This is a genomic window from Oribacterium sp. C9, from assembly GCF_002007235.1.
Classification (GTDB): Bacteria; Bacillota; Clostridia; order Lachnospirales; family Lachnospiraceae; genus Oribacterium.
This window is the reverse complement of the sequence record NZ_MUHW01000004.1, coordinates 57,672-170,998: the sequence shown is the minus strand read 5'-3', so window position 1 is coordinate 170,998 and position 113,327 is coordinate 57,672. Positions and strand designations below refer to the sequence as shown.

General features: G+C 39.7%; 134 protein-coding genes and 5 pseudogenes (2 of these 139 cut by a window edge). 13 read left to right on the top strand and 126 right to left on the bottom strand.

From position 1 onward, the window contains the following. Positions 1–211, bottom strand: the 5' portion of a protein-coding gene (locus BXO88_RS04440) for a CocE/NonD family hydrolase C-terminal non-catalytic domain-containing protein (protein ID WP_242945155.1). It extends 176 nt beyond the left edge of the window; the window shows 211 of its 387 coding nt (coding positions 1–211); the start codon lies at positions 209–211; the stop codon falls past the left edge of the window. Between the two features lie 320 nt (positions 212–531). Between BXO88_RS04440 and BXO88_RS04435 the strand changes: the two genes are divergently transcribed. Beyond that, positions 532–1,089: a TetR/AcrR family transcriptional regulator gene (locus BXO88_RS04435; protein ID WP_078036543.1), complete on the top strand. Its 558-nt coding sequence runs from the start codon at positions 532–534 to the stop codon at positions 1,087–1,089. Positions 1,090–1,099: 10 nt separating this feature from the next. On the opposite strand, the gene BXO88_RS04430 is transcribed toward BXO88_RS04435, so the two are convergent. The 51 genes and pseudogenes from BXO88_RS04430 to BXO88_RS04180 all read right to left on the bottom strand — a co-directional run bounded on the left by BXO88_RS04430 (position 1,100) and on the right by BXO88_RS04180 (position 37,842). Beyond that, a complete protein-coding gene (locus BXO88_RS04430) occupies positions 1,100–1,306 on the bottom strand; it encodes a hypothetical protein (protein ID WP_078036542.1) in 207 nt (68 codons plus the stop codon). 126 nt (positions 1,307–1,432) lie between these two features. Beyond that, positions 1,433–2,182, bottom strand: coding sequence for an N-acetyltransferase (locus BXO88_RS04425; protein ID WP_078036541.1), 750 nt, complete (start codon positions 2,180–2,182; stop codon positions 1,433–1,435). Positions 2,183–2,232: 50 nt separating this feature from the next. Further along, positions 2,233–3,216, bottom strand: a complete 984-nt coding sequence (gene rsgA, locus BXO88_RS04420; RefSeq protein WP_078036540.1) for a ribosome small subunit-dependent GTPase A — start codon at positions 3,214–3,216, stop codon at positions 2,233–2,235. Between the two features lie 416 nt (positions 3,217–3,632). Then, positions 3,633–4,943, bottom strand: coding sequence for an ABC transporter substrate-binding protein (locus BXO88_RS04415; protein WP_078036539.1), 1,311 nt, complete (start codon positions 4,941–4,943; stop codon positions 3,633–3,635). After that, the gene (locus tag BXO88_RS04410; RefSeq protein ID WP_078036538.1) at positions 4,940–6,556 is read right to left on the bottom strand and encodes a histidine kinase N-terminal 7TM domain-containing protein; all 1,617 of its coding nucleotides are present in this window, start codon (positions 6,554–6,556) and stop codon (positions 4,940–4,942) included. Before BXO88_RS04410 ends, BXO88_RS04415 begins: the two co-directional genes overlap by 4 nt. 6 nt (positions 6,557–6,562) lie before the next feature. Further along, a complete protein-coding gene (locus BXO88_RS04405) occupies positions 6,563–6,931 on the bottom strand; it encodes a LytTR family transcriptional regulator DNA-binding domain-containing protein (protein ID WP_078036537.1) in 369 nt (122 codons plus the stop codon). A gap of 484 nt (positions 6,932–7,415) precedes the next feature. After that, complete coding sequence (locus tag BXO88_RS16945; protein WP_256363640.1) at positions 7,416–7,538, bottom strand: hypothetical protein; 123 nt, start codon at positions 7,536–7,538, stop codon at positions 7,416–7,418. Next, positions 7,538–7,654 (bottom strand): annotated as a pseudogene (locus BXO88_RS17125) (DUF2992 family protein); the annotation flags it as partial. The pseudogene BXO88_RS17125 and the gene BXO88_RS16945, both read right to left, overlap by 1 nt. 57 nt (positions 7,655–7,711) lie before the next feature. Further along, a pseudogene (locus BXO88_RS17120) lies at positions 7,712–8,050 on the bottom strand (GNAT family N-acetyltransferase); the annotation flags it as partial. Positions 8,051–8,199: 149 nt separating this feature from the next. After that, the gene (locus BXO88_RS04395; protein ID WP_078036535.1) at positions 8,200–8,682 is read right to left on the bottom strand and encodes a flavodoxin family protein; all 483 of its coding nucleotides are present in this window, start codon (positions 8,680–8,682) and stop codon (positions 8,200–8,202) included. Between the two features lie 26 nt (positions 8,683–8,708). Beyond that, positions 8,709–10,058, bottom strand: a complete 1,350-nt coding sequence (locus BXO88_RS04390; RefSeq protein ID WP_078036534.1) for an MATE family efflux transporter — start codon at positions 10,056–10,058, stop codon at positions 8,709–8,711. Positions 10,059–10,159: 101 nt separating this feature from the next. Next, positions 10,160–10,606 carry a MarR family winged helix-turn-helix transcriptional regulator gene (locus BXO88_RS04385; protein WP_078036533.1) on the bottom strand — a complete coding sequence of 149 codons (447 nt, stop codon included), beginning with the start codon at positions 10,604–10,606 and terminating at the stop codon, positions 10,160–10,162. Positions 10,607–10,861: 255 nt separating this feature from the next. After that, entirely contained in the window at positions 10,862–11,311 is a 450-nt protein-coding gene (locus BXO88_RS04380) for an EamA family transporter (RefSeq protein WP_078036532.1), read from the bottom strand. After that, positions 11,290–11,706 carry a GNAT family N-acetyltransferase gene (locus BXO88_RS04375; protein WP_078036531.1) on the bottom strand — a complete coding sequence of 139 codons (417 nt, stop codon included), beginning with the start codon at positions 11,704–11,706 and terminating at the stop codon, positions 11,290–11,292. The genes BXO88_RS04380 and BXO88_RS04375 overlap by 22 nt, the downstream gene beginning before the upstream one ends. Positions 11,707–11,871: 165 nt before the next feature. Next, the gene (locus BXO88_RS16810; protein WP_330395087.1) at positions 11,872–11,982 is read right to left on the bottom strand and encodes a DUF6462 family protein; all 111 of its coding nucleotides are present in this window, start codon (positions 11,980–11,982) and stop codon (positions 11,872–11,874) included. Between the two features lie 90 nt (positions 11,983–12,072). Beyond that, a complete protein-coding gene (locus BXO88_RS04370; RefSeq protein ID WP_078036530.1) occupies positions 12,073–12,297 on the bottom strand; it encodes a helix-turn-helix transcriptional regulator in 225 nt (74 codons plus the stop codon). Positions 12,298–12,377: 80 nt separating this feature from the next. Continuing rightward, positions 12,378–12,488, bottom strand: a pseudogene (locus BXO88_RS17115) (YoaP domain-containing protein); the annotation flags it as partial. Positions 12,489–12,547: 59 nt separating this feature from the next. Beyond that, positions 12,548–13,201 carry a GyrI-like domain-containing protein gene (locus BXO88_RS04360; protein ID WP_078036529.1) on the bottom strand — a complete coding sequence of 218 codons (654 nt, stop codon included), beginning with the start codon at positions 13,199–13,201 and terminating at the stop codon, positions 12,548–12,550. Positions 13,202–13,255: 54 nt separating this feature from the next. Continuing rightward, a complete protein-coding gene (locus BXO88_RS17230; RefSeq protein WP_330395080.1) occupies positions 13,256–14,227 on the bottom strand; it encodes an isochorismatase family protein in 972 nt (323 codons plus the stop codon). Next, positions 14,199–15,185, bottom strand: coding sequence for a helix-turn-helix transcriptional regulator (locus tag BXO88_RS04345; RefSeq protein ID WP_078036528.1), 987 nt, complete (start codon positions 15,183–15,185; stop codon positions 14,199–14,201). The genes BXO88_RS17230 and BXO88_RS04345 overlap by 29 nt, the downstream gene beginning before the upstream one ends. 216 nt (positions 15,186–15,401) lie before the next feature. Then, positions 15,402–16,295: an AraC family transcriptional regulator gene (locus BXO88_RS04340; protein ID WP_078036527.1), complete on the bottom strand. Its 894-nt coding sequence runs from the start codon at positions 16,293–16,295 to the stop codon at positions 15,402–15,404. A 58-nt stretch (positions 16,296–16,353) separates the two neighbouring features. Then, the gene (locus tag BXO88_RS04335; RefSeq protein WP_078036526.1) at positions 16,354–16,848 is read right to left on the bottom strand and encodes a CDP-alcohol phosphatidyltransferase family protein; all 495 of its coding nucleotides are present in this window, start codon (positions 16,846–16,848) and stop codon (positions 16,354–16,356) included. Further along, complete coding sequence (locus tag BXO88_RS04330) at positions 16,848–17,054, bottom strand: hypothetical protein (RefSeq protein ID WP_078036525.1); 207 nt, start codon at positions 17,052–17,054, stop codon at positions 16,848–16,850. Before BXO88_RS04330 ends, BXO88_RS04335 begins: the two co-directional genes overlap by 1 nt. Next, complete coding sequence (locus tag BXO88_RS04325; RefSeq protein WP_078036524.1) at positions 17,051–17,740, bottom strand: CatA-like O-acetyltransferase, family 3; 690 nt, start codon at positions 17,738–17,740, stop codon at positions 17,051–17,053. Before BXO88_RS04325 ends, BXO88_RS04330 begins: the two co-directional genes overlap by 4 nt. A 63-nt stretch (positions 17,741–17,803) precedes the next feature. Then, positions 17,804–18,715 (bottom strand): alpha/beta fold hydrolase, encoded by a 912-nt coding sequence (locus BXO88_RS04320; RefSeq protein WP_168171614.1) that lies wholly within the window; start codon positions 18,713–18,715, stop codon positions 17,804–17,806. Between the two features lie 13 nt (positions 18,716–18,728). Further along, positions 18,729–19,088, bottom strand: coding sequence for a hypothetical protein (locus BXO88_RS04315; protein ID WP_078036522.1), 360 nt, complete (start codon positions 19,086–19,088; stop codon positions 18,729–18,731). A gap of 64 nt (positions 19,089–19,152) precedes the next feature. Continuing rightward, positions 19,153–19,518, bottom strand: a complete 366-nt coding sequence (locus BXO88_RS04310; protein WP_031472159.1) for a hypothetical protein — start codon at positions 19,516–19,518, stop codon at positions 19,153–19,155. Between the two features lie 11 nt (positions 19,519–19,529). Next, entirely contained in the window at positions 19,530–20,285 is a 756-nt protein-coding gene (locus BXO88_RS04305) for a nitroreductase family protein (RefSeq protein ID WP_330395079.1), read from the bottom strand. 122 nt (positions 20,286–20,407) lie between these two features. Beyond that, entirely contained in the window at positions 20,408–20,992 is a 585-nt protein-coding gene (locus BXO88_RS04300; RefSeq protein WP_078036521.1) for a TetR/AcrR family transcriptional regulator, read from the bottom strand. Between the two features lie 658 nt (positions 20,993–21,650). Continuing rightward, positions 21,651–22,847, bottom strand: a complete 1,197-nt coding sequence (locus BXO88_RS04295; protein ID WP_078036520.1) for a mandelate racemase/muconate lactonizing enzyme family protein — start codon at positions 22,845–22,847, stop codon at positions 21,651–21,653. Positions 22,848–22,872: 25 nt separating this feature from the next. Beyond that, the gene (locus BXO88_RS04290; RefSeq protein WP_078036519.1) at positions 22,873–24,282 is read right to left on the bottom strand and encodes an APC family permease; all 1,410 of its coding nucleotides are present in this window, start codon (positions 24,280–24,282) and stop codon (positions 22,873–22,875) included. Positions 24,283–24,300: 18 nt separating this feature from the next. Further along, positions 24,301–25,491: a mandelate racemase/muconate lactonizing enzyme family protein gene (locus BXO88_RS04285; protein ID WP_078036518.1), complete on the bottom strand. Its 1,191-nt coding sequence runs from the start codon at positions 25,489–25,491 to the stop codon at positions 24,301–24,303. Positions 25,492–25,751: 260 nt separating this feature from the next. Then, positions 25,752–26,531: a FadR/GntR family transcriptional regulator gene (locus tag BXO88_RS04280; RefSeq protein ID WP_078036517.1), complete on the bottom strand. Its 780-nt coding sequence runs from the start codon at positions 26,529–26,531 to the stop codon at positions 25,752–25,754. Between the two features lie 125 nt (positions 26,532–26,656). Then, positions 26,657–27,373, bottom strand: a complete 717-nt coding sequence (locus tag BXO88_RS04275; RefSeq protein WP_330395078.1) for a phage head-tail adapter protein — start codon at positions 27,371–27,373, stop codon at positions 26,657–26,659. Positions 27,374–27,403: 30 nt separating this feature from the next. Beyond that, complete coding sequence (locus BXO88_RS04270; RefSeq protein ID WP_078036516.1) at positions 27,404–27,703, bottom strand: DUF1330 domain-containing protein; 300 nt, start codon at positions 27,701–27,703, stop codon at positions 27,404–27,406. A 264-nt stretch (positions 27,704–27,967) separates the two neighbouring features. Continuing rightward, a complete protein-coding gene (locus BXO88_RS04265; protein WP_168171613.1) occupies positions 27,968–28,342 on the bottom strand; it encodes an MBL fold metallo-hydrolase in 375 nt (124 codons plus the stop codon). 5 nt (positions 28,343–28,347) lie between these two features. Further along, the gene (locus BXO88_RS04260; RefSeq protein WP_078036514.1) at positions 28,348–28,887 is read right to left on the bottom strand and encodes a GNAT family N-acetyltransferase; all 540 of its coding nucleotides are present in this window, start codon (positions 28,885–28,887) and stop codon (positions 28,348–28,350) included. A 3-nt stretch (positions 28,888–28,890) separates the two neighbouring features. Next, positions 28,891–29,802 carry a GNAT family N-acetyltransferase gene (locus tag BXO88_RS16805; RefSeq protein ID WP_242945151.1) on the bottom strand — a complete coding sequence of 304 codons (912 nt, stop codon included), beginning with the start codon at positions 29,800–29,802 and terminating at the stop codon, positions 28,891–28,893. Between the two features lie 5 nt (positions 29,803–29,807). Then, positions 29,808–30,230, bottom strand: a complete 423-nt coding sequence (locus BXO88_RS04245; protein ID WP_078036513.1) for a YjdF family protein — start codon at positions 30,228–30,230, stop codon at positions 29,808–29,810. Then, positions 30,227–30,739 carry a SufBD protein gene (locus BXO88_RS04240; protein ID WP_242945150.1) on the bottom strand — a complete coding sequence of 171 codons (513 nt, stop codon included), beginning with the start codon at positions 30,737–30,739 and terminating at the stop codon, positions 30,227–30,229. Before BXO88_RS04240 ends, BXO88_RS04245 begins: the two co-directional genes overlap by 4 nt. Positions 30,740–30,784: 45 nt before the next feature. After that, positions 30,785–30,928 (bottom strand): alpha/beta fold hydrolase, encoded by a 144-nt coding sequence (locus BXO88_RS17225; protein WP_442944903.1) that lies wholly within the window; start codon positions 30,926–30,928, stop codon positions 30,785–30,787. A gap of 18 nt (positions 30,929–30,946) precedes the next feature. Further along, positions 30,947–31,171 carry an alpha/beta fold hydrolase gene (locus tag BXO88_RS04235; RefSeq protein ID WP_078036512.1) on the bottom strand — a complete coding sequence of 75 codons (225 nt, stop codon included), beginning with the start codon at positions 31,169–31,171 and terminating at the stop codon, positions 30,947–30,949. A 222-nt stretch (positions 31,172–31,393) separates the two neighbouring features. Next, on the bottom strand, positions 31,394–31,924 hold the full coding sequence (locus tag BXO88_RS04225) for a dTDP-4-dehydrorhamnose 3,5-epimerase family protein (RefSeq protein ID WP_078036510.1): 531 nt from the start codon (positions 31,922–31,924) through the stop codon (positions 31,394–31,396). Further along, complete coding sequence (locus tag BXO88_RS04220) at positions 31,921–32,376, bottom strand: GNAT family N-acetyltransferase (protein ID WP_078036509.1); 456 nt, start codon at positions 32,374–32,376, stop codon at positions 31,921–31,923. Before BXO88_RS04220 ends, BXO88_RS04225 begins: the two co-directional genes overlap by 4 nt. Continuing rightward, the gene (locus tag BXO88_RS04215) at positions 32,373–32,957 is read right to left on the bottom strand and encodes a TetR/AcrR family transcriptional regulator (protein ID WP_035796506.1); all 585 of its coding nucleotides are present in this window, start codon (positions 32,955–32,957) and stop codon (positions 32,373–32,375) included. Before BXO88_RS04215 ends, BXO88_RS04220 begins: the two co-directional genes overlap by 4 nt. A gap of 192 nt (positions 32,958–33,149) precedes the next feature. Then, a complete protein-coding gene (locus tag BXO88_RS04210; RefSeq protein ID WP_078036508.1) occupies positions 33,150–33,953 on the bottom strand; it encodes a MerR family transcriptional regulator in 804 nt (267 codons plus the stop codon). A 308-nt stretch (positions 33,954–34,261) separates the two neighbouring features. Further along, positions 34,262–35,500, bottom strand: coding sequence for a tyrosine-type recombinase/integrase (locus tag BXO88_RS04200; RefSeq protein ID WP_078036507.1), 1,239 nt, complete (start codon positions 35,498–35,500; stop codon positions 34,262–34,264). Positions 35,501–35,654: 154 nt separating this feature from the next. Beyond that, positions 35,655–35,864, bottom strand: coding sequence for a DUF6462 family protein (locus BXO88_RS04195; RefSeq protein ID WP_078036506.1), 210 nt, complete (start codon positions 35,862–35,864; stop codon positions 35,655–35,657). A gap of 115 nt (positions 35,865–35,979) precedes the next feature. After that, complete coding sequence (locus tag BXO88_RS04190) at positions 35,980–36,426, bottom strand: hypothetical protein (protein WP_078036505.1); 447 nt, start codon at positions 36,424–36,426, stop codon at positions 35,980–35,982. Positions 36,427–36,682: 256 nt separating this feature from the next. Then, positions 36,683–37,264, bottom strand: coding sequence for a DUF4143 domain-containing protein (locus tag BXO88_RS04185; protein ID WP_206099963.1), 582 nt, complete (start codon positions 37,262–37,264; stop codon positions 36,683–36,685). 89 nt (positions 37,265–37,353) lie between these two features. Continuing rightward, the gene (locus BXO88_RS04180) at positions 37,354–37,842 is read right to left on the bottom strand and encodes an HD domain-containing protein (RefSeq protein ID WP_078036504.1); all 489 of its coding nucleotides are present in this window, start codon (positions 37,840–37,842) and stop codon (positions 37,354–37,356) included. A 280-nt stretch (positions 37,843–38,122) separates the two neighbouring features. On the opposite strand from BXO88_RS04180, the gene BXO88_RS04175 reads away from it, so the two are divergent. Both BXO88_RS04175 and BXO88_RS04170 read left to right on the top strand, forming a co-directional pair. Further along, positions 38,123–38,971 carry a tyrosine-type recombinase/integrase gene (locus BXO88_RS04175; protein ID WP_078036503.1) on the top strand — a complete coding sequence of 283 codons (849 nt, stop codon included), beginning with the start codon at positions 38,123–38,125 and terminating at the stop codon, positions 38,969–38,971. After that, the gene (locus BXO88_RS04170; RefSeq protein ID WP_078036502.1) at positions 38,968–40,170 is read left to right on the top strand and encodes an IS91 family transposase; all 1,203 of its coding nucleotides are present in this window, start codon (positions 38,968–38,970) and stop codon (positions 40,168–40,170) included. The genes BXO88_RS04175 and BXO88_RS04170 overlap by 4 nt, the downstream gene beginning before the upstream one ends. Positions 40,171–40,656: 486 nt before the next feature. Here BXO88_RS04170 and BXO88_RS04165 read toward each other — a convergent pair whose 3' ends face one another. The 5 genes and pseudogenes from BXO88_RS04165 to BXO88_RS04145 all read right to left on the bottom strand — a co-directional run bounded on the left by BXO88_RS04165 (position 40,657) and on the right by BXO88_RS04145 (position 43,802). Next, positions 40,657–41,583 (bottom strand): hypothetical protein, encoded by a 927-nt coding sequence (locus BXO88_RS04165; RefSeq protein ID WP_078036501.1) that lies wholly within the window; start codon positions 41,581–41,583, stop codon positions 40,657–40,659. 171 nt (positions 41,584–41,754) lie between these two features. Beyond that, a pseudogene (locus BXO88_RS17220) lies at positions 41,755–41,856 on the bottom strand (YggS family pyridoxal phosphate-dependent enzyme); the annotation flags it as partial. Between the two features lie 416 nt (positions 41,857–42,272). Then, on the bottom strand, positions 42,273–42,770 hold the full coding sequence (locus BXO88_RS04155; protein ID WP_078036499.1) for a flavodoxin family protein: 498 nt from the start codon (positions 42,768–42,770) through the stop codon (positions 42,273–42,275). Between the two features lie 251 nt (positions 42,771–43,021). Beyond that, positions 43,022–43,279, bottom strand: coding sequence for a hypothetical protein (locus tag BXO88_RS04150; protein WP_078036498.1), 258 nt, complete (start codon positions 43,277–43,279; stop codon positions 43,022–43,024). A gap of 196 nt (positions 43,280–43,475) precedes the next feature. Further along, positions 43,476–43,802: a helix-turn-helix domain-containing protein gene (locus BXO88_RS04145; RefSeq protein ID WP_078036497.1), complete on the bottom strand. Its 327-nt coding sequence runs from the start codon at positions 43,800–43,802 to the stop codon at positions 43,476–43,478. Positions 43,803–44,703: 901 nt separating this feature from the next. Here BXO88_RS04145 and BXO88_RS04130 point away from each other — a divergent pair. Further along, entirely contained in the window at positions 44,704–45,408 is a 705-nt protein-coding gene (locus BXO88_RS04130; RefSeq protein WP_078036494.1) for an XRE family transcriptional regulator, read from the top strand. Between the two features lie 85 nt (positions 45,409–45,493). Next, the gene (locus tag BXO88_RS04125; protein WP_206099962.1) at positions 45,494–45,706 is read left to right on the top strand and encodes a helix-turn-helix transcriptional regulator; all 213 of its coding nucleotides are present in this window, start codon (positions 45,494–45,496) and stop codon (positions 45,704–45,706) included. A 222-nt stretch (positions 45,707–45,928) separates the two neighbouring features. On the opposite strand, the gene BXO88_RS04120 is transcribed toward BXO88_RS04125, so the two are convergent. Together BXO88_RS04120 and BXO88_RS04115 are read right to left on the bottom strand one after the other, a co-directional pair. After that, positions 45,929–46,888 carry an Abi family protein gene (locus BXO88_RS04120; protein WP_078036553.1) on the bottom strand — a complete coding sequence of 320 codons (960 nt, stop codon included), beginning with the start codon at positions 46,886–46,888 and terminating at the stop codon, positions 45,929–45,931. A gap of 308 nt (positions 46,889–47,196) precedes the next feature. After that, positions 47,197–47,559 carry a helix-turn-helix domain-containing protein gene (locus BXO88_RS04115; RefSeq protein WP_168171612.1) on the bottom strand — a complete coding sequence of 121 codons (363 nt, stop codon included), beginning with the start codon at positions 47,557–47,559 and terminating at the stop codon, positions 47,197–47,199. Positions 47,560–47,731: 172 nt separating this feature from the next. On the opposite strand from BXO88_RS04115, the gene BXO88_RS04110 reads away from it, so the two are divergent. The 7 genes from BXO88_RS04110 to BXO88_RS04080 all read left to right on the top strand — a co-directional run bounded on the left by BXO88_RS04110 (position 47,732) and on the right by BXO88_RS04080 (position 53,780). Continuing rightward, positions 47,732–48,097 (top strand): helix-turn-helix domain-containing protein, encoded by a 366-nt coding sequence (locus BXO88_RS04110; RefSeq protein ID WP_442944902.1) that lies wholly within the window; start codon positions 47,732–47,734, stop codon positions 48,095–48,097. A gap of 135 nt (positions 48,098–48,232) precedes the next feature. Then, entirely contained in the window at positions 48,233–48,820 is a 588-nt protein-coding gene (locus tag BXO88_RS04105; RefSeq protein WP_078036491.1) for a recombinase family protein, read from the top strand. 2 nt (positions 48,821–48,822) lie between these two features. Continuing rightward, positions 48,823–50,730, top strand: coding sequence for a recombinase family protein (locus tag BXO88_RS04100; RefSeq protein ID WP_078036490.1), 1,908 nt, complete (start codon positions 48,823–48,825; stop codon positions 50,728–50,730). Next, positions 50,705–51,487: a hypothetical protein gene (locus tag BXO88_RS04095; protein WP_139355503.1), complete on the top strand. Its 783-nt coding sequence runs from the start codon at positions 50,705–50,707 to the stop codon at positions 51,485–51,487. The genes BXO88_RS04100 and BXO88_RS04095 overlap by 26 nt, the downstream gene beginning before the upstream one ends. A gap of 2 nt (positions 51,488–51,489) precedes the next feature. Further along, positions 51,490–51,861: a hypothetical protein gene (locus tag BXO88_RS04090; RefSeq protein ID WP_078036489.1), complete on the top strand. Its 372-nt coding sequence runs from the start codon at positions 51,490–51,492 to the stop codon at positions 51,859–51,861. 13 nt (positions 51,862–51,874) lie between these two features. Continuing rightward, positions 51,875–52,837 (top strand): hypothetical protein, encoded by a 963-nt coding sequence (locus tag BXO88_RS04085; RefSeq protein WP_078036488.1) that lies wholly within the window; start codon positions 51,875–51,877, stop codon positions 52,835–52,837. Position 52,838: 1 nt separating this feature from the next. Further along, positions 52,839–53,780, top strand: coding sequence for a DUF6551 family protein (locus BXO88_RS04080; protein ID WP_242945149.1), 942 nt, complete (start codon positions 52,839–52,841; stop codon positions 53,778–53,780). 85 nt (positions 53,781–53,865) lie between these two features. Here the strand turns inward: BXO88_RS04080 and BXO88_RS04075 are convergent, their stop codons facing one another. From BXO88_RS04075 to BXO88_RS16450, 7 genes are all read right to left on the bottom strand, one after another. Continuing rightward, positions 53,866–54,684, bottom strand: a complete 819-nt coding sequence (locus BXO88_RS04075) for a hypothetical protein (RefSeq protein ID WP_078036487.1) — start codon at positions 54,682–54,684, stop codon at positions 53,866–53,868. 92 nt (positions 54,685–54,776) lie between these two features. Next, positions 54,777–55,253, bottom strand: coding sequence for a DUF6465 family protein (locus BXO88_RS04070; protein ID WP_078036486.1), 477 nt, complete (start codon positions 55,251–55,253; stop codon positions 54,777–54,779). Positions 55,254–55,376: 123 nt separating this feature from the next. Continuing rightward, on the bottom strand, positions 55,377–55,787 hold the full coding sequence (locus BXO88_RS04065) for an SMI1/KNR4 family protein (protein WP_078036485.1): 411 nt from the start codon (positions 55,785–55,787) through the stop codon (positions 55,377–55,379). Then, on the bottom strand, positions 55,787–57,727 hold the full coding sequence (locus BXO88_RS16695) for an HNH endonuclease (RefSeq protein ID WP_206099960.1): 1,941 nt from the start codon (positions 57,725–57,727) through the stop codon (positions 55,787–55,789). Before BXO88_RS16695 ends, BXO88_RS04065 begins: the two co-directional genes overlap by 1 nt. Before the next feature lie 93 nt (positions 57,728–57,820). Beyond that, the gene (locus tag BXO88_RS04055) at positions 57,821–58,480 is read right to left on the bottom strand and encodes a 3'-5' exonuclease (protein WP_078036484.1); all 660 of its coding nucleotides are present in this window, start codon (positions 58,478–58,480) and stop codon (positions 57,821–57,823) included. Positions 58,481–58,812: 332 nt separating this feature from the next. Further along, a complete protein-coding gene (locus tag BXO88_RS16455) occupies positions 58,813–58,971 on the bottom strand; it encodes a hypothetical protein (RefSeq protein WP_168171611.1) in 159 nt (52 codons plus the stop codon). A gap of 16 nt (positions 58,972–58,987) precedes the next feature. Next, a complete protein-coding gene (locus tag BXO88_RS16450) occupies positions 58,988–59,158 on the bottom strand; it encodes a hypothetical protein (RefSeq protein ID WP_168171610.1) in 171 nt (56 codons plus the stop codon). Positions 59,159–59,346: 188 nt separating this feature from the next. Here BXO88_RS16450 and BXO88_RS04050 point away from each other — a divergent pair, with 188 nt between their 5' ends. Further along, complete coding sequence (locus BXO88_RS04050) at positions 59,347–59,817, top strand: helix-turn-helix domain-containing protein (protein WP_078036483.1); 471 nt, start codon at positions 59,347–59,349, stop codon at positions 59,815–59,817. A 194-nt stretch (positions 59,818–60,011) separates the two neighbouring features. Here BXO88_RS04050 and BXO88_RS04045 read toward each other — a convergent pair whose 3' ends face one another. The 60 genes and pseudogenes from BXO88_RS04045 to dusB all read right to left on the bottom strand — a co-directional run. Next, complete coding sequence (locus tag BXO88_RS04045) at positions 60,012–62,468, bottom strand: DEAD/DEAH box helicase (RefSeq protein ID WP_078036482.1); 2,457 nt, start codon at positions 62,466–62,468, stop codon at positions 60,012–60,014. Between the two features lie 46 nt (positions 62,469–62,514). Continuing rightward, positions 62,515–63,840: a radical SAM/SPASM domain-containing protein gene (locus BXO88_RS04040; protein ID WP_078036481.1), complete on the bottom strand. Its 1,326-nt coding sequence runs from the start codon at positions 63,838–63,840 to the stop codon at positions 62,515–62,517. A gap of 261 nt (positions 63,841–64,101) precedes the next feature. Continuing rightward, positions 64,102–65,058: a M42 family metallopeptidase gene (locus BXO88_RS04035; RefSeq protein ID WP_078036480.1), complete on the bottom strand. Its 957-nt coding sequence runs from the start codon at positions 65,056–65,058 to the stop codon at positions 64,102–64,104. A 312-nt stretch (positions 65,059–65,370) separates the two neighbouring features. Beyond that, complete coding sequence (locus BXO88_RS16940; protein ID WP_256363639.1) at positions 65,371–65,496, bottom strand: hypothetical protein; 126 nt, start codon at positions 65,494–65,496, stop codon at positions 65,371–65,373. A gap of 51 nt (positions 65,497–65,547) precedes the next feature. After that, entirely contained in the window at positions 65,548–67,416 is a 1,869-nt protein-coding gene (locus BXO88_RS04030; RefSeq protein WP_139355502.1) for a tetratricopeptide repeat protein, read from the bottom strand. Positions 67,417–67,571: 155 nt separating this feature from the next. After that, a complete protein-coding gene (locus tag BXO88_RS16800; RefSeq protein WP_242945148.1) occupies positions 67,572–68,111 on the bottom strand; it encodes a DUF4298 domain-containing protein in 540 nt (179 codons plus the stop codon). Then, positions 68,104–68,424 carry a hypothetical protein gene (locus BXO88_RS04020; RefSeq protein ID WP_078036478.1) on the bottom strand — a complete coding sequence of 107 codons (321 nt, stop codon included), beginning with the start codon at positions 68,422–68,424 and terminating at the stop codon, positions 68,104–68,106. Before BXO88_RS04020 ends, BXO88_RS16800 begins: the two co-directional genes overlap by 8 nt. A 241-nt stretch (positions 68,425–68,665) precedes the next feature. Beyond that, positions 68,666–69,991: an McrC family protein gene (locus tag BXO88_RS04015; protein WP_078036477.1), complete on the bottom strand. Its 1,326-nt coding sequence runs from the start codon at positions 69,989–69,991 to the stop codon at positions 68,666–68,668. Between the two features lies 1 nt (position 69,992). Next, the gene (locus tag BXO88_RS04010) at positions 69,993–71,531 is read right to left on the bottom strand and encodes an AAA family ATPase (protein WP_242945147.1); all 1,539 of its coding nucleotides are present in this window, start codon (positions 71,529–71,531) and stop codon (positions 69,993–69,995) included. Between the two features lie 25 nt (positions 71,532–71,556). Then, positions 71,557–72,747, bottom strand: coding sequence for a hypothetical protein (locus tag BXO88_RS04005; RefSeq protein WP_078036476.1), 1,191 nt, complete (start codon positions 72,745–72,747; stop codon positions 71,557–71,559). A 115-nt stretch (positions 72,748–72,862) separates the two neighbouring features. Further along, complete coding sequence (dcm, locus tag BXO88_RS04000; protein WP_078036475.1) at positions 72,863–74,083, bottom strand: DNA (cytosine-5-)-methyltransferase; 1,221 nt, start codon at positions 74,081–74,083, stop codon at positions 72,863–72,865. Positions 74,084–74,283: 200 nt separating this feature from the next. After that, complete coding sequence (locus tag BXO88_RS03995; protein ID WP_078036474.1) at positions 74,284–75,747, bottom strand: Sau3AI family type II restriction endonuclease; 1,464 nt, start codon at positions 75,745–75,747, stop codon at positions 74,284–74,286. Between the two features lies 1 nt (position 75,748). Further along, the gene (locus BXO88_RS03990; RefSeq protein ID WP_078036473.1) at positions 75,749–76,201 is read right to left on the bottom strand and encodes a very short patch repair endonuclease; all 453 of its coding nucleotides are present in this window, start codon (positions 76,199–76,201) and stop codon (positions 75,749–75,751) included. A gap of 157 nt (positions 76,202–76,358) precedes the next feature. Continuing rightward, positions 76,359–77,096 (bottom strand): DUF6339 family protein, encoded by a 738-nt coding sequence (locus BXO88_RS03985; RefSeq protein WP_242945153.1) that lies wholly within the window; start codon positions 77,094–77,096, stop codon positions 76,359–76,361. A gap of 14 nt (positions 77,097–77,110) precedes the next feature. Then, positions 77,111–77,971, bottom strand: coding sequence for a hypothetical protein (locus tag BXO88_RS03980; RefSeq protein ID WP_078036471.1), 861 nt, complete (start codon positions 77,969–77,971; stop codon positions 77,111–77,113). Next, a complete protein-coding gene (locus tag BXO88_RS03975) occupies positions 77,955–79,907 on the bottom strand; it encodes a hypothetical protein (protein WP_078036470.1) in 1,953 nt (650 codons plus the stop codon). Before BXO88_RS03975 ends, BXO88_RS03980 begins: the two co-directional genes overlap by 17 nt. Positions 79,908–79,916: 9 nt before the next feature. After that, entirely contained in the window at positions 79,917–80,141 is a 225-nt protein-coding gene (locus BXO88_RS03970; protein WP_078036469.1) for a hypothetical protein, read from the bottom strand. Between the two features lie 471 nt (positions 80,142–80,612). Further along, on the bottom strand, positions 80,613–82,034 hold the full coding sequence (locus BXO88_RS03965; protein WP_078036468.1) for a relaxase/mobilization nuclease domain-containing protein: 1,422 nt from the start codon (positions 82,032–82,034) through the stop codon (positions 80,613–80,615). A gap of 60 nt (positions 82,035–82,094) precedes the next feature. Then, positions 82,095–82,724 carry a hypothetical protein gene (locus tag BXO88_RS03960; RefSeq protein WP_078036467.1) on the bottom strand — a complete coding sequence of 210 codons (630 nt, stop codon included), beginning with the start codon at positions 82,722–82,724 and terminating at the stop codon, positions 82,095–82,097. Further along, on the bottom strand, positions 82,721–83,659 hold the full coding sequence (locus tag BXO88_RS03955) for a hypothetical protein (RefSeq protein ID WP_078036466.1): 939 nt from the start codon (positions 83,657–83,659) through the stop codon (positions 82,721–82,723). Before BXO88_RS03955 ends, BXO88_RS03960 begins: the two co-directional genes overlap by 4 nt. 207 nt (positions 83,660–83,866) lie before the next feature. Then, entirely contained in the window at positions 83,867–84,196 is a 330-nt protein-coding gene (locus tag BXO88_RS03950; protein ID WP_078036465.1) for a plasmid mobilization protein, read from the bottom strand. Between the two features lies 1 nt (position 84,197). Next, positions 84,198–84,557, bottom strand: coding sequence for a DUF4316 domain-containing protein (locus tag BXO88_RS03945; protein ID WP_078036464.1), 360 nt, complete (start codon positions 84,555–84,557; stop codon positions 84,198–84,200). 3 nt (positions 84,558–84,560) lie between these two features. Then, positions 84,561–86,642, bottom strand: a complete 2,082-nt coding sequence (locus tag BXO88_RS03940) for a DNA topoisomerase 3 (RefSeq protein WP_078036463.1) — start codon at positions 86,640–86,642, stop codon at positions 84,561–84,563. A 16-nt stretch (positions 86,643–86,658) separates the two neighbouring features. Continuing rightward, on the bottom strand, positions 86,659–87,897 hold the full coding sequence (locus BXO88_RS03935; protein ID WP_139355500.1) for an ArdC-like ssDNA-binding domain-containing protein: 1,239 nt from the start codon (positions 87,895–87,897) through the stop codon (positions 86,659–86,661). A 1-nt stretch (position 87,898) separates the two neighbouring features. Then, on the bottom strand, positions 87,899–88,057 hold the full coding sequence (locus tag BXO88_RS16445) for a hypothetical protein (RefSeq protein WP_168171608.1): 159 nt from the start codon (positions 88,055–88,057) through the stop codon (positions 87,899–87,901). Continuing rightward, positions 88,057–88,917 carry a DUF4366 domain-containing protein gene (locus tag BXO88_RS03930; protein WP_078036461.1) on the bottom strand — a complete coding sequence of 287 codons (861 nt, stop codon included), beginning with the start codon at positions 88,915–88,917 and terminating at the stop codon, positions 88,057–88,059. The genes BXO88_RS16445 and BXO88_RS03930 overlap by 1 nt, the downstream gene beginning before the upstream one ends. After that, on the bottom strand, positions 88,892–89,290 hold the full coding sequence (locus BXO88_RS03925) for a DUF4315 family protein (protein WP_139355499.1): 399 nt from the start codon (positions 89,288–89,290) through the stop codon (positions 88,892–88,894). Before BXO88_RS03925 ends, BXO88_RS03930 begins: the two co-directional genes overlap by 26 nt. Positions 89,291–89,451: 161 nt before the next feature. Next, complete coding sequence (locus BXO88_RS03920; RefSeq protein ID WP_078036459.1) at positions 89,452–91,098, bottom strand: C40 family peptidase; 1,647 nt, start codon at positions 91,096–91,098, stop codon at positions 89,452–89,454. Between the two features lie 142 nt (positions 91,099–91,240). After that, positions 91,241–93,622 (bottom strand): annotated as a pseudogene (locus BXO88_RS03915) (VirB4-like conjugal transfer ATPase, CD1110 family); the annotation flags it as partial. Positions 93,623–93,687: 65 nt separating this feature from the next. Then, the gene (locus BXO88_RS03910; protein WP_078036458.1) at positions 93,688–94,083 is read right to left on the bottom strand and encodes a PrgI family protein; all 396 of its coding nucleotides are present in this window, start codon (positions 94,081–94,083) and stop codon (positions 93,688–93,690) included. Positions 94,084–94,164: 81 nt separating this feature from the next. Beyond that, positions 94,165–95,031, bottom strand: coding sequence for a VirB6/TrbL-like conjugal transfer protein, CD1112 family (locus tag BXO88_RS03905; RefSeq protein WP_078036457.1), 867 nt, complete (start codon positions 95,029–95,031; stop codon positions 94,165–94,167). Positions 95,032–95,197: 166 nt separating this feature from the next. Beyond that, positions 95,198–95,410 carry a Maff2 family mobile element protein gene (locus tag BXO88_RS03900; RefSeq protein ID WP_078036456.1) on the bottom strand — a complete coding sequence of 71 codons (213 nt, stop codon included), beginning with the start codon at positions 95,408–95,410 and terminating at the stop codon, positions 95,198–95,200. Positions 95,411–95,723: 313 nt separating this feature from the next. Next, a complete protein-coding gene (locus BXO88_RS03895) occupies positions 95,724–97,484 on the bottom strand; it encodes a VirD4-like conjugal transfer protein, CD1115 family (RefSeq protein ID WP_078036455.1) in 1,761 nt (586 codons plus the stop codon). Then, a complete protein-coding gene (locus BXO88_RS03890) occupies positions 97,481–97,984 on the bottom strand; it encodes a PcfB family protein (protein ID WP_078036454.1) in 504 nt (167 codons plus the stop codon). The genes BXO88_RS03895 and BXO88_RS03890 overlap by 4 nt, the downstream gene beginning before the upstream one ends. 32 nt (positions 97,985–98,016) lie before the next feature. Continuing rightward, on the bottom strand, positions 98,017–98,352 hold the full coding sequence (locus BXO88_RS03885) for a DUF7768 domain-containing protein (protein WP_078036453.1): 336 nt from the start codon (positions 98,350–98,352) through the stop codon (positions 98,017–98,019). A 9-nt stretch (positions 98,353–98,361) separates the two neighbouring features. Further along, on the bottom strand, positions 98,362–98,778 hold the full coding sequence (locus tag BXO88_RS03880) for a hypothetical protein (RefSeq protein ID WP_078036452.1): 417 nt from the start codon (positions 98,776–98,778) through the stop codon (positions 98,362–98,364). A 32-nt stretch (positions 98,779–98,810) separates the two neighbouring features. After that, positions 98,811–99,674, bottom strand: a complete 864-nt coding sequence (locus BXO88_RS03875; RefSeq protein WP_078036451.1) for a DUF6017 domain-containing protein — start codon at positions 99,672–99,674, stop codon at positions 98,811–98,813. Between the two features lie 13 nt (positions 99,675–99,687). Then, the gene (locus BXO88_RS03870) at positions 99,688–99,879 is read right to left on the bottom strand and encodes a hypothetical protein (RefSeq protein WP_078036450.1); all 192 of its coding nucleotides are present in this window, start codon (positions 99,877–99,879) and stop codon (positions 99,688–99,690) included. Between the two features lie 107 nt (positions 99,880–99,986). After that, the gene (locus tag BXO88_RS16795; RefSeq protein ID WP_242945145.1) at positions 99,987–100,994 is read right to left on the bottom strand and encodes a DUF5688 family protein; all 1,008 of its coding nucleotides are present in this window, start codon (positions 100,992–100,994) and stop codon (positions 99,987–99,989) included. Positions 100,995–101,074: 80 nt separating this feature from the next. Then, complete coding sequence (locus BXO88_RS03860) at positions 101,075–101,881, bottom strand: hypothetical protein (protein ID WP_078036449.1); 807 nt, start codon at positions 101,879–101,881, stop codon at positions 101,075–101,077. Next, positions 101,859–102,308 (bottom strand): DUF6508 domain-containing protein, encoded by a 450-nt coding sequence (locus BXO88_RS03855; RefSeq protein WP_078036448.1) that lies wholly within the window; start codon positions 102,306–102,308, stop codon positions 101,859–101,861. The genes BXO88_RS03860 and BXO88_RS03855 overlap by 23 nt, the downstream gene beginning before the upstream one ends. 15 nt (positions 102,309–102,323) lie before the next feature. Further along, the gene (locus BXO88_RS03850) at positions 102,324–102,602 is read right to left on the bottom strand and encodes a hypothetical protein (protein WP_078036447.1); all 279 of its coding nucleotides are present in this window, start codon (positions 102,600–102,602) and stop codon (positions 102,324–102,326) included. Between the two features lie 88 nt (positions 102,603–102,690). Further along, positions 102,691–102,966, bottom strand: coding sequence for a hypothetical protein (locus BXO88_RS03845; protein ID WP_078036446.1), 276 nt, complete (start codon positions 102,964–102,966; stop codon positions 102,691–102,693). A 52-nt stretch (positions 102,967–103,018) separates the two neighbouring features. Then, positions 103,019–103,930: a ParB/RepB/Spo0J family partition protein gene (locus tag BXO88_RS03840; RefSeq protein WP_078036445.1), complete on the bottom strand. Its 912-nt coding sequence runs from the start codon at positions 103,928–103,930 to the stop codon at positions 103,019–103,021. Further along, entirely contained in the window at positions 103,920–104,705 is a 786-nt protein-coding gene (locus tag BXO88_RS03835; protein WP_078036444.1) for a ParA family protein, read from the bottom strand. The genes BXO88_RS03840 and BXO88_RS03835 overlap by 11 nt, the downstream gene beginning before the upstream one ends. Next, entirely contained in the window at positions 104,698–104,820 is a 123-nt protein-coding gene (locus BXO88_RS16935; protein WP_256363638.1) for a hypothetical protein, read from the bottom strand. The genes BXO88_RS03835 and BXO88_RS16935 overlap by 8 nt, the downstream gene beginning before the upstream one ends. A gap of 17 nt (positions 104,821–104,837) precedes the next feature. Continuing rightward, the gene (locus BXO88_RS03830) at positions 104,838–105,656 is read right to left on the bottom strand and encodes a type IV secretory system conjugative DNA transfer family protein (RefSeq protein WP_078036443.1); all 819 of its coding nucleotides are present in this window, start codon (positions 105,654–105,656) and stop codon (positions 104,838–104,840) included. Further along, complete coding sequence (locus BXO88_RS03825; RefSeq protein WP_242945144.1) at positions 105,653–106,132, bottom strand: PcfB family protein; 480 nt, start codon at positions 106,130–106,132, stop codon at positions 105,653–105,655. The genes BXO88_RS03830 and BXO88_RS03825 overlap by 4 nt, the downstream gene beginning before the upstream one ends. Before the next feature lie 30 nt (positions 106,133–106,162). Beyond that, entirely contained in the window at positions 106,163–106,498 is a 336-nt protein-coding gene (locus tag BXO88_RS03820; RefSeq protein WP_078036441.1) for a DUF7768 domain-containing protein, read from the bottom strand. Positions 106,499–106,510: 12 nt separating this feature from the next. Beyond that, positions 106,511–106,927 carry a hypothetical protein gene (locus BXO88_RS03815; RefSeq protein WP_078036440.1) on the bottom strand — a complete coding sequence of 139 codons (417 nt, stop codon included), beginning with the start codon at positions 106,925–106,927 and terminating at the stop codon, positions 106,511–106,513. A 19-nt stretch (positions 106,928–106,946) separates the two neighbouring features. Then, entirely contained in the window at positions 106,947–107,228 is a 282-nt protein-coding gene (locus tag BXO88_RS03810; RefSeq protein WP_078036439.1) for a DUF6017 domain-containing protein, read from the bottom strand. Further along, positions 107,225–107,929, bottom strand: coding sequence for a ParB/RepB/Spo0J family partition protein (locus BXO88_RS03805; protein ID WP_078036438.1), 705 nt, complete (start codon positions 107,927–107,929; stop codon positions 107,225–107,227). The genes BXO88_RS03810 and BXO88_RS03805 overlap by 4 nt, the downstream gene beginning before the upstream one ends. Next, positions 107,919–108,704: a ParA family protein gene (locus tag BXO88_RS03800; RefSeq protein ID WP_078036437.1), complete on the bottom strand. Its 786-nt coding sequence runs from the start codon at positions 108,702–108,704 to the stop codon at positions 107,919–107,921. The genes BXO88_RS03805 and BXO88_RS03800 overlap by 11 nt, the downstream gene beginning before the upstream one ends. Continuing rightward, entirely contained in the window at positions 108,697–109,146 is a 450-nt protein-coding gene (locus tag BXO88_RS03795) for a DUF6462 family protein (RefSeq protein WP_078036436.1), read from the bottom strand. Before BXO88_RS03795 ends, BXO88_RS03800 begins: the two co-directional genes overlap by 8 nt. 4 nt (positions 109,147–109,150) lie before the next feature. Beyond that, positions 109,151–109,387 (bottom strand): excisionase, encoded by a 237-nt coding sequence (locus BXO88_RS03790; protein ID WP_242945143.1) that lies wholly within the window; start codon positions 109,385–109,387, stop codon positions 109,151–109,153. After that, a complete protein-coding gene (locus BXO88_RS03785; RefSeq protein ID WP_078036434.1) occupies positions 109,347–109,622 on the bottom strand; it encodes a DUF6462 family protein in 276 nt (91 codons plus the stop codon). The genes BXO88_RS03790 and BXO88_RS03785 overlap by 41 nt, the downstream gene beginning before the upstream one ends. Beyond that, positions 109,619–109,915 carry a DUF6462 family protein gene (locus tag BXO88_RS03780; protein ID WP_078036433.1) on the bottom strand — a complete coding sequence of 99 codons (297 nt, stop codon included), beginning with the start codon at positions 109,913–109,915 and terminating at the stop codon, positions 109,619–109,621. The genes BXO88_RS03785 and BXO88_RS03780 overlap by 4 nt, the downstream gene beginning before the upstream one ends. Before the next feature lie 215 nt (positions 109,916–110,130). Beyond that, positions 110,131–111,633: a lysine--tRNA ligase gene (gene lysS / locus BXO88_RS03775; protein ID WP_078036432.1), complete on the bottom strand. Its 1,503-nt coding sequence runs from the start codon at positions 111,631–111,633 to the stop codon at positions 110,131–110,133. Positions 111,634–111,785: 152 nt separating this feature from the next. Further along, entirely contained in the window at positions 111,786–112,280 is a 495-nt protein-coding gene (gene greA / locus BXO88_RS03770) for a transcription elongation factor GreA (protein WP_044996478.1), read from the bottom strand. 265 nt (positions 112,281–112,545) lie between these two features. Continuing rightward, on the bottom strand, positions 112,546–113,327 hold the 3' portion of the coding sequence (gene dusB, locus BXO88_RS03765) for a tRNA dihydrouridine synthase DusB (protein ID WP_078036431.1). 184 nt of this gene lie beyond the right edge of the window; the window shows 782 of its 966 coding nt (coding positions 185–966); its start codon lies beyond the right edge, outside the window; the stop codon is at positions 112,546–112,548.

Genomic DNA, 113,327 nt, shown 5'->3' with positions numbered 1-113,327 from the left:
ACACGTCTATTCCTTTAGTTCCTCCAAGAATCATATCATCATTGTCATAAAGATCTGCAAAGGAAGCATTTAACTGTCCCTCTGTCACCAAAAGAGCCTCACCATTTTCGTCTACATCTTCAAGATAAAAATAGAAATCTCCTGTATCCGCAGTGGATGAAACATATAAATCCACAATTGGATATCCAGTAACTTCTGTATCAACTTTCAGTGCATCCGTTGTATAGGTCAGACATTTTTCGTCCTCTTCTGTTCTGTAAGGAAGAGAGTCCGGTGTTTACCTCCTCTTTAACAAAACAGTTTCTTATTGCCTGTAACATTGGTTACAACCTCCTACAATGTTCTTTCTTTAAATTACCTGTCACTTGACTTGTGAAAGCTCGCTTATTATAATTTACTCAGTGTAGCTTTACTATATTCAATTTAACCCTAAAATGTAGTCTAAATTACATATGACCATCATTATGTAGTTTATGCCGTATTAATTTTTGTATTTCACAAAACTTTAACTATTTGTAGGAGGTGCATGAAATGAACCAAAATGATAAGAGGGCAAAACGTACAAAAAAAGCTCTTCATGAGGCTTTAATAAAGCTACTCACAAAGAGCGATATTAGTCATATTACAGTAAAAGAATTAACAGAAACTGCAGATGTTCACAGAGTAACCTTCTATGCCCATTACCAGGATATCTATGAACTGTACGATGATTTAAAAAATCATGCACTTGAAGAAATATCTGCATTCGTATCTGCCGATCCAAGCCACGATTACGAAGATAATTACGTAAGACTCACTGACTACGTATTAGAAAACAAATGGATGTTTTCTTTGATTTTTACAGATATCCCCCTTCAAAAACAAGTGATAGAATTACTTGAAGAAAACTACCTTCAGCTATGGCTATTTGAAGATAATATAACGGAAATAACCCCGGATATGCGCTACATGACAGCTTATAATATAGAAGGCTGTGCCGGTATTATCAAGCACTGGTGGTCTGGTGATTTTTCTGAGCCAAAAGAAAATATCGTAACTTATCTCAGTAGAGCTAACCGTATCTTTGATGCGGTATCACTGATAAAGTAAATTTCTATAGCTACTCTATAATTATCTTAGGCCAGTTACATATCCCGACCTCAAGAGCACGTTCTTCTTTAAGGTGAAAATCTGCATATTTGCAGTACCAGCATCCTTGTATTGAGGGTATGGCATCCTCCCTCGATGTATATGCAGGACAGATATCCTCTGGCCAGACGCTTCCATCTCTTTTGGGTATATCATATCTATTTGACTTTACTTCCATAGACCTCGCTTTCCTCCTGATATTTAAAGCATTTCTTGATATGCTTACTCTATCACGCAAAGAAAAACAGGCCCCGGTATACACCGCATTAAGCCTGTTTTGCACTACATTCACTTATTTATTTTCTCAACAGCTTCCTGCAAACTTCAGAAACTTTTTATCGTTCATCTGCTCATTCGTGACATACTCTCCATCACTGAAAAGAGCATATGTGGTGATTGGAGTCGGAGCATTCTGGGCCTCTTCCCTGTTCGATAGTCTAATAACCTTGAATGGTATTTCGTTAGCCAGGGCAGTCTTTTCCAAAACAGGCACATACTTTGCATTAAAAGGACACTGGTTCGTATAGAAAAGTACATATCCCTTTTCATCGATATGGGGATGCTTTGCACATTCCTTGAATGACGGAATATCTGTACTCTTTTCAAAAGGAAGATACCATAGCTGAATACCGTTATCGGCTTCATCACACACAGTAAATCCTTTGTATTTCAAAAACTTTGAGTCGGCCAGAAAAGGCTTTTTCTTTGATGATGCCAGAATACATAGACCTTTCTTTCCCTTTTCTTTACTGTCCTTAATACATTCAGAGAGAAGGTCACTGGAATAGCCATGCCCTTTAAATGATCCGGAAACCCACAGGCAATCAATATACATATACCCAGGAGCTTCGATCGGATTCCATGCATTTTCCGCAGGAATATACTCTATAAAACATTTACCCCGCTCTGCGCTTTTAAGGAACACAAGTCCTTCATCAAAGCGGTCCGCGAGCCACGCTTTCTTTGATGATACCTGCTCATCCTTATTATTGGATATGGCACAGCAGATATGCTCCTTTTCCAGATTATCTTTAGTTACTCTGATGTAATCCATATTCTCTACGCCTCCACCAAGTCCTTTTCTTCCATCTTAGCATATTTCTCCTACATCCATATATTATTGGCTTCTTTGAACTTCTTCGCAGTCTTCGCCCACTTCGCAATCTCCTTCTTCTTTGCGTAGTTGCGAGTGTTTTCTGATGAAAGAGACTTATAGAGCATATACCTCTCCTCAGACAGCGCTCCACTTCCAATCGCCGCTTTGATCGCGCATCCGGGTTCTGAATCATGACGGCAATCACTAAACCTGCACATGGCTTCCAACTCTACGATGTCAGAAAATGTATCTTCCAGCCCAGCTTCCGCTCTCGCTATACCAATCTCTCTCATACCCGGAGTATCAATTATTGAAACTCCGTTTTCAAGTTCTATGAGCTGTCTGTGAGTAGTGGTATGTCTGCCTGTTGAATCCGACTCGCGAACCTTTGAGGTCTTCATGATCTCTTTTCCTGCCATGGCATTTAGAAGGGTTGACTTTCCTGCCCCTGAGGATCCTAAAAGGGCGATGGTAATTCCGCTCTTCATGTACTCTGAAAGCTCTTCAAGTCCTATATCATAGAGGGCACAGACAGCATGAACTCTCACTTTGTCGGATATGGTCTCCACCTCTCTTACATATCTGCCCACATTGCTGCACAGATCTGATTTGGTCAAAAGAACTACAGGCACAGATCCACCCTGCAGCACAACGCTGACATATCTGGCTATCCTGTTATAGCTATAGTCCTCATTGAGTGACGTAATGATAAAAGTGTAATCTGCATTGGCCAGCATATACTGCATTGTACAGCTCTTTGCCTGATCAGGCCTCTGTAAAAAGCTATTTCTTTCACACACAGACTCTATTACAGAATCCCCAATCGGGTTGTAGTTAAATATCACATAGTCACCCACAACAGGGAGCTGACTGGCCGTGGTCTCCCTAAAACTCCCCTTTAGTTTTGCGTGGACTTCTTTTCCCTGAAAGCTAATGGTGTAGGTGTTTTTTTGTATCTCAGAAATTCTTCCTTTGTTCTCATTATTATTCATTGTCTTGTCTCCATTTTTTCCATTGTTAATGTCATTTGCCGCATCTGTTTGGAGACCCTGTTTATGAAAATATTGCTTGATACATGCATAGAAAAAGCCGTGACCAGAATGCCACGGCTTAAAACGCAAAAATGCAAATTGTCATATAATGAAAGAAGTAAAAGTTGATTATGACTCTTCCATATAATATTCATAAGCCGAGGGTCCCATACTATATTCAGTTACAATCTCTGTTCCGATTATTTTCATCTCAAACATAAATATGATTACCTCGCTTTCATTTAAGATTTATTACTCTTAGAGTTTATCAATAAAACAAATACATATCAATAATTACACTGATTTGGGTACTTTTTGCACTGCATTCACTAATTCCGCGAGAATAGCATATCCGCTGTCTTTTGTATTACCCGCATTTACCGTAACGTATTTCTTGATACTTTCTGAACTCTGGCTGCGGCTGCTTCCGGGGTAATCTCGTCTTTTGCCAGATCTTCAAGGGCATCACGAACGGCTATATAAAGGTCTTCATAAGGTATTATCCTTGATCCCGCAACATTTGTTTTACCGTTTTCAACGATGTACTCAAGGTTCTTTTGCCCATCCTCATTAAGCCCCTGTACATTCAGTTCCATGTCAGTCCTGGAGGGCATGTACTCAAGATACTGGTTTACAAGAATCTCCTGACCTTTATTAACAAGATAATTCATCCAGCGAAATGCTGCTTCCTTATCCTTTGACTCTGGATTCATACAAAGGATCACATCTGTAGCAGCTGTTACCGGTGCTACTGCGCCATCGCTGTTCCAGTCTATAAGGAAAACTTCATGATTCGCACCTTCGCCATTAAAATTGGCGTAGGTCATCTCATCGGTTCGCGTATACATGTTCATAGCCCAGGAACCATTTGCAAACATTGGGATACTGCCCTTGAGCTGAAACATATCATTAACGTCGTCATACAGCGTCATTTTTATGGCTTTGTCCTGAAACACACCGTTACTGAAGCTCTCCTGCCATATCCTGAAGGATTCTATAATAGGCTCTGTTTCAAAGGATGCCTTGCCCTCTATGGCATCATATAGTGCATCCCTGCCGCAGTCGGCTGCTATAGACATCCACATATCCTGATTAAGCCATGCGTCCTTAGCTCCGATTGCCAGCGGATAACTTCCGTTTTCGCGAAGTTTATTGCACGTTTCTAACATTTCTTCATAACTTGTCGGTACTTCGCAGCCGTATTCCTTAAGCATATTTATGTCTGCCCACATATACCCTGCATAGGTCTGTCCCAATGGCAGTCCGTAGATACAACCATTTTCATCACTTATATCTTCTATGCATGAACTAAAGAACTTATTCTGCCAGTCCTGCCCCCAGGCCTTAACACAATACGATGTAAGTTCTTCCTCAAATGCTCTGGTCGTATCAAAATCTGTACCTGTAGAGATACCGAAAACATCAGGGCCACTGTTTCCCATCAGTTTTACCCTGAGATGATTCTGGTAATCCCCAGCACCCTCAAAAACATATTTGATCTTTATATCAGGGTTTTCTTTTTCAAATGATTCAATAATTTTGAAGATAGGACTGTTAGGGCCGACATCAGCAGGGTTCCAGGTCATGAAGGTCACCGTAGTTACCCCTTTACCAGTGCCTGCACTGCACCCGGCGATAAAAGCTGCGCATATGACTATAGATAATAAAAACATTGCTACTCGTTTCATATGATCATTCTCACTTTAAACTTATTGTCCTCAGCAATATATCTTATTTCACTGTTTGTCTTCTGTACAAAATCCAGAACGCTGCGGGTTCCGATGCCATGCCCAACTTCATTTGTAACAGGATAACCATCTTCATTAAGCTCTGCTTTTCCATCACAGGAATTGACGATTTCAAATAGGAGCTGTTGTTTAAACTTGGCTGTAATCTCGATAAAGCGGTCGTTCTCGGTCACCTTTTCGCAGGCGTGGATTGCATTCTCAAAAAGGTTACTTATAGCAATGGCAAGCTGCATCTCATCTACACCTGGCTTATAAGGTATGTTTGCTGATATCTTTACCTTGATGCTTTTTTTCTCTGCAACTGCTACATAATGCATAATAGCTGCATTGACTGTTGGATTCTCGCAATAGCGCTGTCTTGTGCTTGGCTCCTGAGACAGCCTTTCCTCAAGACATTTTCTGGCCTCATCCACTTTACCATCCTGGATCAGAGATAAAATAAGAGCCTCAAAATGTCTCCTGTCATGTCGCATTGCCCTGTCCTGACTGAGCATCTCTTCTGTGGCACCAAGACGTTCCTTCATACTGTCTGCCGCCATTTCCAGCATGGCAGCATCTGCTTTTAACTTATATTCCCGTTGTTTAAGAGCAGTCGTGTCCACCAGAGCATACAGCTTTCCAATAAGTTCACCATCTGCATAAAGCTCTTTTTCTTCCGGAGAAAAGAATCTTTCACCTATTACCAGGGTATCTCCTTTTACGATAGCCTCCCTAAGCCGCTCCACAACGCCTTCCGCATCCTTTGTCACCTCCGGGAACAGTTCTTTTACATGCTCGTTGTAGTACTGAAGCCTTCCATCCGGGTCCACAGCTACAACACCTTCAGAGAGCCTGTCCACAATATATTCCCTTGCCATGTCGATAATTCCCAAAAGGTTATATCTAAATATTGCAATGAACATGGAAATCGTGACTGCCACATTTCCAAATACAGATATGTCAAAAAAGTATGTGACAAAGAATATATGCGTGATCTGGCAGATGAAAAGAACTGCCTCAATGAGGAACCCGGCAATTATTATCATCGCTCGATTTTTTGCAATTTTGCCCCTGTAGCTTTTCAGGCTCTTAAACAGCAGAAAAAATACGGCGATGATAACAGCCGCCTGAACCTGCATAAACACCTGATGTACGATTCCGCTTCTATGCAAAAGAACCGGGAAAAGCCCATCCTTATCAAACCAAGTCTTTGAATAATACAGATTGTGATTTTCCAGTGTAAATACTGTCACATAAACCAGCACGTTAAAAAGCACAAATGCCCTTACCAAAAGCTTTGGAACCCTTAGATGACAGAACTCTACCGTAAACATAAAAAGAGAGAATATGATCCATACTCTCCCGGCATACGAAAATTTCAGCGCAGCAATATATTCATCCTCAGCCTTCGATAAAAGCTCTAATAGGTAACCTGTATTATTTACCAGCATCACCATACAGTTAATGAACAAATATCCATGAAGTTTATTCTTGAGGTTCTTAAAAACAATGAACCCTTCAAGGAGCATGGCAAAGATACTGATAATGATTGATGTCAAAAGAATATCATGCATTTATCTTTACTCCAATCTGTAATCCATATACCTGTCAGCTACCTCAGCATATCTGCTTTTGGATACCGGTACTGTCTCTTTACTTCGAAGAGTTATGTCAGACTTCGTAAGCTTATCAATGGCTCCGAGATTTACGCTTATGGACTCATGACACCTAAGTTCCCTTGCCGCCTGAATACCTGTGACCATAGGCATTACTATGTCAAGAAGATATATTTGTGGCCTGAAGGTCTCGCACTCCTGGTTCAGCTTATCCGGATGGTCAAATACCTTTACTTCAGCTCGGATTTCTTTTCCCTTAAGATATTCAGATACAAACCCGCAAATCCGCTCTCTGTCGGATCTATCATCATAACATATTGCTATACGAAGCATTATGAATTACCCCCGCGTTTTACATCACACGTAATTATTCTACCACCATCTCCACTACCATTTTAAGCGACATATTAGGCCTGGCTATCAGAATTTTGGCGTCCGTCGATCGTACACTTTTCTTTACAAATCTAATGCTCATATCACCCCTTGATACTCCATAGTATACTTTAATGACTTTGATCTACTATCGCTCAGTTTCAATAATCGGCTTATTGTATATATAATCTGCTAGTGCCATACTGTCCCCTTTATCAAAAACTGAATTCTGATTCCCAATCAAAGTCGCCGCTCTCTTCATAAGACTTTGGCCAATGGCTACACCAATTAGGAACCTTCGCATTTTTAACTCTATCAACACTTGGAACATATGGCTTTAGATCCAACACATTTGTTCCATCAAAAGCATCAATGTAATATAAACCTACAATTCCATTTTCTTTTTCACCGGGCGCCCGATACGTATTATTCTACAAAGTGTTTTTTATACTTCAACCCCTATTTCCATCGATTCATACCCCATAGCTGTGCGAACTTCGCTCATTTTTTCTTCTCCTGCAAGAATATTCATATGCATAGCCTCCCAATCTGGTCTTACATTATCCATCAATGTCCTTTGTGCTTCTCTTTCTTTTTCTGCTGTTTTAGTTCAAAAAGTCTTAACTCCTCTGCCTTTTTCTGTTCCCGGTTTTTGACCTTGCGCTCAAGTTTATTCTGCTCCTTATAAACAATAAACCTGGGCCCCTCTTCTCCGATTTCTCCATTAGCTACAAATCCGCATTTCATCAGCACTTTTTGAGACGCCGCATTGTCAGGATCTGTCTCTGCCTCTACAGCTATTATTTCCGGATGATCAAATGCCCATTTTTTTGCCAGGCTCACAGCCTCTGTTGCATAGCCATGTCCCTGAAACTCGTCTAAAACTCCGTATCCGATTTCAGGATTTTTCTCCTCAAGCCCCTTGAAACACAGATCTCCGATATGTGTTCCATCTGTCTTTTCAATCATCCACATGGCATACCAGTCCCACTGATTCGGATGCGTAAGGCCCCCCTCCAGCATTTCACCATATGCCTTCTTAAGCTCATCATCCTTTTCCGCTTGGATTATTTTTTCCATCTGCTCTCTACTAGCAGGATATATCTTTATTCTTTCTGTTTTTATCATCATTCTCCTCTTTATTTCTCCTGATTTCATATTATCTTAAAACCAAAAACAGACCTACCTTTACACGGATATAGGTCTGTTTTACACTACTTAAAATTCTGCTATAGCATCTGACAAAACTCGCTGAGTCTATGTGTATTATCTTCTGAAGGTTTATCTTTCGGATCAATGAAAATCGCAGTCGCGACAAAGCTTGTGATTCCAATGCAGTCCTTTAGCTTAGAAAAAGCTCTCTCTGCCCCGGAACCGCTTTGACAGGCAAATACAGCTATAGTCTTATTTTTCAAGTTCTCTTTATTCTCCAAAATAAACGTCCGAAGCGGAGGCGTGAACGTTCCTGCCCAAACAGGAAATCCAAAAATAATCTCATCATAAGCTGACACGTCCAGATCGTATGCCTCAAGCTCGGGCTTTTCTGCCATAACAGCACTCTTCCCACCCCAGAAAAACTTTGAGAATCCACTGGTCGAATACGCTTTCTTTGGAACAAGCTTTAATTTATCTGCTGGAAGTACCTTTGCCAGTTCATCTGCTATATACTCTGTGTTACCTTCTAATGAGAAATAAATTATAATCCTTTTCATGCCAGAACCTTTCTTGCTTTGTTGCACTATTTCAAATATGCCTCAGAGTACTTCATGTCAACAGATGTTTTTTTAGTGGTATTAAGCCGATATATAATCAGTCCAAAGATGGCACTGACAATATGACTTACCAAAAAAGCCATCCAAACACCACTAAGTCCAAAAATGTTTTTTAATATCATCGCAGCCGGAATACGGACAATAATATAATAGACAATAAGTATCAACATGGATTTCTCTGGCTTTCCAATACCGGTGAGAAACCCCTGTAGGCAGCTGGTGATCATGTAAAGTACAAAACCGATGCTAAGTATTCTGAAATACTGCTTTACAACAGCAGCTATCTCGGCACCCTGACCGAATACTGCCGTGAGATTACCCGAAAAGATCACTACCATCAGGCTAATGACAGCTATAAGCCCTGTTCCTGCTAATACAGCAGATTCCAGATAGTCTTTCGCCCTGTCACATCTTCCGGCACCGCTGCACTGACCAACAATAGATGTTACCGCCATGCACATAGCTGTTGTCGGCATAAACATGAGATATTCAAGATTTCTTGCTACGCCAAACCCTGCCATTGCCACTGTCCCAAAAGGTGAAATAAATGAGATCATTATAGCTGAGCTTAGTGCCGGCATAACAGCCTGGACAGATGTAGGTATGCAAAATCTCATCATAGCGGCTACCTGCTTAATTTCCATTCCTCTGAAATCAAAGGAAAAGTATCTTTTCTTCATGTGATATAAAACAGCAAAGACAAGACAAAGAACCTCTGAAATAACTGTTGCAATGGCCGCTCCTTTTAATCCATAGACTCTGATCATGAAGGGATCTGCAATGGCGTTAATTACTGCCGGAATTATCATACCTATCATTTGAAAAACAGAATCGCCAAAGGCTCTGAATATTGATGTAAACTGCATATAAATAAAAAGAGCTACATTCCCGATCAGATAAATCTTCAGATACATGGATGCTTCACCAAGGATCACTGATGGCGCCCCCATTAGTTTCAGGACAGGTGTTAACAGAAATTCCATAAGGACGCATCCAAGAATCGAAATAAAGGCTGATACCAATATGACAGTAGCGCAGCTCCCGCCAATGGCTTTTTTATCCTTCGCTCCAACCATCTGAGCTATCATAACCGATATGCCATTTCCCGTTCCCATAGATAACGAACTCATTATCAACACTATCGCTGTACCTGCCGTCAGTGCCGATAGCCCTTGCTCACCTAAAAGGTTCCCTACCCACAGACTGTCAACCATACTGTAGATCATGGTTAGTGTCATTGCCATTAAAAGTGGCACGAACATTTTAATCAGAGATTTTTTTGTGTTACCTTTTACAAAATCGATATTAAGCTTCATGATATCCCCCTGTTTAGTCTTTATACTGTATAGTTACTATACACCTCAAAATAAAAAACAGACCCTCATTCACTTATCAGGGTCTGTTTTACACTGTTTAATTACTGAAGCTTATCAAGTTCTTCTTCAAAACTCTTTAAAACTTTGAGCATATCATCCTGCATTTCTTCAGAGATTCCATCCATGATTTCAGAAAACTTTTCTCCCATTGTCTCATGTTTTTTTCTGTGTTCTGCCCTGGCCTTCTTCCCAAGCTTTGTGAGATACAGATTAAGCTCTGAATCAGAGCTTGGAGAAACTCTTTTCTCCACAAGTCCCTTATCAACCAGTTTGTAGACCATCTGGGATGCAGCACCTTTGGTAATCCCACGCACCTTTGCAAGACCTGTCACACTGATTCCTTCCTGATCACCTATTATCGCCACTGTATGAATCTCAGGCTGAGTCAGCGTAAGCCCTTTGCAGTACTGCTGAGGTTTCTTTTCATACTGTGTATATTTATGGATTATCCGTTCCATTTGCCATGCAAGCTCTCTGTAATCCTTCATATCAACCCACTTCTTTTTGGTTATTAGTAAATATGTCTCTCACAATTATACCCGGGTAATAATCGCCTTACAATCTACATATGCTCCTTATAGTATTCCAAAAACTCAGAGAAAATCCCCATGTAATAAGTGTTACCGAAGAGCAGCTTATACTAAACTCAGAAGGTTTAGTCATGTTATATTCACATAGCAGGTCCTGGTATACGACCTGCTCCTTCATAATCTCCTCATATTATTTTCGGAGAAGACAATTGATCATCGGTTCATGAACATTATCCCAATGATGCAGAATATCATACCGACAGCTTTGTCCATGGTGATCATCTCTTTAAATATAGTTGACCCCAATATAAACAAGATGACCGTCAGGACTATGCTTGAAACGACCGATGCCTTGCTTATCTGCCATCCGGCCTGATACATGAGTATGTAACCGCCTTCTACTCCGATCAGGACAAGCCCCAGCAAATAATTCATCGGACATACATTTCCATTATCCTGAGCAAAAATAGTATGTCTTGTAAGAAGGAATATCAAAATACTTCCGATGAAAGCAGCTCCGTAAGTTGCAGCAAGTCCTAAGAATGGGTTTGTATTGTTCGGAAGGCTCTTCATTATCAGGTGATAACCGGTATTGCAAAGAATGACCATCAACAATGGGAACATATAGACCATTTTCATTTTTACAGCTCCTTTCTCATCCATACATGAGGACATCCCTCATCATCTGTTATTTCATTAAGTTCTTTGTAACCAAGTTTCTTATAGAAATCCTTAGCCTTTATTTGGGCAGACAATTCTACTGTGCCAAAGCCGTGACTCTTAACATATTCTTCACCACCGCAGACAACAGCCCGTCCGTAATCCTTTCCTCTGAACTCTTTAAGAACCGCAATTCTTCCCAATACATAGCAGTTCCTGGATTCGGAATAATATAAACGGCTTGTAGCAACAGCTTTATCATTTTCGAAGGCAATCATATGGACTGCGGTTTTATCAATATCATCAAATTCATTTTTGAACCCCTGTTCTTCCATAAATACTTTTTGCCGTATATCCTTCCCTTCTTTCTGTAATGAATTAAATGCTTTTACCAACATATTTTCATTCACCTCCTAAACAAAAAAGCATCCAGAACCTAATCTTATGGTGTGTGAACACCGTACCTACGATTAAGTTCCAGATGCTTTATAAATCACTCATCCGGTGACGAGTGAAAGCTGTATATTCTTTTGTCTATAGACTAATGCTTATATCATGCTTTGTCAATACAGCCTATCCTCGAACTTGGATTGACACATGGAGTACATCTCTGCACCTTCCTTGTATCTGACAAAACGCTTCCGATCGACTTTCTTAGGTGTTTTTCTGTCAATAGTAGTCAGCCTCCTTCATATTATTTGAAGCTCCCTGCTTCTACTACAGATCAGAGCTATGTACTTATCAATGCTGTCTTTCTTCTCATCTTACGCCGCAGAAATGATCTCTTCCGAGCAGATCAGATCATCGATTGAAACAGAAAAGAACTTCGATATCTCCTTAAGCGGATCGAGGCTTGGATAACCGCGACCCGATTCCCATTTTGAGACGGTCTTTTCACTCACTCCCAAAATCTCTGCCAACTGAAGCTGTGTCATTTTTCTCTGTTCCCGCAGTTTCTTGATAGCCGTGCCCGTAATATATTGATTCATCTCAGATCCTCCTTCAATATCATGTTCATAAACAAATGATATTGCACCGGAAGCCTCATAACAACCTATGGAAAGTAGAGTTATTCGTTCACAAGCTTCAAAAACTTCTTGTCATTCATCTGTTCATTCGTGATATACTTCCCATCACAGAATAGCGAATAAGTTGTGATCGGCGTCGGTGCATTCTGCGCTTAGTAACCCTGATATAATCCATAGCCCTCTCCTCCTACTCTCTCCGTTCCGGTCCGTGCTAAGCGGATGTCCCCCGGACATCCAGCGCCCTGATCGGATGTCGGATCACTGTCTTCAGTTTCTCCGGCTGGACTTTTCTCGCATCAGATAGATAAATCTCATGGTGCAGTCTCTTGTCAGTGATATCCAGAACATAACCCTGTTCTTCTATAAATCTGTGCATTGCATCTACTGTAGCAGGTTCATCATCATACGATCCGATATGCATGCACTGCACACACAACCCTTCATCATAAGTAAAGAACTCCACCTTTGAGAAATCCTGTTTCTTCTTAACCGTAGCTTCCCTGACAGCCCACTCAAAATCATCTTTCGTTACAAAGTCTGGCAGGCGGATGACGGATATCCACTTGAAATCTTCTTTATGAGCATAGTCGATACCGATTACTCCATTCTGCCACCAAAAACCTTCCAATGGCGGAACTACATAATCAAAATATCCGTCAATCTGATGATCACCTTTTTTACTCATCTTGATCGTAAATGCGATTCCATACAAAAGACCTATAGCCTGTTTATATTCGCCATCTTCATCATTTGGATTCCCGCTGCCTCTAACCGCGATATAATTCATTTTCGGAACATCTACGATAGACGGCGTGCCCTTCGGCATATAGAATTCTTTATATTCCTTCTTATAATCAAACGCCATATCCTTTTTCTCCACTTCGTTTCGGTCGGTGCTAAACGATCGTCCACCGGACGATCAGCACCCCTCCGTCAGGTCTTTCTCTTCGTAAGGTTTATTCCAGGAACCGATCTCTATCAAGTTGCCTTCCGGATCAGCAATATAGCAGGTTCTCTGTCCCCAAGGTTCAAGTTCTGGTTCCAGCACGGATATTGCGCCATTTTCCACAGCCCTTTTGTACGTCTCATCCACCTCTTCAAAAGTATCGACATACAGCGCCATTTCAAAATGACCGTTCAGCCCTTTTATATACTCATACCGCCGGCTTGTCATCTTCTCAAAATCCTTCCTGCCGTAAAGCAGAAAAAGTGTTCCATCCTTTATAAGATAAACATTAGAAGTATTCTCTTCTTCCTTGATCTCAAATCCGAGAACATCCCTGTAAAAGCGAATCATCTTCCCCATGTCTTCTACAAGTAACCCAAAACCATCTAATCTCATGCTCTGTCTCCACTTCGTTCCGGTCCGCGCTAAACGATCGTCCACCGGACGATCAGCGCCCTCCATGTAATCCTTAAGTTCTTTGACCTCACAGCCCTTTTTCGCATAGTAGGCGTACATTTCATCCAGCTTTTTCAGATCATAGCTTGTAACACAATCGGATATCACGTGAACACTATATCCTGCCTTTGTCATATTGAAGCATGTGGACTTTACGCAGCCTGTGGCATCCGCACCGGCAATAAAGAACTCGTTAATTCCATTCTTTTCAATGAACTCTGTAAATTCCTCGCTCGTAAGCGCATTTGCCTTCGTCTTCACAAAGATATTATCGGATACCACCTTCATTTCAGGAACCAGCTCAGCACCTTTTGTGTCCGGCTTAAAGGTTCTGGTTCCCGGCGACAGATTATTATGCTTGATATAGATGATCTGCATATTCTCTGTCACAGCCCAGTCGATAGCCTGATTGATACGATCAATGATCTTTTTGTAGTTCTTAGTAATGTCATTTTGAATGTCAATTATCATCAACGCTTTGTTTCCCATGGTTCTTTTCCCTCCTTTCAAAAGCTCCGCATGGCTCCGCTTCGCTCACTGCTGTTGCATATTTTTCCGCCATATCACAGGCAATCTGATACAACTTGTCCCTGACAGATTCCGGCTCGATCACAGTCACCTTATCCCTGCATGAAAGCATCCATGATATCAGGCCTTCATCATCCGCATACTCATGTTCAAAGAGAAGCGATCCATCCGGCTGCTCTTCAAATGAACCCACGCCGTACTCTTCAACCAATTGCCACTTCATGGACGGATCAAAAACTGCTTTGACTCTTCCTTTTGCAGGAAAGACCTTTTCATTTGACAGCTCCGGCAAAGGAATCTCGGATCTTCTGTCAAACACCTCACCATGAACGATACTGTCCATCCTGTTCAGCTTGAACAGCCGGAAGTCTTCCCTTAACAGGCAGAACCCATATACATACCAGCTGGACCATTTGAAGATCAGATAATATGGCTCGATCTCCCTTTTCGTATCGCCTCCCGGCGAATAGTAATCGAAGCAGATTCTCCTGCGCAGTTCAATGGCGTCCTGGATGAGACCTATCTTTGGGGGAAGCGTATCCCGGTACCATGAAGACAGATCGATCAGTATGGAATCCCTGCCGTTTACAAATTCAGAAGAACCTGCCTGTATCTTCTCCATCAGCTGTCCGTAGTATCTGCTCCCACTTACACTGTCCAAACTTCGCAGTCCCGCAAGGATCATTTGCATATCCCGGGATGTCAGAAGCGTCCTGTCCATCCGGTATCCGTTCATAATGCTTATGCCTCCTCCGGCTCCCTGAGATGTCTGAATCGGTATACCCGCTTTACAAAGATCTTCGATATCCCTGTTTATCGTCCTCCTGGACACTTCAAAATGATCTGCCAGCTCCGGAGCCGTTGTCATCTCTTTCTGCAGAAGTATAGATAATATTCCGATAAGTCTGTCTATCTTCATTTGACCACCCTTTTCGCATATCTTATCAAGCCAAACAGGACAACAGTATGTCATGTTCTATATATAAAAAATCCGCTTGCGGATTTTTTTGCGCCGAGCGCGGTTGCGAATGCAACAATTACCATTCGCGCGAGTGCGCATCCAAAGCGGAGCGTATTTGGCGTTAGCCAAATATTTTTCCTGTACCCCGGTTTCCCGGGATACAGGTTTTGAATCTTACGCCTTCTTTTTTACAGGAATCCAGATCGCGCTGTGATAATCCTTGTCGGTCTTTTCCCCATTGACGCAGTCATACCATTCGACATTACCGTTTCCACAGAGCTCATAGTCAGGATTTCCCGGCAGCCACTCCTTAAATATGCGGGTATTAAGGCTCTGCAGTGACTCAGGGATAGGACCTATGCAGTCAAACACCGCCCAATCACCACGTGGGAACTCATAGACTACCATGCCATCCGGAACATCTCCGCCGGAGTACTTTCCAGCAACCAGATATCGGAACTTACCTCCGCCGATATCATCGATACAAACTCCATATTCTCCGATACAATGATCTATAATCGCCTTCTCTTGAGGGTTCGCCGGCTCATTCCCGGCATAAACATTTGCGGCATATTTCTCGCAGATCTCATCCCAGAACTTCGGGATATCCTGATAAGCGGTTTCGTAATCAAACTCTTTCTGAAATCCGATCACCTTTAACTGAAACATTGTTGTTACCTTGTATTCCATTTGGATACCTCCTTGAACCTGTACTTTGATAGACAAGGGAAGAAAAGTCTTTACATCTGCTCCTTCACGGGCCTGCGTGGGTGTCACGCCGTGGAAACGCGAGAAAGCCTTGCTAAAACTCTCCTGAGTTTCATAACAATACCGGAGTGCGATATCGATCACCTTATCCTCTGTCTCCTTCAGATCTAGTGCCGCATTATGCAGTCTCCGATTTCGGATATATTCTCCGAGACCGTAACCTGTTATCAGCGAAAACCCTTTCTGAAAGAAGAATGGTGAAAGATACACCTGATCGGCAACATCCTGCGCACTGATGTTGTCGGTAAGATGCTTCTCCATATAATCGATCGCTTTCCGAATGCTGGTAATTAACTCCATCGCCTGCTCCTCCTCCCTTGATGAGATCAGTATATATGTTCAGAAAGAAACCGTCCTGTCATTTCCTGTCCGTATTTGTCCTGATAAAGTGCCCTTCCTGAACTGCCGCAAAAGTCGCAACCGCGCATACCGGAATCGCCAAATACTTTAGCGGGACTATGGGAAATGTCAAAGGCAGTATAAAAAGCAATACCCCTGTCACCTTATTCATCACTGAATGAACCACCACCAACTTTCTTTGTACAATGTGTCCCGAAATGATGTTTATTATCTTTATAAGCGCAATCATTACGATCCATATACACAACCATGCCGGCATACTTATCACCGGGAGCAGCTTTATCAGGCATACTACTACGAATACAAAATCCGCAGCAGTGTCAAATCTCGCTCCAAACTCGGTGACAGTATTCATTTTTCGGGCAATAGTTCCGTCTATCATATCTGATAAGCCGCCAGTCAAATATAGTATATAGAATACCGGCGAAAACACCGGACAAAATAGCAGCGCAATACTGATCAGTCCCCTGAATCCTGTTATTATATTTGCCATCACTTAACTCTTTGGAACATGACCGTCTCTTCCTTCATGAAAATCTTTCCGACGCAGAAGCCATATTCCAGAAGTTCCTTCTTATACTTAAGAAAAGAATGGTCGATCGGGACCCCTGCAATTTCTTCAATCTCAGCATATGTAAGCTTGAAGCTTTCCGTTCCATTATCACGAATCCATTTCCAAAGAGGTTCATACTTACTCATGCCTGCTCACCCTTCTCTTTACCATTGCAAAACGCAACCATCTCTTTTTCTAACAGACGGAATACATTTGCAACCAGATATCCATCCGCTATCGCATGATTCATCCGAACCGATACCGGCATCAAAAGTTTCCCGTTCTCCTCACGATATTTTCCCCAATTGATGATCGGCAGGAAGTAGAGGAACCCGTCCGGCAATTCTATATTCAGGGAATCATATGAAAGCCAAGAAATGTAGGAAGCATCAAACCAGTTCGGATGCTTTTCCATATCAAGACCATACTCCCTTGTCTGTTTCGCCGCCTCGATATCTTCAGAAGCATTCTTGTAAAAAATCTCATAATCCGGATCATAGCTTGTATATACCGGCGTGCAGGTCTCCGTATCCTCATGAAAAATGTACTGCGCGGGATGGATCACATCGTAGCAGATCAGTTCTTCAGTCTGCCAGAGATACCCCATCCTGTAATCATCCCGTGAATTCAATACCTTGGATAAAATGTACAGAAAATTGATATAGAACTTTGTACCACTGTCCTTCGAGTACTTAACAAGCTCTGTCACATCAACCCTCGCTGTCATAGACGTCGAACACTTGCAATCCTCCGTAAAATGGCGGAACACACCCTTCCTGTAGTAGGTTTCCTTATTTACTATCCGATAATTTTTATCAAGGTTTATTTCCATATCAGTCTACATCCTTTCCTCTATGCTTGGATACCCAATTCCTTTGTCAAAATGCCCAAAATACTATGAAATCCATTGCAATGCCTGCATAATCACTTCAAAATTCGTCAGGTGAATATAATGTCCGCTATTATTGGCTCGCAGTAGAATTGACTGATCGGAAAAGGTTAGATATTCCTGCATCAACGACTGCCACAAATCTTCAACTTTAACTGCAAATTCCTTTGTGATTTGTCCGAATTCCATGATTTCTTTTATTTCAAATTCACTTTCATGGGTTATGAGTACGATGGGGATCTTTGGAAAATCCCCTTTTTCTTTTAATTGACAGATTTCTTTTTCCTCATGCGCCAGGCGATATTCCTCTAAAGCCACATCGTGTAGCTCTGCCTTTGTTAATTCATCTAAAATATATTTCTTTGCTTCCGGCGAAAATTGATCGTAGTAATAAAATGGGGGGGCTTTTCTCATGATCAGTTTTATAACAGGTCCTAAATGGCAGGAAGCCAATTTTTTCATGTTCACAAAGTTTTCCGATTTATTAAAGCCGCTCTTTTTCTGTTCTTTCGCTGTTAAAAATACTGATTTATATGTGTTGTCATTTGCAGATAAAGGATCAACAAACACTATTCCATAAACCATATCCGGATAGATTCTGGCAAATTGCTGCGCATACAGACCTCCCTGTGAATGCGCCAAAAATGTGATCTTACCTTTACACGATAATTTCATTAACAAAGCATGTAATTCTTCGGCTATATTTTTAGGCGAGCGAGCCTTGGAAATATTTCTGCCGCGCTCATACAAAAGAACGGTAAATTGTTTTGATAGTTGCTCTGCAATATGCCACCACTCACCGGCAACTGCACAAAGTCCCATTTCAATAACCAGATCAATATCTCCCTCGCCAAATATGCGATAGGATATATTCTGACCTTCTATCACTTTGCTTTTCAGTGATAATCCCTTTTTCATTTGTTTTCTCCCATCATCCCTCAAACTCGTCATTTTCAAGCTGTGACAGATATTCATCGATTCGGACTATGTCCCACGCATGGATCACACGACCGTCCCCGAGACTGACGCCGCAATGTCCCCAGTTGACCGAACCGTTTATGCTTGGACACAGGCAATCATAGAATACGAATGCACCTCGCTCCGAAACTCCGCTCCGCAGCGCGTCCTTATACATCTCGCAGGATTCCTTCGCAGAATCTCCACCAAATATTTCGATATGATTGCTGATTTCAAGTGCATCCTCGATAAACGTTAGACACCAGCCTGCATACTCAGTGCTGCCAAGTTTGCTTTCAGCAAAGCGGATCATATTCTCTGTCAGTTTCTCCATCTGAAAAACTCAATCCTCTATAACATTTGAATTTGTTATCGAAGACAAACCAAAATCTGGTTCTTTAATTCTTCGTAATTTGAAACCTACAATGTTCTGCTCCACGTAATATCGTTTCCAGGATCTCAACCTCAAATGTGCTATTGGGTTCCAAGCAGTTTAAAACATACAAAATACTTTGTCTGCTGCAATTACACTGATCAGGATCAGTAACTTGGCCAGACTGTACTTTGGGACAAGTGCATTTCTCGTATCCAAGTTCATAGGTATGTCCGGCCTCGATGACTTTTCCAAAATATCCGTTTCCATTCATTGCTTCGCCATAGATAATATCAAAATCACCACCACAGGACTTATACAACTTGATCTGTGCAGGAAGAACAGTGTCTTTTACACAGGTTACGGCTTGTTCATAATACTTGTCTTTCATAAATCGTCCCCTTATCTATAAAGTCTGTATTTTGCATTCAGCACCAATTCTCCATCATCAGCATCTGAATAAAGTGTTTTCTCAAATCCAATACCGTTATGCTCAAGGCAAAGATCCATAAAGCAAATGAAAATTCCTATATCAATGCGATTATAGAATAAAACTTTATCCGCAGGCATTATTCCCCTTTTGCCGGGCTTCTTGTATCTGTAAACCAATAGCTCGCCATCGTTCTTTACAAGCCACGGTTGAGAATTACATGCGCTCGGTGCAAACCTGATAATATCGGTCACACCCGAGATCTGTTCGCCCTCCCATATTTCTTTAGCTTTCTTTCTTTTGCTCTTAAACATATCCTTGCGGTACTTAGAGTCATCACTGATCTTCCGGATGGAAAACATAATGACGAACTCCATATCCTCAAATGGTTCTTCTTTTGTTTTCCCTATTCCGAACCAGAGCGTTCCGATATTTCGGGATACAAGATAAAGGTCGAGTTGTTCACCGAGATAACCAATGTTTTGCAGATAGCCGTCTTTCTTTTCGCTGTAAAGCAGAATGCAATATTCTCCGCCGCGTTTACAGTTAGTCTGCTTTTCAGGAACAATGCGAATGGCGGTTTTGATTTCGGGATTCAGGGGAGTAAACTCTGAATATGCATTTTGTATATCGTTGAGCTCGTATTCACCAATTGATTCGTTTCCAACATTTCTGAAAATATGAAACGACTTTCTCTTAAATATCATTTCATAAAAGATGTCGTTCAATGAAATCACCTCCGTAAAACCGGAATTAATCAATATCTGCCGCCGTATATCATTTTGGATTCTGCTGTCCACTTGCGAATGAAATCTGTTCTCTCATCAGTATAGGCATCTCTGTTATGCTCCTATCTCATGTATACCTTACAAAAATGCCGCAAATGCTTCTCGATGTATTCCATGCATTCTTTCTCACACTGCGGCTGTCTGTCTGACCTTGCAATCTGCAGAACAGCCGGTGCGGTAAGTTCTACTGCAAGCAGCTTCGGATCATCCTTTACGACTATCCCCTCATCCATCATTCCCTTGATAATCTTTGCAAACATCCTCTGTATTCCATCCAGCTGGTGTCTGGTTGTAGCCTCGGAAATCCTTTCATTCCTGAACTGCTCTTGCACAAGAAGCATCCGCGTCTTGCGGATTATGGGATCCCGCATTGTGAATGAGATCCTTTCCATAGTCACCTTTATAAACTCCTCCCGGCTCTCAGGCACCTTCCCGATGTTTTTCTCAGATCCAAACATTACCTCATACCGCTCTTCCGCAGAATCAATCAACGCATTCAGGATGTCCTCTTTGCCCTTATAGTGCTTATATAGCGATGGAGCTTTGATCCCGACAATATTTGCAATCTGCTCCACGCTTGTTCCATCGTATCCATTCTCTGAAAATAATGTTAATGCCGCATCCAGTATTTTCTCTTTGGTAGACATTGTTTCCTCCATTCCGCTAACAAACATTAGCTTTATTATAGCTAACGTACATTAGCTCATCAAGACAAAAAATTCGGCTGACCCTGGATTTAAACCCAAGACAGCCGTATTTTCAGGCTTTCCGGAGCATTCCCATATCTTCAGTGTGATGTCAATCAACATACTGTTTCCTCCATAAGTATCAAATTAAGGGTTTCCGATAATGGTGTCTGCATTATCCTCATAGATTTCTTTTAGCTGTCTTTCCAATTGCATAATCTATATGGCATCTATAATGCTTACTTCCATCAATATGTATGATTGGAACCTCTTCAATTCCAAAAGCTTCCATGATGACCGGGATGTATTTCTCATCAATATGACAGCTCATGTATATGAGTGGTTTTCCTTTATTTGATATTTCAAGTCTTCCTCTTTGATAATAATCGAACTCTTCACGACAACCCTTAGGTCTAATATGCTTCCATAGTTCTCTGTGATTATAGTTATTTCCGTTCTTGGAAACTCCTACTTTAACCTGGTCATCATATATATGCAGTTTATCTTCTATAAGTCAAAACAATCCTCTTCAAAAAATAATCCAGAAGTGCTTATAATCAACATCTGTCTTACCATCCGAAGAGGACTGCCTATTGTATGATCAGTTATTAACTTGTACTCACTCTATAGTTACATGCTTTCTTGCATTCTCCATAGCCTCATCACTCATTTCCTGTCCGATACCTGGAATCTCAGGAACTTCATAGAAACCATTCTTTGGCTCATAGAAATACTTTCCTGCCTTCTTGAATTTTGTCATGAGATTTGCATTGTGCTCCTCATGAATGACGAAGTTCGGAATTACTGTTTCTACCTGTAATGCAGCTGCTGTTGCGATAGGTCCGCCACAGACATGGATCTGTACACCTATATCATATACCTGGGCCATGTCACAGATCTTCTTTGTCTCAGTGATTCCACCTGTATTCGCAAGATCAGGCTGGATAATGCTGAGTGAACGATCTTCAAAGAACTGTCTGAACTGCCATCTGGTTGATGATCTCTCACCTGTTGCCAAAGGAAGACTGCAGTTTTCCTTTATCACCTTGAAAAGTGATGGATTGTCCGGCTTGGTTGGCTCCTCATAATACATGATATGATATGGTTCAAGTGCTTTACCAAGTTCGGATGCAGTATTGGCATCAAGTAATGAATGGATTTCAACTATGATATCCATATCATCGCCGCCTGCTTCTCTGGCTGCAGCAATTCTTTCTACAGATTTTTTCAAGTCATGCTGTCTGTAACAGCCTCTGATCTGATTACCCTGAGTTGCAAATATAGCGCCAAGATCAGGAACATCCTCGCTTCCGGCGAAAACAGGATCAATCTTAACGGCATCATAGCCATCCTTCATGGCATCCTTTACAACATTATAGTAATCTTCCGGCTTGGATAAGATATGAAGATTATCATCAGACTCGATCAAAGTTCTCCAACCAAACTGAAGCTGCGATGCATATGTGCGGAGCTTTGTGTTGGTCTTACCACCAAGCAGCTTATATACCGGAAGACCAAGCTTTTTACCCTTGATATCCCAACAAGCAGTATCAATGGCAGCCATAGCAGAAGAAACAACTATTCCTCCGTTCATTCCCCAGAATGTATGTCTGTGGAGATGTTCCCAGATTTTCTCTGTATCAAAAGGATCATATCCAATAACAAGTTTAGCAAAGTCCTGACACTGTCCGAATGCTGCTTCTATACAATTACCATATGCAAGACCTGCTTCTCCAAAACCACTGATTCCCTCATCAGTATTAACTTTTACCGTGATAAAATCACCCAAATAACAATCTACACTTGTAATCTTCATTGTATTTTTCCTCCTAAATTATAATTTATGCCATGTTCTCACCTGTTTCTGCCCACAGTGATGTATGGATAGTAACATTAGCACTCTTTCCTACTAAGTAACCAACGATCGCAAACAGAACAACCATAACAACATTGAGCATGGTTACGACTGGTGTCATTGAAAGTAATGATTTCCAAAGGATCACGAGTGAAAGAATCAGAGAAATAATGCATACCGCATAATAAAGGCCATTTGAAATATGGAATCTTGACTTTTTCCATGCTTCCGGATAGAGCTTAGGCATCTTCATATATGCTATAAAGTTCAGTATTGCGAAACATGATGTAAAAAGCTGTACCATGTTTGTGATCACAGTTATTGAAAGACCTGCAACAATTGGAATCATTCCCATGATATACATAAATGTAAGGATCCAGACACGCGCGTCCTTTTTATTCTTCTTTCCAAATACTGCCGGAAGCCAGCCGTCATCGCAGGACTGTCCTATAGTGATAGCATTGTAAGCAAAGCTGGAATTAAGAGTTGATAACAGAGCCATGATAGGACCTGCAATGATGAATCCATAGAAAAGAACCGGCGGGAATATTCTCTGAGCTGCAAATACAAGTGTTGTTGATGCACCGTATTCTTCCACGCTCATTACACCTACACCTGCCATGGCAACTCCTACATAAAGAATAACAAGAGTCGGAGCTGCAAGAAGAAGTACGATAGGTATATCATGTCTCGCATCAGCAGAATCGCGTCCGTAAGCTGTTGTCATATAATAGCCCTGACATGAATAAACAAAGAGAAGGACTGCACCGGTAAATCCTCCGGATATCTGGCCATTGTTAAATGTGATTCCCCAGCCGTTTATAAGGAAATCCTTGTTGGCGAAATCAAATATAGGAAGACGCATCTTGAATATGCCTACCACAGCAAATATGAACAATGCTGCGATCAGTAACCATGTCATAAGCTTCTGAGCTTTAGCCATGATATCGATACCTGCAAGATTTACTACAAAGAAAAATGTCAAAAGAGCTGCTCCTGTAATGATCCTTGCTGTAGGGGATCCAAGAACCGGGATGATATCTCCAAGATAAGCTGATGCTGATGCACCAAATAAAGAAAGACTAAGACATTGAGTCAAATACATATAGGCGAAGACACCGGCCACTCTGGGTCCAGCCATTCCACAAAGCATCGAATAGTTTCCGCCCGCCATACGCACAGTGGATGAAATAAAGACATTTGGCAATATGATCAGGAATCCCATAACTATGGCTACAAAATAAGCGAGCCATGCTGAATATCCGGTCATCTTAATTGCCGGAACTATCAAAGTGATGACACCGGCTCCTATAACCTGTCCAATTGCTAATGCATAAAGCTCAGGTCTCCTGAGTGTACCCGGCTTTGCCTCCTTTTCTCTGACAACATTGATCATGGTGATGCCTCCTTCCTGTCATTCCACCACTTTATAAAGAACTGCATTGTCTATAGCTGATTGTAAGAATTCATTTCCGATACCGGGTAAATCAGGGATTTCAAGATATCCGTTTACCGGCTGGCGGTTATATTTTGTAAGTCCGACACTTGTATCACTTCTGTTGCATACATGATGCTCATGAATGATGAAGTTCGGAAGTGTGCATTCAAGCTGAATGGCTATATCGGTTGTCAACGGACTTCCGGCTGCATGTACCTGTATACCTACATCAAAAGCATGGGCCATGTCTGCGATTTTCTTGACTTCAGATATTCCTCCACAGTTTCCGATATCAGGCTGTGCAAGCTGTAGAAGGTTTTTCTTAAAGTAATCCGCATACTGCCATCTGGAGAAAAGTCTTTCTCCGTTTGCAATAGGAACAGAGGTGTACTTTGCAATATATTCAACTGTCTGGGTTGAAGGTGTATTTGGCTCTTCAAATGCCATGATATGATATTTTTCAGCCAGTTTTCCTAACTGTACAGCACCTAAAGCATCCGGGTAAGAATGATTCTCCATGATGATATCTACTTCATCACCTGCAGCCTCTCTTGCAGCAGACATACGTGCCTCTACCATCTTCAGCTGCTTTGGAGTCAGGAATCCTGTAGTATCAAGGAAACTCAAAGGCTTTCCTTCTTCATCACGATCAAAGAAATCTATCTTTATAGCATCATAACCTTCTGCTACTGCAAGCTTGACATTATGTGCATAATCTTCAGGCTTGACTGCCCATAGATTTTCTGATTCTCCGACCATTCCCCATCCGAACTGAAGCTGCGATGCATAAGCACGAAGTTTGTCACGTACCTTGCCGCCCAGTAACTGATATACAGGAACCTCAAAATATTTACCTTTAATATCCCAAATAGCTACATCAATTGCTGCAATTCCCGAGAAAATGACCGGACCGCCATTCTGTCCCCAGAATGTCTTTTTATACATCGTCTCCCAAATCAGTTCTGTCTGAAGCGGATCCATACCTATGATGAGTTGTGCAAGATCGACTACCATACTATAAGCAGCATCTCCACCTATTCCATAGGCCATTCCAGCTTCGCCATCACCATATAGTCCGGTATCAGTATGAACCCTGCATCCGATAGGACTGTTCTGTTTTGAATTTGCTGTTGGAAGTCTGAACACTTCAACTTTTGTGATTTTCATTTTATCCCCTTCCTTTTGTTTTATAACACGTTCGATTCAGGTTTCACCTTTCCATCTGTTCACCTGTTCGCTAGGTAAATAGTATTCCTTTTTTTATCTTTAGTCAATGAGTGTATGTGCATTTTGTTGCATTAATACAATTTATAGCAACTTTTATTGTGCATATTGCAAATTAGTATGCCAATAAAAAACCAGTCGCATCATTTTGCAACCGGTTTCTTAATATTCACATTATTCAATTTAGCTCATAGAAAGCCTGATCAATCATTTTCCATAAGATAATCTATATTCAGTAATGGATGCATAAGTTCATAAATGAGGCTCTGAACTTTTGAGGTATCATTGTTCTGGATAACACCAAATATACGGCCATGTGTATCGTTATCTGTCACTATAGGAAGGTTATTATCCATTCTGTAACGAATTCTGGTAGACAGTAACTGCTTTATATGAGTACGAATTGCGGCTTTTACCATAGCATAAACATCTATATACACCTTATTATGGCTCATTTCTACAACATAACGGTGAAAATCAAGATCGCTATCCACCAATGCATCTAAAAGATATTCATTATCAGTATCTGTCGAATACTGTCTGGCAGCCGAGTAATAATCATCTAAAAGTTTTTTTAATTCATCTTTCTCCTCATTTGTGCCATTTGTGGCTGCAAGATACAGACTATCACCTTCAATAAGCTGTCGAAAACGCATGATATCTTTGAATACGTCATCCGTTGTATCTCGTCCGGCATATAAACTGCCTATTTCGTTCATCAAAGGTTCCAGTGAAAATCTCTTAACGTAGGAGCCTTCTCCATTTCTTGTCTCTATAATGCCAAGTGTATTGAGTTTTTGCAGAGCCATGCGGACACTCAAACGATTCACATTGAACATCTCAGCAAATTCGCCTTCAGATGGTAATTTAGTTTCTTCCGGCCAAACACCATCCACTATATTTTGTTTGATTTCTTCGCACACCTGATCCACAACAGATATACGCTGTATCTTCTTTTTGATGGTTTTATTGTTAATTGCCATAAATTATTTATAAAAGCATTCAGATTTGTATAACTAAAGATTAAAGTTCACATACTGCTTTTCCCCATATATGATAAATTTTAGCATATATAATTAATGAATTCTATGGCGGTTATTTCTTCACCCTAGGATGTCCTGCAGCCGCCGCACCATTCTTTAAGGAAACAATGATTACAGGAAAGACCGCAGAACGCTATGAAATCTACACCTTTTCTTGCTTTCCGGCAAAGCTCGTTCTTAATCCGGCACATTGCTTCGATATGCATGATCCAGTGTCTGGAAAATGGCATTTGGATAAGTCCTTTTACATCTTTTCCGCACCAATAATCGATCAGCCAGAGGGCATCTTCATCTTTACTGACCGAGCCGCTTTCGATAAGTCTTTCCCTGTCATCATCTGTAAATTTTTTTCTCAGGTCTTTGTATTGCAGATTCTTCAGCAGCTCATTTGTTGAATCCATCACAGATCTGCAATAATCATACAATGCTCTCACATCAAGTGCTGCGGAAAACTCTGCGATCCCCTCCCCCTTTAACTCATTACCGGTAGTGATGATCGGACTGTTTATCTCGCGGTTCCAATCCTCTGAATAAAGAACCTGACTGTCCTGACAGATCAGTGTATGCGCCACAATATCTTCAATCCGGAATATATGCCACAGAGAATAACCGAGGGTTTTGCTGTGATACCCCTTCGCTTTGGCAAAAGGCAGCTGGAAAAATGCTTCTTTCGGATATGTATTCACTATTGATGTTATCTGACCAAAAAGATCCTCCCTAAGTTCAAGAAGAAGGGCAATGCCCTCATCAAAGCTCTCTTTCTTTCCGATCAGAGACTGCATTTTCCTGTTTTTTTTCCGACCATTCCTTATTCATGTCTCACCCTCCACGATCAATGCCCTGGCATCTACATTATCCACCCGTTCATGCATGATATGCCTGTACTCTTCAGAAGCAAAACAAGCATCCAACTTTTCTCTGGACGGAAAACGAATTATAATTACTCTTCCCGGATTTCTAAGAGGACTGAGCGCCCGGATATTTTCTGTCCGTACAAGATATTCTCCTCCAAAGCTTTCAACAATCGGCTTTACCTTCTCGATATAATCCTCATAGGTGCCTCTCCCCTTGTTTTCATCAATATATACATCAACAATAAAATAACAGCTCATCCCATACTTCCCCTATCGTAAACAATTTATGGTCCTGCAAAAAAGCGGATTAGTCTTCAGCATCTGCATATTCAGCCTGTCACATACCTGGGATGTCAAGGTTTCCAAATCTGTCCCATCGTCCAACTCCAAAACTGTGTTTTTAAGCATATCTATGATCTCCACTGCATCAGCAAGCCTGCTCTTCATCATCTCGCGGTCATAAGTCCGATCCCAGGCAGGATAATAGGTTTCAATGCCTTCCAGCCGAATCTCATCGCCCTCCTAAACCACAAAATCAACTTTTGATGATTTTCCTGCGAGATTATAGAAATTCGGAATGGGTCTTTCCTTGAATTGCAGATCGATATCCTCAATCCAAAGCCTTTCACCTTCGCTGGCATAAATCTTACATCCTGAATGTTCCCGGAACCACGCCGCTGATCCGATATGATCAGGATGCGCATGCGTAAGAAATACTCCCTTAATCTCAGAAGTATTCCTTCCAATCGAATCCAGATAATCCATTATCTTAGTCTCAGAGCCGTAAACACCCGAATCAATAAGGTAAAGTGACTCTGCTTCAAGAATATAAACATAGACAAACCTTTTAATCTGTTCAGTTACATTAAAATCAATCTTTATCTGATGAACCTTCATTTCGATCATCCTTCCTTAAACAAATCTAATTCCGGTATTTTTTCATAGTACAAAAAATCTGTAACGCCGGTGTTTTCGGCATACAGTCTCTGCTCACCCCTATATAAAAACCCGGCTTTTTCATACATCCTCTGCGCCGGAAGATTTGTTTTCAGCGCATCAAGGCGAAGCGCCTTTTTCCCATTCCTGACTGCAATCTTCATCGCTTCCTCAAGAATCTTGATCCCCAGTGATCTTCCCTGATATGAAGGAGAAACCGCAAGCAGATGAACTGTTGCTACCTGATCGTTCGGAAGTTTATCCCTCCATACTATCTTCTCGTATTCCGCGCCCTGATTCATAGAAATTGCCACAACCCCGGCGGCATCATCTTCATCCATCAGGAAATACATCTCATCATGCAGAATATATGCTCTAAGCTGTTCATCTGTAGAATGCTTTCCATATACCCACCTGGCATATTGCTCTATCAGCGGAGTGTTCTCTATCACATCAATATATATTTTCTTCACTGCCTCGAAATCATTCGCATAAACCAGCAGCATCTTTCAATCTCCATCTTCTGCAAAATCTTCATACTTCATCGGCGTAAACCAAATCCCGTTCACTGTCTGTTCTTTATCCGTGTCTGTAAATCCCAGCGCATGATAAAACGGCACTCCATAGGGCGAGGAATTAAGAGTGATTATCTGATTAGGATATTCCTGCCGTACTGCTTTGAACAGCTTTGTTCCGATCCCTTGGCGATGATATTTTCCGTCCACAAAAAAGAAACAGATATGCTTTTTGTCTGATCGGATTCCCACTAGACCTATCAGTCTTTCCCCGTCAAAAGCACCGTAGTATTCAATTCCTGCAAGATATCCTTCGTCATGTAAACACTTCCGGAATTCCTCTATGCCCTCTTCCCCATAATCCGGTGACTCATACTCTGAAAACACTCTCCACGCAAGGTCAAGAGCTGTAGATCTTTCTTCAGCAGAAAGCTTCCTAATTGACACCTCACTTTTCATTTTCTCCATATAAACAAATATTAGGTCATCTTTAACGATCCTTTGATCAAACTCTCTATATCCATTGTCCTGATACAACCGGATGTTATCCTTGCTTCTTGTACTTGTAAAAAGCTCATATCGCTTACCTGCAAAACTTTGCTCAATCTCCGTCAGGAGCCTTCTTCCATAACCCTTACGCCTGTGATCCGGATGAACCATCAGTTTCCCGATATATACGGTTCCATCAGCTTCTTTCGCACGAACTGAGCCGATAATAGTGCCATCCTCATCGATCATCTTGAGAATACGCCCTTGCGCATATTCTTCTGTTACTTCATCTAACTTTTGTTTCAGCGGAGGAATATCGTTACTTCCAAACAAAGCAGCTTCACTCTGATATGCCAGATACTGCAACCGAAGAATCTCATCAAGATCTTCCAGATTTGCTTTTTCTATTCTACACATATTTCTTAATGCCCCTTATGCTTCTCCCTTTTCTTCAGCTGTTTCATCTCAAACAGCCTATTGCTTTCCGCTTCCCGTTCCTTCTTGCTTCGCTCTTTTCTCACCAGTTTATTCTGTTCCTGTTGCAGTTTAAGAGCTTGTTGCGATTTCGTACCGATTCCTTTTTCTAAGATCTGTTTTTTCGCGTCGCGCTGTGCCCTTTTCGGATTTTTCTTTACATCCTTTACATCGGTTTTAATCGCCGGACTATATTGCAGGTGATAATAATGCCTGCTAATGAACTCCCGCACCTCATAATCCTTTGGTTCAGCACCGAATGTCACCTTTGCCGCCGATAGCTTCCCATTTTCAATTCTCTCAAAGACTCCCACCCAAAACGGATCCTCAAAGTATACCGTCAGCCGTCCCTGACATTTTTCTGTTCTCACGTCGCCTTCGTCTCCGTGTTTTCGTTCGCAAAATAAAAGATGTTGTTCAATGAAATTACCTCCGTAAAGCCTGAATTCATCAGTATCTTTTCCGTTTCTTCCATGTCCCTTTCAATCAGCGGACGCATACTGTCTTTGTATTTGGACAAATCAGCGCTACGCAGAGCAGACAGAATTTGCGGGATATACTGCGGCCTTGCCAGTCCCACTTGAGCAAGCGCCTTCACACATTGTCTGGCGGTGATGGGCTTTTCATCGGTGATGTGTTTCAGATAATCCGGAAGGATGAGATCGAACCGGTTTTCTTCATCCCATTGTGCGTTTGCCGCAAGGATATACAAAGCTCGATTTCTTACCAATGACTTTGGATGGTCGAGCAACGAAGCAACATCCTCAAAGTATTCATACCATTCATCTGTATCATGGCTTTCTGCAACAATTCTATCAGTAAAGGCACAGGCATATTTATCATCTTTTGATGTAAGCTTCTGTACGATGTTTTCTTTCATCCCAATGCTCCTCCCAAATCCCGATTTTGTCGTAATCATTTATATTTACACATAACAAATCATTTGCAAAGGATCTACAAACACTATGCCACGAATCATATTGGGGTACAATCTGGCAAATTGCTGCGCATACAGACCACCCTGTGAATGTGCCAAAATAATAATCTTACTTTTACAAGGGAGTTCCATTAACAAAGTATGTAATTCTTAGGCTATATTTTTCGGCGAGCGCGCCTTGTAAATATTTCTTCCACGCTCATACAAAAGAACGGTAAACTGTTTTGACAGCTGCTCTGCAATGTGCCACCACTCGCCGGCAACTGCACCAAGTCCCATTTCAATAACCAAATCAATATCTCCCTTGCCAAATATGCAATAGGATATATTCTGACCGTCTATCGATTTGTTATCCAGAGATAAAGATTTTTTCATTTTAGAATCTCCTTTTAATGCAATACTCTGGGACAAAAGTATCACAAAACAAAAACAGACCTCCTCCTTGCACGGATTTAAGTCTGTTTTTCACTCCAATATTTTTCGACAAATCCTGATTTTTGGGATGTATACCTAAAACAATTGTTATTGTTCCCTTAGGCATCCATTTTACAATCCTTTTTTCATTCATATAGTAACTGGTCTATTCATATTCCCCTATCACTCTCCTACAACTCCCCTTTCTGAAACAAAAGGAGCGCTTAAATCATAATCCGAGATTTCGGAAATGGGTACGGGCAGTTTAAGACCGATTTGGGAATCCATGTAATTAATATGTTTTGAATAAGCATCGTTGCCACTTCTGTCCACAGAATAAAGCTGTATCGTATCATTTTGCAATGAAATAAAAGCATGCCCAAAACCTGCAGGAATCAGTACTGCCAATGTATTTTCTTCTGACAGTTCAAATGACTCCCATTGAAGATAGGTTGAGGAGTCTTTTCTCAAATCAATAACGTAATCCATACCTCTGCCTTTTATGACTGTCACAAACTTCGTCATTGGGCTACTCTCTTCTCTGTAGTGTATTCCAAAAAAAGTTCCTTCTTTGGGCATGCTATAGATTCTTGTCTCCCGAGCATTGAAACAGGCAGTGTTTTCATCAAAAACATATTCCAGAGATCCACGGTTATCAACACGCGAATGGAGCCTATATATTTTTACTTTTCCAAATATTTCTTTTATCATCATATCCGCCTCAATATAAATCTGTATACTTTAACACTTCCATCCATTTCTTCAGACTGGATATCAAAGCCGCATCTTTCTGTATAGAATTTTACATTTTGACTTTTGTCCACAGGAGTTACTAGTGTAAATGTCTTCCAATCAGAATAATGTGTTATTGCAAATCGCATTGCAGTCGTTCCTATTCCTCTTCCCTGAAACTCAGGAATTACACATAAACATCCGGCTTCATAATTACCCGCTTCCAGCTCCCTGCATGAAATGACACCAACCGGTTTACTTTCATTAAGAATTATGAATTTGGGATAATCAATTATTGACTGCTCCATCTCTTCTTTTGTCCTTCCATACGCCGGACATTCGCCATATTTTACGTAGTCATCATAAAAAGCAGCGTCATATATATCCCTCACCAACTCTGCATCAGCCACCTCAGCATTTCTGAACTCAATCATTTTTTATTACCCCTCTTATTTCTATACCCATCCATCCCGGATATCATCACATTCAGTGATATCTCAAAGCTCTCTTCCAATGATATTGGATTTCCAAAAGAATTATGAATCTGAAGCATAATAAAACCTTCAAGGAAAGATCTGTATGTTCGAAGCAAGTGATTAGCGATCTCACGATCTATCCCTAAGCCATCTGTCTGCTTGAAGAAAAAAGAATATAATCCTTCTGTGGCAGAAAGCAGCGCATCATCTGAGTATTTGTTATACCAGAGCATAGCTTCAAATACGCCAGGATTCTCTATTGCAAACTTATAGAATTTTTTTCCGTAATCAAATAGATTTGCTTTTTCATCTGAAGAATCAATTCCTCTGACAACGTCTTCCGATACAGTTTGCCAACCATATATCATAAGACTTCTGTGCATATCTTCTATGGTCTTCATGTGGTTGTACAATGAAGGCTTCCTGATTCCTAAATATTCTGACAGTGTAGTAACCGACAAGTAAGACAGCCCCTTTTCGTTGGCCAGTTCTGCAGCTTTTTCTACTATTTCTTCTTTTGATAATCCTGTTCTTGGCATAACATCTCCCAATCAAAAATAACTAACATTGTTAGTTAATATTATACTAACAATGTTAGTTATTTTAAGTATAAAGTGCAATATAAATTATCTTGTCAAATTTGAATTATTCTCTTTACTATTGCACAACGATCTCCAAATAACCGACAATTTGAGACTGTTCTGCAGCTTCAGATCCGTAATATCTTCTATTCATTTTGTATCGTCTTCAATCGGAAGCTGGATCTCAGTCAGCCATTCTTCCTCAGATTCTTTATTCCAGATTCCGTCAATATAACACTCTCTGGCAAGACCTGCTACTGTATATCCGTTCTGGTCTGCATATTTCATAAGAAATGCATAAGCTTCACCGATATTAGCATAAGAGCCCTTATGATAGATGCTCAGAACCTTTGACTCTGGCAGTGTTTTGAACTTAATGTGATCATTTTCTTTTCCGATCGCTTTTACAGCTTCGTTATGCCTGATGCGGATATCAGTTTCCTTATACTCTCCATCAAGATATTCGCAGAACTCGTAGGGTGGATCTGCACACTCCATCCCCGGATTAAGACTTAGGCATTCTTCTCCAACTGCAGGTATCCATTGCATCATGTCCGAATACACCTTTAAAACTGTTTCGGATGTATAAACAATCGTCTCCGGGATCACTTTTTCTGTAACCTGATAGTTCATCTCTTTGTCCTCCAAAATTGATTTTATTATGGAAAGACGGGATTCAATTTGATGCTTTTCTTCGATAAGTGACTTAAATTTTTCCTGCAGGATTTCTTTCACATCTGCACCTGAAAAGATTGCTTTTATTTCCTCTACAGACAGATCGAGCTGCCTGAATGATTTGATTCTTGCAGCGGTTTCAAGCTGAAAGGTATCATAAAACCTGTAATTATTCCATTCGTCAATGTGCACAGGCTTCAGAAGGCCTTCTTTTTCGTAGTACCTTAAGGCTTTGATTGTCAGATGTGATAGCTTTGAAAATTCACTTATCTTCAGCATTTTTAGAATTTCTCCTTTCCACATCTGAAACGTTAAACTATCCCCTAAGGGACGAGTCAATTACTTTTTTCATCACGTCATAACAAAGGTGATCACCATCTTCACTTAAAAGAATCAATCTCATTCTGCAGATTCTGCAGGAATCTTCCTGCATGTGCTCCATCCATCTGCGTATGATGAAATTGGAAGGACAACATCATATGATAACCTTGTTGATATAGATTGATATTCTTTATTATCAAAAAGAAATTGTTGTCAAAAAGATTTCTTTGGCATTATAAGTTGTCAAAGTTCTTACCTAATCTTTCTTAAAAGATATCATCCAATTTTGCCGCTAAGTTCTCAAATGACTTCTGTTTCATCTCTTGAGTTGCTTCAGCATAGATATTCATTGTGGTCTTTATATCTCTGTGACCCATGATATCCTGAATAACCTTGAGATTAGTTTCTGTCTCGCAAAGTCTTGTGCAGAAGGTGTGTCTAAGATGATGACACGAGAAATCCGGTAAAATAATCGGCTCTCTTCCTTCTTTCTTGGCGTTGAGAACTTCCTCTGCATTGTAGTTCTTGCAAATCCTACGGATTGTATCATTTACACTCTGAGGATTGTGAACCTTCTTAAATCTGTTACAGAAGATGAAACCTCTCATGCCATCAATAACCTGAGTGTTTCCACCTGTCACAGCCTGTTCTTCCTTCTCGATGTCAAATGCATCTTTTACGATATCAAGCATCGGGATTGTTCTGATACCGGCTTTTGTCTTCGGAAGTGATACACTGATCATTGTATCCTTCTTCTGAGTGCTGTAACGATATACAATGCTATGGTTTACGCTAATTATACGCTTCTCGAAATCAAGATCATCCCATCTCAAACCTAAACACTCACCGATTCTACAGCCTGTCCCCAAAAGCACCGTAAATAGCGGCCACCAGTGATAGTACACCGGATGCTTAGCCATGTAATCCATAAACACTCTCTGCTGATCTCTGGTAAGAGCATGTCTGACACCGACTTCCTTGTTACACTTCTTGGAAATCTCTGCCATTACTCCATCAGTAGGATTCTTCCTAATAATGTCATCTCTCACTGCAAGATTAAATGTCGGATGAAGCAGTCCATGAATTGTTTCCACAGAGCTTATCGAGACATTCAATTCATTCATCAGATAGTGATAATACTGAAGAACATCAGAATACTTGACCTCTATCAATTTCTTCATCCCGAAGTTGTCACGGACAAAGTGATCATAGAAGTAAAGATATCCATCCTTAGTGGAATCTCTAAGCTCGTATTTAGTTGATATGTAACGATCAAATGTATCATTGATGGTTGCCTTACCCTGTGCGTAAATATCCAAACCATCAAGCTGATCCCTCTGAAGCTTTCGCTCCTTCTCACGAAGCTCTGTCAGATCATTCGCATATATAAACTTTCTTCTCCCCAAAGGATCGGTATAAGAATACATATAACGAAGATCATCTTTTCTTTGAATCTCACCCGTTTTAAGGGCTCGACCTCTTAAGTCTTTCCTTGCCTTTGCCATCGAATTCCCTCCTGTTTCCAGGACCCGAAATCTATAGTTTTGCAAAAAAGACATCTGTTCTTTCTTATAATATATAATAAATCTTCCTTTTTCAATGCAAAATCTAGCAAATCAAGTCCCAGTACTGCTTTCTATTGTTTACCCAATCTAACTTTCAGAACTCTCTGAAGGTCTCAAGATACTTTTCAAAGAGCTCACAATTAACAAGCACAAGCTTATCTACCTTATAAGTAGCCTTAGCTTCCCTGGCTAAAGCCTGGAACTTTGAAAGACCCATGCTATATTTTTTTGCCCCTTCTTCATAACGTACAAACTTCTTTGCGAATAATGCTGTTTCTTCAACATCTGATCTTCTATATGCCATCTTTATGCTCCCCTCCTTAGTCTTGGTTCTACACGTTTTATCAATTTATGCTTAATTCTTCCTATTTTCCTAACTACCGACTGATAATCAATTCCCATCTCTTCTGAAAAATCACCTACTGTTTTTTACCCGAAAGATATTCTTTCATAACCTTCTGTTCTTTTGGTTTTAAGGTTTCAAGCTTACTTAAAAACGTTTGATAATCAATGTTCACCCTATGATATGTGGTTACTCTTCTTACAAGCACATCAGGATTATCTGTATCCTCGAAGAAGTCTTCATCCAAATATCCTTCATCTACAGCCTTTGCAATCGTTAGATGATTGATTGCCTTATTCATCGTTGGATTACTGATACCTATAGATACCTGGACTCTTACTCCAAGTTCTCCATTTTCCGATCTTCTGTTGTAAGTCTTCATTTCAATTACGTCAGTAATGATGTCTTCCCTATAATCTCTGATAATGGCTTTTAAGACTGCGTAATTTTCATATAGAAAATCGAATCTCTGCTCTACATCACTATCTAAATACTCGTCAATGCTGATTGACTCGAATTCCATACTTACCTCCTATAAAATTTCTGAAGCATAACCGGTATTGCTTCTTATATCTCGTTGACATGATTTATTATAGGTTGAGTCTCTTTTTAAATCGTTACCCAAAGAATGGACTAATCCTGTCAAAAGTCCAATAGGATTGTACTTTGGGGCAAAAAGAAAAGACATATAGGCCGCTAGGTCTATACGTCTTCTGAATTTGACATATATATTTTGTTAAAATGTTATGATTATGGCAGATAAGTACTAACATAATCATTTATAGATCTTCAATTATAAATGACAGCATGTAAATAGAATATAATTTCAGCATTTCACTGTTTCCTATATCTTTTTGAGACAACAATATTTCCTTTGCAACATACTTGGAATACTTTTTCTGAAATTCAGTAATTGATTCATGCTTTCCAATTCCTGATGACTTGACTTCTATCGGAACTATTTTTGTTTTTGATGCAAGTAAAAAATCAACCTCATAGTAATGAGAACTGTTTTCTTTCTCCCATGTATGATAATAGAGGTCTATATCTGTTCCGGCTATTACCTGAGCAACTGCATTTTCGTATAGATATCCCAAATCTGCGGGGAGCGAATCACTTAATAATTTCGTATAAATATTTTCGTCAGTCTTTCCTGCCGATCTAAAAATCATTGTAGTAAACAGTCCAGTGTCGGCTAAATATAGTTTGAATGTATCATCATCTCTCGTTTGAGGTAGCGCTATGCTTGGATTGTGAACATTGTGACAAGCCAATACAGTTTTTGAATCCAATAAATCATGCAAACGTTCTAAGTCTTTATCAATCTTCTTTTTACCTGTAGCTGCAGAAATATCAATCATGTATCCTGGCAGATTTTCAGATTAATAATTTAAACCTCTATCTCATTTATTTGGGATAGAGGTTATTTGTGCAAATCTGAAGTTGTCGCTTAGATACCACAGACAAGCCTCAATATATGTGTTCCGCTTTTTGTCTGCATGATCCTTTCCATGAAGTTTGCTATGTTTTCCTTGCTATATCCATTCTCTGATGCATTCGCGATATAATCCGCCTCAACAAGTATTTGATAATCCGCACTATCTATATATTTAAAGGTATGATGATGCCCGACAAGAAATGAGACTCGGTCGATTTGTTCTTCCGACATTCCTGTGTCAGCAAGAAAATCTCGCACCATTAAAGCGCCTTCTTCTTCCTGATACTTTCCGTTGGTATTGCCATATTTTTCACGACAAAGCGGACAGGCTATGTCATGCGTGATAGCGGCAACTTCCAGAACGAATTGTTTTTCCTGATCCAAATTTTCCAATTCACCTATGGTCTTTGCATAAGACCATACGCGAATCAGGTGGTCTATATCATGAATGTTTCCGTTGGAAAAAGAAATCATTTTCTCCATTATTTTAGATATGGTCATAACCGCTATTCCTCCAAATTCCGATTGAACAAAATCGCTGCGCGATGGCCTGCCAGGGCTGTGGCGCAGTTTTACTTTATTGACAATTAAAAAACAGTGGAAGTACTTTTCGTAATTCGGTATTGTTAAGTTACCACACAAAACAACTGAATACTGAAAGCCCCACTGCCTATGAAAACAATAGCATTTAACGGCGTCTTCCGCAATCGGAATTATGATGCCAACGCGCCTCCTGATGGGTAGTTGTCACTGTAAACACTACTTAATCATGGAGGTTTTTATGTACGAAGATATTTTTGCTTCTATCCGTCAGGCTGCTGAAAAACGTAACCTGCGGGAACGTACCATCCATCTCTATTGCAGCGATGTTGGATATTTCCTACGCTGCACAAATAAGCCAGTTTCTGAGCTCTCTCTTGAGGATGCAGATGCCTTCCTTACCATGAAACGTCTGGAGGGAAGGTCTCCTGAGACTCATAACCATTATCGTTCATCCATCAAGTTTCTCTATAAGAGAGTCCTTAAGATTCCCTGGGATGACGAGGAAGTCCCCGCCATGAAGCGGGAACGGAATCTTCCGACAGTCCTTACGCCGCAGGAAATGAACGCGATTATCGATGCAACGGATAACCTTAAACACAAGGCTATCATTGCTACTATGTATTCCTCCGGTCTTCGCGTGTCAGAAGTTATCCATCTCCACTATGACGATGTCTCCCGCACTAACATGACCATTCATGTCCGGGAAGCCAAGGGCCGGGTTGACAGATACACTATACTCGCTAAGAAGAATCTTGACCTGCTTACTGAATACTGGTTTAAGTGCGGGCGTCCGACAGGTATCCTCTTTCCCAGTTCATGGACCGGAGAATATCTTGATATTTCCAGCGTCAATCAGTTTTTTAAGGCAAGTGCCAGAAAGGAAGGTATCACACGTCGTGTATCTTCTCATGCCTGCCGTCATAGTTTCGCAAGTCATTTGTTCGAGAACGGTGTCGACATCAAATATATCCAATCTCTTCTTGGACACGTAGACTCTCGTTCTACAGATGTATATCTGCATGTGAGCAATAAAACGCTTCTCGGCATCCGCAGTCCTTTTGATGGTCCGAAGGGCGGTGAATCATGAGCGCTGATTGTACAATTCAGGATATATTCAACCGCTTTTATCCTGCGTACACGAAAACCCATGAACTCTCTGCAGCTCAGCGAAAAGCAGCTTATCACATCAGGAACTGCAAAACCGGTGCATTCGGTATCAATGTCAGTGTCTGTGAAGACTGCGGCTGTATTTCGATCCACTATAATTCTTGCCGTGACCGGTGCTGTCCCATGTACCAGGAGTTCCCAAAGGAAAAGTGGGTGGACGCCCGCCGGGAAGATGTACTGGATGCGCCATACTTCCACGTAGTCTTCACTGTCCCGGAGGAACTGAACCCGGTAATCTATAGCAACCAGAAGCTTCTGTATGATGCCCTTTATCACGCTTCATCTGACACACTCCAGGAACTGGCCTCAGACAGCAAGTATCTTGGTGCGGATATCGGGTACATCTGTATTCTCCATACCTGGGGGAGTGAGATGAACTTCCATCCCTGGGGGAGTGAGATGAACTTCCATCCCCACATCCATGCCGTTGTGCTTGGCGGCGGTCTTGACTCCAAAAACCATTGGAAAGACAACGGAGAAGAGTTCTTTCTTCCTATCAGGGTCATTTCGCGCCTTTTCCGTGGCAAGTATCTTGCGGAGCTGAAACACCTTTGGGAAGATGGAAAACTTGAATTCCACGGCAGCGCGGAGTTCTTTAAAAACCACTATGCGTTCAAAGAACTGCTGGACTCCTGTTACAGCAAAGAATGGATTCCTTACTGCAAGAAACCGTTTGATGGCGCGGAATCCGTTATCAAATATCTCGGGAAGTATACCCATCGGATCGCAATCATCAACTACCGTATTAAAAACATGACGGACAGCACGGTTACCTTTACTGCTAAAGATTACAAAAACCAGGGACAATGGAAAGAGGTCACAATCACCGGCGAAGAATTCATCCGCCGGTTCCTGATGCATGTCCCTCCAAAAAGGTTCGTACGGATCCGTCACTACGGTCTTCTGTCTTCACGGAACAAGAATCGTAAGATCACGCTGTGCCGGAATCTTCTGGGCTGCCAAAAGTATTTGTCCCGGCTGAAGGATCTGGATGCCCCTGCGATCATCCGGCTTCTCTATAACAAGGATGTCTGTAAGTGCTCATACTGTGGCGGAAAAATCATTCCTGTAGGTGCTGATCCATCTTTGCTCCGATCAGAACCGCATATGCTCTGTTGATACCTTGAAGCTGAATACGGATCCTGTGAAGCCTTTCAAAGGCTTATTTCTGATGCGATCATCGTGGTTTTCTAGTACAAAACAGTACATTTATCAGAGGATCCATGCTACACTCTGGACAGAAGCGGTCTGATTGAAAACCCATATATACCGGCAATCCGGACGCGCTTTGTTCAACCAGGAAAAATCGAAATTGATGCAAACGAAAGGGCAGCTATTGGAAAGCGTAATGCTGCTTTTTCGTTTGCACCATCTTCGATTCTTTCCTTAACGATTTATCGATTTAATATGCAAATAATCATACTACACACATTGTTACAAGCACAAACGGATATTGACTTAAACCTTTCATAAATGTATAGTCTAAAAAAGGGAGCAACCACTCTGATTGCGTCCTTACAAATCTAAATTATCATAGAATACCCATATTTACAGAAATAATTTCAAACTCTCGTTTAGAAAAATAGATAAGTTAAAAATACTATTTTATAAGCTCTTATATTCCTCACTTAAATAGTTTGGTACATCAATACGCGTCTTACACAACAATGATTTTAAAGTGGGATTTTGAGGATGATGTATTTGTGGCAAATTCGCTTTATTATAGTTTGCGTCAAAAAAATAGTCATCCAATTCATAAAATACCATTTCATTGATTTGTTTCAATTTTTCTGTATCCGTCAATGTACTAAAATAAGCTTTCTTTTCTTTTGATAATGAGACATCATTAGTAAACATAAAAATTTCCGTTTGTTTCTCAAACGGTAATATAGCGATATTGATCCAGGAAATCTTGTTTTGCGATACTTTTAATCCAGAATCTTTGTTGTATTTGTAAGGGAATTCTCCTTGAGCAGCTATAGGTGTAGTATAATCTAGTTTTTTTCTATATATGAGATGAAAATTTTTTTCATCATCTTCAAGCATATCATATATGCTTTGGATTTCATCAGCATTTGCATAAAATAGTGCAGTGTAATGTTCAATAGCGTCTCTGATTGATGATTGACTTTTATCAAATTCAGATAACATGTTTAGTGCCACCCAAATGTCATATTGCTTCTTCAGAGCATTCTTGAATGCTATCTCTTTCAATATTTGGTTTAAATTTGTTGGATTTGAGTAGTTTTTTGGGTTTTCATATGTTTCAAAAGCTTTGTTATCACATTCTTTACATAACATATAAAAAACACCGGCTTTATCTATATTGATATAGTTTGGTTCAAAACCAGACAATTCAAATTGATAGGAACTTTTGTACGCATGGTTGGATATACATTTGAGTACAAATTGAGGTATTGTATGTGATGCTATAATTTTTTCGTTTTCACATAATAAGCAAGAATCTACAATTTTACTTGACACTGATTGATTTCTGATTTTCTTATAGCTACCGAGAGCGGATATTTTCATGCTTATACCTCTGGATTTACAACTAGCGATTAAACTTTATTTAGTATTATCATTGCAAAATATAATTACACAACAGATGATATTATATCATAGGTTTATAGACATATTGAACAATGTTTAAAAATCAGCTTGGGATTATTTATAAGTACCATGTGTTCTATTTTGGGATTACTATAAATTATAGTTCCTATTTTCGAATATGGCGGTACCGACCCTCACCATCGTTGCGTCCTCTTCCACTGCCACTTCATAATCTCCCGTCATCCCTATGGAAACTACCGGGAGGCTGAAATCAGGGTCATCAGTGGCGATCAGCTTTTCATCATAAAGCTCATGAGCCAGGGCATTTAATTTCCTGAAGAAAAGTCTGTTGGTCTCCGGATCCTCTGTATATGGTGCCGAAGTCATAAAGCCAAGGACCTAAAACCAAAAATTTTTAAACAAAATTATTTTGACTCATAACCCCCTGCTATTACTGGCTCTGTAAGGTTTTGTTCATTTTAAATAAAATCTACAAAACAGTAATATACACCTATACAATATTGTAATAGTTTTGTTTGTTTTTACAGTAAAATATGTCATAAGTGGTAGATAAATGGTTTATTTCAAATCAGACAGATGCTCCTACGGCTTTTGCCTCTTTATAAGCATCCGACTCTGTAACATCCATCGAGCCAGTATCGAAAAAACTAAGCGTTTTTTATGAATTCCATTCCGTCAAAACAATCAAGAAAACCCTGAATCGGCTCATTCACTCTCTTAAAATCCTCCTCGAATGTATCTGAAGGACCTTCGGCCGTAGTGATGAAATAAAACTTCTTGTTCTTGATTTTCTCAATCACCGCATAGGTTCTGTCCATAAACTGCTTCAGTTGAGAGGATATGCTGAAGAAATACACGGGAGACGCAAAGACCAAAACGTCCGAATCAAGAACCTTTTCCAACATTGGCGTAATATCATCCTTCCAGATGCAGGTGCCGCCGTTCCGCTTGCATGACTGACAATCAATACAACCATGTGTGCTTTTCTTCATGAAGAGATATTCGGTTTCAACCTCATGACCTGCTGACTGTGCTCCCTGGATGAATTGCTGGGTAATCTTGTCCGTTTTACCGTTTTTTTCGCACCGACTACAACATAGACCTTCATGTTGAATTCTCCTCAAATACCGATTTATCGTTTGCATATGCAAATAATCATACTACAATCCTTGGTACAATCACAAACTGATATTGACTTATATCTTTAATAAATATATAGTCAGAAAAAGGAAGCAACCAGTCTGATTGCTCCCTCATAAATCTAAATTATCATAGAATACCCATATTTACAGAAAAAATTTCAAACTCTCTTAAAATCCTTCAATAAAAAAATCACCATCTATTCTCTTAACTTCATACACATGCTCTATCGATAGGCCAATGTTATACTTTATCATCAGCTTATAGTGACATTGCTTATAGCTTTGTTCATCGTAGGATTGCTGACTCCCATTGATACCTGAATCCTCACTCCCAGATCTCCCTTTGCAGCCCTTCTGTTAAAAGATTTCATCTCAATGACATCAGTTATAATGTCTTCCCTATAATCCTTGATGATGGCCTTCAAAACCGAATAGTTTTCATAGAGAAATTCAAACTTCGTAGCAACATCACATTCCAAATACTCATCAATGCTAATTGCCTCAGAATCCATATGTACCTCCTATTTTGAATTTCTGAAGCGTAACCGGTTAGCTTCTTGTATCTCTTCGACATGACTTATTATAGGTTGTTATACTTTCCAAATCGTTACCCGGAGTTTGTACTTATGGTTCCAAAAGTACAATGCCGTTGTACTTTTGCAGAAAAGAAAAAGACGCTGCTATCTGCAACGTCTCATATACTTATAATCACATATTTGCCCAGGCTTTAAGCTGTGCAAGAAGCATGGTCTGCATTTTTTTATCTTTGATCATCGTAAGCATAACCTCCGCCTCTGAAATAAAAGGATCATCATTTCTGTCAAATCCCATCAGATAATTTGGAGTTGTATGCAGATGATCTGAAAGCTCCTTCAGTACACTTGCCTTGATATCCACCTTATCATTCTCATAAGCTGAGATCGTTGACTTAGGAATGCACATTGCTTCCGCAAGCTGCTCCTGAGTCATCTTAAGTACCTTTCTGCAATTTCTGATTATTCTTCCCATAGTGTTTTCATTAGATTTAGAATTCATCTTTCCCTCTTTCCGGGCTAAAACCAGAAAAAGGTCAAAATAAAGGACGCACAATAAGATGATCAGCCTTTAACTGATTTCTTATCATGCGTCCGCGGTGGGTCATGCCCCCATATCATGATGCCCTCATTTAATTGTCATTTTATACACGGTATACCGTGCTTGTTCTATAAATCTTCTACTTCTGCAGGTATAATCCAAAAGTCATTTTCTTACGTATAGACATGAACCTGATCTTTTATTTACAGATAACATCTGCCGGTATTATCTGACATCTTTATTATTCCATGTTCGGTAAAATTCTTAAACTCAAGCGTTCTTGTACATTTGTGTGTACGACATCTGATGATGACTCCGTTCATGACCGGAGTATCTTTAACTCCTGAAGCTATATAATACATTTTCATAGATTTCTTGCACTGCTTACAATAAAACTCAATCCTATCCATCCTGACTTGTCACCTCCGATTCAATATATTGGGTAAACTCTTGAAAAGGAAAGGGAAAGTCACCTTTACAAGTCTTTTGAAAATGCTGATCTTTTCTTTTTTCTGATGAACCGACTATTATCCTCCGAGGTCCGAGCAATTCATGTTTTGCCTCTATACTCTTATACCTATACGAAGCATGCCTCATGTACCCCTACGCATATAAACATCCTTCTCCATGTGTTCATTCCCTCCAAATCACACAATTTTCACAGACAAGTTCCGATCGCATGAGGCCATGCTGTCTGTGTTTTGCCTCCCTACGCAAACAACTATAGTTCTAATCAAGTTGTTATTCAAGGCTACTATACATCACATTTTATAATCATATTAGATTTTATTTGTGTTTTAATGTTTGGAATGGTATATTCATAATCAGATACCACCCAGGGTAGTAAATAGAAAGGTAGCTCATGAAGAATATAGGCGAAGTTATATCATATTACAGAAAGAGCAGGAAAATGTCTCAGATTGATATATCCAATGAACTAGTAAAATATGATATACATATAAAAAATGCAGCGGTTAGTGCATGGGAAAAAAGAAATATTATTCCGTCTGCTGACACACTGCTGGCTCTATGTGAAATACTAAAAATCAATGATATCTATACAGAGTTCATCGGCGAAAACCCTAATGATCCTTTTAAGGATCTGAATGAAGAAGGTATACATAAAGCTCTTGATTATATAGAGCTCTTGAAGAAAACCGGTGAATATAAAAAGCATTCTACAGAGATCATTGCCTTAAAGCCTCGTATAATGAAGGTCGCACTGCTATCAGCATCCGCTGGAACCGGAAACTTTATTGATGACGAAAACTTTGATGAAGTGGAAATATATGACTCTGTTCCGAGAAAGGCAGACTTTGGAGTATACCTTGATGGTGATAGTATGGAGCCAAAGTATAAAAACGAACAGCTGGTATGGATAGAACAGACCGACTCTCTTGATTCCGGCGATATCGGACTCTTCTATCTCGATGGTAAAACATATTTTAAAAAGTATTTAAAAAAAGCTACCGGGAGTTTTCTGATATCGTTGAATGCCAAATATAAACCCATATCCATAGGGGAATTCAGCTGTTTCAAGATCTTTGGCAGACTCGCCATCGATTGATATACAATTTATTGTACAGGTTCCATGGTATATTATTACTTGTAAGTAATGCTTTACCAGATTTCACGAGAGGAGATTTGATATTTTGAAAGAATTGATCTATTCAAACATTATCCACGATCTTCGCAAAGAGCGGAAAATCAGCCAGAACAAACTGGCGGAAGACCTAGGAATCAGCAGGCGTACGATCAGCATGATAGAAAATGGCGAACAGAATGTATCCCTGGATTATGCTTACAGGATCTCCGCCTATTTTAATCTTCTGGTGCAGGACGTCTTTCCCGTATTAACAGAATAAAAGCTAATTCCAACAATAATTATTCACATATTCATAAAAAAGAGCAAGAAAAAAGAACACCTAAGTGTTCTCAAATCTTCAAGTACGGAATTGATGCAGGCACCGCTTCCGCTGAAAACCTCTAAGGTTTTCGTTCGTTGTAAACATTATATAATGTCAAATTATTTATGTCAAATGCTATTTAATATAACATTATATCTGTCATATATCTGTCAACATCACTTATTTCCTTAGAACAGGTCTATTCCTACAGTTTTCAAGATATTCAACTATCTGACATACAAATCTATAGTTTTCAACCAGGACGTCATTTTTTACAAAATAAGACTTGTTTCTTAACACTGTTTCCTGAAAAAATGTTTTGACCCTATTCATTCCTTTGTCACGCATACTTCTATTAGCAGCTGTATTAGTTATATCATAGTAAACAAATAGTAATACTACAAAATCATGAACTATCGGATTTTCCATCTTACTACGATAACTGGTTTGAAATTTTTTGGATTTAGTAAGTACATCCATAATATCCATATTTTTATTAATCTTAATAGAATATGGTTTTCTTAAGGAATTAAGGAGACAAGTATTATGTGCTGCCGCATTTCTTAAAAATTTGATACTTCCTAAATACGATGTATAAGAGTGTCCTCCATATATTCCATAATAAAGATTATATAATTCTATGAAGCGTCCAAACGATAGAGTTTCAATTAAACTCCATACAGGTATTTTGCTTTCATCCTCTTTGAATTTTTGTATCAGTTCAGATGTTGCAGACTTGTCTTTATTAGAAAAAAGATTAGTTAATATTGAATAGTCACTATTTATAAAACGTTTTACAATATTATAACCATCCTCATTATCGTTATTCGTAACATCTCTCATAAAGCGAGTTTTTAAAATATGTTCAATATCTAAACATAAGCCAACTATAAGACGACGAAAATACATATCTAGCGTTGACAACTCTACAAGGTAAGCAAAATCCAGATTTACATATTTATCTTTCAGTTCTTTCTTACTGTATTTTATATAATTTCGGGCATAAGACTTAAGTTTGAAATAGTAATTATTATACTGCAGGAATTTCTTAGCATCCTCTTCAACAAATAATTCAAATTTCACATTTTTTGATTTTAAGTCCTCAATCTGTTCATCAAAAGAAAGTTTAATTTTATCCATTATCATTTATAAGAAACTAATTTCAAAAAATTCATATCACTATCTCCAAAATTATATTGTCTGCATGTATTCAAGTCAATATATATGATACTATGGCATTGCACACCAACAGTATTCTCCGTTCTTTGATAGCTTACGTCTGATAATATGCCAACTCCTCATCTACGGTTTCGCCGGCAATGAGGAGTTTTTTTCCTGTATCATCTTTAACTTTATAAGTATCCTCCGTGTGTTGCAGGTTTATAATTAACTTCCGGTCGCTTAATTGACTTTCAGTGTATTCAAAGCCATAGCATTCTACACTACAATTATCTTATCCGCCTAACCAGAAGATGCTTATTCGCCCTAAGGGATTCTTTGGTAGAAGTGATTATGTCCAACAGTATTCGTAACTCCCCGTCACTACAGTCAAAAATTACAGAGGTAAAATTATGATTCATGATTATGACCGTATTCTTTAAGCTGTCTTGAAGAAGATCATCAGCCGTCGCATCAAGAGTATTAGCTATGTCTATGAACGTTTCTAGACTCATGCTTTTCACTCCATTTTCTATATAACTCATATACGATGGAGATATTTCGACTTTTTCCGACAGTATATTCTGCGTCAAGCCCTTCTTTTGTCTGAACACACGAATACGTTCTCCAAGCGCACATCTATCAAGTCCCATACACATTACCTCCTTAATACCATATTGCAATATTATTTAATAAAGTATTATAGCCACTCGGCTATGTGATAGCCATATGACCATATAAAACATAGTCACTTATTGATAAAATGTGTGCACATAATAGCCACTCTCATTAGGCTTTGAGTCAGTACAGGAGGTGATGGGCAGTTTGGACGATCAATACCTTGCATTTTACAAGACAATCGGAGAAAGAATAAAGGAGATTCGGATCCAGAAGAAAATGAGCCAGGCTGAGCTTGCTGAAAAAGCACACTTATCACTACCCGTCATAAGCAGTCTGGAAAATGCACGAACCAAGATCTGGCTTGTGACATTTGCCAAAGTTGCTGAGGCCCTGGAAGTTTCCACAGATGATATCTTAAGACTTAATACTCCAAGTTCCTCTGCAAGTTTCCCTTCTGAATTAGCTGAAATACTTGATGGATGTACTACTTCAGAACGTGAATCCATCCTAAAAATCGTAAAACAACTTAAAGCTACCTTTGAACAACACAAAAAAGATTTTACATACTGACAGATCAGCGTTTATGCTGGTCTGTTTTTTTATGTAATTCTCTCAGGGTCACTGAACATGACCATAGGTTTATTCTTTATAGCCAAATGACTATATATAATTAATACGTGACATCATTAAACACAGGAGGCAGTTATGGACACTCTTGACGTATATAAAAGTTTAGAAGCAATCAGCTCCTCTCCATCGTCATTCCTTATCAGTGATGACCCAAAACTTGCTCGAATGATAATGCAACATAAGGAATGGCTTAAAAATATAAGACATGAACGCCCCAATGTGACAACCCCTTTCAAGATAGGGGTGTATATTCGATATTTCAATCAGACTAAATATGATAACTATTTATCCTACCATAAGAAGCAGTTTGAAGACTCGATAGCTTTATGTCCGAACTGGACATTAGAGGACTTCTATATTGATGAGGGTTCCTCCGTCCCTAATATGGAGAGTTCTCCGGCATGGTGCAGGCTTCTTACCGACTGTATGAATAGGAAAATAGACCTTATTATCACCCAAAAAATATCAAACGTATCAAAAAGCATAGATGAGATAACCATATGTGCCAGACTTCTGGCATCACAGGATCCCCCCATAGGAATATATTTTATTTCCGAGGATATTTTCACTCTCGCATCATATTATCAGGAAGATCTGCACGATACTTATCTCCTACCAAATACTTCCGAAACACCTAAAATCAGTGCGCCTGTCGAGGAATAGACATGATTGATGAATCCAAACGTTTAGAAAAGCAAGCTGAAAAAGCAAAAGTCCGGAAACGTATACAGATAAAAGTAGATCCTGACCATTATGAATATATCCCTGCAAAGAAACAAATCGATTATTACGATAATGACGCCCCCATGCGTGTTGGTATATATGTACGAGTATCCACAGATGATATAAGACAGACAACTTCATATGAACTTCAGAAAAAGTACTATGAAGATTTTGTAAATCGTCATCCCCGCTGGACTTTAGAAAAAATCTATGCTGACGAAGGTATTAGCGGAACCTCCCTAAAGCATAGAGACGCTTTTAATGAAATGATAGCTGACAGTAAAGCCGGTAAACTTGACCTCATCATAACCAAAAGTGTTTCCAGATTTGCCAGAAATGTCATGATCACTATTGGAACTGCCCGGGATCTTGCACGATTAACTCCACCTGTAGGTATATTTTTCGAATCCGAATGTATCTTTTCGTTGAACGATGAATCACAGATGGCACTTACATTCCAGGCTACGATGGCAGAGGAAGAATCTCATATAAGAAGCCGTAGCATGGAGACATCTCTGAGGATGAGGCTCGATAATGGTATACCTTTAACACCGAAACTGCTTGGGTACACCCATGACATAGACGGCAATCTTGTTATCAATCCGGAAGAGGCACCAACTGTAAAGCTTACTTTTTTTATGTATCTTTACGGATATTCCACACAACAGATTGCAAATGCCCTGATAGCTTTAGAGCGTAAATCCTACCTTGGGAACATCAAATGGACTCCAAGCAGTATCATACAGATACTAAGAAACGAAAGACACTGTGGTGATGTGCTTACAAGGAAAACTTATACAGAAGATTTCCGTACCCATAGAACACTTAAGAATCGTGGCAACCGCCCACAGAGCCACTACTTTAATCACCATGAGGCAATCATATCACGGGATGATTTCATTGCAGTTCAGCGTCTTCTTGACAGCTCAAAGTACGGGAATAAATCTATATTGCCGGAATTACGTGTAATAGATAAAGGGATACTTAAAGGATTTGTATCCATAAATCCTAGATGGTCCGGCTTTAAGGAAAATGATTATTTTCAGGCTTCACACAGTGTTTATAAAAAAAGCGAAGAATCTGATACAGCAAATCAAGATACTATACAGATAGAGGTAGAAGCCGGGGATCTAGATCTGAGAGGTTTTGAAATAGCAAGGTCCGAATTTTTTGATTCAAAGACGCAACCATATATACATATCGCGGATAAAGAAATCCGCTTCAATTCTGTATGTGTGAGGAAATTTGGAACCAATAATACGGTCGAACTTCTTATCCATCCACTTAGAAAGAAATTTGCAGTTCGTCCTACTACCAATGAAAACAGAAACCGGATTATATTTTCAAAGCTTGATGATGGCATGTATGTACCACGCAGCATCTCTACTGCCGCATTCAGTGACACCCTGTTTAAGATCATGGGCTGGAACACTGAGTATAAATACAGAATCATAGGTTCTCTTTATGAAAAAGAAAATGAACTGGCATACATATTTGATGCTAATGAATCAGAAGCATACATAAAATCCTCTCATTATCCTAATAGCTGTGAAGAGGACGGGACTATTCATTCCCAGCCATTTACGCCATGTGGGAACCGCATCCGTGCCATCCCTGAATGCTGGGTAGAGAATTTTGGTAAACCTTTCTACCTGCATAATAAATCCTTACATGCTCTCGAACGTCAAAGTGAGTCGGAGTGGAAATTAAGAATGGAAGGGCAATTATATGAAACAGGTAAAAAGATCAATGTAACACCGTATGAAACTCTTAGAAGTTATATAAGGCAGGAACTCAGCTCAGTTAACATGTCGGAGGAAACTAATGAATCAAGTGATCAGCAAAACTGATGTATTGAATCAGCTCTTAAAGGATGTGACAGGCCCTATAAAAAACGATTCCATAATAAAACAATCTTCATCCTCTGTCCCCGAGGAAGAGATCATAGATCTGGGAAATAATTTTGATTTCAATGGATTTCAGGTGGTACGCAGAGAATTCTTTGCTCATATCCATGAACCCGCTGTCACCTTATGTAACTGCAAATTTTATGTTAACAGTGCATGTCTTCAAAGATTTCCTGATACCAATTCTGTTCAGGTTCTTATCAATCAGAATACAAAGGTCATGGCTATTAAGCCCTGCCCTCCCGACTCAAAGGATTCATTCATCTGGTGCAGTATTTCGAAAGGTAAAAGAAAACCTCGGCAGATAACCTGTAAGATTTTCTTTGCCAAGCTCGTCAGCCTGATGCAATGGAATCCTGATTATCGATATAAACTGCTTGGAAAAATGATACATGCGAACGGTGAAACTCTTATTGCATTCGATCTCACGGCTACGGAAGTCTTCCAGAGGACAGTCACAGAAGGATCAAAGGCAAAGACATCCAAAACTCCCATATTCCCAGCGGAATGGCAGAATCAATTTGGACTCTCTTACAACGAACATCAGCAATATATGGAGATTGATATTTTCGATGGATATGCAGTTTATTCCATCAAGGACAATTCCACCATTCCGAAACAAAAATCAAACGTGAATCACGAAACAACATCTGAATCCAAAGACGCCATCCATGAAACCCTCATAATGAACGGAGCATAGCTATGAGAGAACATACTAAGCAGCCAGTTTCAATCACTATAGACATAAAGAAAAGACGTTTACGAATATTCAAATCGACTCTCCATAATCTGGGAGACCCACCTTATATCCAGCTACTGATCAATCCTGATTGTCTTGTGGTAGCTATAAAGTCAATCTCCCACTCTTTCAAAGGTGATCAGACTCATAAAGTTTCCAAACGCACACTTCACTCGGATAATTGTGTGGAGATATGCAGCAAATCCTTTATTGAAAAGCTTATTGAAATCTCACCGAATCTTGACAGAAGCTTTAATTATCGTATGAATGGTGAAATAGTTCCGGATGAAAAATTAGCTGTTTTCTCACTGAAAGGACTGACCAGAATAGAATAAAGAAGGAGTCAAAATGTACCAGGGCGCCGAATTAAAAATAGATGATGAATTCAAAAACCTAATACGTCCATTATTTAGACAGGAATACCTCCAGTTAGAAGCAAATCTTCTTTCGGACGGCTGCAGGACTCCTATTTCAATATGGAACGGCGTAATCATTGATGGCCACAACAGATATGAGATATGTACACGCCATGGAATCCCCTTTGAAGTAGAAGAACTAAATTTCTTATGTCGTGAAGAAGCCATCGCCTGGATCTGTGCAAATCAGCTTGGAAGAAGAAATCTCACAGAAGAAACCAGGAAATATCTGATAGGTATCCAGTATGAGTCTGAAAAAATAGTAAATTCAAAGAAAAATCCCTTCGGATTCAATCAGTATAAAAAACCTATAGAACCTAGACTACATGATGATCCTAATGATAACGGCATAATAAACTTCCCAACAAGATACCGTAAGACTGCATTAAAAATTGCAAGAGAAAATAATATCTCTCACGGAACCGTAGAGAAATACGCAAGCTATGCAAAAGCTCTGGAGGCGATTGGGAAAAAAGAGCCTGGTCTTCTCCCTAAGATTCTTTCCGGACAATACAAGATTTCTCATAATGCTGTTATTGAATTATCAAAAATGGATAATGAAGAGATAAAAAAGTTAAGTCAGAGGTTAGAACGTAATTCCCAACCCTTTGCACAATACCAAACTGTCAGAAAAGAAATCAAGAATATGACATCCGTGAAAAAGCCAGATAAAGCACATATCACTTCTGTAAAAGATATGCCAAAATATGATCCTGATGCGGAAATCACAGGCCTAACGTTAACAATCCCGTCTTGGAAAAGTTCAATAACAAGAGTAAAGGAAGAATCTGATCTAAATGCCATTTCATCAAATGCACGAAAAAAACTTCAAGAAGCGCTAATTGATCTCAACTGGACTGTGCAGGATATGCTAAACACAATAGCGGAGGAATGACATGGAAGATTACAGCAAGTTTGTCCCAAACGTACATTTTGAACAAATTCCAATAAAAAATCTTGTTTCTAATCAAGAATATCAAAGAAATCTTTCACGGGCCCATATAGCAAGAGCAGCTGAAAATTTTGATCTATATCAAATCAATCCAGTGAAAGTAAGCCGACGAGATGGTGTAAACTATGTCTTTAATGGTCAACATACAATTGAAATCATTGCTCTTGTATCCGGAACAAGAGATACACCTGTATGGTGTATGATCTATGATGATTTAAGCTATCAGCATGAAGCAGACATCTTCGCAAACCAAATGAAATATGTTAAACCTTTAAATCCCTATGAAGTTTTCGTGGCAAATCTCGAAGCAGAAAGCGATGTTCAATTGATAATTAACCAATTAGTAGAGTCTTATGGAATGTCCATAGGTAGCACCCCTATACCAGGAGTGATATGCGCTGTATCAACTCTTGAATATATATACACAAAGTACGGATATCATGTTCTTGATCATGTACTTAAACTTTGCATTGGTACCTGGGAAGGTGAAAAGAACTCTTTCTCTGCCAATATGTTAAGGGCCGTAGCAAAACTTGTCGTTACCTACGGACCCCTTCTTAAAGATGAATTGTTCAAAGAAAAGCTAGGAATGATTTCCGTAAAACAGCTTGCACGGACAGCAAGGGAACGAAGACCTGGTTCATTGGGACTTGCTGAAGCTCTTGTACTAGAATACAACGGTAAAAAGAAAGGCAATACCAACAAGCTTCAAATCAAAATGCTCTATGAAAAAGAGACCAACTTTTATTTAGATGATGAGCCTCCTCAGAATGATATGTCATCATCACAGGATAATGAACCTTCTATAGATGATGAATATCCCCATGATACAGAATCATTGTCTGACTGTGAAAGGTCAGATTACGTCTCATTTGAGGAAGCATAATTATTCATAATAATAGTAGCAGAGGTTTGTACTATGTTTTAGGACAAACCTCTGCTCTAATAAATCAGCAGAACTAATTCAGGTTTTAATTTGCACTACCAATAGAATCAGCTCCACCGATACCTCCAGAAAAATCATTATTCATTTTCTCAATGAACCTCCGGTTCTGCTCTTCATTTGCTATCCTGTTCGCATCTTTTGTGCCAAGCAGAAAGAGCGGCGGCTTCACACCGATATCCGTAAAAATCTCGCAGGTATACTGATAACCATACCCGGCATTTTGTCCTACCATAGATTTAAGATAGCCAATGCCCTTAACAAATCCATCTTTCCAGAAAAAGTTGTAATCATCATCCCAGAAGATCAGATTGTCATCTTCACTGTCCTTCAAAAGCATCGCAGAAGCATAATACATCTTCCGGGAATAATCATTGGCCTCCTTAACCTTAAGACCATACTTTTCTTTAAGTGCAACTTTGGCAGCCTCAACTTTTTCCTTGAGCGGTTCACGCTTCTTCCTGCCTTCCGCAGTTCTGGCTCTGTCTGCCATTATCAAACACATACAATAGAGAATTCTCTCTTCAAAAACATCAAAAGTATAGAATTCCTTCCGGTCCTGCATCTTCTCTCGCATGCGCCTTATTTTAGCGAAAGTGAATTCATAACCTGCCTGCTCATCTGCTTTATGTATGCTCCGGCACAATGCTTTCGGCTTCACATACTGACTTAAACCGGAAAAGAATCCGCCGGCAAAAGAGTATTGAAAAAAGAGATCGTACCTCCCGATATCATCAAGATACTCGTCAAGACAATCTATGATAGTCTGCGATATGGCGCTGCTAAGATATACGTATAATTCATTCTTGTCAGCATCATCGGCATTAAGGATAGTCAATCGAAACATTTAAGGCTCCCCTATCAATTATAAAAGCCGAAGGACAGACCTATGCCATCCTCCGGTAAATGTAAATTTCTTCTGCTCGTTAGATCAACGATTTATAATTCAATTTTGAAATCAGGATTACTGAATCCGTCAATCGTGAAGTAAGCACATGACTCATTTGGTTTGATAAAAAGCTCAATATCATGAGCAACAATGTACGGATGTGTGCTGATATATGACTTTACTCTGTCGTAAAGATCCTTCTCAGAGAATTTCTTATCATTGAACTCGATAGTGATTGACTTGAAGTTCAAATCAGGAACTGTAGCAGTTTTCTTTGCAGGTGTTGACTTTGCAGACTTCTCAGATGTATTCTTCTTATCGGATTTCTTTGCAGAAGTCTTCGTAGTTGCTTTCTTTACAGGCTTCTTTTCAGTAGCCTTTGAACTAGACTTCATGACTGTTGATGCTTTAGTTGCGGTTCCCTTCTTGCGACCTCTTGTGGACTTCTTTTCTGCAGGCATCTCTGGTGTTTCTACAAGCGTTGCTGTTTCAGGTGTCTTAACTTCTTTCTTTACTTCATCTGCCATGATTATTGGCCTCCCCTCAATTCTTTATTGTCTTAATTATAGGCAGTGAAACTTATTCTGAAAAGGGTCTCAAATATAAAAATCGAATCTACACCTTGTGATTTTATTTTTATAATAATCGTCCTATGCCTCTTCCTTCAATGAGCCTATAAATTGAGAAAATGTCTCGCATATTGAATGGAAAGCTTCAGTTTCATGTTCATATAAAACAACAGAATTTGTTTTTAAATCAAAGCAGAAGTAATCGCCGTTTCCAACACTTCCAAAGGGGAAATATCTGCCAGTTCCCTTATCAAAATCATGAAAGATATTGTAAATTCCAAATTTTGCTGATTTCAAAAGATTTATATTTCTAGAGTACGGAATTCTGCCTAGTCTTCCATCACTATAATATACCTTTTTTAACGCAGCACCATTTACATCTTTAATATACTCTTTATAGTCCTTAGGCAAACAAACATTTAAATCCTTTTCCAGTGTATCAATTTCAGCGTCCGTGACTTTTTCTTTTTTACTTATCCAGTTTAAATTCATTAGTTATACCCCACTCCCCATATTGACATACCGCCGGTATGTCCGGTTCCACTATGTACAGTGGCATCTACAAGCTGCATTAATCCTTCCTGCTGATTATGATGCCATATGTATCCTTCTGGAATAACTCCATCCATAAAATCCTGAACTTCATCATCACTAAAATGCTTTAATAATTCATTTTTTCCGTCAGGATCTTTAGCCATTTTCTGCATATAATCAGCTAAAAAATCCTTTTGGTCATCGAATGATTTTTTCCAATATTCCTTTGGAAGATTGACATCCTGGAATGAATCAAATACAGGAAACACTCCTTCTATATGTGTATCATCTGCTAAATCTATCTTATCCATGACAAAACGAACATTAGTTTTTGGATGAGTTTTATCTAACAGTGAGAAATTTTTTGTTGTTATAAAATCATATTGCTTTGCAATATCATTACTAACATCTTGAAGATTAGAAATATCCTTCACGGCATCAGACGCATCTTCAATCTTGTCAGTAGTCTTAGCAATATCAGTAACTATTTCTGCATTTTTATTGATATCATGTATCAAATCTATGGTATCTATTATATCATCAGTAGTATCCAGAAAATCAGAAGATTTTTTGATAGCCTTTACACCATCATATACGATATCAACATCATTAATAAATTTTGCAGCGTCGTGAATATCATCGGCATGTTTCAGGTATTTTATAGCGCCTATAACCGGCAAGATACCAACAGCATCTAAAACTAAACGTGCAGCGAAATAATCACCTTCTCCCCAATGTGACATATCATAGGCTAAATCTCTGATATCCAATGGTAAATCAACATTAGCTATCGATGCAGCTACATTGCCTCCGAGAGATAAAATGGTCTGTTGATTCTCCTCATCAAAATCACCAAGAACCATTTTCTTACCACTCTTAAGAACATATTTTGATGCTTCCTCAGCATTATATTTTGTAGCATAAAGAAAATCTGAATGCATTTTAACTTCATGCATTAAATCATCAAACTCACTACAGCTATAAATATCCATAGCATCATTAAGTTTAGATTCTGCTGTTGCATACTCCTTGTTTTCTAAAAGATCAATGATATTATAAGTTACATCCATGATGTAAACATATTGCATCGATGACAAGGCATTCTTAATTTCCTTGTTACTCGGATACATAGATGATCCTGCTGTCAAAGTCTCAAAAGCTAATCTATAATCGTGCTGGTCGTACGCATTAGTCGTTTTAGTAAGCACGTTGTATATAGGTAAATAATCCGTCAGTTCTTTATTTAATGTATTCTTATATTTCTCTATGTCGACATCGTGCAATTTCTTATTTGTAGTTTCTAGTAGTTTGATTGTATTCTTATAATCTTCTACTGTTTCAGGCGCATCAATGCTTTTTAAAAAACCATTTTTAGCAGTCTCATATTTAGTGTCCACTAATTCATGCAATGAAAAATCCCGGCTTATTCTTGCGAGAATAATCATTGCTTCAACGTAGCTATTGTTTTCAAGATACTTCTCAGCAAATTCAAATTCCTGTAAGCTTCTATCTTCAACTATAATATTACGCCTGATTATGTTTGCTTTTTTAGCCACTTCCAAATCAGAATCATTAGTAAACGGCATTAATCGTTCTATTGCAAGATCCCGGCTTATACTTTCATCACTCCATTGCTGAAACACCAAATCAATGTATAAAAAAGGATCAAAAACAGCTTTTCTCGGTTCTCTTCCTATATAAGGACTAATCTCTTCAACCTGAATATCCTGCCTGCCCTGGTATACATCATCATTAGTAAGCTCTGAAACCAGTGGTTTTTGAATCTGCATTTTTCTTGTTTCATAATGTTTTGATATAAGATCAAGTGTAAATAGTAAAGCCAGCATAAGTACTGCAGCTATTATAAATGGTTTGTATTTTTGCATTGATATAAACATGATAACGAAGACTCCCTTCTTCTTTTTAAAAAAATCCTTTTTTTACAAAGAAAAAATATTCTTGGCAATTGTTTCAAGAGCAAGTGTTTAATACTATGCCGTCGCCAACATGATTCCTTTCATTAAATCTCCAAGAGAAACCGATAAAGGTTTCTGTTCAGCTTCTCTAGCCCGATACTTTTCAATAAGTGTCATATAATTTTTTTGCACTTCCAGCTTAGCTATCATAAGAGCCGTGTTATAAGCATCATCCAGACCATTATGCATGTTGCCTTGAGTATCAACCTCAGCCAGAAGAAGCGCATCAGATAATTTAATCAGATGCTCTGCGCATAACCTTTTTCCAAGCTTCTGTTGATAGTCTACCCAGTTCCCAATGTCTAAAAGTGAGTCCCACTTAGAACTTTCCTGACATTTTGAACGGATTTCATTACGTATTTGAAAGAAATCCGTGGTACTCCATGAATAAAATACTGCATCATTGCCGCCTATCCATTCAAGCATATTGGTTAATGCATCTTCAATATCCGGCGCATCCTTTATAGATTTATCTGATATCCCGGTTAACTTAAATATGTAATTATCAATTCTCCCGTATCTTGGCTTAACATATGTTGAAAACATATCTACGATTTCATATGTCTCATCAAGCATTACCGCTCCAATTTGTATGATCTCATTCCTGCATGAATAACAAGACTTTCTCTGCTTGACTCCACACATTTCAACATCAATAACAATATTTGTTTTCATCTGTTAAACTCCTTTTTAGGTTAGAATTGACTAATATATTTTCTCTTAATATTCTTCACCCGTAATGTGATGAATAATTTTGATTATTATGGTTAGTTTCTTAATTATTCCGGTTACCTTAACCAGTAAAAGCCTCAGCGGATACTCATTTAGACTTTCCGCTGAGTGAAGGAAAATTGAAAGGAGTTTTCGACGGACTGATAATATAATTAAAGCTTGTCTCCTATCCGTTATAGTCTAAATGAGTATTATATTTTCAAAAATCGCTACTCTTCCAGAAGACAATCATTTAAAGAATAGCTTGTAATCACCAAAAGTTTGATATATTTGATTTAGTTAATTGCTTTAATAGTATTACCCTTCTGCATTGCAGCAACTCCAATTAATGTAATTATCAAGTCGTCAATAGGACAACCCGGTATTAAATCAATGGGTGACAATATGTAAATAAACAGAAACAATATAATCATTGCCTTAGCTACATTATTCATTGAAATTTTGAACCTCCTAAACATTAATATGACTGATATCTATAGAATCTTTTTTATTATCATTCCGATAATCTTCAACTCCAAACTTTGACTTATCAACAAGTCCTAAACTCTTTGACATTTCTTTATTTTTTTGCATTTCCTCCAGTAAAAGGATGGTTCTTATTCTATCTTTAACATCCATCATTTATCCTCCCCTTCATCCTACATTACTTTTTAATCTGTGTTGTTTTATGACATTATCATACTTAATTATGGTGATACGATATACATAAAATATCGTGAAATTAAGCTGCTGGATTCACTATTTTCGCGAAATTCCAACATTTTATGTTATAATTTTTTTGATGACTACACTTATGAGGGGATTTCAAGATGAGTAAAGCATCTACAAAAGAAAATAAAACTGAATATCAAAATGTTAGAGAATCTTTGGAAATGTCTAGGGCTGATGTTGATAATGCAACAAATGGTGCACTTTCATCTAGTCGTTTAGAAAAAATAGAGAATAATATTCAATCGCCTCGCCCGGAAGATGTTGTATTAATGGCTAAAGTGTACAACGAGCCCAGACTTTGTAATTATTATTGTGTTCATGAATGTGAAATAGGAAAAACAAATGTTCCTTCTGTCGATACAGTTCACGATCTTCCACAAATCACGATGAAACTGTTATCAAATCTAAATTCATTAAACAAAGATAAAGAACGTATTATCGATATTACCTCAGATGGCGAAATCTCAGAAGATGAACGTAATGATTTTGAAGTTTTCAGAAAGCATTTATCCGATATGTCTTTAGCCATAGAAGCTCTAAAAATTTGGGCTAATAAGCAATTATCGTAATTTGTAAGGGGCTACATTGCTCTAATGTAGCTCTAGGATGGATGCTCTTTTATTCTTACCAAACCAACAGTATTCGTCATCTTTCCCATCTTCCCAAATTAAACTTCACATCATTCTAATGATAATAAAAATTTGCCGGAAGAACACCTTTTATGTGTTCTCCCAGCATTTCACATAGCTTTTATTTGCTTCTTTTAATCAGCCATAAACAGATTTTGCATAATCTCAGCAGTCAACCCCATCGGGGTTTCATGGCCATTGAGCAAATCTTCGTATAAATCTGTTTTCTCCTTCTGTAATCGCTGTACCTTCTCCTCGATAGAATCCTCAACTATCATTCTGTAAATCATTACATTTTTCTTTTGTCCTATTCTATATATTCTATCCTCAGCCTGCTTTTCACTTGCCGGGTTCCACCACGGATCATAAATAATAACCGTATCCGCTGACACAAGATTTAATCCTGTACCGCCTGCCTTTAAGCTAATGAGAAAAATTCCGGTCTCACTTTCTTCAAATTCTTCAACTAGATCCATTCTGTTATTTGTTTTTCCGTCTAAATAGAAATAATTGTAATGCCTCTTTGCTACCTGCTTTTCAATCATTTGCAACATCTTCGTAAATCTGCTAAAAATTACAACCTTATGTCCCGAATCATACAAATTCTCTAAAATATCAAGTAGCTGATCAAATTTAGCGGACTTTCTGCATCCATCAGGATTATGGGTTTTGTCAAGCAACTGTGGATGACAGCATATTTGTTCCAGATACAAGAGTCCATTTAGCATTAAGCTGTTAGATTTTATTTCAAATCTATCATTCTTCTTGTTAATTTCATAACGGATGCTTTGTAGCATCTTGGTATACAAATCCCTCTGTTCTGAATCCATTGTACAATATAGAACCTGCTCCTGTTTAAGGGGCAAATCCTTAAGAACATCTTTCTTCATTCTACGCAGCAAAAACGGGGATGTGATTTTTCTTACAATTTCAACTCTCTGAGCATCTTCTACGTTTTTCAACTTATAAATATTTTTACAGAATACTTCCGGATTAATGAGCTGCATGAGTCCAAGATACTCCTGGATATTATTCTCAACTGGTGTACCTGTAAGAATGAATTTTGTCTTTGCACAAATCCTTTTTATGGCTCTATGGTTCTTTGACTTAGAATTTTTAATGTACTGTGCCTCATCGATAATGAGATTGTCAAATTCAACCTTTAATATCTCATCAATGTCATTCAGTGCAGTTCCATATGTTGTGATGACAACTTTATATTTTGCAATCCTTTCACTGTCTCTTCCGGATCCGTGATATACTAGAACCTCTGTATCTGGCGAAAATTTAGCAAACTCCTTTTCCCAGTTGATCAATAGCGTCTTGGGAACGACAATCAAATTCTTTGTCTTATTCATACTTGCATCCGATAAGTAAGATATAACCTGAAGTGTTTTTCCCAAACCCATATCATCGGCAAGGCAACCACCAAAACCATTTTGACGAAGTGACAGGAGCCAACGCACGCCTGTAACCTGATACTCTCTTAAAATTGATAACAATTTCTTATCTATACTCATCGCTGTATCAGAGTAATTAATTAAATTATCAATTCCAATAACGTTGCCACCGTTTGTATCAAAGGCTATCTCGACGGCATTAATAATACCTTTTTTCCCTATTCTTATGCCATCATCCACTTTATCTGCAGTTTTTATTGCTGTACCAAGTGAGCCGGGCAAAGCAAACACCTTGCCATTAAATTCAACCCAGTTGTCTTTTCGCTGCTTAAAATCAAACAAGTCAGCAACATTTACCTCTTGTCCGTCTATTTCAACAGTACCATTTACATCAAACCAATCGATGCCATATGATACCTGTATATTAGAGAAATCTCCCCTTGCTATTTGTGTTTTCTTATCAATATATACATTTATCCCATCAGACATAATATTTGCTATGTCTTTTGGAAAATCTTTTCCACAATAAATAAATCCGATATTCTTCGTATAGTTCCAATTGTTCCTCTTGACAATCGAAACTACTCTCTCCTCATATCCAAAGTCTCTATAATTTGAATCAGCGCCTACTATCCGCTCCTCGCTCTCATAATTAACAGAAAAATCATCATATTCAAAAACAAGCTCCAGCGGATGATCCTTGGTATTGATATTAACATATGCCTTTGAGCTAATTTGTCTTGCGACATCCTCATCCGCTTCATCCACACGCAAAAATAGTTCTGTTTTATTGTATGCAATCCCGGCATTTCCAACTGTAATGAAAGATTGTTCCTCAGAACCATTGATTTCAACAGTTTCTACCTGATTCATGGAAGTAGACTTATCTTTATAGAATAAGCAACCATATTTAGCAAACTGTGCCAGTTCTCTTAATCCTGAGTCCGATAGTATATGCTGGTATTTATTCACTTGCACATTTTTTGAGGAACTCAAATAGTTCCTTATAAGCTCTAGCTCTACAGAAGAAAGATTATCAATCTTCTCAATGCCATTTATATTGGCATTACGTAATGGTCCGGAATACTGTTTGTTCTTAAGATGCGGAATGGTACCATCATATGTCTCCAAGACAATTCTGCCCTTTTTCCTACTTTCAGATATATTAATATTCAATATCAGATCTGACATACAATGTATCCCTCCGGTTAAGCATTATCAATAATATATTTTCAATTTATTCAAAGAAAAACTCATTGCTCTTTATCATCTTATCGTAGATGATATCTTTGCCTTCGCATTCATATTTCCACTCGCCTTCATGCTGCCCCACCTGTCGTATTCCTTCATACTTCAAACGGCATCCGCCACCACAAATATAACGAACATCGCATTTTTTACAACAGGTAGTATTATCAACCGAGGTATCCTTCATAATCCTGTCTGATTCTTCGAACAACTCAGAAAAGTTCGTATCAAGAATATTGATTTTACTATCTAATTCGTGAACCCTATTACACCAGAACACACGACCGTCTGCCGCAATACTTACTCCTCCGAATCCACAGTTTCTTCTAAGAACATGATTCTCATAATTTAGAACAAACGTCTCGGTATAAAAATCAGGATACAGTCGTTCTACTAATGCCCTTAGTGTTCGTTTATAGTCTTTATTCTCTTCATTCGATATCTTTATTTCTCTTCCCGGTATGAGTTCCAAATTAAACTTAATAAATACTTTCGGATAATCATCCATCAGTTCGCGTGCCAGTGGTTCAAATTTTTCTGTAAATTCTGATAATCTATCATATAATGGAGTCACAGCTATTGATACCTTTGTCCCAGCCTCACAAAAATCCTTTACGCATTGTATTGCTTTATCAAACCCATCATATTGCCTTACTTGATAATAGGACTCCCTATCATATCCGTCTATACTGATCTGGATTTCATCAATGCTATCTCCCAGGTCACGGATTTTTCCTTTATCCCACAAAATACCGTTACTAAGAACAGTCACCTTGAGTCCTATATCATGAGCATGCCTAATAATGTTTTCATAGCCCTTGTAGACGGTCACTTCACCACCGGTAAATGTTACTCCTTCGCCACCATTCTTTTTAAAATCATCTAGAACACTTATCCACTGATCATTAGACAGTTCCCTGAACTCTATTTCCCCTGCAAACATATAGCAATGCCTGCATCGTTGATTACAATTATTGGTTAGGTAAATGTAAATGTTTCTATCAACATTTTCATTTATTATGGGATGCTCAAAATCTTTGGCTTCAAGCTGTGTTATTACACTTATAACCGATTCTTCATCAACCCTCTGGAGCGTCTGCTCTATGGAATTCCCTTCTCTCAACAATTGAAACGCTTTCATCTGATCCTCATCCTCGAGCACCAGCCATAAAATTCCCTCTGTATATATAGCAAGGTAAACGCCATTATACTTTTTTATTACAATCTCTTTCGGGAAATGATATACCTTTGTTATATCTATTTCAGCTTCTCTATCATTCTCGTCATATTCGCAAACATCCTGATCAGTGTTCATTAAAATCAATCCTCTCTTTTTCTAATAATGAAAGAAAGCGTGACACAATGCCACGCTCTCCCACAAGACCTTCTGTAAGAACAATCTTAATTTTGGTTCTTCTCACAATGCTTGAAGCAAAACATACTGCTTACTCTCGCAGCCTTTTTTACTTTCTTGTTCTTCCAGGTAATCTTGATTTTCTTCATGGATGTGCACCTCCAATATAAAAATTTTTTCTATAACAAAGCAACAAATGAGCTGCTTTTATAACCATAGTTTTCAAATACTTGAAAGCAGTGCTGGCAACAATTTACAGCATTCATTTACATCACCCATATGCATAATAGAATTTGCACTATGCATATAACTACACGGAATAGATATACCTAACTCTTCGCATCCATTATCTAGCTCATTGGAAATAATCAATTCACTTGTTCCGCCATCACTGACTTCTAGTTGATATTTTATATTATTCTCTATAGCAATACTCTCAGCAAATTTAACAGCACGTACAGTAGAGATTCCCATTCCGTCCGATATCTTGATACCAACCCCATCACCATGCTTAAGGCTATTTCTCTCTCCAATTCCAGAGGCGTCCACTGAAATGCATATGTCTGGCTGAATGTTACTTTTAAGTACACGCACACCCCTCATATTTGTCTCTTCCATTACAGAAAAACAGAAATATGTATCATTTTTCAAGATGCCGCAGTTAGAGATAGCTTCCATCAAGCAATAGCATGATACACGATTATCTAGTGCCTTACCTATAATTCGTTCTTTACTTTCCTGTAAAGATGAGCAAAAGGTAAATATATCTCCCGTTGCTACAGCTTTTGATAACTCACTATCACATATATCCAATACCAAGTTATCATAATTATAAGGCTTCATCTGCTCTCCGTCTTTGGCATAAATAACGCCGCTCACGCCACTATCGGATATGACTCTCTGCTGATGCGCATTCCATGTTTTTATATTTCCAAGACTTTTTAATGAATATTGTCCTTTTTCAATTTTAGATACTACTTGAAACCCGACCTCATCTACATGAGCCTGTATCAGCACCTTTTTGTTGCTATCCTGTCCCTTTACGAAAAAGATAAGATTCCCTACATTGTCAATGTATGCTTTACCATATGTTATCTTTTCTAATTTATGATAAAGATATTCAATAACCGGCTTCTCATAGCCAGATACAGCAGTCATTTCACAAAGTGTCTTTAGCAATTATGTCAACTCCCTTTGTTCACGCATAATCGATGTCTGATAATACACGCTTTCCTGCAGGAAGGTTCAAATTAGCATGTATATTTATTAAAAATTATAACATTTTGCCAATTTGTGTCAATGTTTGAACGCTTTATGCTTGCATCCAGCACAAATAATATAATTCATATCATCAGATAAAAGTCAATAAAATGGAGATCATTTTTTCCAAGAGCAGTGACTGTTTATCGCACTATAACGAGATTACGTTTAATTTGGTTACCTCCTACCCAAAGAGGTCTTCAATGAAATACAGAAGTGTATCCACCTAAATCACAACAATAAAGCCAGTGCTACTACAGGTATCCCAATCATAACAACGAGACACATAAGACATCCGCCTGCAGGAACCATTTTCCCTAACATCCACAGATCAAATAAATCATCATTATCATCCATAGCTCTGCTCCTATACCCACATTACTAAATTCACACAGGGTCATGATTTTATTAGCTTTTCCGAATCACCTTCTTATAACTCTCCACCGGCAACCCCAGCTCACTCTCATACTTATCATACACAACTTCAACCTTCACAATTTTCTCACCATCATATCCCATGACAATCACCGTATCATCCACCTTTACCGACTTGTCATCACACAAGTAGTCATAGCATCTGCCACTTTCTTCAAAGAGAACAGAAACGAAATGATAGATATCTCCAGACGGTTCCACTTTCTTCTTTACCGGAGCCGTAAATGTATAGTACTCTGTACAGATCTCCCCAACCAACTCATCATATAGATAAAAGCTTGTCGTTCCTTCGCTCCAGTCATACTCGAAACTATCAAATACGATCTGAGAATTATTCTTCATATCAGTATCGTTTTCGATTTCAGAATTATCCATTACATCAGCTTTATTCTTAATATCGGCACTATCCTTAACAAATGCTTCGTTTTTTATCTCAGCCCCATCCTTATAAATCTTATACCTGCTTTTGTTCGCCGTATTGATCCGCACCTCATCCTTCAGCTCACAGTAATCCGCCTTCGGAATCGTTATAAGCATCTTAGGCGCTACATCCTCATCCCTTCGCCTAAGCGGCATGGCATTAATCTCCAGAGCCCCATCACCAAATTTTTTCATCGTGAGTCTACACCTTCTATGATCAATAAGTGTCCATTTAGCCCATCCCGGATATTTAAATTCCTCCGTACGTCCCGTCTCAGTGTACTCCTTACGGGCCTCCTCCAAAGCCTTCTGAATGCCATTAAAAACAACCGTATCACCGTAACAGTCGTACTCAATTCTTTCACGAATAGCATAATCCGCCTGAAGATAATAAAAATACGCGGTTTCTATATCTTTCTGAACACCGATACCATCTCTGTAAACATTGCCCATACGAAGGGCTGCATCCGCGAACTTACAGTCATCGCCCTTCATAAATCTCTCGAGATTCTCTTTGTACACGCTCCAGTAAAGGCAATTCGCAGTATCTTCATCCTTAACAACTCCATAGCCATGAGCAAACATATCACCAAGCTTATAGGTGCTTTCATAAATTGAGAATGCATGGCCAATGCTGAAGTACCTGAACGCCTGCTCATACTCCGGAACACCTCCGTTGCATCTGCCGTAATAATAAATGTACCCCAGGGTATTGGCAGCTGAAGCATCACCCGTCATCTGATAGTATTCGAGGAATGAATCTCTCGCCTTGACCCAGTCGTTCGGATAAACATTGGTCCCGCAGTAATAGCAGTAACCTCTGCTCTGGATGGCTCGCGGATCTTTCAGTACATCGCAGCAATAATCAAGACATTCCTTGAACAGCTTCTGCGTGTCCTCGGACTGTTTATCGATATCACTTTCATCATACTCATACGCAACCTTAAGCTTGATATAATCCGAATACTCTCTGCCTCCCGACTCTACCCAGGGTTTCAGAATATCTTTTAAAATCTCAAAGATTTCTCCTCGCACCTCCGATGGATCGTAATCGCTCATTTCCCAGCGAAGATCGTCCATTTCATTATAAACACAGTAAAGAATGTCATTCTCTGTAACCGCATCCTGAATTCTGCCGCCCATGTCAGAAGGAAAATGCACAACCTTTTGTAACTTCATGACGGTATTAATCCAACGATAAATGTCCTCCACCGTCTTACCATCATAATGCATTATTCCGGAATATATATCCTTGCAACTTATCCGGTATTCTTCTGAATCTTCATCAATATGACCGCCCAACAGATTGGTCCCGTTCGTGATTTCACTAAGGCTAATGTCTCCACGTACGAATGCCCCAAGCTGAGAGGTTTTTAAAGGCGGAAGCTCAACCGATTCCAATTCACGAGCTTTGAAAGTCAAGTCTTCAGGGCACAAGCATGAATTATCTTAGAAAGCAACTATAACATTACTCCCTTCCAGGCTGATCACTTCACCAATACGACCGGTTTTAACTACTTTTACAATAGATCCGATTTCAAGACGTTCCATAAAGGCCTCACTTTCCTATTGATTTCTTACTTTCCGATTCGATTCATAAGTTCCTTATTGCGCTCCAACATATTGTATATACCATCCTCGGACAATACGCCCCTTTTAAGCCTCGTTGGAAGTTTGCCTTCTTCATCCATGGCAAAGTCTTCCTTCCACTGCTGGCTGGTATAATATGCTTCAAGCTCCGCAATCTTGGCCTGGTACTCTTTATATTCCCCTATCTTTTTTTCAAGGGCATCCATCTTCTGCACAGCCGCATCAAGAATTGCTTCCATCTGATAAATACGCTGAGGAACACTTTCTGCCGCTAACCTATTCTTAAAACGATTCTTCATGGAATTATATTTCTTTTCCACTTCATATTCCGGCACCCAGATCTGCGCCTCATATATCTTATTCATGACAAGAGCAAAAGCTTCATCATTGGATATACCATTAGAAACCTGTTTCTTGTAGGCTTCGAACATCCAGTTTGCAATCTTATCTTTCTGCCGGTTCCTCAGGTCCTTGTAGGTTTTATTCATCTGAAGAAGCTTACCATTAACCATTTTGTGTTTACTCATTTTCATGCTCTTTCTCTATGTAGTCATGAATCTTATCCCTTATCTCCAAGTAAACCCACTCGGAATCGGTATTCATGCCAATGCCATCCTCTTCAGCAGCTGTTGTAAGGTCAGCGACCAGCTCACTACAGAGTCCTTTTACATCCTCTATATCGGAAAGCTTCTTTGCCTGTTCAAAACACAGTTCTGCACCATCCCTGAGATAATCTGCCCCCTTGTCATCATCACTTCCTGTATACTCCTGAGCCTTTAAATAAAATCCATTCCAGGAATTTTCAATTTCTTCAGCGCATATCCCTGCATCAGCTCTCATCAGAAACAAATCCAAATCGAAATGTCCGTTATCACTGTATTCAATAATAAGATCTATAAGCTCTGCTTTACTAAATGAATTCGTATCTCTCTTATATCTTCCATAATGATACCTTTAATATCACGAATTTCATTTTTTTAATTCATCAGATCTGTCAGACCTTCCTCTTTATATACAAAGAGAGATACACTCTCTTCCAATGTCATAGGTCCTACCTCACTGTAAGCATTTCCTTGTTTGACTATGTTTGTTGACATCTATTATTATTTTTTAATAGTTCACCTTTGATATCAGCCATACAATCCTCTTTAGAAATATCCACAAAATAGATTTTTACATTTACTCCATCATCACTTTCAAAAGTTATATCTAAATGATTTTTCATAGCTTCATTCATTGGATACAAAAGACATATTTCAGGTGTTTCATACTTCTTGGAATACGCATACATCTGATACATATCCGATTGAGATATTCCATAGTTTTTACGAGGATTGTCAATCAGTTTTTTCCATTTAGTATCAAGTATGATTCTGGAACCATCATCTCTAGTGATTACAATATCCGGTCTCAAAGCAAACTGTCTCGGTGAATCGAAGAGATAAAATCCCTTATCTTGGGCAGATAACTCCCAATTAAGATCTGCTATAGCATGTTTAAGTTGCTGGGTCACGTAAGATTCGAATACCTTTTCCATTGGAAATAATAAAGCTCTTGCATTTGTTCCTCCGGAAAAAGTTGTAAAACTCTTGTTAAGCAGGAATACTTTTGACCAGCTCATAAGCATCTCATAGTCTTTTGTATTACGATCAATCTTTACCTTTGAAAAATCCTTTAAGTAGTTTGTTGATGGAGTAACCATCTCAAATGCTGTAAGTAGCTGTCGGATTGTCTTTTGATTCTCTGCGCTTCCTGTTAGGTCTTGAAGTTTTAATATAGTGGCTTTAACAAGTTGGTTTTCTGGACGATTAACCTGATATTCATCATAACGTACGTAAAAGTGCTCTTCATGAGCAGCATTTCGTTTGATATGTTCGTTTACTACCAACTTTCCCTTATAAACGTTCAAGTTATCTTCATTAGCAATATAAGCCGACTTAATACCATGTTTCACTAGCGTTCTGACTTCCTGAAGATACATATTGATGAATATCTCATAAAGATTCATACGATTCATCTTCAGGTTTGCATCATTAAACACCTTACTAGGAAAGTCTTTCATGCTGCGAAGCATTCTAAGAAACACCCGCTTAGTCTCATCATTCTTAGTATCCGGATTATTTCCAAAATCAATCTTTGGCAGTACCTGGACTTGATACCCGTTTTGCATCTGTATCAAGCCAACGTAGTTATTTACAGAGATAATGTCTCCAACATTCCGGCGATATCCAACTGAGAGAAATTCCAAAGCATCAGCATGTTCTTCATCGCCAGTAAACGCATGAATAAATTGTTCCAGTTCTCTGAATATAGGTTCTGGAAGGTAAGCATATTCTGTTTTTTGATCATCATAATCAGGATTACAGGTAATCTTTTCGAATTCCCTTACCTCCAGTAATTTTTTCATATCACAAATCCTTGCCTATCAATTTATAACTCTGGAGCTTTTTGAAAGCTTCATGCTGTATTTCGTAGCTCTTTTCTGGTAGATCAATGTCCGGATTACCATTAAAGATGTCTCTTACCTTCACCGGATTATCCAAGATAAACTTATATTCGTTTTCCTTGTTATTATCTCCAAGAACAAGCTGAATCTTTTCATAGTCTTCATAGAAGTATTCCTGAAGTAGTGGAATAACTTTTTTAGAGAATATTTCTGCGAGCGTATCAATGGATGCATCATCAGCCAGCTTAGTAAAGAAAGCATGCCCGATGGTATGTTCACGATCAAATAAATACTCTATGCGCTTATTTATTATCTCTAACATCTTAGCGACATTCAGCTCTTCTTCATCTACTATAATAGTTCCTACTCCCAGGCTCTCCAATACTTGTGGGTTCGGCATCATCTCTGCAAAGGAAAAACGTCTACGAAGAGCTGTATCCATAAGGGCTATTGATCTGTCAGCCGTATTCATGGTACCGATAATGTAAACATTGTTAGGTACAGAGAATTTTTCTCCTGAATACGGTAGAATCGCTTCCATCTCTTCTAATGTTCCCTCACGCTTAGTATCTTCAATCAGTGTGATGAGTTCGCCAAATATCTTTGAAATATTTCCACGATTGATCTCGTCTATGATAAATACATAAGGTCTATTATCTCTTCTAAATTCAAGTTTAGGTGACGTTGTATATTTATTTAGTATTATTGAAACATTATTCACTCCAAAATAATCAAAATTTGAAATTGCTTTAATGGGCATCTGCTTTCTGTCAGGCGGAAGATAATTTACAATATTGATATCTGTATCGTGAGCAAGCCATATTACCTTTCTTTTCCGAGGGTATTTAGTATCAGAGGGATCATATTCATACTCTCCGGTAATTACACCAATAGCATCGATACTTTGTAATGTCTTTTTAATTAAAACTATGTCTCCGATTTTTACTGAATATATAAAATCATTAACGCTCTTCTTACTTATTGATTCCTTTGTATCTTCTTCACTGCATTCTTCACTAACATTAGTGAATCCAAGTCGAATTTCTTCGTTATCAAAACATTTCCGCTTCAGTTCTGTCATCCCAGTACTTTCAAGTGTAACACACCATATATGTGGATCTTTTCCTATAATGGCGGATTCATCCTGTTGAATCGAAAACTTTTTAGCCTTCTCACAGAATCTTTTGAATATCCCATCTTCAATTGTATATCCTATGCTATTAGTACTAGAATTTAATTTAGGCTTTATTCCTTCTATAAACTCCTCATACCCATATGACTGATGGAATGTTGTAAATTCAATTCTACCATCATCTCGAAGGGTATAATACCTATCCATTATATCTTCATATGGCATTTTCTGTAGCCATTCAATAGATTCCGAATCACATATAGCCACAGCATAAATAATAGAATTATATGTTTTTCCTGTTCCTGGTGGTCCATAAAGAATAATGTTCTTGTCAAATATATTCATTACATCTGTATTTTCATTAACCATGTTATTACTTCCTTCATACATGCAATTATATCAACTCATCACTTTCTATCTTCAGTAATTTTTGAAGCAGTTCACGATACGAAATAATCCTAAGATCACTCCACTGACAGCTTTTTACTGGATGACCTTCAAGAATATAATTTCTTTCTATTAGTGATTTTACTTGATCTTCAATATTATCTACCTTATCGAATCCAATGGTATAAGCCTCTATCATAGAATAATCACCACATGTATATACTTTGCTGACCCAATCAACATATTTCATTGTTTGCTCAACATGTTCTTTTTTTATAGTACCAGTCTTAAGCTCAATAATCAGATACTTTGATATTGCACCAGAAAACCCTTTAATATAGCGATACCCAAATAAGTCCATAGTTTCCTTATACTCACTCGGTTTAGCTGGAGATGCAGGATATTGTCTGCAAATACAATCCCAATGACCTCCAATATACTCAAAGTCTATTTTTCGAAGAAGATCCATTACTGCACCTTCGATATAATATTCAGAAGAGACTTTGCTTTCTGCATCCTTAATATAGTCAAAAACCGATAATCTATATTTGTTGTTTCCAAGAGTTTTCTTTAAAATTGCTTCATGAACTGATGTATCAAATGAAAAGATTTTATCTTCCTGTCCATTCAGAAACTGCTCATTCTTCCTGGCAATCATATTTTTTACTTCCTGACTCTCGGTGTCATCCAATTTAACGAATGACATCGCAGAAAAGAATCTCAGCGCTTTTATTTTCTCAGGTGAGAACATCAAAATCTCATCAGTGTCAACACCCTCTTTGAAAAAATAGGGACTTGGCTCAAACGTACAAATGAATTGATGATTCTCAGGATTTACCATTTCAACCAAATCTTCATTATCATCTTTAGAATGAACTCTATATCTACAGTCATCTCCTATATTCACCAGTTTCCCAATACCATAAATCTTTCGTTCTGTAAAAAAGAAAATATCATCTCCTGGTTTCATGCCAAGATAATCCGCTAAAGTCCCGATAAATGCAGGTCCTTTCTCAGATGTCTTGGCACTATAAGTTCCAGTGGCGATACACTGTTTTAATGCATACTCCTTAGCCAAGCGCTGTCCCTCTTTATTTGATGACGCTATATTTCCTTTATAAGCTTTTCCATTTTTTTTAGTACGATAAAACCGAGAAAGAAATTCATCTCCGCCAATTGTCATTACATAACCAGCCATAATCAACACCTATTTATTTTATTTGTCATAATTGTATATACTTATCATAATCATAATTATGTCTTTTTTAAAGAAAAAAAAGATGTTCACAACATCGTGAGCATCTTTTAATGAATTATTCATTTTCTATTATCTGATCTAGCTGATTGCCCATCTTCGTAATCATCGGAACAACCAGTGCATTTCCCATGCAGAAATATCTCATTCTCTCTGGCATACCTCCAAGTGCAGTCCAGTTATCATCGAATCCCTGTAATCTCTCCGCTTCAACCGGAGTTATCAACCTAAGTCTATGTGTTCCGGGGTCCTCAACCACATGAGAACTACGGTTTAGTGTGGATTCACTGGTGAGCATTGTACGCCCAGGTCTGTCCCATGGATCTGGGAAAGCGACAGGTCCTTCTGAAAAAATATACTCGTGGCCATTAGCTGAAGTTCTAGGAATCTTTTTTGCACCTTTCAGATATTCCCACTTTGAAAGGACATCTCCTGATAGGTAATAATGTTCATCAACATCACTCTGAAGCACTTTTCCAAGAAGAACAGCATCTTCCTCTTCCTCAGTAATTCTTGTTGTGAACACTTCTCCATTTCTCATGAACCCGGCATTCTCAAAACTGAACTTGAACTCATCCGATACTTTAACTATATCTTCATCTACCGATGTACTTGTGATTTCCCCTAAACTTTTAACTGGAAAAGCCTTTGCCATAAAACCGTCAGTCTCGATTATCTGCTCAGGGGTCTTATACTTCATTTCAGCAGAATACTTCGTTGTATCTTTATAAGCAAAGATAAATGTCCTTCTTCTCCTCTGTGCCGCTCCGTAAAGTGCTGCATTTACGACTCTCCATTCAACAGCATATCCAAGTTCATTCAAACAAGCTAATATGATACCGAAATCTCTCCCTCTTTGCTTTGCTGGTGATTTAAGTAATCTATCGACATTCTCAAAAATACAGAAGGAGGCTCCCTTAGCGATAAGTGTATCTCTTATCTGCCACCACAGGACACCTTTCTTTCCTTCGATTCCTCTTGATGAGGCAAGAGTATGAGCGACACTATAATCCTGACAAGGGAATCCACCAACGAGCAGATTGTGATCAGGTATTGTCTTCTTATCTACTGTCCCGATATCATTTCCTGTTGTCGATGTCTCTCCATTAAGGTCCTTCGAGTCTCCAAAATGGGCCACGTAACAATCATGTGCCCACTGTACCTTTTTCCCCGGTTCCCATTGTGAGAACCAAACTGTCTCCCATCCGGAATTAAGACGTTCCAGCCCTAATCTGAAACCTCCCACGCCGGCAAACAGCTCACAAACAGTTTTTTTCATTTTCAGCTCCTCCATATTGGCTTCTACCGTTCCATGACGATAGGGTTTTAAGGTTAAAAATAGAAGGAGTCTTACAATGGAGTTAGCAAGACTTCCTTCTCCTTCGCTGAAGATTATAGCACTATATCCGTTATGGATCAAGTATTATTTTAACTATATCTGAACTGATGTTCACAGTATCATTAAGGCAATTCGTATGATCATCTCAAATCCGGCCGTAACTGTCTATTTATATATTCTTTATTTAACCAATATGAATGTCCCGGCATCCACTGACCATCGGGGAGCTGATTACAATTTGCCATAGTACCCTTCCCATGTTCGCTTCCATCATGGAATTTATAATGTGTCTGCGACTGATGTGGTCTGACATGGAATACAGGATTATCACTTATTTTAGGTAGGTCATTATGTATGACTTCATCACCATTGTCTCTAATTTCAAGAGTCAAAGTTACACCTTCCAGCAATTTCTTTTTCACTGATTCCCATCCCTGACGTACTATCTCTATATCTTCCTGGGACATATGCCATAACTGACTTCCCTTGTATACTGTTCCATGCTCGGTCTCATGATAAACAACTAACAGGAATTGGGTCGTTTCAAGATACTCATACAGCTCAGAATCTTCCCATTCAGATTCCGCAAGATCTTTGAATTTAAAATCATGTAATCTAAAATGTTCCGGATTTGTACCGTTTTTATTGAACCGTATCGTTCTTACTTCAATGTTCGCCTTGACGAACTCTTCTGCCTTGTTGCCTTTTATTCCTAACATCGCATACGCAAGGAGCGCACGATAACCTTTATTGGCCCTATTGACTTCGAACTTATCAGAAAGATAAATATCAGTTTTGCCGGCATATGCTCCCAATCGTTCTATGAGATAATCACCAAAAGTTTTTTCTTTGATCACTTTGGTATCAGTTATTATAGATTCATCACCCTTTTCCTTTGAAACGATATAATGGGTGAGCACATATGTCATATACGAATTCTTAAAGCAGAACGCTCTTTTTCTTGCTAGCACATGATCACCGTAATACTGCGGGACAGTGCTCTTAGACGCGGTCGCTCCTTTGGTACATGCTCCCAGATACATTGTATCCGACTCTGAAAGCTCATGTGCCAATCCAGCAGCAATCTTACTCATAATAAAATTAAAATCAGCCTTTATTATTTCCAGGTCCTTTTCCGGTGGAGTGAACAACTTTGTGTATCCGATTTCATATAAAAGATTGTTATTAAGAAGTTTATTCCTATAGTAGTAGATAAGTAAGATGCGTCTCATTTTTTCCCACGCATGGGACTTATAGAACTCCATCTCGACCGGCCCATCATAGCTTATCATTGTCAGCACCAAACGCTCACCGGCCCTTATCTCACCTTTCTTGGTATATTCATATGGTGTGGCTTTTAGTTCGACCCCAGCTTCTGAAAAATCAGCTTCTTGATTAGAATTTGCCTTATAGCCGAAATATACTTCTTCCAGAAGATTCCCTAGACCGCCCTTTCTTGCTTTGTTGCCATAAGCTTTTAATACTTCAGGGTCCGTTCCACGATTTTCACTTATGACCTCCAAAAAAGTCTTTCCGACCAACTGTCCTGCATATTCAGCAATACTATCACTATCTGATTTGTCATATTTTAAACAATCTTCCATTTTATATCTCCGAAATCTTCTGAAACATTATTGCATCCATAACAACCTCTACACATTCCTCGATATTTTTCAGAATGTCCTTTCCCCAAAAATGTATCACATAATATCCCATACCTTGTAACTGAACATCCACATTATGATCCCTTTCCATATTCTCTTCAATCTTTTCGACCCAATAGCTTGGATTGTTCCCTTTCAAGAGCCTAGGTTTCAGGACCTCCCAATCTTTACCATGAAAGAATTCACTATCACAAAAAACTGCAATATTATATTTGGTGATTACAATATCAGGTGTCCCCGGTAATTCTTTTACATTCTTTCTATATCTGATGCCCTTGCTCCAAATAGCTCTCCTCAAGGCCAATTCAATACTTGTGTCCTTACGTTTGATACGCTTCATGGTCTTTCGGGTCTTATCAGAAACACTATTAAATTTCCTATGTGAACTAATCATTTACAAGTAAAACCTCTAACAGGTAACTGTTTTCTCTTAATAAATCAATCCAAAAACAAAATTTAGCTATACCTATTTTGCACAGCTAACAAATAAGAATTTTTTAGTTTCAAATATAAATAATACAGGAATTGCAAAAAATTCAGTCACTAAATTTTCACTTTATTAACCCGTATAACTTATCCAATCTACTATTAGTCATATTTTTAACTTCTTCCCTTGTCATGGTATCAAGCAATATCACACCACCAACACAATTTAGATATTTATTGGCTTCCACGAAATGATATCTACCTATTTTCTCACCCTTATTTTTTCTTTCAGCAATACAATCCATAATTCCAAGTGCCAAGGAATTATTAGCCATGAAATTATTTGATGATAATAACATGACATTAGATGCGAAAGCACTTTCTGAAATCAAATCAACTGCCGCATAATGATTATTGCTATGCTTATCATAAAGTAAGTGACCAGTCCACCAAAGTCTTGACAAGCAATTGATAAAACAACTTCTCTTTGTCCCGCGTAGGAATATAAATGAATTCAACACATCTCTAGCGTCATTGGACATTAGTTCTTCTTTTCGTCTGAATTTTACATATTCCCAAAGCTGTGCAAATAGTATTCCTGCCCACAGTCTTTCATCTAAGGCATTGGCAGGGCTTAAGTCTTTCATAGCTTCATATACTATTTCCACATTTTTTCTATCTGAAACATTATAATCATTATCATAATTCAATTCAAAATCTTTACATTGTATTTTTGATTCATGAAGCCACCCGTTTTGATTAAAATATCTTATAAACCAATCATTTGATTCATCAGTGAAATGATTTTTATAAAAGGAAAAATTAATTTTTAAATCATCTATTGCCTTAGAATCTAGATACATCAAACGCAAATTAATCACATCCTTTCACTGCATTCGTCCAACTCTTTGAAACTCTTTGCAACCGGATCAGCAAAAATCGATTGTGCGACATTTAATAAAGAATCATTTTCAATAGAAATATCATCCAAACAAAATCCATTATTGTTTAGCATTGTCTCTATAACTTGAAACCAATGACGTCCCTTTGCGTCATCATCATTTCTGTTCATATGCATTCTTTGGAGCACAACTATAAGTGCAGGCATCAATATCAAACTAAATGAAGTGGCCTTGAACGTTGATTTTCCTAGCTGTCCATATAATTCATATACATCTTCAGAAAGACCAATTATAATGTGATCATCACCATCTGTATCAACACTATAACTACCTTTCTTTTTGTCTTTCATCTTCATTATTTGAACTACCGATGGAAGTGATTCCAGGTCTCTATCATCTTTCTTCACATTAAAATTCTTCGCAGTACCAATTGCAATAATTTGGTGCTCAGATAAAGCAAATTTTTGGCCAACATAATCTGGGTGAAAACTCTTGGATTCAAAATCATCAATAGGTTTTGTCAAAACTATGAATGTTCTGATTTCAATTAATTTAGCCAAATCATGAGAGCTTATTTTGAATTCTAGTTCTGTATCATTAGTGCTTATTTTTTCTCTATAGCATGTAGATGGACATTCTATATGAACAAGATACTCAGCATATCCGTCTTCTATTAGTTTTTCTATTTCATAATTTTTTAAATTGAATTTTATTTTTCCATATACTTCTGTAAACTGTGTGGTCAACTCATACTCTGCCGAAAAAGATGAATTAATATAATCATCACTATAATTATCTAGTATAGGATATGGAGATAATCTATTTTTTATTCGCATAATAATCCACCTCCATCATACAATATCCTTCAAAGTCCACACGAACTTCAACTTTTAATATTTTTCCTTTTTCAAGATTTGATAAAAATATTTTATTACCAGAAATCTTTTCAATCTTAGCTGTTCCTATAGATAATATATTTGCACTACTAATAGGAAGTTCAAAGTCACTTTGCTCTCCAGATATAGAGAACTCAAGTTTTCCTTTTGATGCAGTTGATGGAATCATCATTGAAAGATTATATTTTCCATAATTAGAATCAATGCAAATCAACCTTTTCTTTACATTGATTTCTTTATATCCTTGCTCTTTATCAGAATCATCAGTTCCTGTACCTGAATTTTGCCCTGGATTCAATCCTTCATTCGGACCTGGCTCTGAGCCTGGACCCGGCCCTGGATGTTGTGGAGCTGGCCTTGAATCAGGGCCTGGTTCTAAGCCTGGTCCACTACCACTGTTTCCTCCTTCTGGTTTTGAATCAAAATCAATAATATCAACTGCTTTTGATTTTGTTTTTGAAGGTTCCACAGTTTTTCCTATTAGTTCTTTAACTCTTGTGCTTAATTCATCTTTCTCAAGTTTCTTATCTTCGTCATCAGAAGGTTTATCGGGAAGAAACTCACTTGCACCAAATGCATCCATAGTATTTGTTCCAACCTTACCAAATTTTTCTTTGACCATATCTCTTAAATAACGCTTTAACCCATCAAGAATCCTTTTGTACTTTTTTTCCTCTCCTCGTACTCGCCCAGGCTCCCAGGCATCATGAGATGGCACTTCCATCTTCTTAAAAGCTTCATTCATGATATCACCTTCAATAATTAGAACACCTGTAAATTCTATACTTCCGCTTATACGATTTTGTTCAAGTATTCTCATACCTGCGCGGCGTGTTATCATTATTTTGCGATTGAATCCCTCTTCTTCTTTTAAATACAATGTACAATCGCCATCTTTAAATCCAAAGTCACTTCCATATACTTTAGAATCAAGAGGTATTTTATAAATCTTAGGATCACTTGATGTAACTAAATGATAATAGTCCAAAAGATCTTTTATTTCATCATCCTCATGCGGATTCAATTTTGCCATATATTTAGGTAAAGTTTCTGCACTTATGACTTCATCTTGTATTTTCACAATTAACTTATTATTGACAACTGAAACCATGAAATCTAGAAGTACTGCATTTACAAATTTTGATTCAAAATCTTCCATTTCATGCATTCCTATAACATAAATATCGGTCCCTGAATCAATTCTGGTATATGACTTGTCAAAGGAAGCTAGTTCTGGTATTGCAACAAAACTATCATTTTCGGAATAATATCCAACTCCTGTCGTCCAATCCCCATCATGTTTATCTTCAAAAGATACCAACTTTGCTACTCCAAAATTTGATTCGATACCGTTTATATCTTTTGAAGAATAGAATACTGTTCTTAAATCAGAGCATGCATAAGCTGCAGCTTTGCCAATTCCAAAACTACCACCAGAACCCTGTCCTTTATTTGATGATCCATTTTCTTTGACCAATCGGCTCCAATCTGTTCCTTTTTCGCATGTATCGGAGCCTTCAAGACCTCGTGTCTTATGATCGCTTATTCTAAGAATGCTAATTACATTGCGTGATAATAATTTCTCCGCATTTTGAAAGAATTTAAAAGCATCTGGTTCACTTGCATTACTGTTTTTACATTTAGTAATAGCAACCTGGAACGTTTCTACATCAGGAATATCACATCTTGGGACTTCAAACAATTTAAATTCAACCTCTACAGGCTCAAGACATCCATCTATGACCGCATCCAAAGAATTTTGGATTATTTCTCTAACAAGAGATCTATTCATATTAGCCGTAAATGTTTCTATACCTGCATCATTAATACCTACTATTGTTGAATTCTGATTAGATATAAATCTCCACTTTTTCATTATATGCTCCTACAATTCAAATTTCTTGTTTCTTGATTTGGCCTGAAACTTAGACTTTGATTCTTTTAACTCTGCTTCAATTGCCGAAAAAATTTTTTTAACATCCTCTTCCCTATATTCATAGTTTGATTTATTTGCACAATTACCTAGTAATCTTAATTGATCAATAATTTTATTTGTTCTATTCTCTGCAACTCTTTTAAAACGTTCTGATTTTTCCTCTTCTGTTGCCATTTCATGCTCCGATCAAATTATACTAATATTATCCAATTCCTATTCTATATAACAATATATTTCATATATTGTCAATATTTCGATATATATTGCTTATAATCTTAACGATATATTTCATATATTGCTTACTATAAATTTGAATTTCGCAAGCAGGGCACCGAGGACCCTCGGCGCGTTTTTGCTTGTTGGTGGTTATTCCCCCAATCCCCCTGAACCTCGTTTCACTCGGAGCCACGCATCATGAATTGATGCTAATACATTAAACTCAGATTGCTTCGTGCTACGCACTCTCACAATCTGACCGGCATTCGCAATCCTACCTATCGGTCTACTTGCTCATGTCGGTACACTCGTCAAATATCTTCACCGGATTTCATGTAAACATGAATCCGGCGAAGATACTTGACTCGTTGTTTAACGCAAAAAAGAGGGAGACTCCACTGTGTCATCACAATGAAATCTCCCTAATTCTTATCGAGTCTGTTCAGTTGTCTTTTGCTTTTCAGTCTGCTCTTTCTGCTCCTCAAATTTGAGGAACAAATCTACATTGTATTTTGCCAGCTGTATATCTTTCATATCCTGCTTCGCCTGTCGGTACTCGGCATAGGACTTTTTCTTTTCCTGAAGGACTTCGCTGTATTCCCGATTCAGTTCTTTGAGCTTAGGAAGTTTACCCTCTATCTTGGAGAAAGCTTCCTTAGCAGCTTTACAAAGAGTGATAGACTCCCTGTGCTCTTCAAAGAACTTTTTGCTATAACCGCTCTTTCGATATTCAGCATAAACATCCTTAGTCTTGGAATAATTAATGATGTGCTTTTTCAGCGCAGCTATCTCAACAAGCCTTGCCTCAAGAGCTTTCTGCTTCTCAGTAATTTCTCCAAATCTCTCGGAGGCTGCCTTGGCTTTTTCTGAGAGTTCATCATAATCTCTGAGACCATGTTCTTCCAGAAACAGAAGTGTCTGTGCCATCTGCTTGATGTTATGAACCTTGGCCCAGCGTTCATATCCAGGTCCTTTTCCCTTGGCAATCATAGCCTGAATATCAAGAAGCATATCCACCTTTGGCTCAGTTTTAACATAAACATTTTCGTCAGTACGCTGTAGCTTCGAATCAGGAATAAATGCACTTTCCCCGGAAAAGACTTTCTCCAGATCCTCTTCTCTGTAGCCGGCTCCAAGAGAGCGCATTCGCAAGAACTTCTTTTGATCTCTGCCCTTAAGAGAAACATATTTACCGAGCTTTATTTCGTAGCCCATCTCCTGAAGAAGCTTTATAAGCTCTTCCATATCTTTGGGTTTTTGCTCCATACAGATATCAATGGACTCACGGATTTCTTCACGATAACTTTTCCTCTTGGGATAAACCGTCCGCTTACTTCTCTCACTTGGTTTTCTGGGGATTATAATAGAAAGACCATGCTCCAGGCACACCATGTCGCTGACTCTGCGAAGAGCTATACCTGACAAAATGAAATCTCTGAACTTACCGTCACATCTGAGATTCGTTGAATTATATATAATGTGATTATGGATATGAGCCTTATCGATATGAGTCGCAACTATAAAAGCATGCCTGCCTTTAGTCCAACGCATTGCCGTTTCATAGCCTATCCTGTTGGCTTCCTCTGGCGTAATCTCTCCGGGTTTGAAAGCTTGTCTGATCTGATAGGCAATAACATCATTATTATTTTCCCTGCCGGTATTATGCTGATATTCTCTTTTAGCAAGAGCAAACTGTTCCTCAACAAGCTTAGGATCACACTCATAGCTGTTGACCAGAATGCCACCCTCTGTCTTCTCAGGATTCTGAGCATAATCCGTTCTGTCCTTCAGGCACCGCTGAATGGATTTTCCTTTATTCATATGCATGGCAATCAATCTAGTTGCAGCCATTGTTCCCTTTCCTTTCTTTTCGCAACATAGAAAAAGCACTCTGGATTACCAGAGTGCCTTTCAATCGTTATCACTATTATCTTTTAATTCTTTTATTCTAGCATATGCATGCAAGTTAAACAGCTGAAATACATTGAAAATAAAACTCTTCATTTCCCATATACTTTCTATATTACAATGCAATACCGCTAGCAAAAGAATCCCTGAAATAACTTCATTTATTAACTCATTTTCAAAAGCACACCAATCATTTGGTACAATAATTGCAAAAACGACAATAAGAAGATCAATAACAGTACACGTCATCTGAAACACCATTACTTCAGCAAAATACTTATTTGTACCGCTTAAATTACCTTTTTCATCATCTACGCTCAATAATGTAATCAGCAATTTGTCGTTAATTAACGCCTGAAAAAATGCATAGCCTGTAAACACAATAGCTATTAACGCAACAAGTATAGAAATAAAAACCTCAAATACATCTTTTGTCAACACCACAGTTTCTTTCTGAGTTACCATTTTCCAAGCAAAGAATATCTCAATTACAAGAAAGATAATCTTCCTGAAAAAATTTCTAGATTCCGGTTTCAAAATTTTTAGAGAATCCTTCAACACTTGGGATGAATTCAGTTTCTTTCTTAAATTTTCTGCATTTTCTGCAGCTTTCTCAATATTTATATGAATCACCTCTTTCCATTAGTGAATGGTATAATCTTTCCCTTATTTCGTTCATAAATATCATCATGCTTATCATTAGTAAACTTCAATGTTTCTATTTCTGAAGTTTTATCCACTAACTGTTTTGTCTCTTCGCTGAAATCTTTTAACTCATCAACATCAATTTCATACTTTTCAGCAAGTTCATTGTCTTTTAAAGTAACCTTGCTTTTCCCCTTGGTAATGACTTTTATTACTGGATCAATTGTTCCCGCTGCTTTAGCAAGAATACTTTTTATTCCAACTATTGATTTAGGACTATTATATGTTATAGCTCCCGTCTTAGAACCCAATTCCTTCCTCATATCATTCGATAATAATCCAAATGCTTCAGAATAATCCATATCTCCATTTAATGGATAAAACCTCAATGTAAGGCTATTGACCTTCTCTACATTATCCAATAGCTCATCCATGCTTCTAGCACTAGGAATTCCCACTACATTTGCTATAGCATAATTTAACTTTTTATCTTCTTCTAATTCACTGTTTTTTTGTCTTATATACGCATCTAGAACATGTTTTATGAGACTTCTAAAACAAGCTATCGATGGACTACCCTTTTGATTTGGCATATAAATCATTCTGTGATTGCGAAGATTAATTACAAACGTTGAATATGGAGCCGCAGAATACTTTTCATCTTTTTCAACTAATTCACCTTTTTCATTTAAATCGGATTTTATTTCTAATACCGTTTTTTTAACAATCTTACCTGTCAACACAAAGCTATTGCCATTTTGTGTTATTTCAATATTTTTAAATGAAAATTCATTGTCACCTAATTTCTTTGTTATGCCTGATGTAAAAGCAGGGAATACAATTGTATCAAAACATTCCAACATCGGTAGTTCATTTTCCCCAAACACTACATTAAAGTTTGCTACTTGCGCACTTTTTTTCATAATTATTATCCTCCGATACATCCTGATTTTCCCATTATATCACTTATAAAACTCAAGATAATACCTTGAAATCATATTTGATAACGAATATGAACTATGCGCAAATACATAAACAGATTATAGAACGAACTTCTTTTAACTGCTATCAGAATTATATCGCAGCTAAAGTAACATAATCTGATAGCAGCTTAATACTCAACGCACTCTTCAAATTGTGGATAGCCTCTGTAATATTTCTTTCATAAGAATCCAGAGTTCTTCCTGCTGTCTCTGAACATCTTTGATATCTTCCAGGTATATGCTGCCGGTCTCATTTGCTCTTTTCGCGTATTGGTTTATGTTATTGGCATTGATGCGAAGGAGGCGTGACACCTCCTTCACATCGCTAAGATCCAGCTTTATAACATAACCGTCAATCGCCATTTTTCTGATATAGGCAGACATGTTTCTGATACCGGCTTCTTCCATACGCTTTCTGATTTTTTCCTTATCTCCGGGTTTTATCCATACCCGGATTCTGTCCGTATACTCACGCATGTCAGAACCTCTCCATGGCATTACAGATGCAGCAAGGAGTTACAGGCTTTGGCTTTTCTACATCATAGGCAACTTCCTGAAGTTTCTTAAGAACAGATTTTTTCTCCTGTTCCTCTTCTATAACATCAGCATTTGTCTTCTGAGCAGGTGTCTTATCTTCAGGAAGATTGTTGATGACACCATCCAAATTGTTGTCATTCTGCTCTACCATGTCCTCAATGCCGCGCATGAAGTTCCAGCTGACAGATGGACCGGCACCGGGATCTTCTGTTGGGCTTTCCGACAAAACTTCTTCCTCGACTTCTACTGCACCGCCGACTTCATTCCATTTCCTGATTTTATTTTTTCTCTTTTTCTCCATAGGCTATTTCCCTCCCTTCGTGAAATCCAAAGTAAACTGTGGCTGACCATTATCAGTTGTAGACAGGACTACTGTAGTGTCATAGGTCTTGCCTGTTTTTATCGACCTGCATTTTTTCAACTTTGCCTTTCCATCTGTAAGAAGCTGCACTGCGATCTGCTTCGTAAGCTTTTTGGAGAGAGAATCGAAGAACCGGTTATCCTTCCAAAGGGCAAATTTGCAGTCTTTATTCTCACAGAAAAAGCCTTTGGACTTCTCCACCACATTGCTTCCACAATGAGGGCATTCACCCAAAGGCTCATACACAGGATGCATAAGTACCTCTGCATCAGGGACTATCCTGTAAGTTTCAATCAGGCTTCTTATCATCTGTGAGATTTCTATCATAAAGGCATCTGCATCATAGTTGCCCTTTTCAATTTCCAGAAGTTTTTGCTCCCAGTCGGCTGTCATGGAAGCTGACTGGATAGATTCAGGAATAACTGTGATCAATGTTTCGCCCTTATGCGTAGGAACAAGATACTTTGTTTTCTTATCCCCACGCCTTTCAAGAAATCCGATTCGGACAAGTTTTTCGATAACGCCTGCTCTTGTTGCCGGAGTTCCAAGACCTTTCCTCTCAGCTTCATCAGGTATTTCGTCACAGCCTGCCTTTTCCATGGCAGATAATAAAGTATCCTCTGTATAGGATTTTGGAGCTGTGGTCTTCCCTGCTTTCACAGAGGTTTTACCAATAGCAACTGTATCTCCCGTCTTAAAATCCAGAGTAATAATCGTGCCATCCTCATCCGAATCCTTATCTTTGTTATTAGCCACGTTTCTCCATCCGGGATCAGCAATATATTTCCCTTTAAGTGTATAAGTCTTCCCAAGGCAACTGACTTCCGCAACTGTTTCTTTATATTTGCAGGGAGCTGAGACACTCTCGGCAAGTCTTGCAGCTGCAAGCTGCAAAACCTTCTTTTCCCCTTCAGGAAGTGCTTCAACATCTGCCGACCTAAGAGTTTCAGTTGGGATGATTGCATGGTGGTCTGTTACTTTCTTGCTATTAAGGATCTTCTTATAATTCTGTTCTACTGTCGCCTTAATGGATAGTTTCTCATCTATGATTCCAAGAATAGCCTTTGCCGTTTCTTCCATATCATCTGTGAGGTATCTGCTGTCAGTTCTTGGATATGTGAGCAGTTTTTTCTCATAAAGGCTCTGAGCATAATCAAGAGTCTGCTGAGCTGTGAAGCCATATCTTTTATTAGCTTCTCTCTGCAAAGAAGTCAGGTCAAAAAGAGCAGGAGCGTTTTCCATCTTTTCATTCAAATCTGCTTTTGTTACTACTGCCTTACCCTCAGTCCGACATTTCTCTGCAATATCCTCGGCCTCAGCTCTATCCGGGATACGATTTCCTGTGAAGATAAGATCATTCCCTTCAAGCTGTACCTGATAAAAGTCTTCCGGCTTAAATGCCCTGATCTGTGCCTCACGCTCTACAGTAAGCGCAAGTGTCGGTGTCATAACACGTCCAACGTTTAATGTCTGACCATATGAGCAGGTGAAAAATCTTGTGGCATTAATGCCAACAATCCAGTCGGCACGCTCTCTGCATAATGCAGCTTCATAGAGTCTGTCATAATCTTTACCATCAGCCAGGTTATCAAAACCGTTTCTTATCGCCTCATCTTCCATGGATGATATCCATAGTCTCTTAATTGGCTTTTTGCAGCCTGCCTTATCATAGACAAGTCTGAATATGAGTTCTCCTTCACGTCCTGCATCACAGGCATTTGTTACCACTGTGACATCATCTCTGTTCATCAGATCCTTCAATATCTGGAACTGCTTTTTGGTAGAAACAGCAACCTGATACTTGAATATATCGGGGATTATCGGAAGATCTTCCTTTTTCCATATTTCATATTTACCGTTATAATCCTCAGGCTCAGCAAGCTCTATAAGGTGCCCGATACACCAGCTGACCAGATATCCATTCCCCTCTAGATAACCATCCTGTCTGCCTGTGCATCCAAGTACCTTTCCGATTGATTGAGCAACCGAGGGCTTTTCAGCCACCACAAGATTTAGATTTGTCATCGCTTTCTCCTCTCCTTTACATAGTAGCCTGAAGGTCTTTCTTCGACTCAGTTTTTGCTTTCTTCGTTTTTTCTGCTTTCTCTTTTCCTGCAAAAAGCTTGTCCTTTACAGAAATCTTCTTCATAGCCTTTTTATCTTTGGATTCCCCTCCGGTTTCTTTGAACTCTGCTTTTGTTTCAGCGGTAAGGGTTATCTTTCTATCATTCCTAAAATCACTGAAATCTACCGGAGGTGTGATTTTTATATAGCCAGATGGCAGGTCAACCTCTGGATCAGCGAAAGGGAGCTCATCTCCATGAACAGCCATAAACTCATCTATTTCTTTTACCGATTGAAGACCACGAACTTTATCATCAATCTTTGTTATCAGGTCCGAAGCAGTCTGACGTATCGTATTAAGTGATGCCTTAAGCTCCGGTACTTCTTTCCCCTCTGACCAGCTTGCTACATAAGAAAATGAATAATCAGAGGTATCTATACCAAAGTGCTGACAAATAACATATGCTACAGACTCGGCTTCCGTTTCCTTCTGGTTTCGGGTCTTCTTCTCAGAAGATGCATCCATGGCTTCCTTTGAGTGAAGAGCCTGATGCGCAGCCTCATGAAGTATTGTCTTCACAGTCTGAACTTCGCTCATGCCTTCCTGGACAGCTATTCTGTCATCTTCTAAGTCGTAATAACCTTTTGCCCCGGATTCTATGTTTTCAAATGTTATTGGAACAGGGACTACTTCTTTGATTGCTTCAAGCAGTTCCTTGAAACCTTCCACACTGCCCAGCAGTTCTGATACTCCATAAGATGGAATCGGATCTCCGTCTGTCTGGCTCACATCAAAGGTACTTACCGGTTTAAAGGCATTTACAGTCACTTCAACCTTCTCTTTTACAGGCTCGCCGTCCTTATCAAGGATTGTTTTACCGTTTGCATCCAGCTTGTCCTGCTCACGTTCCATCTTGTAAGGCGCAGGAGCAAGAATACGGATTCCTTTCTCACCCTTAATGACATGCCGGTTCATATCTTTCCAGCCTGTAAAGGACTGGCACATGGTCGCATCCGGTTTTTGCATCATGATAAGGATCTGATTGTTGACTGAATATCTCGGCAGCTTTGCACAGAAATCCAGGTAATCCTTGTATTTATCCGATGAAAATATATCTTTTACACCTTTTTCGAGCTTTCCGGTGATCTCATCCATTTCCTTTTTTCTGGCTTCAGCAGCTGCTTTCGGGTCAAAATTGCTTTTGTCATATGCCATATTACTTTCCATCCTTTCCGACCTTCCCCGTCTTTTTACTCAACTTTTTTGTCCTCTCTTTCATCTCTGAGAGTTTCTCTCTAATAGAAAGAGCAGGCCCTGAAGCCTGCTCCTTTGTAAGATTCTTTGCATATTCTGTTATCCTTGATTTCCGTGCCATTACTCTTCCTCACTTTCATTTGTTACATCTTTTTCAGCTCTTTCGTAATTATCATTTCCTGTGTCTTCATAATTTCCTTCAGCATCATCTTCGTCTTCTTCGAAATCAAAATCCGGATCTTCATCCATATCATCAGGCAGGCTTGCCTGATACTCTGACTCGTCTTCGTTATAGTCAGCATCAGGATCTACACTATTCATCTGTACTTTTCTTTTCCTGACTTTCGAAAAGTACACATATCCTGCCGTACAGCCAATGGCAGAAAGCAGGATCAATGCCATGATCAGTGTTACATTATTCTTTTTTTCAGGTTTAACCGGAACCGGATCTTCTACTACAGGTTCCGGATCTGTTTCCGGTTCTGTTACTGTTTCAGCATTTTTTTCCTCTCTGTTTTCCAGATATTGTTTAGCTTCTTCCTCATCCATAAGTTTAAGGAGATCTGCTTCATCGACCAGGTTGAGGAAATGTACGGTCTCTTCCCCTTCATCATCTCGATCAATGATGATATAGAAGTAATTTCCTGTCTTAGATACAACAGTGATGAACTGTTTTCCGCCTGCTTCAAGGGTTCCGTAATCATCAACCAGATTCATATTTCCATCAGGTGTAAGAGGGCCCATCTTTACTGTTTCAGGCACCTCTGGTTCTGTCTCTGGTTCCTTTCCCTCACACATGGAGATATCGGTTTTACAAAGCGGGCAGTCAGTATCTCTATAATCTTCCGTACATTTACTCACACATGTACAGTCAGGTATGTTTGCAAATGCTGTAACCGGTGTTATCCCCATTAAAAAAGCTGCAGCAAATGCCACAGCTCCAAGTAACTTGAGTTTAATATTGTGTCTTATTCTCTTCATCTTCTAGGTCCTCCATATTCATAGTTTCATACTCAGTTTCATCGCCATCTGGTTCGATTTCTTTTGTTTCTGAGTCAGTTTCATACTCAATTGTTTCTGTGTCTTTTCCATATGGTGATGCCGATGTTTCCTTAGTGGAATCCATATAGGTGTTTATCGCACCTGTATTCACTGTCTGTCCGTTTGAAACAAGTTTTAGGAATTCGGCAAGCTGCTCAGGTGTCAGGTTAAGTGCACCAACATCAGCAAGAATCTGACTGTTCTCAGCTTCCTGTAGCTTCTGTTCGACAAGCTTGAGTTTTGCCTTATCATCTTCAAGTTTTCTTCTCCAGCGCCTTACATCAGCCCGGAGTTTATCTAATTTTTCATACATAACTATTTCCTTTCCGGATGCGTCAGCATCTTTACTCCCTTTCGAAAGAGGCTGATACACCTCTCATCTATTATCGCTGTATCTTAGCCGAAATATCTGACATACTGATGCCAATCTGATCGGTTATCTCATTCTTAATCTCTTAAGTACACAACTTCTCTTTATCTGATTCTTCCGTAACAGTAAAAATGTGCTCTCCAATAATCAGTGTTGTAACTTGTATACTGGACAGGCTTTCCACAGTGGATCATTATCTTATTCACCGGATCGACCACAATCCCGACATGACTTGCGCCGGAGGTATTGTAGGTCCCCTGGAAGAACACAAGATCACCGGGCTTGACATTATCCTCTCGTACCCTTGATGTAGCATTCTTCCATTCATTTGCCGTGAGTCTTCCGTAACTCCAGCCATTACCACAATGATTTATCACCCAACTTACAAATCCGGAACAATCAAAACTTGTTTCCGGTGTACTGCCTCCCCAAACGTATGGATACCCAAGATATTTCTTCGCTTCATTTATCATTTTTGCAAACTGTGTATCTGTGAGATATTCACCGGGAGGAGCGTAGGTACTGTATTCTTCAGGAACTGTACCTGCGGTATACGGTGTTACGCCAAATATATCCGGCTTATTGCCCTTTAGATCCAGGATGATCTGATAGCGTCTTAACTGGTCTTCTGTGAGTCCCATGGCATCAACTGCTTTCCGTATGCCATCATTTTTGAGCTTTACATTCAATATGTAGTACTCGTAATCCTCCTCATATTCATCACCGTCATCATCCGTATAGGTCCTTGTCCTGATCTCAACTACCTCATCTACGGTCAATGTATATTGCTGGTCAAATATGGTCTGAAGCTTTTCGTTAGCTTCGGATTCGGTATAATCCTCGTAAAGCACAGTCAGGAGCGCAGCAAGTTCAAAAGGATCATGGGATATCTCGCTAAGACTGTAGTTGTATTCATCAAAGCCGGGATACTCTGATTCAATGTTATCGATTTTTGACCGTAAGCCGGATTCAAGTGATACATAACCGGATTCAACATGTGCGATATCAGCATCACTGGATGTGAAACTGGTGCCAACAACCACATCATCACCGCAGCCTGCCATTAGAGAGCAGGAACTGAGGGTCCCGGTGAGAACAAGCACTACTATGAGTATGAGAAATGCTGTAATGACTACTTCCGGATTCTCTTCTAAGAATTCTCTTACAGCTTCGGCTATCTTTCCCGCAATGTCTTCTGCTTTATCAACGAACCGCTTAGAGACATTTCCGAAAGCATTGGCATTCTCAGCTGCCTGGGCTTTAATGGCTTGTCGCTGGATTTCCTTTTTCATGAGGTTTTTCTGTGCTTCCTTTAATGTATCGGTTACATCTTTTTTGCCTGTCCTGCCATGTAATTTACCCGAATAACCATCCTTCGATTTATCATCAAACGCCTTAAGTCTTGCGACATAACATGAGTCTTCAAAAAGCTCTGTAGCAGCATTAATAGCATCAACTCCTGCATTGTCATCTTCATTGGAACTGCTAACCTGGCTGTGAACTGTTCGGCTTACAGCTACGTCCTTATAGATCTTTTTCCTGCCCTGTTTCTGAAGTTTTTTCCTTTTCTTAAGTTCCTCTTTTGTTTCTGATATGTCTTTCTTTCCTGTACGGAATTTCTTTCTCATAGCCTCTGCACTTGAAGCTTCATTTTTAAGCTTCCCGGCATGAGACTTATTAATCGAATTGTTATCCGGCTCTGCTCTTGTTTTGACGCTTCCCGGATCTTTTGGGAATCTTACCTCATTCATTTAGTTTTCCTCATTTCACTAGTACTGTTTTTGAAGCATTAGTCTTCTGACATACAGATGAAGATCCAACCTGCTCTGAAATCTCATGTTTTTCGAAGTTCTTTTTAGGCAATGATGTAGATCTGATGAGATCCTTTTCTTCTTTTTTATCCTGAGTAATCTCGGATAACTTGGTTGTCATTATCCTGTAGAGCTCGATATCTTTTGGGAATCTGTCTACGAAAGGAAGGATGACATTGCCATAAAAAATAAGCCCTTCACCGGCTCCTGAATGTGTCACATAGGAAAGCTGATGCGGGCTTATATTTAACTGCTTTGCAAGAATCTGTCTGTCACCTACTGCCTGATTAAGCATGTACACGAAATCAGAGTTCTCAAAGACATTTTCCACTTCCTTAGAGGAAAGAAGATCTTTGACGTTCTGGGTTAAACCTGTCGGGATACCGCCCCACTTTCTGAATCGCTTCCAGATTTCTACGGTATATGCCGCAGTCTGTTCTTCCTTTAGGAGCAAGTGCATCTCATCAAGATAGTATCTTGTGGATCTTCCTTCAGCTCTGTTTGCGGAAACCCTGCCCCAGACCTGATCCTGAACTATGAGCATCCCAATCTTTTTAAGCTGTTTACCAAGTTCCTTTATTTCGTAACAGACGATCCTGTTTGTGATATCAACATTGGTCCTGTGGTTAAAGATGTTAAGGGATCCCTTTACATAGATCTCAAGAGCCGTTGCAACATGTCTTGCTTCCGGTTCATCCTGCTGCAAAAGTTCATTGTAAAGGTCCTCAAGGACCGGCATGTTCTCAGGTGTCGGACTCTGATAATAATCCCTGTAGACCTTTCTGATGCATCTGTCGATAACCGTCTTCTCTACTGGTAGAAGTCCTTCCTTACCGCCCACGATAAGCTCACAAAGTGATAAGAGAAACTCTGCCTTAAGGGATACCGGATCATCGTCATCGGAATAGTTATTGTTGATGTCCATAGGATTTATGTACTGTGTTGAAGTTGTGCTGATCTTGATTACCTGCCCTCCGAAACGTTCCACAAGTGGTGCATACTCTGACTCTGGGTCAGAGATGATAACATCATCATCCGTAACGAGGAAAGCATTGGCGATTTCTCTTTTTGCGGCGAATGACTTACCGGACCCGGGAGTTCCAAGGATAAGCCCGTTAGGGTTTTTAAGAAGTTTTCTGTCAACCATGATTAGGTTGTTTGATAATGCGTTTAAGCCGTAATAAAGGCTTTCTCTGCCTGACTGGAACAGTTCCTGGGTTGTGAAGGGAACAAAGATTGCCGTGGAACTTGTAGTCATCCCCCTTTGGATCTCGATAAGGTTCTGTGCAAGGGGGAGACTACTCATAAGTCCCTGCTCTTGCTGAAAATCAAGTCTTACGAGATTACAGTTATGCTTCTGTGCGATGGACTTCGCCTGAAAGACATTGTTCTCAAGTTCCTGATCTGTTCGACCGGTGTTCATGATGATGAATGTTAATAGAAACATTCTTTCATTCTGGCTCTGTAATTCCTTTAAAAGATTCTTTGCATCTTTGCCGAAAGTAGCTAAGTCTGATGGAATAATGTCCATGTCATACCCGGCACGGACTGCCTTTTTCTGCTCCTCTATCTTACTTCTGTCAAGTTCTGTAATGGTATGCTTTACTGTTTTGATAGCCTCATTCTGATCAACGGACTGGATGTGCATGGTAACTATCTGACTTGATTCCATGTTGAGGAAATCTGCAAGCATCCTGTCGCTTATGTCGGAAGCATCGATGGATAAGAAGCTCATTGCGCCATAAATATTACCCATCTGGAATTTCTTGCCGTTAGGGAAACTGAAGCTGCTTGGTGCGATAAAATCCTTAACTGTAAGACCAGACCCTGTGAGATACTTCCAGTCGAAGTTGAACCTTTCTTTATCTCCCATATGGAACTGCTGATGCATGAGATACAGCCGCTCTTTTCCGCTCAGGACCTTTGCCTGTACACCTAAGCGTTTAAAGTTATTGAGTATGTCCGTCTCTATATGGATGATCCTAGGTTTTGCCGCTTTCATGGATTCTGCATATATGCCGAAGGTCAGATACTTTGTCTTGGTAAGACCATTGTTGCCTGCTTCCATCTGATGAAAAAGCATCGTACTGTATTCATCCCTTACGCTGTCAAATCCGTCCTTTGCGTGTGGAATAGCAATGCTGCTCCGGAAGTCTTCGATATCTGTTGCCATGTTCATGAAGGAAAGCTCAAAGTGCACAGAGCTGTCGAAGAAGTTAAGGAATGCACACCACTCCTCAAATATCTCTGTTTTATCCTCCTGCTGGGCCAGCTGATAGTTGATATCCTGGAACTGGATCGTCTTTGTGTAGTAGTCTGTCCCAATCCTACAGATACCGTCCTGGAACATTCTGTCAAAGGGAATCGACTGCTGGGCTGTTCTTGGAATGCCATCATCCTTCTGGGCTTTCTTAATGATATCCCTGATTTCATTTTGTTCTGACCTTGTGAGATTCGAAGGCATTCTAATATCTCTTTTCTCCTGTTTCTTAAATAGTGATATCAAGATTACTTGTCCTCCTTGGTTTATTATTTAGTTCTTCGCTTTATTCTGGAATGACTGATTATTTCATCGATTTCAGTTTGTGCTTTTCTGTATCTTTCATAAGCAGAATAGTTATTGTCTGTCTTGTAGGGCCGATGCTTTGGCCTTATAAATGTCGCCTCTATAAGATGTCCGAGCATGACCTCAAGGTGTTGTCCGTTCTTTTCATACATGGCCAGAAAGAAAAACGGCATCATGATTACCATCATTCCCATGGTTGCTGTACTTACAGATGAGATCTGCTTTATAAGAAAAAATGACGGAACCCCGAAGAGTGACGCCACACTAAAGCATATCAACTGTCTTTTTGTAAGATTGAACACCACCTTGCTTTTTACCTTCGTAAGATCACGAGGTACCGAGATGTACGATGCTGCCATATTTGTTTTAACCTATGTTCCTTTCTTTGTATTCTTTGTATTCGTGGTATTCTATTTTGTCTTTCTGAGACATTAGCAATATCAGTGCGCATGTAGTATTGATTTTGCTACAGCTCCGGTCTTGAACAGTGTAAATGCCAGTAGTACCGTGTAGCCCATGACTCCCCACAGGGAGCCTACAATATCTGTTGTGAATGTTACTGTTTCAATCAGAACTGCATATATTCCTACGCAAACCATGATTAAGAATCCCTGGAACCCCAGTGCAAACAGTGATCTAAGATAATTCTGTCCTATCATGCTCTGTTCTCTGTTTCCAAAGGTTGCAAAGGGGATAGGTGCAAGGCTGACCATCAGGTAGATTTCGATCATTCTTGCATATACGATGACAAAGATAAGTGCAGAAAGTACGTATATCAGAAACTGCACGATAAAGGATTGCAGAAAGATCGATAAAAGCTCCGGAACTCCCAGAGTTTCAAGTGTTGATTCCATGGATGCCAGGGTACTTGCATCAATCGCTGTATTTCCTGAGATGATTCCTCCGGCACTTGATACTACGTGCTGTGCAACATCAAACACAGCCATTGTGATGTTCATCGTATTTGTGATGAGAGTCACCGCAACGAAGGTTTTAAATATCCATTTCCAGAAGATCCAGGTTTCAAAGTTTGCCAGGTTATTATGGCTGATGACCAGCTGGATCAGTTCATAACAGGCTATAAATGTAAGAAGTATTCCGGCAATAGGCATGATGACATTCTCTGAAAGATTCTTTATCATGTCGAATATCTCCGGACAGAAGTTTGCCGGTGTTGAACCCACTTCTGAAGCAATTTCTCCTACCTGATCATTCAAGGCATTGAATGTATTATTCAGGTTACACATTATGCCTGAAACAAGCAGACCCTTGAACCACTCTTCAATTGATTGTATAACGCTGTCCACTTGTTACCTCCATTTTTGATAAAACTCAGGAGATGAAGCATGTTTCTATGCTGAAATCCTATGTTGGGCTACATCCCCTGAGATACTGTATCTAAGAATTCATAACCTGGAAGGAAGCGTTGAGCCGCTTCCTCCTGCTATGAACCACTTTATGCCCCGAGACTAATCAGAAAAGTCCTGAAAGAAGAGGTACAAGAGTTGTGCCGATAAGGGCAACTCCGCCACCGGCCATAAGCTGCTTCATGCCCTGTGACTTCGCGCCGGGGTTGTCATTCCCGTACCCTTCCATGAGGTTGATTGCTCCCCAAATTCCAAGACCTGCACCAAGTGCTACTACAAGACTCTGAAGTACCTGAACTGCGCTGTTAAAAAATGCCATACCGATTTTTGGAACCGGATTTTTGTTTGATTATGTTTCGTTTGTTCTTTTCTTGTGATCGCCAAAAGAACCGGAAAGCAAATCCCCTTATTTTTATGGGGACCCATCACCGGTTCCATCCTCCTATTTAGCTTCTGTACGCTTTCCGTTTCATGGCGGATCACGTTTTCCATATTCAGTTGTCTTTCCGTAGGCCCGTCGACTGACCTTCGGATATGCGCGCATAATAAATGCCCTCACAGCTTGAAAGCCTGGTTTAGGGCATAGAAAAAGCTCTGTTCTATGTGACCTTCATCGCCACATGGAAAGAGCCTTAATCTTCATTCATTTCGATGACTTCATATTCGTCATCAGGTCTCAATATTAACTTGTGATTCAGGAACTTTTCGATATCGAACCAGTTCCTTTTGTCTGCATCCGCAGTCAGCGGATACTTTGGGTGCTGAGTCAGATCATACTTGTCTGATAAAAATGGTCTTACACCGCGGACCTGGACTATACATTTGCTTCCGTCCATGACTGCCAGTTCATCGATACTCATAAGATCGTGACCAAGCTTCTGATAATTCATATTATAGCTCTGGGACGTTCCTCTGGTCTCACCTGTGTTATACATATCGATTGTCTCTTTACCCAAGATGGTGTTGAGATCCTTAAGAGTTGTCTGTTCAGAGCCACCAAGGAAAATCTGACTGTCACAGTTACCTATGATTGTGTCAGCATTATCCTTGTAGATTGACTTAAGCTGCGACTTAGCCTGTAATACGAGTGCTGCTGAAATCTCACGGCTTCGTATGGTTGCCATAAGCTTTTCAAGATTAGGAATCTGGCCAATGTTTGCCGCCTCATCGATCAGACACCGTACATGTACAGGTAATCTTCCGCCATACACATCATCAGCCTTTTCGCATAGCAGATTAAAGAGCTGTGTGTATATCATGGAGATAAGGAAATTAAAGGTTGCATCTGTATCTGACATGATCAGGAATAATGCTGTCTTCCTGTCACCGAGGGTATCAAGTTCCAGCTCGTCATAGGCTGTGATCTCCCGAAGCTCCTTAATGTCCAATGGAGCCAGTCTGGCACCACAGCTCACAAGAATTGATTTTGCTGTCTTTCCGGCAGCTAATTTGTACTTGGAATATTGCCTTACAGCAAAGTGATCTGGATCCCTTTCAGCCAGCTCATCAAACATCAGATCTACCGGATTTTTGAATTCCTCATCGTCTTCCCTGACTTCCATAGCGTTGATCATCTCAAGGAGAGTTGAAAAGTTCTGTTCTTCTTCCGGAGCCTCATAATGGATATAACCGATAAGCGCCGAGTACAAAAGTTTCTCCGCTTTCTCCCAGAACTCATCCCCGCTTTTTCCTTCTCCTTTTGTGTTAGCAATAAGCGTTGTCACAAGCTTTAGGATGTCCTTTTCATCATGTACGTAGGCAAAGGGATTGTAATGCATGGACTTCTTGAAATTGATAGTGTTGAAAATCTTCATCACGTACCCATTTTTCAGAAGTGCATTACCAACCTCATTTACAACAGTTCCCTTCGGATCTGTAACAACATATGATGAATGCATTTGCAGGAGGTTGGGTTTCAGCGCGAATCTGGTCTTGCCGGAACCTGAACCTCCAACAATTAGCAAGTTCTTGTTTCTTGCATACTTAGGATTTTTAGGTCTACTGTTCATAGTCAGCCTTTCTGTCTGTGATAGGATTACATTATTCTCAAATACCGGGTCCATAAATGGTTCTATGTCTTCTCTTTTGCCCCACCTGGCAGAGCCATATTCCTGGTTGTGTCGATAGTTCTTTGCATTCTTGCCCTTCAGAAACACGGCAAGTCTAAGGCCGGCACCTATCCCGATACCTACAAGTAAATCCATAGGATTAAGGCTTGGTAATGGGTTCGAAAATGCTGTCCCAAAGCATCCATCCAATACTAAACTCTGCAATTTTTCAGAAGCATTTGTGCCTGAAGCTAAACGAAATGCCTCACCTATGTTTGTCGCAAGCAGTCCTATCGCCACATAAGGTATGTTCAGGATTAGGAGCTTTTTAATGTTCTTTTTCATCGATCAAGCTCCTTTTTATGTTCCTTCTGTTTATGGATGGTGTTTGCAACAATATCCTTAAACTTCTTCAGTTTCTGTAAAATGCTTGGCCTGTCTTTGTCCAGAGATTTTTTTCGTTTAGTCTGTATTGCCGTGTATTCCTTCAGTACTGAAGTGATTGCATCGGCATCTTTTGTCTTGAAGAACACGGTATATAGTGGCGGATCTACTGATTTATCTTTTGTAACTGCAAAGTCTAAACCATATTTATTGGAAATACGCTTGAAGTCTCTGATACCTGAGCCCGCTATTTCCATTGTCGAAACGCCTTGACCCTGACCTACAAGCTGCTTTACTGTCTGCTTGCCTTTGACATGTGTATCTTTAGTTACTTTTCCCTGAGTGAGTTGTCTCTTTCTCTCAGCCATGTAGCCCTGTAAAAACTTGAACATTCCCTTGACGGAAAACTTAGTTGTCTGCCAAGCTAAATTGACCGTTTTCTTCTCTACTTCTTCTTGCAAGTCATCACTTCCTTTCTATCAGCAGAGAAACATTATTCGCCACATTCAAGCACTCCCTCCAGAGTAGTAGGTATAACCTTCGAATGCTTTGCAACAGATATATCTGCCTTAACATCATCATTTATTTTTTTGCCACATACTACGAGAAATCTTGCACGTTTAAGAAGATCTTCTGACATTTCCCTGCGCTTATTTTCACCATCCGGATCATCTTCACTGATGACTCCGCTGAAAGCCAACACCGGACAAAGTGGTAAATAACCTACATTAACAAGTTCACTGCAATACTTTCGAGCTTGATCTTCAGCATCAACCCTATTCTTACTCCATGCTGCTGTAACATATGCTCTTGGAATTGTCCTGCTCATTTTTCCTCCTTAGGCTATGAGAAGCGCATCATAAAACTCGCCATCTATGATAACTTCGGTAAATCGCTCTGCTATGTCTTCCTTAGCTTCTTCAATATCTTCACTTCCAAGCCATTCATAGTCATCCGGACCATCTTCTGCTATCTTCACAAGGAAAAAGCTCCCTATAAGGTAATCATTCCCATCTATATCCAAAAGCTTCGATCTGTCATAGTAGATCATGTAATCGTAGACCATGAGCAGTCCCAGGTTGTCTTTTTCAGAAAGCTCACTGATCATTTCGTCAAACTGTCTTTCAGAAATCGTCTTATGCTCATAATTTGTGCCAATGACTACATATCTGCCTGCTGTGCTTTCAGCCTTTTCAATGTCTCCGACAAAACCATCGTTAATTGGATCCAGATTGATAGTTAATCTTCTATTCATTGTTATATTCCTCCGATATTGGTTATACAGTCCTAATTACAGCTCATGTCATTGTTCACCATGGACTGGTAGAAACTATTTATGGTTAGCGGCGCATTATATAGTGCCGCAAGTAAGTATTGTTTTATATTTCTAATCTTTGTGGGATTATGCTTCATGCAGTCCATCACATATTCGATATGTGATGAATCCAGTTTCAAAAACTGTGATTTAACAACACTGACAGGTCTGGTATCCCCTGCAACAACTATGGATTTTCTTTTAGAGCAGATAACATCCAGCATCAGATTAAGAATTGCATCAAGGGTTTCGTGTTCAAATGGATAGCTTTCGCGTAAATATGCCATATCCATCTGATCCAAAAGATATTCCCTGTATGCTGTTCTCTCATCCTTATCCACATCTTCTCCTGATAGGATTGGATTAGTCTTATTAATATCAGTATTATTTATCTCAGTATTATTAGAGTATGTTTTACATACTTCCAGAGGTATGTCCGGCAAACTTCCAGAAGTATGTCTCTCATACTTCTGGTGGTATGAATCACATACTGCTACAAAGTTCTTCACATATATCCTGGCTGGTTTTCCCTGACCCTGCTTTACACGTTCAATAAGCCCAAAATCATCAAGTTCGTTGAGAATCTTAATGGACTTCTGATGACACTTTCCGAGAGCCTTCTCTATGCTTGATATGGTCATATAAACGTATATCCGACCATTTCCATCTATCCATTTATTCCTGAAAGACAGTGATACCCGGTCCAAAAGTAATCCATAGAGTATTTTTGCCAATGCAGAAAGCGTGCTGTATCTTTGATCCGTAAAGAAAACCTTTGGTGTCCGGTAAAAACTGTAACTTTCCGACTGCTCCTCATAAAAGTAGTCAAACTTCATATGATCAGGCTCCCTAGGATAGCTTTTTAGCTGATTTATGATCTGCTATAACCGTTTTCATGCATGGCCAGCAAAAAGCTCTTCCGTGACCATACGGACACTCGTGATCACAGTTTCTGGGATGTGCCGGTGGTTCCTGCTGTCCCATAGGTGTTGATACAGTTGACATAATGATCTTTATTCCTCCATTGATTTTGTATGACATAAGCATTTCCTTTCTGTTTCTGGCAAAAGAAAAGCGTCAAAACGGATATTTTTTCCGTCCTGACGCTCTATAATCCATTAGCTACTTTTATTGATTATGAAAATTTATTAGATTGCTTCTCCACCTTTATCTTTTGTGGATTTATCAACAGATTCCTTCTTAGGCGCCTTGGCAATCTCATCTTTCTTAGCCTTGAGATCATCAAGAACTGATCCTTTCTCATCCTTTTCCATGTCAGGCTCGTCACGCTCGTTCTGACGCTCCACAAACTTCTCGCCAAGTTCAAAGATCTTAGCCTGTGAGTCATAGTGATATACGTTATCGGTAAGTTTGTCCACAGGATCAACCTGAGTAGCATTAACATCTCTTACCATGTTCTCAAGATCAGAAAGCCCCATTTTTCCATTATCAGGAACGATGAGAATTTCATGTATACTTGATGGTAAAACAAAGAAGTCTCCGCCAACTCTTTCAGCAGCCTGATCCATGAACCCCTGATATGCAAGTACTCCTGCACCATGTACCTTATCCGGTACGGATGCCACAAAGATCTGTTCGTCTTCAGGACTAACATGATACAAAGCATCCATCTCAGCCTTATCGACTCCCATCATTTCTGCGATTACCTCTCCCATACCTTTGATTTCAGCAGGCTTTATACGAGGTGCATTTTCCATTGCATCAGCGTGTAGCTGTTCAGGAGTGATTCCAAAATGCTCGACCAACTGATTTGTAGCAAGGATTGTAGCCCTGCTATCATTATCAGAATCAATCACGAAGCGATATACAACTGCCATATAATCAGAATCACTCCAGGCATATACTGTTACTTCATCACCAGTTCCAAGGCACCAGTTGGTAAACATACGAAGCGATTCATTGAACTTTGGTGCATTTAAAACCATGTCATCTGTAATACCGGTAAGTCTGCTGATGTTTCTTGCAATACCATCACAGTGCTCCGGCTTTACATAGGTACGAAAAGAAGAGATTTCCTGCAGGTTGTCATCAAGCATAACTGCACCAATCTCTATCGTCTCTAAATTACATATTCTACGTGCATCATCCTTCTTGCGGATGCTGTTCATTTCCAAATCAACTACGATATGTTTCATGCGGTACCTCCTTCAAACATTTCTTGGATACTTTGCTTGATTATAAGATACCGCATAAGCTGTACGTTAAAAATGACAGCTCATTCGATGACTGAAATAGCCCATTTACTACATTCTTCTGATTCCACTAATCCAAGTTCCTGCCAAATGCCAGCATAATATATACCTATAGACGGGTCCTTGGCAGAATTCTGTCTACTACTAAGCACATTGTCTAGATCATATACCCTGTTCTTTTTCCACGTTGCCTTATTAGCATTCTCAAGTGTTAGAACTCTTTTCTTGTCAAAAGATAACAGTCCAGCCCCTGGCTTACTCCTATCAAATGATAGCGTCTCTGTCGCCTTAAAGATCATATTGGTTCCATTATTTATGCGCTTATCACATGCATGTGGATGCCATGTAATTTCCTTTATCTTTTCTGGATTATCCAGTATCTCTCCAACTTGAAGGTATCCCCAAATGACTTGAAGATCTTTATCATTGTAAAAATCGCCTGTTCTACGAACATATTTATAATGACCGTTCTCTTTCATAACACGATGGAAGTTTCCAAAAAAAAGAAACAAGTCGCCCTCTTCAACACCAATATTTTTCAAATAACTTGCCGATGCATCAATCTGTCCAAAAGCAGGCTCCCAACCACTTATTTTATTAATACGCCTACTCTGATCTAAATCTGGATCGACATGGCAATGAATTCCGCCTTTATACTTTAAATCAGCCAAGATTTTTGAATATGAAATCCCATTGTACTGTAAATCTTCATAGGTATCTTTATCATCACTTGGGATTGGAAAAGAAACCATCGTACCATCTTCAAATATTGGGCTAACAATCCCACCATTGGCAGAATCAAACCCCTTACGACTCAGAATTACCTTCATCTTTGCTCACCTTTCCTGCTATCTCCTGCAATCGTTCAAGCCAACGTAATATTGCTCCGGATTTTAAGAAAGATAATAGTGCTCCATCACAAAATCGTTCAGCCCTAACTGCACCTAAAAGCAATGCAAGAATGGCTGTTGCATCGAGTTTAGACACATCTGCATTCTCCATCGAATTCATCCCCCACTCAATGCCATTCTTCTCAAGAATCTCACCATAGTTATGGAGATCCATATCCGGGTTATTCTTATCGAATTCATAAATTGCATGTTCCAATTCACGCACACATGCAGAATAGCTTACAAACGGAAACTGTATAGGATGTTCCGGCGTACCATCATTTTTATGATCGACTATCCATTTCCCAAAATCATCATTCTTTAATGCCGGAATAAATCTGATTAAATCATCATACTTGCTACTCATATCAATCACCATGTCCTATATGATGTACCACGGTCTGAAGTACTTCAGGCGCTGGGCACGTTTATTCTTCTTAATCTGCGCTTTAACCTTCGCTGTCCAAATAATCAGAAACAGTGGAAAATATATGATCTTACAAATGTATTGAGATATGTCTTTATTTTTCCATATGTCATAGATAACAATCAGTATCAGACATACTCCAAATATCCGAAGCGGAATCGTAGCTTCTCCGAAATCTTCCATGAAGAATGCCACCCCCGGAATCACCATTAAAATCCAATAAATAAGCTTCATAAGCCCCACCTCTGTTAAATACCTCTAAGTGATATTATACCATTTAACGGACACCATAGATATAAAAAAGTCACATCGCACCGCAGTTTTACCAACTCAGTATCCGACTTCTCAAATTACATAGACCCGCACTTAGTCCTGCCGATCCGAAGAACAACACCGTTCCAACTACGATTGCAATAAGCAGGCCAATCAACGCAGTCCACATTTTTTGCACAATTGCAATAATGATAAGTATTCCAAGAATCGCAAACACAAAGAAAGATAGCAGGCAGAATACAAATACTACTGCTCGAATGATTAGATCCATAATGGTTAATACAAGTGCCAAAATCCAAGCAAAAGGTTTTAATAAGATCTTCATTGTCCCCTCCGATCTGCCCGGAGGCCTTCCCCTCCTCCGGCACATATTAATATTATTGTTCCTTCTCAGCCTTCCACTTCTCTAGCAGCTCGATGATAATGCGTTCACGTTCCCTTGCTGTCATGCGAGGCGGAAAGTACTTATTCAATTTACGTTCTGATAAATTAACTCGGCCATTCCCCTTACCTTCCGGAAGGGCTCCATTTAACGTTGCAGTAAAAGTGTATTTCGTAATATTGGCTACATTCTCAAGTTCTTTCAATGCAGCCATCTGTTTCAACGTAATCTTGCCATTGGTTATGATGTAATCTAACATCCATCCCTGAACTTCTTCGTTGAAATAGGACATATCAACCGCCATAGAGATCGTCAGCTTTTTATCATCAACCATCTGCAGCAGCTCGGGAATAAGTTCTGTAAGACGGATATACTTCTGAACTTGGCGAGCCTTTAGCCCCATCGTTTCGCCTACCTCATCAGCGGATAACTTCTCGCACTGAGTGCGAGAAGTTGAACTCTCGACCAAATCAGTACGCTTTCCCTGCTTTGTGACAGCTTCCATTTTCATTTTTAAGCTCCACGCCCTCTCACTCGGAAGAATCTCTTCCCTTTGGACGTTGGAATCGACCATAGCAATTACGGCTTCATCATCGCCCATTTCCTTGATGATGGAAGGAATCTTTTCAAGACCAGCCTTCTCTGCTGCATGTAACCGTCGATGACCGGATACCATCTCATACCCACCTTCCGATCTTGGTCTGATAAGAACCGGAGTCAAAACACCATTGGTTCGAATACTCTCCACCAATTCATCCATCTTCTCATCATCAAGCACCTTAAAGGGATGATCCTTGAATGGAAAGATATCTTTAATCTTCACAAGTTCGGTACCATCTTGCATCTGTGGTACTCCAAGCAGTTCCTCAACACTCTCAAAATGAATCCTCGGTCTGTTAGCAGCCATGAGCAAGCACCTCCCTTGTCAGGGATACATAGGCAAATGCCGCCTTACCCTTCGGATCATAATCATAAATACTCTTAGCTACTGCACTTGTCTCAGCCGCTCTGACAGATAACGGAATCTCAATAGGAAATACAGGAATGCTTTTTCCATAAACATCATTTACCTGCATCACAATATCCTTGGCATAATTGGTCCGGTTATCTACCATAGTGAGCAGAATCCCTTCGATTTCAAGCTCCTTATTCAGCTGACGCTTTACCGAATAAATCGTCTTGATCAGTTGTTGAAGTCCCTTAACCGGAAGGTAAGCCGCCTGAACCGGAATCAGCACTGTATCTGCACAGGTTAATGCGTTTACCGTCAGCATTCCAAGGGATGGCATGCAGTCTATAATGATGTAATCATATATAGGCCTTAAATCCTCGATATATGACTTTAAAATCGATTCTCTGCACAGAGTAGAGGATAATGAGATCTCTGCCGTTGCAAGCTCGATATTGGCCGCTATCAGGTCCACATAGTCCTTCACATGGATAATGCCATAACCCATGGAAATCTGCTCATTATTCGCTTCCATCATAATGATATCAAATAATGTGTCCGTTAATTTGTCCGGCTCACGATATCCGATTGAAATGGTTAGAGAACCTTGCGGATCCGCATCCACAAGCAATACTCGCTTGCCTTCTTCTGCAAGTCCCATTCCAAGATTCATGGCAGTAGTGGTCTTTCCCACGCCGCCTTTCTGATTTGCTACTGCAATTACTTTACACATAATACTGACGTCTCCTTTCTATTTTGGCCATTAGCTCGATTTCATCTACATCGAAGAGCTCCACCTTATGTCCGAACTTCACGATGTACTTCTTAAGAGCATTCATGTCTATCAACAATATCTCCCGCAACTTCAAAAGCGCGTCCGCATCAGATGCAATTTGCATGACCTGATCCGTTTCAACGCCCAAATAAGTGCTGTGTATAGCAGTTTTTCTGCCTTTTCCCAGAACTCATCGCCTCCTTTTCCTTCCCCTTTGGTGTTGGCAATCAGCGTGGTAACCAGCTTTAAGATATCCGTCTCGCCATGAATATAGGCGAATGGATTATATCTCATACTCTTTTTGAAGTTGATGGTATTGAAGATTTTCACCTTATATCCATTCTTCACAAGTGCGTTACCGCATTCATTGACCACCGTTCCCTTGGGATCTGTAACTACATAAGAAGAATGCATCTGAAGCAGATTTGGCTTCAGTACAAACCTCGTTTTACCGGAACCACTGCCTCCAACAACCAGAATATTTTTGTTTCTGGCGTATTTCGGATTCTTTGGTCGGCTGCTCATTGTAAGTCGCTCCGTCTGGGAGAGAATCACGTTGTTTGCAAATACCGGATCCATGTACGGTTCTATATCTGCGTGTGTTCCCCACCTGGCGGAGCCATATTCGACATTGTGGCGATATTTCTTGGCATTCTTGCCTTTGATATACACCGCAAGTTTTAAAGCTGCTCCACAGGCGATACCGATAAGCAGATCTAATGGGATGAGGCTTGGCATCGGATTGGAAAAAGCCCGGCCGAATATTCCGTCCAGCACCAGACTCTGCACCTTTTGAGAGGCATTGCTTCCACTTGCAAGTCGCCAGGCCTCACCAAGATTTGTAGCAAACAGACCTACCAGGACGTACGGAAGATTCAGGATAATCTTTTTCTTAAGCTTTGTATTCATCGCTCATGCTCCTTTCTCTTCTCATGTTCTTTGCGAGGCAGCTTTGCCACGAATTCTTTGAACTTCTGAAGTTTCTTCAGGATACTTGGACGCTCAGCCTTCTGCTCCTTCTTCAGCTGTTTGGTAGCATAATCTGTCATCAGCTTATTGATGGCATCCGCATCTTTCGCCTTGAAGAAAATGGTATATTTCGGCGGATCCACGTTTTTGTCTTTGACTACCGCAAAATCCACTCCATACTTTTGAGCCATTTTCTTGAAGTCTTTAAGTCCCACATCAGCCACATCAATCGTGGACACCCCCTGCCCCTGGCCAATCAGTTCCTTCACAGACTGTTTGCCATGTTTGGTCATGTCTTTCTGTCTGTAAGCCCGCTTCATGCTTTGCTCATTTTGAAATTTTCGCCAGGCAGCTTCAATCTCATGAAACGTCAGCTTGATAGCCTGAATCGCTAGCGAGACTGTTTTCTTTTCCACTTCCTCCTGCAACGTTCATCACCTGCCTTTCTATCCATTGCATTCGAGCACTCCTTCCAGCGTGGTGTAGATGACTCTGGCTTTCTTGGCAATGGAGATGTCCTCCTTAACTTCATCATTGATTTTCTTTCCGCAAACCACGATGAATCTGGATCTGCGAAGATCGTCCTCTGCCATTTCCCTGCGCTTTTTACAGGCATCCGGATCATCCTCATCAAACACACCGCTATAGGACAAAATCGGGCAGACAGGAAGATATCCTGCGTTTACCAGCTCTCTGCAATATTTACGGGCTGTTTCCTCCGCATCTACACGGTTCTTTGGCCATGCCGCGGTTACATATACTCTGGGTACTGTTCTGCTCATGCACTCACCTCCTTAACCTACGCACAGTGCTTCATAACGCTCACCGTTGATGATCAGTTCTGCAAAATATCCGGAAATATCTTCCTTCGCCTCCTCGATGTCGTCTTCTGAAAGCCACAGATAAGCAGAATCTCCTGTCTCGGCCAGCTTCACTAAAAGGAAACTTCCAATGAGATAATTCTCGCCATCCACATTGACGAGCTTGGTTGAATCATAGAAAAGCATATAGTTTTCGATGATGATGCAACCAAGGATTTCCCTTTTATTCATCTCATCGATATATGCCTGAAACACTTTCTCAGAAATCACTCTGTGATCAAAATTGGTTCCCACAATCACATACCTGCCGGCTGTGCTCTCCGCCTTATCTACAGTTCCGATAATCCCATCCTTTAAGGGATCTAAGTCTATTGAAATTATATTTGCCATTTTTAAGTCTTCTCCTTTATTAGATTTTCCCGGTGGCCATATCATGGTTCACCAGGGATTGATAATAGTTGCTGATGGTAAGAGGAGCATTGTAAAGCGATGCCAGCAGGTACTGCTTGATACAGCGGACCTGTGTAGTGTTCTCTTTTATACCGTTTAGGACAAACTCCACATGACTGTGATCCAGTTTCATCAGCTGGCTCTTCACCACTGAGGATGGCTTATTATCTCCGGCCACGCGAATGGTATCCTTCTTAGAGCACACCGTATCCACGATCAGATCAAAGATCTCCGTTATCATCGCCCTGTCATAGGGATAATCTTACCATTGGTCTTGTAATAATCCAGGAGCCAGCCTTGAACCTCTTCGTTGAAGTAGGACATATCTACAGCCATGGAGATTGTGATCTTCTTTTCATCTACGAGATCCAAGAGTGGCGGAACTAATTCCGTCAAACGAATATATTTCTGAACCTGTCGTGCTTTCAATCCAACAGATTCTCCTACTATCGTTGCTGTTTTGGTTCCTAACTTGTCGCACTCAGTGCGACAAGTGTCATCCACATCAGTTCGTGCTCCTTGTCTTCTTGTAGCATCCATTTTCATTTTGAGACTCCAAGCCCGCTCACTTGGTAGAATCTCTTCCCTTTGAACATTCGAGTCCACCATAGCGATTACGGCTTCATCATCGCTCATTTCCTTGATGATAGAAGGAATCTTCTCTAATCCTGCCTTTTCAGCTGCATGCAACCTACGATGCCCGGACACCATCTCATATCCGCCTTCGGATCTCGGTCTAATCAGTACAGGTGTCAGTACTCCATTGGTTCGAATGCTTTCTACAAGCTCATCCATCTTCTCATCATCAACAACCTTGAAGGGATGATCCTTAAAAGGAAAGATATCTCTCACCTTCACAAGCTCTGTACCATCCTGCATCTGCGGTACACCAAGGAGTTCTTCTACACTCTCAAAGTGAATCTCCGGTCTCTTAACAGCCATGAGCAAGCACCTCCTTTGTCAGGGATACATATGCAAAAGCTGCCTTTCCCTTCGGATCGTATTCATAAATGCTTTTTGCTGCAGCACTTGTTTCTGCAGCCCTGACGGAAAGAGGAATCTCAATCGGGAATACAGGAATCGTCTTTCCATAAGCATCATTTACCTGAAGCACGATATCTTTGGCGTAATTGGTCCTGTTATCTACCATAGTAAGCAGGATACCTTCAATCTCCAACTCCTTGTTCAGCTGACGCTTTACAGAGTAGATGGTCTTGATAAGCTGCTGAAGGCCCTTTACAGGCAGGTAAGCCGCCTGAACCGGAATAAGCACGGTATCCGCACATGTCAGGGCATTTACGGTTAACATTCCAAGGGACGGCATGCAATCTATAATGATGTAATCATAGACAGGCCTCAGATCCTCGATATATGACTTCAGAATCGATTCTCTGCATAAAGTGGAGGATAATGAGATCTCCGCTGTTGCGAGCTCGATATTGGCCGCTATCAGGTCCACATAGTCCTTCACATGAATGATTCCGTAACCCATGCTGATAGGCTCATTGTTTGCTTCTTTCGTAATGATATCAAATAAGGTGTCCGTTAACTTGTCCGGTTCACGGAATCCGAGACAAATGGACAGAGAACCCTGCGGATCCGCATCAATTAGAAGCACTCGCTTTCCTGCCTCCGCAAGTCCCATCCCAAGATTTACTGCTGTGGTGGTCTTACCCACACCGCCCTTTTGATTTGCAATTGCTATTACCTTACACATATCGTTGTAATCTCCTTTCGATCTTTGCCTGCTCTTCGATGGCATCTACATCGAAGATATCTACTTTGTAATTGAACTTTCCTACATACGCTTTCATCTTCTTCACATCCACCAGATACAGCTCACGGAGCTTAAACAGCGCATCTGCGTCCGATGCAATCTGCATAGCAGCGCTTTCATCCACTCCAAAAAATGAAGCCGCATCCTTCACCTGGCAATACTTACTGTCGATTTCTTCTGCAAGATTCCCGGCCTTTTCAAAGAATAGAAGCAATAGTTCCAAGTTAATCAGCTTTCTGCTTCCTATTCGGTACAGTGCTCCGCAAAGTATTGCATTCTTATACAGGATCTTTTTATCCATGGACAACAGATTTGCCAGTTCGTTTAATCTGAAAAAGCGCTTTGGCCTGATACATACAAATACCGTTCTGCGAGGTGTCATACCATCACCTCCAAACTCGGAAGGATTCCAGATATTCCTCAAAAACCTCTGCGTTTATCAGGACCTTCTTTCCTATCTTGTATACGGCATTTGCTTCATTTGCCAGTGTTCGGAAGGTCTCTATACCCATACTGTACAGTTCTGCGCCTTCCTTCTGAGATAAGAACTTCTTATTGATGACTTTCATGTCCTTATACTTATCAATACTCAGCTGTGGCATCTTCGTCTTCTTCGGATTCATATAAACCCTCCTTCACATTATTGGCCCTCATGTAAGCTTCCAAAATATCTCTGCGGATTAACACCAGCTTTCCGCATTTATACACGGCGCCGGATTTCCATGCCAGATTAGCGAATTTATGCTCACCCATTCCGTAGTATTCCTGTCCCATCTTGTAGGTGATGAACTCGTGCTTTCCAAATTCCAAATCATCGGTATCCAACAGATGGGAGCACATCCAAATGTTCCCCGTCATGCCTCCTCCTTTCCGGCTTCCAGCTTTTTACGCTTGGTATAAGCCGAATAAGTGCATGGTGCCTGATGAAACTGTTCCAGGTAGTCATCGAAGATATCACGATTGATCAGCACGGTTCCATCGATACGATAGATGGCTCCGGCTTCATCAGCCATCTCCAAAAGTTTCCTGTGAGTCAGGCTGTAGACAATTTCTGCATCCTTATACTTCAGGAACTGTCTGCGCAGGCTCCTGTTGCGCTGTCTGACCTCATTCATCTTCTCCGGTGTTAAATACTTCTCAGGTTCGTTCATTGAAAAATCCTCCTTAGTTTTTGACTCGTGACAGGGATTTTTGTACGAAAAAAAGCCACCTTCTAAATTTCTTTAGAAAGTGGCTTCAAAAAAATGCCTAATTTCGTTTTCCCACACAAATTATTTCTGATTATTTCTGACTATATCGGACTTTTTTGTGGTCATTTTGAGGTCAGACTTATTTTTAAGCCTCGTAACCCGCATAAATACTAGGTTTATTTGCCAGTTGATTTGAGCGTAGGGAAAAGCAGTACATCCCTAATCGCTGAACTATCTGTCAGCAGCATAACAAGTCTGTCGATTCCGTAACCGATACCTCCGGTTGGCGGCATACCGATTTCCATAGCATGCAGGAAATCCTCATCTGTGTGGTTAGCTTCCTCGTCGCCGGCATCAGCAAGTGCATCCTGTGCCTTGAAACGCTCTCTCTGATCGATAGGATCGTTAAGCTCTGAGTAAGCATTACACATCTCACGTCCATAGATGTAAAGCTCAAAACGCTCAACCTTTGCAGGATCTGATGGCTTCTTCTTTGTAAGAGGTGAGATCTCAACAGGGTGATCCATGATGAATGTAGGCTGGATCATTTTCTCCTCGCAGAATGTCTCGAAGAAGAGGTTCTCGATATCACCGATCTTGTGATGCTCCTCGAACTCGATGTGGTTCTTCTTGGCAAGCTCACGAGCCTCCTCAAGGGTCTTGACTGTATCGAAGTCGATACCTGTCTCTTCCTTGATGGCATCTGTCATAGTGAGACGACGGAATGGCTTTCCGAGGTCGATCTCTGTGCCCTGATATGTGATGTTGGTTGTACCGCAAACCTTCTCGGCAAGATAACGGAACATGGACTCTGTAAGCTCCATCATACCGTTGTAATCTGTGTATGCCTGATAGAGCTCCATAAGTGTGAACTCAGGATTGTGACGTGTATCTACACCCTCGTTACGGAATACTCTTCCGATCTCGAATACTCTCTCCATGCCGCCGATGATAAGTCTCTTCAGGTAGAGCTCAAGAGAAATACGAAGCTTAACATCCTCATCGAGAGCATTGTAATGTGTCTCGAATGGACGAGCAGCAGCGCCGCCTGCATTGGAAACAAGCATAGGTGTCTCAACTTCCATGAAGTCACGTCCTGCAAGGAAGTTACGAATCTCACGGATGATCTGTGAACGCTTCATGAATACCTTCTTGGAATCCTCGTTCATGATGAGATCTACATATCTCTGTCTGTATCTTGTGTCTGTATCCTGGATTCCGTGGAACTTCTCAGGAAGCGGATAGAGAGACTTGGAAAGAAGTGTGAGCTTCTCAGCATGAACAGATATCTCACCTGTCTTTGTCTTGAATACATAGCCCTCAACGCCGATGATATCACCGATATCGAGCTTCTTGAATGCCTTGTACTCATCCTCTCCGATACCGTCACGTGATACATAAGACTGGATTCTGCCCTGCTTGTCCTGGATATGTACGAATGAAGCCTTACCCATGACTCTCTTAAGCATGATACGTCCGGCAATGGCTACATGCTGGTTCTCAAGAGTCTCGAAGTTCTCTCTGATCTCCTCTGAATGATGTGTCTGCTCGAACTTTGTGATCTCAAACGGATCCTGTCCTGCTGCCTGAAGCTCAGCGAGCTTGTCGCGACGAGCCTGTACGATATGGTTTGTATCCACAACAGCATTCTGCTGGTTGTTCTCCTGATTCTCTGCCATGTTTCTCTCCCTCTTGAATATGAAATCTACACATGAAGAACCATGTGTCTCATGGTGCGTACAGCTCGTTTCAGCCGCATACACCGCTTTATGCTAATGAAGACGGCCGGGCCACATTCACCCCGCCGTCCGATATTTAAAGTATTTCCGAATTACTCAGCCTCGTGACGAGCTACCTCAAGTACCTTGAACTTGAGAAGACCTGCATCAGTCTCAACCTCTACCTCATCACCTGCTTTATGATGAAGAAGAGCATGACCTACAGGAGACTCGTTTGAGATCTTTCCTGCAAGGCTGTTTGCCTCTGAAGAACCTACGATATAGTATGTAACTTCCTCGTCAAACTCCTCATCGAGAAGAAGAACGCGGCATCCAACATTGATCTCACCCTCTACGGTATCGTCTACAACTTCTACATTCTTGAGAAGTGTCTCGAGCTCAACGATTCTTGCCTCGATATCACGCTGCTCATCCTTCGCTGCATCATACTCGGCATTCTCTGAAAGATCGCCCTGCTCTCTTGCTTCCTTGATCTTTGCAGCGATCTCCTGTCTGCGGTTTACCTTGAGATCATGAAGCTCTTCCTCATACTTCTTGAGACCTGCACGTGTGAGTAAGTTTTTCTTTACTGTCTGCTCCTCTGCCATGTTTACCATAGCTCCTTTCACATAAAAAACTGATGTTCCCCGGGCGGTCTACCCATATCCCGGTCATATCTTAAATGATCAGAATGCAAAAACCTTTGATACATTCAGAAATTTTTGTATCCCTCTCATATGCCTCTGCCAATGTCTATGCTCTCAACGCATTCTTCATGCGTAAAAAGCCATGACTCCGGTAATTTTGATGTTAAATTTCCGGCTTTTAGGCGCAATATTACACCTTTACCTTACGATTTTACAAATGCTGATTTTATACATTAATAAGTAGTTTGTCAACCAGCTCATAGAGTTTTTCGATACTCTCCGCGGTATTCACCTGAGCCCTCAGACGGGATGAATTCGGAAGTCCTTCCGTATACCATGAAATATGCTTCCGCATCTCTCTTATAGTAGTAAATTCGCCCTTTATGGAACGCATCAGCTCAGTATGTCTGTGGATCATTTCGATGATCTCTTTAAGCTCCGGCTTCGGAAGAAGCTCTCCTGTTTCCAGTAGATGTATAGTCCTCTTGAAGAGCCATGGATTACCCTGAGCGCCTCTTGCGATAGCCACACCGTCGCAGCCTGTCTCTTCAAGCATTCTCTTCGCGTCCTCAGGCTCAAAGATATCTCCATTACCGAATACCGGTATCTTTACAGCTTCCTTTACCCGTCTTATAACGTCCCAGTCCGCTTTTCCGGCATACATCTGGGAGCGGGTCCTTCCATGTACCGTCACAGCGGATACGCCGGCGCTTTCGGCCATTTTTGCGAACTCTACCGCTGTATCATCCTCCTTCATGAAGCCCTTTCGGAACTTCACTGTGATAGGGACATGGCACTTTTTCACCATACTGCTCAATATCTCATAAGCGAGATCCGGGTGATTCATAAGATCCGATCCCTCATGGTTGTTGACTATCTTACCAACAGGACATCCCATGTTCACATCTATCATATCGAACCTGTCCTCGATCTGATGAGCTATATCCGACATTATCTCAGGGTCTGAGCCGAAGAGCTGAACCGCAACAGGAGTTCCATCGCCATCCC

Bases quoted from the DNA above. Each gene is read 5' to 3' on its own strand.
- BXO88_RS04075 (WP_078036487.1), bottom strand. From the start codon at position 54,684: ATGTTTCGATTGACTATCCTTAATGCCGATGATGCTGACAAGAATGAA.
- BXO88_RS04220 (WP_078036509.1), bottom strand. From the start codon at position 32,376: ATGATTGAGTTCAGAAATGCTGAGGTGGCTGATGCAGAGTTGGTGAGG.
- BXO88_RS04115 (WP_168171612.1), bottom strand. From the start codon at position 47,559: ATGGGACTTGATAGATGTGCGCTTGGAGAACGTATTCGTGTGTTCAGA.
- BXO88_RS04225 (WP_078036510.1), bottom strand. From the start codon at position 31,924: ATGATGATAAAAGAAATATTTGGAAAAGTAAAAATATATAGGCTCCAT.
- BXO88_RS04385 (WP_078036533.1), bottom strand. From the start codon at position 10,606: ATGAAGGATTACAGAGAGCTTGCATGGCAAATGGAACGGATAATCCAT.
- BXO88_RS04105 (WP_078036491.1), top strand. From the start codon at position 48,233: ATGGACACTCTTGACGTATATAAAAGTTTAGAAGCAATCAGCTCCTCT.
- BXO88_RS04195 (WP_078036506.1), bottom strand. From the start codon at position 35,864: ATGGCATATAGAAGATCAGATGTTGAAGAAACAGCATTATTCGCAAAG.
- BXO88_RS04240 (WP_242945150.1), bottom strand. From the start codon at position 30,739: ATGAAAGAAAACATCGTACAGAAGCTTACATCAAAAGATGATAAATAT.
- BXO88_RS04215 (WP_035796506.1), bottom strand. From the start codon at position 32,957: ATGCCAAGAACAGGATTATCAAAAGAAGAAATAGTAGAAAAAGCTGCA.
- BXO88_RS16695 (WP_206099960.1), bottom strand. From the start codon at position 57,727: ATGTTTATATCAATGCAAAAATACAAACCATTTATAATAGCTGCAGTA.
- rsgA (WP_078036540.1), bottom strand. From the start codon at position 3,216: ATGAATAATAATGAGAACAAAGGAAGAATTTCTGAGATACAAAAAAAC.
- BXO88_RS04265 (WP_168171613.1), bottom strand. From the start codon at position 28,342: ATGAAGGTTCATCAGATAAAGATTGATTTTAATGTAACTGAACAGATT.
- BXO88_RS17230 (WP_330395080.1), bottom strand. From the start codon at position 14,227: ATGGGAAACAAAGCGTTGATGATAATTGACATTCAAAATGACATTACT.
- BXO88_RS04330 (WP_078036525.1), bottom strand. From the start codon at position 17,054: ATGAGTAAGTATGAACCTCTTTGGAAATGGATTCGTGATAATGGAACG.
- BXO88_RS04100 (WP_078036490.1), top strand. From the start codon at position 48,823: ATGATTGATGAATCCAAACGTTTAGAAAAGCAAGCTGAAAAAGCAAAA.
- BXO88_RS03920 (WP_078036459.1), bottom strand. From the start codon at position 91,098: ATGAATGAGGTAAGATTCCCAAAAGATCCGGGAAGCGTCAAAACAAGA.
- lysS (WP_078036432.1), bottom strand. From the start codon at position 111,633: ATGGCAGAGAATCAGGAGAACAACCAGCAGAATGCTGTTGTGGATACA.
- BXO88_RS04080 (WP_242945149.1), top strand. From the start codon at position 52,839: ATGGAAGATTACAGCAAGTTTGTCCCAAACGTACATTTTGAACAAATT.
- BXO88_RS04055 (WP_078036484.1), bottom strand. From the start codon at position 58,480: ATGAAAACAAATATTGTTATTGATGTTGAAATGTGTGGAGTCAAGCAG.
- BXO88_RS04360 (WP_078036529.1), bottom strand. From the start codon at position 13,201: ATGGCGTTTGATTATAAGAAGGAATATAAAGAATTCTATATGCCGAAG.
- BXO88_RS03860 (WP_078036449.1), bottom strand. From the start codon at position 101,881: ATGAAGGTAATTCTGAGTCGTAAGGGGTTTGATTCTGCCAATGGTGGG.
- greA (WP_044996478.1), bottom strand. From the start codon at position 112,280: ATGGCAGAGGAGCAGACAGTAAAGAAAAACTTACTCACACGTGCAGGT.
- BXO88_RS03800 (WP_078036437.1), bottom strand. From the start codon at position 108,704: ATGTGTAAGGTAATAGCAATTGCAAATCAAAAGGGCGGTGTGGGTAAG.
- BXO88_RS16795 (WP_242945145.1), bottom strand. From the start codon at position 100,994: ATGAAACATATCGTAGTTGATTTGGAAATGAACAGCATCCGCAAGAAG.
- BXO88_RS03875 (WP_078036451.1), bottom strand. From the start codon at position 99,674: ATGAAGTTTGACTACTTTTATGAGGAGCAGTCGGAAAGTTACAGTTTT.
- BXO88_RS03820 (WP_078036441.1), bottom strand. From the start codon at position 106,498: ATGAGCAGAACAGTACCCAGAGTATATGTAACCGCGGCATGGCCAAAG.
- BXO88_RS03985 (WP_242945153.1), bottom strand. From the start codon at position 77,096: ATGTATCTAGATTCTAAGGCAATAGATGATTTAAAAATTAATTTTTCC.
- BXO88_RS04395 (WP_078036535.1), bottom strand. From the start codon at position 8,682: ATGAAAAGGATTATAATTTATTTCTCATTAGAAGGTAACACAGAGTAT.
- BXO88_RS04295 (WP_078036520.1), bottom strand. From the start codon at position 22,847: ATGAAGATTACAAGTGTAGATTGTTATTTGGGTGATTTTATCACGGTA.
- BXO88_RS04435 (WP_078036543.1), top strand. From the start codon at position 532: ATGAACCAAAATGATAAGAGGGCAAAACGTACAAAAAAAGCTCTTCAT.
- BXO88_RS04170 (WP_078036502.1), top strand. From the start codon at position 38,968: ATGAGCGCTGATTGTACAATTCAGGATATATTCAACCGCTTTTATCCT.
- BXO88_RS04290 (WP_078036519.1), bottom strand. From the start codon at position 24,282: ATGATCAATGTTGTCAGAGAAAAGGAGGCAAAGCCGGGTACACTCAGG.
- BXO88_RS04235 (WP_078036512.1), bottom strand. From the start codon at position 31,171: ATGAAAAAATCTTTATCTCTGGATAACAAATCGATAGACGGTCAGAAT.
- BXO88_RS03880 (WP_078036452.1), bottom strand. From the start codon at position 98,778: ATGAATAGAAGATTAACTATCAATCTGGATCCAATTAACGATGGTTTT.
- BXO88_RS03965 (WP_078036468.1), bottom strand. From the start codon at position 82,034: ATGGCTGCAACTAGATTGATTGCCATGCATATGAATAAAGGAAAATCC.
- BXO88_RS04010 (WP_242945147.1), bottom strand. From the start codon at position 71,531: ATGGTTAATGAAAATACAGATGTAATGAATATATTTGACAAGAACATT.
- BXO88_RS03845 (WP_078036446.1), bottom strand. From the start codon at position 102,966: ATGAAGATCTTATTAAAACCTTTTGCTTGGATTTTGGCACTTGTATTA.
- BXO88_RS03830 (WP_078036443.1), bottom strand. From the start codon at position 105,656: ATGAATACAAAGCTTAAGAAAAAGATTATCCTGAATCTTCCGTACGTC.
- BXO88_RS03980 (WP_078036471.1), bottom strand. From the start codon at position 77,971: ATGCGAATAAAAAATAGATTATCTCCATATCCTATACTAGATAATTAT.
- BXO88_RS04020 (WP_078036478.1), bottom strand. From the start codon at position 68,424: ATGAGAGCTGATGCAGGGATATGCGCTGAAGAAATTGAAAATTCCTGG.
- BXO88_RS04270 (WP_078036516.1), bottom strand. From the start codon at position 27,703: ATGAGCTGTTATTTTATTGTTGATGTATATATTGATGAAAACAAGGGG.
- BXO88_RS04050 (WP_078036483.1), top strand. From the start codon at position 59,347: ATGAGTAAAGCATCTACAAAAGAAAATAAAACTGAATATCAAAATGTT.
- BXO88_RS16450 (WP_168171610.1), bottom strand. From the start codon at position 59,158: ATGATGGATGTTAAAGATAGAATAAGAACCATCCTTTTACTGGAGGAA.
- BXO88_RS03975 (WP_078036470.1), bottom strand. From the start codon at position 79,907: ATGAAAAAGTGGAGATTTATATCTAATCAGAATTCAACAATAGTAGGT.
- BXO88_RS04085 (WP_078036488.1), top strand. From the start codon at position 51,875: ATGTACCAGGGCGCCGAATTAAAAATAGATGATGAATTCAAAAACCTA.
- BXO88_RS03910 (WP_078036458.1), bottom strand. From the start codon at position 94,083: ATGGCAGCATCGTACATCTCGGTACCTCGTGATCTTACGAAGGTAAAA.
- BXO88_RS04390 (WP_078036534.1), bottom strand. From the start codon at position 10,058: ATGAAGCTTAATATCGATTTTGTAAAAGGTAACACAAAAAAATCTCTG.
- BXO88_RS04285 (WP_078036518.1), bottom strand. From the start codon at position 25,491: ATGAAAATCACAAAAGTTGAAGTGTTCAGACTTCCAACAGCAAATTCA.
- BXO88_RS04430 (WP_078036542.1), bottom strand. From the start codon at position 1,306: ATGGAAGTAAAGTCAAATAGATATGATATACCCAAAAGAGATGGAAGC.
- BXO88_RS03945 (WP_078036464.1), bottom strand. From the start codon at position 84,557: ATGGAGAAAAAGAGAAAAAATAAAATCAGGAAATGGAATGAAGTCGGC.
- BXO88_RS16800 (WP_242945148.1), bottom strand. From the start codon at position 68,111: ATGAGTAAACACAAAATGGTTAATGGTAAGCTTCTTCAGATGAATAAA.
- BXO88_RS04275 (WP_330395078.1), bottom strand. From the start codon at position 27,373: ATGCAGTCTCTGATCGGAAAGAAAGAGAGCTTTGATGAGGGCATTGCC.
- BXO88_RS04070 (WP_078036486.1), bottom strand. From the start codon at position 55,253: ATGGCAGATGAAGTAAAGAAAGAAGTTAAGACACCTGAAACAGCAACG.
- BXO88_RS04410 (WP_078036538.1), bottom strand. From the start codon at position 6,556: ATGCATGATATTCTTTTGACATCAATCATTATCAGTATCTTTGCCATG.
- BXO88_RS03900 (WP_078036456.1), bottom strand. From the start codon at position 95,410: ATGGCATTTTTTAACAGCGCAGTTCAGGTACTTCAGAGTCTTGTAGTA.
- BXO88_RS04200 (WP_078036507.1), bottom strand. From the start codon at position 35,500: ATGGCAAAGGCAAGGAAAGACTTAAGAGGTCGAGCCCTTAAAACGGGT.
- BXO88_RS04320 (WP_168171614.1), bottom strand. From the start codon at position 18,715: ATGAAAAAGGGATTATCACTGAAAAGCAAAGTGATAGAAGGTCAGAAT.
- BXO88_RS04120 (WP_078036553.1), bottom strand. From the start codon at position 46,888: ATGGATAAAATTAAACTTTCTTTTGATGAACAGATTGAGGACTTAAAA.
- BXO88_RS03795 (WP_078036436.1), bottom strand. From the start codon at position 109,146: ATGACACCTCGCAGAACGGTATTTGTATGTATCAGGCCAAAGCGCTTT.
- BXO88_RS04415 (WP_078036539.1), bottom strand. From the start codon at position 4,943: ATGAAACGAGTAGCAATGTTTTTATTATCTATAGTCATATGCGCAGCT.
- BXO88_RS04370 (WP_078036530.1), bottom strand. From the start codon at position 12,297: ATGAATCAATATATTACGGGCACGGCTATCAAGAAACTGCGGGAACAG.
- BXO88_RS04425 (WP_078036541.1), bottom strand. From the start codon at position 2,182: ATGGATTACATCAGAGTAACTAAAGATAATCTGGAAAAGGAGCATATC.
- BXO88_RS16455 (WP_168171611.1), bottom strand. From the start codon at position 58,971: ATGAATAATGTAGCTAAGGCAATGATTATATTGTTTCTGTTTATTTAC.
- BXO88_RS04155 (WP_078036499.1), bottom strand. From the start codon at position 42,770: ATGCAAACGATAAATCGGTATTTGAGGAGAATTCAACATGAAGGTCTA.
- BXO88_RS03850 (WP_078036447.1), bottom strand. From the start codon at position 102,602: ATGAAGCTTATTTATTGGATTTTAATGGTGATTCCGGGGGTGGCATTC.
- BXO88_RS04005 (WP_078036476.1), bottom strand. From the start codon at position 72,747: ATGGCTGGTTATGTAATGACAATTGGCGGAGATGAATTTCTTTCTCGG.
- BXO88_RS17225 (WP_442944903.1), bottom strand. From the start codon at position 30,928: ATGGAACTCCCTTGTAAAAGTAAGATTATTATTTTGGCACATTCACAG.
- BXO88_RS16445 (WP_168171608.1), bottom strand. From the start codon at position 88,057: ATGGCACGGAAATCAAGGATAACAGAATATGCAAAGAATCTTACAAAG.
- BXO88_RS04145 (WP_078036497.1), bottom strand. From the start codon at position 43,802: ATGAATTCTAAATCTAATGAAAACACTATGGGAAGAATAATCAGAAAT.
- BXO88_RS03925 (WP_139355499.1), bottom strand. From the start codon at position 89,290: ATGTATGAAAAATTAGATAAACTCCGGGCTGATGTAAGGCGCTGGAGA.
- BXO88_RS04335 (WP_078036526.1), bottom strand. From the start codon at position 16,848: ATGGCAAATATAATAACAGGATTCAGGGGACTGATCAGTATTGCGCTG.
- BXO88_RS03805 (WP_078036438.1), bottom strand. From the start codon at position 107,929: ATGGCTGTTAAGAGACCGGAGATTCACTTTGAGAGTGTAGAAGAACTC.
- BXO88_RS16945 (WP_256363640.1), bottom strand. From the start codon at position 7,538: ATGGATAATGTAAGACCAGATTGGGAGGCTATGCATATGAATATTCTT.
- BXO88_RS04375 (WP_078036531.1), bottom strand. From the start codon at position 11,706: ATGTTGGTAAAAGCATTTAATTCATTACAGAAAGAAGGGAAGGATATA.
- BXO88_RS04150 (WP_078036498.1), bottom strand. From the start codon at position 43,279: ATGGATTCTGAGGCAATTAGCATTGATGAGTATTTGGAATGTGATGTT.
- BXO88_RS04315 (WP_078036522.1), bottom strand. From the start codon at position 19,088: ATGGAGAAACTGACAGAGAATATGATCCGCTTTGCTGAAAGCAAACTT.
- BXO88_RS03835 (WP_078036444.1), bottom strand. From the start codon at position 104,705: ATGTGTAAAGTAATTGCAGTAGCAAATCAGAAAGGCGGCGTGGGAAAG.
- BXO88_RS03930 (WP_078036461.1), bottom strand. From the start codon at position 88,917: ATGAAGAGAATAAGACACAATATTAAACTCAAGTTACTTGGAGCTGTG.
- BXO88_RS03935 (WP_139355500.1), bottom strand. From the start codon at position 87,897: ATGGCATATGACAAAAGCAATTTTGACCCGAAAGCAGCTGCTGAAGCC.
- BXO88_RS04260 (WP_078036514.1), bottom strand. From the start codon at position 28,887: ATGCTGCTGGTTTATGCGAATGATTTCGAGGCAGTGAAGAAAATATAT.
- BXO88_RS03940 (WP_078036463.1), bottom strand. From the start codon at position 86,642: ATGACAAATCTAAATCTTGTGGTGGCTGAAAAGCCCTCGGTTGCTCAA.
- BXO88_RS04210 (WP_078036508.1), bottom strand. From the start codon at position 33,953: ATGCTGAAGATAAGTGAATTTTCAAAGCTATCACATCTGACAATCAAA.
- BXO88_RS03970 (WP_078036469.1), bottom strand. From the start codon at position 80,141: ATGGCAACAGAAGAGGAAAAATCAGAACGTTTTAAAAGAGTTGCAGAG.
- BXO88_RS03955 (WP_078036466.1), bottom strand. From the start codon at position 83,659: ATGAAAAAAAGTGCGCAAGTAGCAAACTTTAATGTAGTGTTTGGGGAA.
- BXO88_RS16805 (WP_242945151.1), bottom strand. From the start codon at position 29,802: ATGTGTAGAATAGAAAAAGCAAATCTGGAAGATCTTGATGAGATTCTT.
- BXO88_RS03785 (WP_078036434.1), bottom strand. From the start codon at position 109,622: ATGACGGGGAACATTTGGATGTGCTCCCATCTGTTGGATACCGATGAT.
- BXO88_RS03895 (WP_078036455.1), bottom strand. From the start codon at position 97,484: ATGAAAAAGAACATTAAAAAGCTCCTAATCCTGAACATACCTTATGTG.
- BXO88_RS04090 (WP_078036489.1), top strand. From the start codon at position 51,490: ATGAGAGAACATACTAAGCAGCCAGTTTCAATCACTATAGACATAAAG.
- BXO88_RS04040 (WP_078036481.1), bottom strand. From the start codon at position 63,840: ATGAACACTGATCAGGATGTTTGCGAATATGACGAGAATGATAGAGAA.
- BXO88_RS04095 (WP_139355503.1), top strand. From the start codon at position 50,705: ATGAATCAAGTGATCAGCAAAACTGATGTATTGAATCAGCTCTTAAAG.
- BXO88_RS03840 (WP_078036445.1), bottom strand. From the start codon at position 103,930: ATGGCTGCTAACAGACCGAGGATTCATTTTGAGAGTGTTGAGGAACTG.
- BXO88_RS04165 (WP_078036501.1), bottom strand. From the start codon at position 41,583: ATGAAAATATCCGCTCTCGGTAGCTATAAGAAAATCAGAAATCAATCA.
- BXO88_RS03810 (WP_078036439.1), bottom strand. From the start codon at position 107,228: ATGATAACGGAGATCTTTGATCTGATCGTGGATACGGTGTGCTCTAAG.
- BXO88_RS03780 (WP_078036433.1), bottom strand. From the start codon at position 109,915: ATGAACGAACCTGAGAAGTATTTAACACCGGAGAAGATGAATGAGGTC.
- BXO88_RS04045 (WP_078036482.1), bottom strand. From the start codon at position 62,468: ATGTCAGATCTGATATTGAATATTAATATATCTGAAAGTAGGAAAAAG.
- BXO88_RS04280 (WP_078036517.1), bottom strand. From the start codon at position 26,531: ATGGCAATTAACAATAAAACCATCAAAAAGAAGATACAGCGTATATCT.
- BXO88_RS04185 (WP_206099963.1), bottom strand. From the start codon at position 37,264: ATGATTGATATTTCTGCAGCTACAGGTAAAAAGAAGATTGATAAAGAC.
- BXO88_RS03790 (WP_242945143.1), bottom strand. From the start codon at position 109,387: ATGAATCCGAAGAAGACGAAGATGCCACAGCTGAGTATTGATAAGTAT.
- BXO88_RS03995 (WP_078036474.1), bottom strand. From the start codon at position 75,747: ATGGAAGATTGTTTAAAATATGACAAATCAGATAGTGATAGTATTGCT.
- BXO88_RS04015 (WP_078036477.1), bottom strand. From the start codon at position 69,991: ATGAAAAAATTACTGGAGGTAAGGGAATTCGAAAAGATTACCTGTAAT.
- BXO88_RS04405 (WP_078036537.1), bottom strand. From the start codon at position 6,931: ATGCTTCGTATAGCAATATGTTATGATGATAGATCCGACAGAGAGCGG.
- BXO88_RS04345 (WP_078036528.1), bottom strand. From the start codon at position 15,185: ATGAAGATAGACAGACTTATCGGAATATTATCTATACTTCTGCAGAAA.
- BXO88_RS04300 (WP_078036521.1), bottom strand. From the start codon at position 20,992: ATGTCTACCAAAGAGAAAATACTGGATGCGGCATTAACATTATTTTCA.
- BXO88_RS04130 (WP_078036494.1), top strand. From the start codon at position 44,704: ATGAAGAATATAGGCGAAGTTATATCATATTACAGAAAGAGCAGGAAA.
- BXO88_RS04065 (WP_078036485.1), bottom strand. From the start codon at position 55,787: ATGAATTTAAACTGGATAAGTAAAAAAGAAAAAGTCACGGACGCTGAA.
- BXO88_RS03855 (WP_078036448.1), bottom strand. From the start codon at position 102,308: ATGAGTAGCAAGTATGATGATTTAATCAGATTTATTCCGGCATTAAAG.
- BXO88_RS04340 (WP_078036527.1), bottom strand. From the start codon at position 16,295: ATGGAGTTAATTACCAGCATTCGGAAAGCGATCGATTATATGGAGAAG.
- BXO88_RS04190 (WP_078036505.1), bottom strand. From the start codon at position 36,426: ATGGAATTCGAGTCAATCAGCATTGACGAGTATTTAGATAGTGATGTA.
- BXO88_RS04175 (WP_078036503.1), top strand. From the start codon at position 38,123: ATGTACGAAGATATTTTTGCTTCTATCCGTCAGGCTGCTGAAAAACGT.
- BXO88_RS04180 (WP_078036504.1), bottom strand. From the start codon at position 37,842: ATGACCATATCTAAAATAATGGAGAAAATGATTTCTTTTTCCAACGGA.
- BXO88_RS03815 (WP_078036440.1), bottom strand. From the start codon at position 106,927: ATGGCAAATATAATTTCAATAGACTTAGATCCCTTAAAGGATGGGATT.
- BXO88_RS03870 (WP_078036450.1), bottom strand. From the start codon at position 99,879: ATGTCATACAAAATCAATGGAGGAATAAAGATCATTATGTCAACTGTA.
- BXO88_RS03950 (WP_078036465.1), bottom strand. From the start codon at position 84,196: ATGCGTGAGTATACGGACAGAATCCGGGTATGGATAAAACCCGGAGAT.
- BXO88_RS03990 (WP_078036473.1), bottom strand. From the start codon at position 76,201: ATGATTAGTTCACATAGGAAATTTAATAGTGTTTCTGATAAGACCCGA.
- BXO88_RS03885 (WP_078036453.1), bottom strand. From the start codon at position 98,352: ATGAGCAGGACAATTCCAAGAGCATATGTTACAGCAGCATGGAGTAAG.
- dcm (WP_078036475.1), bottom strand. From the start codon at position 74,083: ATGAAAAAAACTGTTTGTGAGCTGTTTGCCGGCGTGGGAGGTTTCAGA.
- BXO88_RS04380 (WP_078036532.1), bottom strand. From the start codon at position 11,311: ATGGATGAGAAAGGAGCTGTAAAAATGAAAATGGTCTATATGTTCCCA.
- BXO88_RS04310 (WP_031472159.1), bottom strand. From the start codon at position 19,518: ATGAAAGACAAGTATTATGAACAAGCCGTAACCTGTGTAAAAGACACT.
- BXO88_RS04325 (WP_078036524.1), bottom strand. From the start codon at position 17,740: ATGGAAATAAACCTTGATAAAAATTATCGGATAGTAAATAAGGAAACC.
- BXO88_RS16940 (WP_256363639.1), bottom strand. From the start codon at position 65,496: ATGGATGATAATGATGATTTATTTGATCTGTGGATGTTAGGGAAAATG.